A 111956-nucleotide genomic window follows, 5' to 3' on the forward strand; every position below is an offset into this window, starting at 1 on the left:
CGTCGGGTGCGTGCTGGTACAGCGGGTTGTTGCGCTGGCTGGCCAGCTCGCGCCGCGCGTCGTCGAGGTCGCGCTGCAGCAGCGCGAACTTGCTGATGAGCGGCTGCAGCGTGGTCTCGGGCTGGTCGAACAGCACGATGCCGATGGCACCGATGACCTTGCCCAGGCCCTCCCCGTCTGCGCGCTCCTCGCGCAGCGGGATGCGGCTCACGACGAAGGTGCCGGCCTTGTTGGTCAGCAGGTCAATGAGGATCGGCTCGCCGGTGTCGAGCACGCGGCGCATCATGGTGTTGGGAATCACGTCCTCGACCATGTGGCCCATGAATTCGTCGATGGACGAAAAACCCAGCGCCGGCAGGAAACGTCGGTAGCCCTCGTTCACCCAGACGATGCGCCCGCTGCGGTCGACCAGGAACATGCCCTGGCTGATGCTTGAAAACAGATGAAACATCGAGCGCGCGGCGAGCGCGAGGATGCCTTCTGCGTCCAGGGGCAAGGCGGGTGGCGGTGCGGCGGCGGAGGGAGCAACGGGCATGCGCGGATCGTACTGTGTGCGACGCCCTGTCCTGCAGCGCCGGCCCCTCCCGAGCCCTCGACATGCAACCAAAAACAAAAGCCTTCAGCAAGCCTTAAGTAAATCAATCGTTTGATTTCAATCATGCTTTAATCGCGCCGATGAACGCCCGGGACCCCCTCACGCCAGCCCCCACGCCGCCGCCGCGCCGCGCCCCCCGCAGCGACGGCGCCGAGGCGCGCCACCGCCTGCTGCACACCGCGCTGCGGCTGTTCGCCCAGAACGGCTTCGCCAAGACCTCGATCCGCGAGATCGCGCGCGAGGCCGGGGTGAACGTGTCGGCCATCAGCTACTACTTCGGCGACAAGGAGGGGCTGTACTCCGCCACCTTCAACGAGCCGATGGGCAGCGATTCGAACGACCTCGTGGTCGCCTGCAGCATGCCCGGCCAATCGCTCGAGGACACGCTGCGCATCTGCATGGCGACCATGATCGATCCGCTCAAGCAGGGCGAGATCGTGCGCCAGTGCATCCAGCTGCACATGCGCGAGATGCTGGAGCCCACCAGCCAGTGGGCCAAGGAACTGGAACGCGACATCAAGGGCCCGCACCGCGCCATCGTCGAGCTGCTGTGCCGCCACCTGCAGGTGGCGCGCGCCGACGACGACATCCACCGCCTGACCTTCGCGATCACGGGGCTGCCCATGCAGTTGTACGTGAGCCAGGATTTCATCGAGGCCCTGCGCCCGTCGCTGCTGCGCACGCCGCGCGCCATCGACACCTGGGCCGATCGGCTCACGGGCTACGCGATGGCGCTGGTCCAGGCCGAAACCGCACGCCGCCGCCAGGTGGCCGCCGAGCAAAGAAAGAAGCCATGAGACGACTCCGACGAATTGCCCTTGTTCTGAGCCTGCCGGTGAGCCTTGGCCTGGCAGGCTGCGGCCTCACGCGTCCGCCCGCCACGGTGCAGGCGCCCTTCCCCGCGCAGTGGCATGCGCCCCTGCCCCACGGCGGCTCACTCACAGCGCTGGCCGACTGGTGGCGCCAGCTCGACGACCCGCTGCTGGTCGAGCTGATCGCCGCCGCCGAGACCGCCAGCCCCAACCTCGCGAGCGCCGCCGCGCGCGTGGCCGAGGCGCGTTCCACGCGCGTGCAGGCCGGCGCAGCGCTGCTGCCCAGCCTGGACGGCACGGTGTCGGCCAGCCGCGGCGTCTCGGGCTCGTCGTTCGGATCGGGCGGCGCGCCGTCGTCCGGCAGCAGCACCAGCGCGGGCACCGCCATCGCGCCGGTCACCACGCTGCAGGCCGGCCTGCAGTCCCGGTGGGAGATCGACCTGTTCGGCCGCCTGCGCGCCGACCGCGACGCGGCCCAGCAACGGCTGGACAGCGCCACCGCCAAGTGGCACGACGCCCGTGTCGCCGTGGCGGCCGAAACGGCCAATGCCTACTTCGCCGAGCGCGCCTGCCAGCTGCAGTTGAACGTGTCCGAATCGGATGCGAAATCGCGCGGCGAAACGGCGCGGCTCAACGACCTGTCGGCGCGCGCCGGCTTCACGGCGCCGGCCGATGCGGCCCTCGCGCGTGCCAGCGCCTCCGATGCCTCCGGCCGCCTCACGCAACAGCGCGCCCTGTGCGCGGTGCAGCGCAAGGCGCTGGTCGCGCTCAGCGGGCTCGACGAGCCCACGCTGGCGCAGAAGCTTGCGGCCTCGCCCACGCAGCGTGCGCTGCCCGTGGTCGGCGCCATCGCCAGCGTGCCGGCGCAGGCGCTCTCGCAGCGGCCCGACGTGTACGCCGCCGAACTCGGCGTGGCCTCGGCGAGCGCCGAGGTGGGCTCGGCCGAGGCCGAGCGCTACCCAAAGCTCACGCTGTCGGGCTCGATCGGCCGCATGCAGATCCGCACCAGCGGCTTTCGCGAATCGCTCGACACCTGGACGGTCGGCCCGCTGTCGCTCACCGTGCCGCTGCTCGACGGCGGCGCGCGCGCGGCCAACGCCGAAGCCGCCAAGGCGCGCTACACCGAGGCCGTGTCGCTCTACCGCGCGAACGTGCGCCAGGCGGTGCGCGAGGTCGAGGAAGCGCTGGTGAACCTCGACGCCACCACCGCGCGCAGCACCGACGCGGACACCGCCGTGAAGAACTACCAGGCCTCGTTCGACGCCACCCAGGCCCGCTACAGCAGCGGCCTGGCCAGCCTGTTCGAGCTTGAGGATTCGCGGCGCACGCTGTTCGCCGCGCAGACCGCGCGCGTCTCGCTGCAGCGCGAGAGCACCGAAGCCTGGGTTTCGCTGTACCGCTCGATGGGCGGCGGCTGGAGCCGCCCCGCAGAAGCATCGTCCCCAATGACCACCACCCCGGCCGCCAAGGTCGCGACGTCGCCATGAAAACAATGAAGCGTTCCACCCTTGTCATCGCGCTGCTGGCGCTGATCGTCGTCGTTGCCGCAGGCCTGTGGCTCACGCGCAAGCCGGCCGACGACAAGGCCGCATCGGCCGCCAAGACCCCGGCCCAGCGCCCCGCGCTGACCGTCTCGGTCGCCAGGCCCGAGGCCACCGAACTGACCGTCACGCTGGCGGCCAATGGCAACGTCGCGGCCTGGCAAGAGGCGGTGATCGGCTCCGAATCGAACGGCCTGAAGCTGGCCGAGGTGCGCGTCAACGTGGGCGACACCGTGAAGAAGGGCCAGGTGCTCGCGGTGTTCTCGCCCGAGACGGTGCAGGCCGACATCGCGCAGGCACGTGCCTCGCTCGCCGAGGCCCGCGCCTCGGCCGCCGACGCCGCCGGCAACGCCGCGCGCGCCCGCACGCTGCAGGCCACGGGCGCACTGAGCCAGCAGCAGATCAACCAGTACCAGACCACCGAGCAGACCGCCAAGGCGCGCGCCGAGGCGGCCGAGGCCGTGCTGGCCGCGCAGCAGGTGCGCGGTCGCAACACGCAGGTGCTGGCACCGGACGACGGCGTGATCTCCGCGCGCACCGCCACCGTGGGCAGCGTGGTCGGCGCCGGCACCGAGCTGTTCCGGCTGATCCGCCAGGGCCGGCTCGAATGGCGCGCCGAAGTCACCTCGGCCGAGCTGGGCCGTATCGCCGTGGGCACGCCGGCCTTCGTGGTCAGCGCCAGCGGTGCGCAGGTGAAGGGCAAGGTGCGCAGCATCGCGCCCACGGTCGATCCGCAGACGCGCGCGGCGCTGGTCTACGTCGACCTGCCCAACGTGCAGCAAAACACCGGCGTGAAGGCTGGCATGTTCGCGCGCGGCGACTTCGAGCTGGGCCGCAGTTCCGCACCGACCGTGCCGCAAAGCGCGATCGTGCCGCGCGACGGCTTCAACAACGTCTTCACGCTGCTGCCCGATGGCCGCGTGGCGCAGCTCAAGGTACAGACCGGCCGCCGCCTGAAGGACCGCGTGGAAATCACCAGCGCACTGCCCGAGGGCGTGCAGATCGTGGTGCAGGGTGCGGGCTTCCTCAACGACGGGGACCTGGTGCGCGTGGTGGATGCCATGCCCACCACGGCGGCGCCGGCAGCGGCCACACCGGCGAAGGCGGCGGCATCCGCGCCTTCTCCTAAATAAGCAAGAACAAGGGACACGCCATGAACGTTTCCGCCTGGTCCATACGCAACCCCATTCCGGCGGTGATGCTGTTCGTGCTGCTCACCTTCGGGGGGCTGCTGTCGTTCAACGCCATGAAGGTGCAGAACTTCCCGGACATCGACCTGCCGACCGTCACCGTCTCGGCCTCGCTGCCCGGCGCCGCGCCGTCGCAGCTCGAAACCGACGTCGCGCGCAAGCTCGAGAACTCCATCGCCACCATCCAGGGCCTGAAGCACATCACGACCAAGGTGCAGGACGGCGCCGCCACGCTGATCGTCGAGTTCCGCCTCGAAAAGCCCGTGCAGGAAGCCGTCGACGACGTGCGCTCGGCCGTGCAGAAGGTGCGCGCCGACCTGCCCGCCGACGTGCGCGACCCGGTCGTCACCAAGCTCGACTTCGCGGCCCAGCCGGTGCTGGCCTTCACCATCGCGTCCTCGCGCATGGACAACGAGGCGCTGAGCTGGTTCGTCGACAACGACATCACCAAGAAGCTGCTCGCGCTGCCCGGCGTGGGCGCGGTGAACCGCGTGGGCGGCGTCACGCGCCAGGTGCACATCGACCTCGACCCGGCCAAGCTGCAGGCACTGGGCGCGTCGGCAGCCGACATCTCGCGCCAGCTGCGCCAGGTGCAGACCGAAAGCGCGGGCGGACGCATCGACCTGGGCGGCAGCGAACAGCCGGTGCGCACCATGGCCACCGTGCAGTCGGCCGACCAGCTCGCCGACATGCAGATCGCACTGAGCGACGGCCGCCGCATCCGCCTGGACCAAGTGGCGCGCATCAGCGACACCATCGCCGAGCCGCGCGCCGCCGCGCTGCTCAACGGCAAGCCGGTGGTGGGCTTCGAGGTGGCCCGCAGCCGCGGCGCCAGCGAGGTGGAAGTGGGCCGCGCCATCCAGAAGGCGCTGGCCGATCTGCGCGTGCAGCGCCCCGACATCGAGCTGACCGAGGCCTTCAACTTCGTCGACCCGGTGGAAGAGGAGTACGACGGCTCGCTGCACCTGCTGTACGAGGGCGCCATCCTCGCGGTGATCGTGGTGTGGCTCTTCCTGCGCGACTGGCGCGCCACCTTCGTCTCGGCGGTGGCGCTGCCGATGTCGGTGATTCCGGCCTTCGTCGGCATGCACCTGCTGGGCTTCTCGGTCAACGTGATCTCGCTGCTCGCGCTCTCGCTGGTGGTCGGCATATTGGTCGACGATGCCATCGTGGAGGTCGAGAACATCGTGCGCCACCTGCGCATGGGCAAGTCGCCCTACCAGGCGGCCATGGAGGCGGCCGACGAGATCGGTCTGGCAGTGATTGCCACCACCTTCACGCTGATCGCGGTGTTCCTGCCCACCGCCTTCATGAGCGGCGTGGCCGGCAAGTTCTTCAAGCAGTTCGGCTGGACCGCCTCGCTCGCGGTGTTCGCCTCGCTGGTGGTGGCGCGCGTGCTCACGCCGATGATGGCGGCCTACATCCTCAAGCCCATCGTCGGCGCCGAGAAGGAGCCGGGCTGGCTGCGCTGGTACATGCGTGCCGTGACATGGAGCACGCATCACCGCTTCAAGACGATGGTGCTGGCCACCCTCTTCTTCTTCGGCTCGCTGGCGATGATCCCGCTGCTCAAGACTGGCTTCATCCCGGCCGACGACAACTCGCAGACGCAGGTCTACCTGTCGCTGCCGCCGGGCTCCACACTGGCGCAGACCACGGCCGCGGCCGAGGAAACGCGCCGCCGCGTGATGCAGATCAACCATGTGAAGAGCGTCTACACCACGGTGGCGGGCGGCAGCGCCGGCGGCGACCCGTTCGCGAACTTCGGCACGCCCGAGACGCGCAAGGCCACGCTGACGATCCAGCTCGACCCGCGCGGCGACCGGCCGCGCAAGCAGGTGATCGAGAAAGATATCCGCACCGCGCTCGAAACCCTGCCCGGCGTACGCAGCACCGTGGGCCTGGGCGGCTCGGGCGAGAAGTACATCCTGGTGCTCACGGGCGAAGACCCGGTCGCGCTGTCGGCCGCCGCGGGCGCGGTCGAGAAAGACCTGCGCACCATCCCCGGCCTGGGCAACATCACCTCGACCGCAAGCCTGATCCGCCCCGAGATCGCCGTGCGCCCCGACTTCGCACGCGCCGCCGACCTGGGCGTGACCAGCTCGGCCATCGCCGAGACGCTGCGCGTGGCCACGCTGGGCGACTACGACCAGGCGCTGGCCAAGCTCAACCTCGCGCAGCGGCAGGTGCCGATCGTGGTGAAGCTCGAAGACTCGGCGCGGCAAGACCTCGACCTGATCGGGCGCCTGTCGGTGCCGGGCGCGCGCGGCCCCGTCATGCTGAGCCAGGTGGCCTCGCTCACGATGGAAGGCGGCCCGGCCGTCATCGACCGCTACGACCGCTCGCGCAACGTCAACTTCGAGATCGAGCTGTCGGGCGTGGGCCTGGGCGACGCCAAGACGGCCGTCGAAGGCCTGCCTTCGATCCAGAAGCTGCCGCCCGGCGTGCGCATCGCCGAGGTGGGCGACGCCGAAGTGATGACCGAGCTGTTCGCCAGCTTCGGCCTGGCGATGCTCACGGGCGTGCTGTGCATCTACATCGTCTTGGTGCTGCTGTTCAAGGACTTCCTGCACCCCGTGACCATTCTGTGCGCGCTGCCGCTGGCATTGGGTGGCGCGTTCGTGGGCTTGCTGATCGGGCAGAAGGCACTGTCGATGCCTTCGCTGATCGGCCTGATCATGCTGATGGGCATTGCAACGAAGAACTCCATTCTTCTGGTGGAGTACGCCATCGTGGCGCGCCGCGACCACGGCATGAGCCGCTGGGACGCGCTGCGCGATGCGTGCCACAAGCGGGCGCGGCCCATCATCATGACCACCCTCGCCATGGGCGCAGGCATGCTGCCGATCGCCGTCGGCTTCGGCGCCGCCGACTCGAGCTTCCGCTCGCCGATGGCGATGGCGGTGATCGGCGGGTTGATCACCTCGACCGTGCTGAGCCTGCTGGTAGTGCCGGCGGTGTTCACCTACGTGGACGACATCGAACACTGGATTCGTCGCACCGTGCGCAAGCTGCGCGGTCAGCCGGCCGATCCGCACATCGACGACGACCTGGTGGAGGCGCCGCAGCGCTGAGGTTGCAAGGGCCCCGAAAGCCCCGACCCATGAAAAATGCCGCAGGCACCTGGTGCCTGCGGCATTTTTTTCGGGAAGCTATCGCGCTCAGGCGTCCAGCTGCGCCAACCGTTTCAGCTTGCGTTCGCTCATGCGCTTGGCCAGGCGCGGCAGCACCAGAACGGCGACGATGGCGATGATCACGACGATCGATTCGGGGCGCTGAAAGAACACCACCGGGCTGCCCTGCCCCATCGCGATGGCGTTGCGCAGGTTGGCTTCGGCGAGCGGGCCGAGGATCATGCCGACCACCACGGGGGCGGTCGGGAAGTCGAAGCGGCGCATCACCACGCCCAGCAGGCCGATGCCGAACAGCAGGAACAGGTCGAAGGTGTTCTGGCGCATGCCGTAGGCACCGACGGTCGCGAAGATCAGGATGCCGGCGTACAGCTGCGGCTTCGGGATCTTCAGCAGCTTGACCCACAGGCCCACCATGGGCAGGTTGAGCACCAGCAGCATCAGGTTGCCGATGTACAGCGAGGCGATCAGCGCCCAGACCAGCGCGGCCGAGGTCGTGAACAGCTGCGGGCCCGGCTGGATGCCGTAGTTCTGGAACGCGCCCAGCATGATGGCCGTGGTGTTCGACGTCGGAATGCCCAGCGTGAGCAGCGGGATCAGCGCGGCCGTCACCGTGGCGTTGTTGGCGGCCTCGGGGCCGGCCACGCCTTCGATGGCGCCGGTGGTGCCGAACTCGGCCTTGGCATCGGCGTCCTTGGCGAGCTTCTTCTCGGTCGCGTAGCTCAGGAAGGTCGGAATCTCGGTGCCGCCGGCCGGAATGCAGCCGAAGGGCGTGCCGATGGCCGCGCCGCGCAGCCAGGCGGGAATCGAGCGCTTCCAGTCACGCCCGGTCATGTGCACGCGGGTCAGCTTGTTCTGGGCGTCGACCACGCGGCCTTCGTACAGGACGGCGTACAGGACCTCGGCCACGGCGAACAGGCCCACCGCCACCAGCACGATCTCGATGCCGTCGAGCAGCTCGGGCATGTTGCCGGTGTAGCGGCCCTGGCCGGTGATCTGGTCCAGGCCCACGCAGCCGATGGCCAAGCCGACGAACAGCGCCGTCATGCCGCGCAGCGTGCTCTTGCCAAGCACCGCGCTCACCGTGGTGAAAGCCAGCAGCATCAGCAGGAAGTATTCGGGTGCCGCGAGCCGCACCGCGTAGTCGGCCACGAAGGGTGCGAACAGCGTGACGACCACGGTGGCGATGGTGCCGGCCACGAAGGAACCGATGGCGGCAGTGGCGAGGGCTGCGCCCGCGCGACCGCTCTTGGCCATCTTGTTGCCCTCCATCGCCGTGACCATGCTGGCGGTTTCGCCGGGGGTGTTCAGCAGGATCGAGGTGGTCGAGCCGCCATACATGGCGCCGTAGTAGATGCCCGAGAAAAAGATCATCGAGGCCGTGATGTCGACCTTGCCGGTGATCGGCAGCAGCATCGCCACCGCCACCGCGGGGCCGATGCCGGGCAGCACGCCCACAGCCGTGCCCAGGGCACAGCCGATGAGGCACCACAGCAGGTTGATGGGGGTGATCGCGGCCGCGAAGCCGGCCATCAGTGCATTGAAGATATCCATGTCGGGGCTCCGCTCAGATCCAGCCGGTGCTGGTGAGACCCGGCAGGCTGATGGCCAGGAACTTGGTGAACAGCCAGAAGACCGGCGCCGAAATCGCCACGCCGGTCACGAAGTCGGTGACCCAGGTGCCCGGCGCATTGACCTTGGCCTGACCCGCGGCGCGGCGCAGGCCCTGCACGGCGAGCAGATAGCACAGTGCGCAGCTCAGGATGAAGCCGATGGTGGTGATGAGCGCCGCGTTGAGCAGCAGGCCCGCCGCCACCCAGATGAAGCCGGGCCAATAGGCCTTGTCGGCGCCCGACGGTGTGTCGAGCTCGCGAAAGCCGCCGCTGTGCGCCTCCCAGGTGATCCACGCGCCGCAGACCATCAGGACGATCGAGACCATCCACGGCAGGAAGTTGGGGCCGACGCCGCCGTAGCCGGCTTCGGAAGAAATGTCGATGGCGCCATAGGCCAGCGCCACGCCGGTCACCAGCACGCCCAGGCCGACAAGGTATTGCGGCCAGCGGGTCGCGCCGGACGTGGCCTCAGCGGAATGCGAGACCGAGGATTCTGGAGTTGTCATTTTTTGCTCCCGCAGTCAGGGGAAAGAGAACTGCCCCCTTCGAGGAACACCGAGGAACCGGCTTTGCCGGGCCTCAGATGTTGCCCCCGGCAGGGGGTTGGCGAAGCGACACGAAGTGCGCGCAGCCTGGGGGCGAGCCAATATCAGATCATTCCCGACTTGGCCATGATGGCGCGCAGGCTGGCGAAGTCGTCGTCGACGAACTTGGCGAACGCGTCGCCCGACAGCACGGCCGGCGTCCAGTCGTTCTTCTTGAGCGACTCGGCCCACGAGGTGCTCTTGAGCGCCGCCAGCACCATGTCGGTCAGCGCCTTGCGCTGCTCGGCCGAGATGCCGGGCGCACCGTACACGCCGCGCCAGTTGCCGATCTCGACGTCGATGCCCTGCTCTTTCAGCGTGGGCACGTTGATGCCCGGCAGGCGCTGGGCGGACGTGACGGCAATGGGCTTCATCTTGCCGGCGGCGATGTACTCGGCGAACTCGCTGTAGCCGCTGCCGCCGATGGTGACGTTGCCGCCCAGGATGGCGGCGGTGGCTTCACCGCCTCCGCGGAACGCCACGTAGTTGATCTTCGACGGGTCGGCGCCGACCTTCTGCGCGATCATGGCCGCGGCGATGTGCTCGGTGGAGCCGCGCGAACCGCCGCCCCACTTCACGCTGCCAGGGTCCTTCTTGAGCTGCTCGACCACGTCCTTCATGGTCTTGAACGGCGAGTTCGACGGCAGCACGAACACGTTGTATTCGGTGGTCAGGCGTGCAATGGGCGTGGCCTGCGACAGGTTGACCGGTGGCTTGCCGGTGATGATGCCGCCCAGCATGACCGAGCCCATGACCATCAGCGCGTTCGGGTCGGCCTTGGAGCCGTTGACGAACTGGGCCAGGCCCAGCGCACCGGCGGCGCCGCCCTTGTTGTCGTAGGCGACGGTGTCGGCCACCTTGGCGTCGGTCAGGGCCTTGCCCAGCGCGCGGCCCGTGGTGTCCCAGCCGCCGCCCGGGTTGGCGGGGATCATCATCTTGACGTTGCCGGCAGCGCGGGCCGACAGCGGCAAGGCACCTGCAGCGGCCAGTGCGGCCAAGGACTTCAAAAAGGTATCGCGACGCATTGTGGATGTCTCCTGAGAACGAGGGAACGGGTAGAACCTGACTTGGACCTGAGCCGCTATCATGCGCCGCCGCGCTGTCAGTTGGCTGTCCACCAGACTGGGGAAAACACCGAAGCAGCACCGACCCACCGATCACGCGCCCTATGAAGCTGCTGCTCGTCGAAGACGACCCCTCGATGCAACTCACCCTCCAGCGCACGCTCGGGCGCCGGCACATCGACGTGCGCATCTGCGGCGACGGCGCGCAGGCCCTCACGCAATGGCGCGCCATCGAGCCCGACGTGGTCGCGCTCGACCTGAGCCTGCCGAACGTCGACGGCCTGCAGGTGCTGGCGCAGGCGCGCGCCGAGGGCCTGCGCACGCCGGTGCTGCTGCTGACCGCGCGCGGCACCGTGGGCGACCGCATCATGGGCCTGAACGCCGGCGCGGACGACTACCTGCCCAAGCCCTTCGACCTGGACGAACTCGAGGCCCGCATCCGCGCGCTGCGTCGGCGCAGCCAGAGCGCCGGACCCGAGGCGGCAATCAATCCGATGGAGGTCGGCGGCCTGCGCTTCGAGCCCGACAACGGTGCCATCTACCACCGCGCCGAACTGCTCGAGGTCACGCCGCGCGAACTCGCGCTGCTCAAGGCACTGATGATGAAGCCCGGCCACGCCGTCACCAAGGAGCGCCTGTTCGAGCTGGTGTTCCCGGGCGAATCCGAGGTGCAGTACGAGGCCATCGAAGTGGTCGTGTACCGCCTGCGCAAGAAGCTGGTGGGCACCGGCACGGTGCTGATGACGATGCGCGGCCTGGGCTATCTCTTGCGGGCCGAGACTTGAGGGCGGCCCTGCGACGCATGATGTCGTCCCTGCGCGCGCGGCTCCTGCTCGGCATCCTGGTGCCGGTGGCGGTGTTCGTCGTGATCAACAGCGTGAGCCTGTACCGCCAGAGCCTGGCGGCCGCCACCACCGCCTACGACCGCACGCTGCTGGCCTCGGCCAAGACCATCGGCGAGCAGCTCGACGTGGAAGGCTACGACGACATGGCGCGGCTGCGCGCGATCGTGCCCTACTCGGCACTCGAAGCCTTCGAGGCCGACAACCGCAGCCGCCTCTTTTATCGCGTGTCGGCGCTCGATGGCGAGATGGTCTCGGGCTTTGCCGAACTGCCGTTCTGGCGCGGCCGCATCCCCGACCGCGGCGCGTATGCGGCACTGGTCGACTTCTACGACGCGGAATTTCGCGATCAGCCGGTGCGCGTGGCCGTGCTGCTGCAGCCCGTCGCCAGCGCGCGCGGGCGCGGCATGGCCGTGGTGCAGGTCGCCGAAACGCTGGAGCTGCGCGAGACGCTCGTGCGCAAGCTGCTGCTCGACATGCTCTGGCGCCAGCTGCTGCTGATGGGCGTGATCGCACTCGTCACCGTGGTCGTGGTGCAGCGCGCCACACGGCCCGTGCGCGAACTCGGCGAGGCCATCGAGCGGCGCCCGGAAGACGACCTCTCGCCCATCGATGCACCCGGTGCGCCCGCCGAGCTGCGCCCGCTGATCGACGCCACCACCGAGGTCATGGGCCGGCTGCAGCGCCTGCTCGACCACCAGAAGCGCTTCGTGCGCGACAGCGCCCATCAGCTGCGCACGCCGCTGGCGGTGCTGAAGGCGCAGGTGCAGTCGGCGCGCCGCGGTGACGTCGCGCCCGAGCAGGCGCTCGGCGAGATCAGCCAGACCGTCGAACGCGCCACCGCGCTGGCCAACCAGATGCTGTCGCTGGCGAAGGTGGAGCAGCTGCGCCAGCAGCCCGAATCGGCAGTGCTCGACCTGGGCGACGCAGTGCGCCACATCGCGCTCGACCTGTCGCCGCTCGTGGCCGACAAGGCGCTCGACTTCGAGCTGGCCACCGACGACGCCGTGACCGTGCGCGCCCACCAGTGGATGCTGCAGGAGCTCACGCGCAACCTGCTGCACAACGCGATCAAGCACAGCCCCGTGGGTGCGCCGCTCGCGGTGAGCGTGCGCGCCGAGGGCGACGAAGCCGTGCTCACCGTGCGCGACGACGGCCCGGGCATTTCGAGCGAGCTGCGCCAGCGCCTGTTCGCGCCGTTCGCGGCGGGCGACACCTCGAGCGGCTCCGGCCTGGGCCTGGCAATCTGCCGCGAAATCGTGCTCGCGCTGGGCGGGCGCATCAGCCTGGACAACCGCGCCGCGCCCGCCGCCGGGGGCACCGTGGCCGGGCTCGACGCCGTGGTGCGGCTGCCGCGGTCGCGCCACAATGGCTGACCTTTCTTTTCCGATCTTCATGGACCGTCTGCGCATCGACAAGTGGCTCTGGGCCGCCCGCTTCTTCAAGACCCGTTCGCTGGCCGCGGACGAGATCGGAAAGAACCGCATCCAGGTGAACGGCGACGTCGCCAAGGCCTCGCGCGAGGTCAAGGCCGGCGACACCGTCGCGATGCGCATGGGCCCGCTCACGCGGACCGTGACCGTGCGCGGCCTCAGCGGCCAGCGCGGTCCCGCGCCCATGGCCCAGCAGCTGTACGAGGAAACGCCCGAGAGCCTGGCCGCACAGGCCGCCTTCCGCGAACAGCGCCGCATGGGCAGCGAGCCGGCACTGGCCATCGAGCAAGGCCGCCCGACCAAGCGCGACCGGCGCGAGATCGACGGCGTGCGCCACCAGGCCGAGTGGGACAACCGCTGGAGCGCGTCGATCGACGACAGCAGCGACGGCCATGACGATCACCCGCCTTCACGCGGCCGCCCGCAGCGCTGATTCGCGTACCCTGCGGGCTTCGTTTCTTTTTCAACGGAGCGCCTGCAGATGTCCAAGTTCAAGAAGTACCGCGTCGGCGGCAAGTTCAAGCTCTCGCGCATCGACCCCGACGACACGTCCTTTCTCACGGGCGACGAGGCGGCCGAGCGCGACGCGCTCGATGCGATGTCGCTCGAACTCGACGAGCTGCAGGACCTGCTGCACGCCGAAGGCCGGCGCAAGCTGCTGCTGGTGCTGCAGGGCATGGACACCAGTGGCAAGGACGGCACGGTGCGTTGGGTGTTCTCGCGCACCTCGCCACTGGGCGTGCGGGTGTCGGCCTTCAAGGCGCCGAGCGAAGACGAACGCGCGCGCGACTACCTCTGGCGCTGCCACGCGGTCGTGCCGCGCACCGGCGAGATCATGGTGTGGAACCGCAGCCACTACGAAGACGTGCTGGTGCCCGTGGTCGAGGGCTGGATCGACGAAGCCGAGACGCGCCGCCGCTACGCGCAGATCAACGACTTCGAGCGGCTGCTCACGGAGACCGGCACGGTCGTCGTCAAGTGCATGCTCCACATCGACAAGGACGAGCAGCGCGAACGCCTGCAGGCCCGCATCGACACGCCCGGCAAGCAGTGGAAATTCAGCATGGGCGACCTCGAAGTGCGCACCAAGTGGGCCGCCTACCAGAAGGCCTATCAGTACGCGCTCGACGCCACCTCGACCGAGCATGCGCCGTGGCACGTGATCCCGGCCAACAGCAAGCGGCACCGCAACATGGTGATCGCGCAGCTGCTCGTGAAAACACTGCGCGACATGAAGCTGAAGGCCCCGCCGCCCAGCCCCGCCCTCAAGGGCATGGTCGTGAAGTGAGCCGGCAGCCGGGCGTGCAGACTCAGGAGCGTCGCACAGGCCCTGCCGGGCGCATCGGTGTCTGCGCCAGCACGCGGCAGTTGCCGAACTCGCAGCGCACGGCCCAGGCCACGCCATTTGCGCACGGCACGCTGTAGTTCTCGTAGCCCGGCCCCTTGGCCGTCATCTCGGCGCGCGGCTGCAGGTTGCAGCGGCCAGCCCTGGCCAGTCGCTCGACGTTGTAGGTGTCGACACCGGTGCGCCGCGGCTTGAGCGCGAGCACGGGGTTGAAGGTGTTGCCGTAGAACGTGTCCTGCACGTTCGGGTCGAGGTTGCGGTAGCCGCGCTTGGCCATGCAATGGACGATGGCAATCTGCTGGTGCTCGGCAATCAGTGCACCGCTCGGGCGGCTGTTCCAGTCGATGACGGCGGCGGTGATGCCGGTGTACGAAGCGGCGGCAACGATCCCCTGGCCGTGCACGGTGATCAGGCCCAGGCCCAGCGCGGCCCACATGGCATCGCCCGATTCGCTGCGTGCGGTGATGCGGGTCGCCGCGGTGCGGCAGTCGGCCACGTCGCTGTCGTAGCGCGCCTTGTCCACGCCTTCCATGGCGACCATCGGCACGTACGACAGGCCGGTGCCGTTCCCCGATCCGGTCGGCGGTGCGCTGGCGCATCCGGCCAGGATCACGGCGGCCAACGCCATGCTGAGCAGCAACTTCATGGGATTCCCTCGTCCTCTTCGCGATAGTTGCGAGGGATTTAACCATACATATAGTTACTACTGAATCGACTTGTCGCGAATGAGAGACGGCTTCCGGGTGGGGCTTCGGGCGAGGCGAAAGGGTCGGCCACGGGGCACGGTACAGTTTTCGTCCCACTCCGGTTTCCCTTTCCATGCCCCGCACCTCCCGGCTTCCCGCTCCCCACTTTCTCGCGCTCGCCAGCCTGCTGGCCGTCGCATCCTTCGGCGCCGCGGCCCAGCAGCCAGCGCAACCCACCGCCGTCGACCTGGCACGCAAGAACGCCTGCATGGCCTGCCACGGCCTCGTGCACAAGCAAGTCGGCCCGGGCTTTGCGCAGATTGCCGAGCGCTACCGCAACGACGCGTCCGCGCCCGCGCGCCTGGCCGACAAGATTCGCAACGGCAGCGTCGGCGCCTGGGGCCGCGTCATCATGCCGCGCCAGTCGCTGGTTTCGGAAGCCGACGCGCAGGTCCTCGCGCGCTGGGTGCTGGCGCAGCCGACGCCGCCGGCGCGCTGAACCGCTGCGGCATCCGTCGCGCGCGACTACTGCCGCGGCTGCCCCGCCGATGCCACGCGGAAATCCGTCGGGAAGGCCCAGGTGGCGGGCGCATCGCGCGTGCCCAGCAGGCTGAGCTGGTAGCCCACGCCCCAGACCGCGTGCAGCGAGAGGCCGTGTGGCTGGTCGACATACAAGCCGAGCTTGCGGCGCAGCTTCGACACGTTGGCGTCGAGCGTGCGCGAACCGGCGGCCACGCCGCCTTGCCACCCGATCATTTCCAGATACTCGCGGCCCAATGGCCGGTTCATGTGGCGGAAGAATTCGGCCGCCAGATCGAATTCGATGGGCGTCAGGCGAATTTCAGTGCCCGCGACATCCACCATGTCGAACGGCGACAACAGGCTGAATTCCCTCCATTCCAGGCTGCGCGGCACGCGCGGGCGATTGCGGCATCGCAGGAAGAATTCGAGCATGAAATACATCTCTTCGAAGGTGGATGGCTCCGGCAATACGGCGTCGTCGGGGCCCGCGTGCAGCAGCGACAGCCCACGAATCTGCCGCTTGCGCGCGCTCATGATCAATGGCGTGCTGTAGCGCAGCGTCTCGCGCACCTGGCCGATGAGTTTTTGCACGTCGTCGGCCGTTGAGGGAATGGAAACCAGCAGTGCTTCGAAATGCCCCCCGGACGGCACCTTGTCGATCAGTTCGTCGATGCGGGCAAATGCAAAGGGTGCATAACCCAGCATTTTGACGGCGCGGCTGGCATGCCATCGCATGCGGGGAGAAGCACCCAACACTGCAATGGGCGGGGGATTTTGTTCAAGCATGGAAAATTACCCTGCGCACCGCGGCGTTATAAATCTCTATTTTTTTGGGCTGGCCATCCAATTAATTTTCAGCGCTCAACCTTTCACCAATAAATCTCGTCGAATTTCCAACGACAGATGAATTCTTATGATCAACTTTCCGAGTCAATGAAATCTCCGAAGAAGATAATTTAATGCGTCATAAAATTTACAGATATCAATAAAAAGAACAGAAATATGAAAATCGGGCACGGCCGCAAGGCGGTGCCCGAAAACAGGTGGCTGGAGGGAAGCCGGCAGCCAGTCGGATCAGCGAAGGAACTGCGCGCGGCCTTCCGCGACCTGCCCTTGCTGCAGGGCAAAGGTCCGCGGCGTGCACCCGTACTTCTTGCGGAAGACGAGGCCAAAGTAGGCGGGGTCGGCAAAGCCGCAGTCGTACGCAACCTGTGCGACGTACTTGTGCGCGCCTTCAGGGCTGCGCAGCATCCGGACTGCCGCGTCCAGGCGGTCGCCCTGCAGCGTTTCGAGGAAGGTCATGCCCCGCCCGGACTTGGCGAACACCTTGTGCACGTAGCGCACCGACACGTTGAAGCGGGCGGCCAGCTTCTGTGCGTCGACCTCGGTGTCGGCGTGGTGGTCGCGAATCCAGCGCCGCATGCGCGCGTGCAGTTCGCCATCGCGCGGCGACACGCGCTCGCCCAGCGCGCCCGGCTGCGCGGCCCGCCTGCTCTGCTCGAGCGCAAACGACAGCATCGACATCAGGTGGTCTCCCAGCAACTGGCGTTCGGCAAGGCTCTGGATGCTGCACAGGTGTTCGACGTCGAGCGCGCGCAGACAGCCCGACAGCATTCCGGCCCACCCCTTGCCGGCGGCCAGCCGCAGGTCGGTCGACTGGTCCGCGTGCGGCAGCCAGCGACTCACCATCGCTTGCGACAGGCCCAGCGTCCATGAGTTGGTGGCCTCGGTCGAACGCAGGCGCAGCGGCTGCCATGAATCGATCAGCACCATGTCGCCGGCGCCAAGTTCGACACGCCCGCGCTGTTCGCTGATGGCAAGGCCGCCATCGAGCTTGATCAGAAGGTGATAGGGAAAGACCTCTGCCCCCATCAACTGGCTGGGGCCCTTGCGCTCGATGGTCGCGCCACTGCCGTGCACGCGCATGAACGCCAGCCCGGCCGTGTCGACGATGGTGAGTTCCTGCTGGAAGTCGGTGCGCTGAGGGCTGTCCAGCCGCCCCACGTGCGGACCGATCTCATCGGCCCAGAAGGCGAACCGATCCTTGCGCGCCACCATGCCGGTGTGGAAGCGCTGAACGCGACTGTCGGTCTCGGCCATGCGGCACGTCCTTCCTCCATGCAGCTGGCGCTACGCCGAAAACCGCGGGTCACAGACGGAAATTCCCCGATTTGTCCTGACAGATCCGTGCGGACCTCGGATAATTTTTACAAACGATAACAGAGATAACACTTCGGGCCTTGGAGGGATGGGGCGGCGCATCGCGCCGGCACAGCTTGCACCGCACGACCCCGCCTTCGCACTCGCCGCTGGCGAGCCGCGACGCCTGACCGGCAATTGCACCTGAATGTGAGTCGCGACACATCCGCGCCCCGAAAGCGAATGCCGAGAAGGGGCGCGATTCGTAGCATCCCTTCGGATCGAACGTCAACCGGAACTCTCTCTACTGGGGATGAAATGACCGCCTTGTTTTTCACGGAATTCGAACCTTTCGGCGCACGATGGCACGCGGCGCTCGCATCCTGCCTGCCGGCATGGCGTCGTCCTGCCGAAGCGGTGCGGCCTTCTTCTCCCGCCGCGCCAATGGGCCGGGCGTGTGCGCTGGTGTTCATTGCCAACCTTTCGCAGCTTGCCGAAACCGACGGCCCGGAGGTCGCGGCGGGCGTGAGCCGCGAGATCCGGCGCCGGCTCTTCGCGGCGTTTCCGCCCTCGCCGGTGGTCGACACCGACCTCACCTGCCTGCGCGACGACTGCTTCTTGCTGCGAACCCGCCACGCGCAGCTCGACGACCTGCTCGCGGCGCTCGGGCGCGAGCAGGTCGTCGTGAAAGGCGTCGCGGCGCTGCCGCAGCTGCACGCCGACTGGATCGCGCTGCGCAACAGCGGACCGATGAGCCCCGCCGAGATCGAACTGGCGCTGTGGGCGGCACAACCGCATCGCCATCCCGCCACGCGATGCTCGCCCGACATCGTGGTCGACGACATCGACCATGTGTACGACCTGCGCATCGCGCGCCAGGGAGACGCTCTGTGGCTGCGCGAGCGCTGTCTGCAAGGCACCGAGGAACGGGCCCGGATCGACACGCTCTTCACGCAACTCCAGCCTGGCTGACGTGGCGCCGTTGCCTGCAGCCCGTCGCCACCCGGTCCGGCGAAGAGACGCTCGACAGCAAGCCGCCTCGGGGGCGCCGCGTCGTCCAGCGCCTTGACCGCCGCCCTTGGATTTGTGCATGCGCATGAGCTGCTTTTGGTCTCGCAACGCCCCTGGCCATGTATCTCCATCCTTTGATCGCCAGCGTGCCGCCCGACGAGCGCGCCGCCCTGATTCGCAGCAGCGCGCTGCATTCGTACCGGCGCAACGAGATCGTGCTGCAGGCGGACACGCACACCGACCACATCTACTGCGTCGCCACCGGCCTGCTGCGCGCGGTCGACCGCGACGTGACAACCGACTTCATCCGCCGTGGCGATTTCTTCCTCGGCCCTTCGCTGGGCGAGAACAGCTACCAGGCCACCTCGACACTGGTGGCCGCCCTGCCCTCGTCGGTCTACCACCTGCCGATTGCCGCGGTGCGCCGGCTCTGTGCGCTCTACCCCGAGGTGACCATGGGCCTGCTGGAGATCGCGATGAAGCGCGTCGCCATGGTGCGCGGGCAGTTGCGCCGCATCTCGTCGCTGTCGTCCGAAAACCTCGTGAGCCGCGTGCTGCACGAGTTGACGCAACTCGCGCCCGCGGCCACCGGCGGCTACGACAAGCGCATCACACAGGCGGTGATCGCGTCGTACTCGGGGCTCTCGCGCGAGGTCGTCAACAAGACGATGCGCGACATGGAAAGCCGCGGGCTGGTGCGCCGCGACGACCAGGGCGTGCACGTGCCGCCGACCTTCGCCTCGACCGATTTCGGCAGCCTGCCGCCCGAGGCGCGCGCGCTGTCCGACGAGCTTTTCGCCTGGGACGGCGACAGCCCCCCAGTGCCATGACACCCCACGCTCACTGCGCCCGTGGGAAGCGCCGGCTTCCTTCAAACTCGCCGTCAAGAAGAAGTACCAAGCCACGATGCCCAAAGGAATTCCGAACCCCGCCGACATGTACGGCATCTCTGCGCGCCCCTGGGGCTTCGAGGTATCGCTCGTGCGAAACGGCGTGCGCTACACGCGCCTCTTCGGCCACGCCAGCTACGGCGGCCCCCAGCAGGCGCTGCGGCGCGCGCAGGCCTGGCGCGACACCATCGTGAAGGAGCATCCGCCCATCGCGCGCAGGGAACGCGCGCAGACCCTGCGCAGCAACAACAAGACCGGCGCGCCCGGCGTCTCTCCCCGGCTCTCCGCGCAAGGCAAGCCCGTGGCCTGGCTGGCCAAGACCTACCTCGGCCACGAAGAGGTCCTGCGCACCGAATTCGAACTCACCGACTGGGGCCACGCGGCGCGCGCGCAAGCCATCGGCGAGCGGCAGCGCCAGCTCGCTCGCATGGTCGGCCTCGCGCGGCTGCACCCCGCCGAGGAAGCCATTCGCAAGCGCGCACCCGTCGACGAAGCAGCGCTGCCGCGCAAGCGCTCGAAGTCGGAGATCGTGCGGCGCAACAACACGAGCGGCGTCAGCGGCGTGCAGTTCAAGACACCGCGCGCGGGCCATCCGGGGTACTGGGTGGCGATCACCTACACGGCGGGCAAAGGCAGCGTGAGCAAGTCGTTCTCGGTGCGCACGCTGGGTTACGACACGGCGCGCGACATGGCGATCGCCGAGCGCGAAAAGCAATTGCGCGCCAAGAGCGCCTGAGTTGCCGCGGATCTCAGCGCCCGGACTGCGAACTCCTGCGCGCAATGACCGCGCCGCGCACTGCGCGCTTGGACGCCAGCTGCCGCTTGCCGCAACGGCTGCAGCGATAGAAGCGCAGGCTCGGCAGGAACTTCATCCACGGTCGCCGATGGATGCGCTCCAGGCAGGCCAGGCCGCACCGGCAGCGCACGAAGGGATTGCCGAAAGACGGGGACAACGCGGGTGCGCGGCTGTGGTGTGTCGTTGCGTACCCGGGAGCGTCGGTGTGCATGAGGCTCATCGTGCCGAGCCGATGGCACACCGCGCGCCCGACTGTGATCCCGCTCACTTGCCGCCGCAACAAATCTGCGCGCGGTCGTCCGAGGCCAGCTGGCAGCGGGTTCCTGCGGTTCGCCCAGCGACAGCATCAACCGGTTGGACCATTTGAAGAAGGCCCACCGTGCACGACATCGGCAATCGCGAGACCGTTCAATCCCTGCACGCGCATCGTCGAGCAGACGGCGGAAAAAGCCGAGCCGCTTGCGCGGGGAAGTGAAGATGCCTGGCACCCGAAGGCCTGCGTGATCGAGAGCCTTCGGGTGCTGCGCCGCAAGCCGGTCGATCAAAATCCGATCTTCGCGCTTGCTCATGCGCGTTCAATGCGGCACCGCGGGTGATCGCCGTGTGAAGCGCCGCAACCGGTCGATGCCCGCACTGGCACCGACCGCCATCAGCCCGGTGGTGGCGAGCATCGCCGCCGTGTGGACCGCGACGGCTGCGGCGGCCAGCATCAGCGAGCCACTCATCTCAACATTCGACGCATCGCCCATGCACAGCGGGATCAGCGCCGGCACCAGCATCAGGCCGGCGCCGTGTGCGGTGGACATCATGAAAGACCACAGCGCCAGCCCCGCATGCCCCGCCGGCACACGCGCCATGACAGGCCATCGACCCGACAGGTGAACGAGCGCGGCCACCCCGAACAACCCACCAGCCAGCCACTGCAACAGGCTCCGGTCCATGGACACGCCGAAGGCCACCGCGGCGACCACGAGCGCGATCGAAGCGACATGCCCGACCGCGATCGGCCACAAGGCCCGCAGTGCCTGCGCCTTGTCGTGCGCGCGCAGGCCCCATGCGGCGGCGAACATCCAGCCGGTGGTGGGATTCAGGCCGTGCAGGACGCCCATTCCCGCCACCGCCAGCCAGGGCCAGAGGCTTGCCATGATGCGGACCGTTCAACGACACGCCAGATCGCGCGCTTCTTCACGACGGCGCATGGCAGCAGCCACCGGCGGCCGCAACGGGCGCGGGTTCATAGCGGTCGTGGTGACGGAGCCAGTCCATCGTGTAGGACGGGTTGTGCTCGTCGCGGCCCTGGGGCACGAGGTCGAGCATGTGGTAGGTGCCCATCATCACTTCCACGCCGCGGCCGTAGGTCGAGTAGGTGTGGAACACGTCGCCCGCATCGTCCTTGAAGAACACGCTGACGCCGGGCGCTTCTTCGCTCGGGAACGGCTGCTTGACGTAGTTGTAGGCGACCGCGCCGCTGGCCATTTCTTCGGGCGTGAAGCTCACGCCGAAGTCGTGGTTGAAGTCATTGTCGTGCGAGGAGACCCAGGTGAACTGCCAGCCCATGCGCCGACGGAAAGCCTCGATGCGGGCCAGCGGCGCGCGCGAGACGGCCAGCAGCGTGACGTCGCGGTGTTCGAGGTGCACGCGCATGCCATCGGAATGGTCGGCCATAAAAGAGCAACTCTTGCAGCCCTGCTCCCAGTCGGGGCCGAACATGAAGTGCTGCACCAGCAACTGGCGGCGGTCTTCGAACAGGTCGGCCAGCGAACGACGGCCTTGAGGGGTGTCGAAGACGTAGGCCTTCTCGACGCGCGTCCACGGCAGCGAGCGGCGCTCCTCGGCGATGCGGTCGCGCAGCTGGGTCAGTTCCTTCTCGCGCGCCAGCAACGACTTGCGCGCGTCCATCCAGCGGTCGGGGGTCACGACGGGGTGATTCACGGTGGTGTTCATGGTGTGTGCTCCTTGGCTTGTGTGTCGTTCAGGCCGTGGCGACCTTCGGGCGGCGCACCGCACGGACCTTGCTGGCCCGGCCGTCGCCGGCGTAGAAGAGCCCCGCGCCGTCGGACTCGAGGCCGCTCACGCCGACGCCGCTGGGCATTTCGAGCCGCGAAATCACGTCGCCGCTCGCGGGGTCGATGCGGCGGATGTCGCTCTGGTCGCCTTCCCAGGTGCCGTGCCAGAGTTCGCCATCGACCCAGGTCACGCCGGTGACGAAGCGGTTCGATTCGATGGTGCGGCGGATCGCGCCTGTCGCCGGGTCGATCTGGTGGATCTTGCGGTCGCGGTACTCGCCCACCCAGAGGCTTCCTTCGGCCCAGGTGAGGCCGGAATCGGAGCCGTTGCCGGGAGCGGGAATCGACGCCAGCACCTTGCCGGTGGCGGCATCGATCTTGTCGATGCGCGCCTCGACGATCTGATAGAAGCAGGTGCCATCGAAGGCGGTGCCGGCGTCGCACGCCACGTCGATGCGGCGGGTGGCTTCGCCGCTCGCTGGATCGAACGCGACCAGTTGTCCGCCGGTTGCGGCCCACACCTGGTGGCCGTCGTGCGTCACGCCGTGGATGCGCTCCACGCCGTCGAACGGACCGTATTCGCGCACGATCTGCGCGGCCTGCGCCGCGCCTTCGAACCGGTCCTTGCCTGCCTTCTTGCTCTGACTGTTGCTGCTGCTCATGGGGGCTCCTGTAGGTGCGCCACGGGGTAGCGCATGAGCCCGACTCTATTCAATCGGCAGTGCAGCGGGGAGTAACAAGATCGTCGTGAATCCCGCCAGCGGCGGGGCCAGCCAGCGGCGCGCCCTGGCCTGTCCGATGGCACGCACGCGCCGCTCGGCCTCGAGTTCGGCCAGCGCGCGCTGCACGGTGCGCTGGCTCGCGCCCAGGGCCAGCGCGAGGGCCGAAGTCGACCAGCCCGCGCCGTCCGACAGCAGCGCCACCAGCGAGGCCTGGTCGCCGTCGATGGGCGGCGCCAGCACCACGACCGGCCGCGCATCGTGCGGCGTGAGGCGGAAGCCCTGCGGCGTGGCCTCGATGCGCGCCATCGGCTTGACGAGCGCGCGCAAGCGGCCGATCTCGACGCGCAGGCGTGCGCGGTGCGTTTCGTCGGGGTCACGCGTGCGGAACGCGTCGGCGATCAGCGCGTCGCGGTCGACATCGCCGGGCCAGGCCGCGGCGAGTGCGCGCGCCAGCGAGAACAGCACGGGCCTGCGTGCAAGCGAGCGCCAGGTGTCGCCGCCCCCAACACCGCGGCGGCAGGCATCGACGACGAGCGCATCGGACGCGAGCAGTGCCTCGACTTCATCCAGACGCAAGGGCTGTTCGCTGTCTGCTGCAATGCGCCTTGCGGCGGGTCGTTCGAGCGAGGTCCGTGCCTCCGTCACTTCGGCCAGCAAGGCAGGCACGCGTGCGCGCAAAGCTGCGTCGTGCGCGCGAGTGAGCGCCGCCCGTGCAGCGCCGGTACGCAGCGAACGCAAGGCGAGTTCCGCCAATGCCAGCTCGGCCACCGCCGCGAGCGAGGGCGGCAGGCTGTGACCGTCAAGCCGTGACAGTGCGGCAGCGGCCTCATCGAGCCGGCCGAGCAGCAGCAGCCGGCGCGCCGCGATGAGCCGCGCCTGCAGCGCGTTGGCCAGGTCGTCGCGCGCCTCGAGCGTGGCAGCCGCTGCTGTCAGCGCGCGCAGCGAGCCGCCCAGGTCGCGCATGGCAAGCGCCACCTCGGCCTCGGCGACGACGCAGCGCGCACGCGCCAGTTCTTCGTGCGTTCCGAAGCCGCTTGCAGCCCGTCGCAGCAGTGCGCGCGCACGCGGATGCTCGCCGAGTTGGGCCATCGCAATGCCGCGCAGCGCAAGCGCCGGCGGGTCGTCGCGCAGGGCCACGCGCTTGAGGGCACCCAGCGCGTCGCCGGCAGCGAGCGCACGCGCGGAGGCAGCGATGAGGGAATCCATGGGGCGACAGGCTACAACACCGCCGACGCAGGCCGGCATCCTTCGGCCTTCGCCTACAGACAGGCGCACCCGGTGCGGACATCGTGAGGCCATGACACATCCGATCGAACTCATCATCGACGAGCCGGCTCCCGGATCCTTTGTCTGGCGGCTGCTCGAAACCGACACCGACGGTGCACACGCCACTGTCCTTCGCTGCGCCTTCGACCCGGTCGAGAGCTACGAGCTCGCGCTGGCGTCGGGGCAACGCGCCCTGCGCAGCGAGATGCGCACGCACGCTGCAACGCAAAGCCACTGAGCGTCAGCATGCGCTGACGGCGGCTTCGCGAGGCGTCCTACCGCCCGGGCGCCGCCGCTTCCTAGGATGGTTTTCGGGCGCCGGCTCTCTTGCGCTTGTTGCAATGAGGCAACCGCCGGTGTCTTCAAGGAGATAACCATGCAAAGAAAGCTCATGTGGATGTGTGCCGCCGCCGTGTCCTGTCTGACGGCCGTGTCGGCGCAAGCGCAAGTAACCTCACCGCCCCCCGCCCCCGTCGATCCGGCCGTGGCCGAATTCAAGGCGGCGCGCGACAAGATCTCGGCCGACTACAAGACCGACCGCGCCGCCTGCGATGCCATGAAGGACAACGCCAAGGACGTCTGCGTCGAGGAAGCCAAGGGCAAGGAAAAGATTGCCAAGGCCGAACTCGACCAGAAGATGAAGCCCAGCGACGGCCACGCCCGCAAGGTGGCCGAAGCGAAGGTCGAGGTCGCCTACAGCATCGCCAAGGAAAAGTGCGACGACCAGAAGGGCGAAGCCAAGTCGGCGTGCGTGAAGCAGGCCAAGGCCGACGAAAGCAAGGGCATGGCCGAAGTCAAGGCGATGAAGAAGTAACCGACCCGTCCGCAGCCCTTCCCGTTGGCGCTGGCCGGGGGCGGTCGCATACTCGACAGATGCCCTCCTCTTCCACGCGTCCGCGGGTCTATCTCGCCGGCCCCGACGTGTTCCGGCCCGACGCCGCGCAGTACTTTGCCGCGCTGGCCCTGGCGTGCGACGCGCTCGGCATGACGGCGGTGCCGCCGTTTGACGGCAAGGACACCGGCTCCGATCCCGCGCGCCGGATCTACGAGGAAAACATGAAGCTGCTGCGGTCGGCGGACGGCGTCATTGCGAACCTCGCACCGTTTCGCGGACTGGAGCCGGATTCGGGCACGGTGTTCGAGGTCGGCGTGGCTGTCGCCCTCGGTCTTCCAGTGGCCGCCTACGGCGTTCCATCAGGGAGCTACGCGCAGCGCGCCGGGACGGCAGGCTTGGTCGGCCGCACCCCGGACGGCGCCCTGCGCGACCCCGAAGGCACACTGATCGAAGACTTCGGACTGCCGCTGAACCTCATGCTCGCCTGCTCCGTGCGTGTTTCGGACCTTGCAACGGACGCCTTGCGCGTGCTGGCCGATTTGCTGGGGTCAGCCCCTGCTCGCAACCAGTGAATCAATTTTCGTGAAATAAGTCACATCCTAGACCTGTAACCTCCCTCATTTTGGGTAGGGAGTCGCTCAAAGTAATCTTTTAGGCCTCTTTTACCGTTGGGTCTCCAACGCCCCAAAAAGGAGGCCAGAATGCCCCTCACAGACCAACAAGCAGTTTTCGAAGCGGCGGGCCGCCTGGGTTCGATGGAGGTCCTGGCCACACAGACCAGCGCCGTTGTCTCCATGCTGCGCGCCCTGTATGCCGCGCACCCCGAGCCAGCAAAGGTCCGGTTCCACTTCGACCGACTGGTCGGCCAGTTGCTGGCCAGCCCCTACCTCAGCCACGACCCGGATCACGCGCTGATCCTCCAGGACACGGCCGCGACCCTGGTGCGGCCGCCGCTCGAATCCGACACGGCGCGCTGAGCACCGGGTGCGCACCAAGGAGTCATTGAAATGAGCTTCGAACAAATCAGGCTTCGGTTCGGCCGGTCGTTCCACCGCGGCGATCGCGTCGTGTGCGAAGGCCGCCTCGGCACGATCACTGGAACGACCTATCCGCATGTGCGCGTGAGGTTCGACGGGCGGCAGATTTCGGTGCCTTGCGATCCTTGCGAGGTGCATGTGGGTGCGGCACCGAAGATCGCGCCATCCGCGCCCGAACCGCAGAACTCCTGAAGCCATCGGCTCGTCTTTTCGGCGGGATGTCGCACGTTGTGCCCAGACGCAAAAAAGCCCCGACGGGCGGGGCTTTTAAGGGCTGTTTGATCACCGTGAAGTGATCAGGAAGCCAATCCTGGCGGAACCGGAGGGATTCGAACCCTCGATGAGGCTCTACACCCCATACTCCCTTAGCAGGGGAGCACCTTCGGCCACTCGGTCACAGTTCCTGAAAGCAGCTGCAATTATGCCATTACTTAAGCGCTCGGTTGGTCGAGATCGAACGCTTTATGCAGCGCGCGCACGGCCAATTCCATGTATTTTTCGTCGATCACGACCGAGGTCTTGATTTCGCTGGTCGAGATCATCTGGATGTTGATGCCCTCTTCGCTCAACACGCGGAACATCTTGCTCGCCACACCCACGTGGCTGCGCATGCCGATGCCCACGATGCTGACCTTGCAGATCTTGGTGTCGCCCACGATTTCCGTGGCACCCAGCGAAGGCATCACCTTCGACTCGAGCAACTCGACCGTGCGCGCGAACTCGTTGCGATGCACCGTGAAGCTGAAGTCGGTCTTGCCGTCCTTGCTGAGGTTCTGGATGATCACATCGACCTCGATGTTGGCGTCCGCCACGGCACCGAGGATGTGATACGCGATGCCCGGCTTGTCGGGCACGCCGAGCACCGAGATCTTGGCTTCGTCGCGATTGAATGCGATGCCGGATACGACGGCTTGTTCCATGTTTTCGTCTTCCTCGAAAGTGATCAGCGTGCCGGACTTGGCCTCTTCATTGATGTCGATGTCCCATGGCGTGAAGCTCGAAAGCACACGCAGCGGCACCTTGTACTTGCCGGCGAATTCCACCGAGCGGATTTGCAGCACCTTGGAGCCCAGGCTTGCCATCTCGAGCATCTCTTCGAAGCTCACGGTGGTCAGGCGGCGCGCATCAGGCTCGACGCGCGGGTCGGTGGTGTAGACGCCGTCGACGTCGGTGTAGATCAGGCACTCGCTGGCCTTCATGGCCGCCGCGATGGCCACGGCCGAGGTGTCGCTGCCGCCACGGCCCAGCGTGGTGATGTTGCCCTCGTCGTCCACGCCCTGGAAGCCAGTGATGACCACGACGCGGCCGGCACCGAGGTCGGCGCGCACCTTGGCGTCGTCGATGCTTTCGATGCGGGCCTTGGTGTACGAGTTGTCGGTATGCACCGACACCTGCCAGCCCGCGTAGCTCACGGACTCCATGCCCTCGGCCTGCAACGCCATCGCCAGAAGCGCCGACGAGGCCTGCTCGCCCGTGGCGGCGAGCATGTCGAGTTCGCGCTGATAGGCCACGCCAGGCTTGCCCGGCGCGAGTTCCTTGGCAAGACCGAGCAGGCGGTTGGTTTCGCCGCTCATGGCGCTGGGCACCACGATCATCTGGTGGCCCGCACGCGCCCATTTGGCGACGCGCTTGGCGACATTGCGGATGCGCTCGGTCGAGCCCATCGACGTGCCGCCATATTTGTGAACGATCAATGCCATGGATGAAATCAGAGAAAGATAAAGGGCCGCTGGGACAGCGGCGCCCTGCAAGCCGTCAGAGCGAAGTCTTCGGCGAGGGCGGGGCATTGTACCAATGCAGCCGCTCGTCCCTGCGCTCGGCGAAGCCCGCGCCCACCTTGAGATGGATGCGATGGCCGCGCGTGGTGCAGGCGCGCACCTGGTCCAGCAGCTGGTCGAGCTGCGCCGCGCTCGGCGCGCAGCCGTGCGACTGCATCAGCCAGTGACGCAGCACATTGGCCTGCCGCGCACGGGAGAGCACCTGCAGCAGCCGGAGCTGAGGCGGATCGCCGACGACGACGAGATCTTGTGCAGCCAGTTCACCCAGCAGTTGCTGGGCCTGCGCTGCATGGCCAATGCTGCGGGCGAAGGTGGCTCGGAACTGCGGAAAGGTGTCTGCCAACGCAGGCATCAGCACGGCGCGGATGCGGTTGCGGGTGTAGCGCGCGTCGGCGTTGCTCGGGTCTTCGATCCACGGCAACTGCTGCTGCGCCAACCAGTTGCGGATGTCGGCCGTCGGCACTGCGAGCAGCGGTCGGTGGATGTTCAATCCGCTGCGCACGGCATGCGTCGGCATGGCGGCCAGGCCCGGCAAGCCGGCACCGCGCGACAACGCCAGCAGCAGCGTCTCGACCTGGTCATCGGCGTGATGCCCCAGTGCGATGGACGACACCACAGGCCGCGCCTCGTCGGCTTGGGCCATCGCCGCATACGCCTGGTAGCGGGCGCGGCGCGCCGCATCCTCGGGGCTGTCGCCTGAGGCATGCCGCGCATCGACGCGGTGCGTTACCAGCGGCACGCCGAGCCGCTCACAGACCTGCGCGCAATGCCGCTCGAAATCGTCCGCTGCCGCCTGCAGGCCGTGATGCACGTGAAAGGCAATCACCCGTCCTGGCCATTGCGCCGCGCTGGCCGCGAGCAAGGCGGTCGAGTCTGCACCACCGCTGAAGCCGACGGCCAGCGGCAGGCTCGCCGGTTCGAACGCGGCCATGGCGCGTTCGAAGGCTTCGCTCATGATCGAAAAAGAAAAAGCCGCTCAGCGGCTGTTGTCGGCCTTGGTGTCGTTGAACCGGCCGTAGCTCTGCAGGCGCTCGTAGCGGCGGTCCAGCAGTTCCTTCGTCTTCAGGTCGCTGACTTGGCGGAAGGCGTCGTTGAGCGCACGCTTGAGAAACGCGGCCATCTGGCGATGGTCGCGGTGCGCGCCGCCGACGGGTTCGTTGACGATCTTGTCGACCAGGCCCAGCGCCTTCAGGCGGTGCGCCGTGATGCCCAGTGCATCTGCGGCTTCCTGCGCCTTGTCGCTGGTCTTCCACAGAATGGACGCGCAGCCTTCGGGGCTGATGACCGAATAGATCGAGTACTGCAGCATCACGAGCTGGTCGCCGACCGAAATGGCCAGTGCGCCGCCCGAGCCGCCTTCACCGATGATGGTGACGATGATCGGCACCTCGAGCTGCGCCATCTCGAAGATGTTGCGGCCGATGGCTTCCGACTGGCCGCGCTCTTCGGCGTCGATGCCGGGGTAGGCACCCGGCGTGTCCACGAACGTGAACACCGGCAGCTTGAACTTCTCGGCCGTCTTCATGAGACGCAGCGCCTTGCGGTAGCCCTCGGGCTTGCTCATGCCGAAGTTGCGCGCGGTGCGCTCCTTCGTGTCGCGGCCCTTCTGGTGACCGAGCACCATGCAGGGCACGCCGTTGAAGCGTGCCAGGCCACCGACGATCGACAGGTCGTCGGAGAAATGACGGTCGCCATGCAGCTCGACGAAGTCGGTGAAGATTTCGTTGACGTAGTCGAGCGTGTAGGGGCGCTCCGGATGCCGTGCGATCTTGGTGATCTGCCAGGGCGTCAGGTCGCTGTAGATGTCTTTGGTGAGCTGCTGGCTCTTCTTGCCGAGCTGATCGATTTCTTCAGAGATGTCGACCGCGGATTCGGTCTGCACATAGCGCAGTTCTTCGATTTTTGTTTCGAGTTCAGCAATGGGCTGCTCGAAGTCGAGGAAGGTTCGTTTCGCCAACGTCTTCTCCTGTTATTCAATACGCGACTGGAACCGGGTCCAGCGATCGCCAAATATACCAAGTCGCCACGCTGCAATACGGCGCCCAGGCCACGGCCACGTCGCGGGCATCGCTGCGGCTGACCGGGTCGCCCGAAAAATAGTTGACGCTGATGCCGTTGAGCAGGCCCTGGTCGTCGACCGGTAGCACGTTCGGACGCATCAGGTGGAAGATGAGGAACATCTCGGCGGTCCAGCGGCTGATGCCGCGGATGGCCACGAGCTCTTCGATGATGAGCTCGTCGGACATGTCTTTCCAGCGGTCGACGTGCACGGTGCCCGAATCGAAATTCAGGGCCAGGTCGACCAGGTATTCGATCTTGCGCGCCGACAGCCCGGCGCCGCGCATGTCGTCGACCTTGAGCTTGAGCACGTTGGCCGGCGTGAGCTTGCGCGGCAGCGCCGCGAACTTGTCCCAGGTCGACTGCGCGGCCTTCACCGAGATCTGCTGGCCCACGATGCTGCGTGCCAGCGTGGTGAAGGCGTCGCCGCGCGATTCGAGGCAGGCTTCGCCGAACTTCGGAATGAGCCGCTTCATCACGCGGTCTTTCTTGGCCAGGTGCTTGCAGGCTTCCTCCCAGTAGTCCGGCGTGTAGATGCGCACGCTGGTCTGCTGGGTCGCGGGTACGGGGTTCGTCGTTCCGTTCACTGTGCGGCCGCCCAGGTGGTTCCCGTGGGCGAATCCTTGAGCACGATGCCCTGCTCGAGGAGTTCCTGGCGAATGCGATCGGCTTCGGCGAAATTCTTCGCCGCCTTGGCCGCCGCGCGGGCGTCGATCTTCGACTGGATGGTGGCCTCGTCCAGCGTGGTCCCGGCTTGCAGGAATGCCTTCGGATCGCCTTGCAGCAACCCGAGCGTGCCGGCCAGCGCCTTGAGCAAGCCCGCGGTATCAGCAGACTTCGTGCGATTGACCTCGCCGGCCAGCTCGAACAGCACGGCGATGGCTTCGGGCGTGCCGAAGTCTTCGTCCATCGCTGCCTTGAAGCGTGCGGCGTGGGGCTGTGTCCAATCGATGGCCACGTTCGCGGGCGCCACCAGGTCGAGGGCGGTGTACAGGCGCTTGAGCGAGTTGCGCGCGTCGTCGAGGTGCGCGTCGCTGTAGTTCAGCGCGCTGCGGTAGTGCGTGCGCACGAGGAAGAAGCGCAGGCTCTCGGCGTCGTACTTCTGCAGCACTTCGCGGATCGTGAAGAAGTTGCCCAGGCTCTTGGACATCTTCTCGTTGTCCACGCGCACGAAGCCGTTGTGCACCCAGAAGCGCGACAGCGGCTTGCCGTTGGCGCCTTCGCTCTGCGCAATTTCGTTCTCGTGGTGCGGGAACTGCAGGTCGGCACCGCCGCCGTGGATGTCGAAGGTCTCGCCGAGCGTGGCGCAGCTCATGGCCGAGCACTCGATGTGCCAGCCCGGACGACCGGCGCCGAAGGGGCTGTCCCACTTGGCGTCGTCGGGCTCGGTCGGCTTGGCGGATTTCCAGAGCACGAAGTCGAGCGGGTCCTGCTTGCCGTCGAGCACAGCGACGCGTTCGCCAGCGTGCAGTTCGTCGAGCGACTTGCCCGAGAGCTTGCCGTAGCCCGGAAACTTGCGCACCGCGTAGTTCACGTCGCCGTTGTCCGAGCGGTAAGCCAGGCCCTTGCGTTCCAGCGTCTCGATGATGCCGAGCATTTGCGGCACGTATTCGGTGGCGCGCGGCTCGATGGTCGGCGGTTCGATGCGCAATGCACCGATGTCTTCGTGCATGGCCGCGATCACTTCGTCGGTCAGTGCGCGGATCGTGATGCCGCGCTGGACCGCGCGGGCGATGATCTTGTCGTCGATGTCGGTGATGTTGCGCACGTAGGTCACGGCATAGCCGCTGGCGCGCAGCCAGCGCTGCACCACGTCGAACGCCATCATCATGCGGGCGTGGCCGATGTGGCACAGGTCATAGACGGTCATGCCGCACACGTACATGCGAACCTGTCCAGGTTGCAGGGGGGAGAAATCCTCCAATTCACGCGACAGCGTGTTGTAGATGCGCAGACTCATGGAACTCGGAAAGCGTTGATTCGCGCACGTGCGGTACGGGCGAGCAACGGTGTATTTCAGGGGTGACGGGGGGTGTGGCTACGAGGGGTTCGACGTGGCCCCTCGGCTACAATGCGACGCAGTATAAACGGCTGCCGCCGCGCAGCATCCGGGTGTTCTCCAGGCCCGCTCTCCCCCAATCCTGCCGAGGCTTCATGAAGCACGCCGCGTTCTCCAGACTCCCCATCGCCTTTGCACTGCTGTTCGGTCTGTGGGGCTTCGCCGCGCACGCCAACGACTACGACGACGTCAACCTCCTGCTGCGCCAGGGAAAGGCCGCCGAGGCGCTGGCCAAGGCCGACACCTACATCGCCGGCAAGCCGCGCGACCCGCAGATGCGCTTCCTGCGCGGCGTGATCCTCACCGAGCAGAACAAGACCACCGAGGCGATCACCGCGTTCACCCAGCTCACGCAGGACTTCCCGGAACTGCCCGAGCCCTACAACAACCTCGCGGCGCTGTACGCATCGCAGAGCAAGTTCGACCAGGCCCGTGCCGCGCTCGAGAACGCGCTCAAGCTCAGTCCCAACTACGCCACCGCGCACGAAAACCTCGGCGACGTGTACGCACGCCTGGCGGCCCAGGAATACATGCGCGCCCAACAGTTCGCCACCACCAATGCAAGCGTGGCGCCCAAGCTCGCGCTGATCCGCCAGATCTTCACGCCCAAGGCTGCGGCCGAGGCGGCGGTGCTGCCGGCGGCGCCGCCTGAAGTGCGCAAGCCCGTGGGCCGTTCGACCAAGTAACAGCCCGCAGCCAGCCTCTTGCAATCCGGCGGTGCGCACACAGTTGCCTCCCACCCTGCGTCACCGCAGGCTCATCGCCCTCCCCTCCACCCGCACTCGGAGCCTCATTTGACGACCTCTGCACTTTCCCGCTTCAGCCGCCGCGGCGCTCTTGCCCTGGCTGCTGCCCTGGCCTTCGGCGCTGCCACCGGCGCGCACGCCCAGCAGGCTGCACCACGCGTCAAGCTCGCCACTTCGGCGGGCGACATCGTGGTCGAGCTCGATGCGGCCAAGGCCCCCAAGACGGTCGAAAACTTTTTGCAGTACGTCAAGGACAAGCACTATGACGGCACGGTGTTCCACCGCGTCATCGACGGCTTCATGATCCAGGGTGGCGGCTTCACCGCCGACCTGCAGCAAAAGCCCACGCGCCCGCCGATCCCGCTCGAGGCCAACAACGGCCTGAAGAACGACAAGTACACCATCGCGATGGCCCGCACCGGCAACCCGAACTCGGCCACCTCGCAGTTCTTCATCAACGTGAAGAACAACGACTCGCTCAACGCACCCAACCCCGACGGCTACGGCTACACCGTGTTCGGCAAGGTCGTCGCCGGCACCGATGTGGTCGACAAGATCCGCGCCGTACAGACCGGCAACAAGGGCGGCATGCAGAACGTGCCGCTCGAAACCCTCACCATCAAGTCCGCCACGCTGGCGAAGTAAATTTCCGAAGAAGGAGCTATCTCATGAGCAATCCCCAAGTCGAACTGCACATCAAGAACTACGGCGTCATCACGCTCGAACTCGACGCCGAGAAGGCACCGAAGTCGGCCGCCAACTTCATCGAGTACGTGAAGAAGGGCCACTACGACAACACGGTGTTCCACCGCGTGATCCCCGGCTTCATGGTGCAAGGCGGCGGTTTCGAGCCCGGCATGAAGCAAAAGCCCACTGGTGCCGAAATCGAGAACGAAGCCAACAACGGCCTCAAGAACGCCAACTACACCGTGGCGATGGCCCGCACCAGCGCACCGCACTCGGCCACCGCCCAGTTCTTCATCAACGTGGCCGACAACGGCTTCCTGAACCACACGGCACCTTCGGCCCAGGGCTGGGGCTACGCAGTGTTCGGCAAGGTCACGGGCGGCACCGATGTCGTCGACAAGATCAAGGCCGTGAAGACGGGCCGCAAGGGCTTCCATGACGACGTGCCGCTCGAAGACGTCGTGATCGAAAAGGCAGTCGTCACGGCCGAGTAAATGAGCCCCCCGGCTTGCCACTTCGTGTGCTTCGCCACCCCCCAGGGGGGAGGCGCGGCTCGCCTTGGGGCGGCCCGGCGGCAGCCGCCGCATTTCAGGCACGGCGCAGCGGCATGACCCCGGTGGCGAACCCGGCTTTCTCCGAGCTGGTGGCGCCGCCCCCGTGGCGCACCGTCGACCTGATCTCCGACCTGCACCTGCAGGCCAGCGAACTGGCCACCTTCGAGGCCTGGCAGGGCTACCTGCAGACCACACCGGCCGATGCACTGGTGATCCTCGGCGACCTGTTCGAGGTGTGGGTGGGCGACGATGCGGCCGACCAGCCCGGCTTCGAGGCGCAATGCGTCGAGTTGCTGCAGCGCACGGCGCAGCGCCTGCCGGTGTTCTTCATGCACGGCAACCGCGACTTCCTCGTCGGCAAGGCCTTTGCCGCGCAATGCGGCCTGACGCTGCTCGACGACCCCACGGTGCTGGTGCTGCACGGCGAACGCTGGCTGCTGAGCCATGGCGACGCGCTCTGCCTCGAAGACACCGAGTACCTCCAGTTCCGCGCGCAGGTACGCACGCCTGAATGGCAGGCCGCGTTCCTCGCGCGCCCGCTCGAAGAACGACGCGCGCTCGCCCGCGCCATTCGCACGCAAAGCGAAGACCGCAAGCGCGATCCGTCGACCCTCTGGGCCGACGTCGACGCCGATGCCGCCCGCGCATGGCTCCAACACGCGGGCGCCAGCGCGCTGATCCACGGCCACACCCACCGCCCCGCCGTGCACGACCTGGGCCACGGCCTGCGTCGCATCGTGCTGAGCGACTGGGATGTCGCGGCCCACCCGCCGCGTGCGCAACTGCTGTGCCTGTCGGCCGCCGGCGCGCAGCGCGTCGACTTGCGCTAGTTGCACCGACCGCCGATGTTCAAGTGGCTGCGCCGGCTGCGCGCCCTGCCCCCCATTCCCGATGCCGCCTGGCGCGCCACGCTCACGCGCTACGCCTTCCTGGGCGAGTTGCCGCCTGCGGAACAACAACGGCTGCGCACGCTCGCGGCCGAGTTCCTGCGTGACAAGGAATTCCACGGCACGCAGGGCTTCGTCATCACCGACGAGGTGGCGCTGGCCATCGCGGCCCAGGCCGTGCTGCCGGTGCTGCATCTGAAAAACGGGCTCGACTGGTACGACGATTTCGTCGGCATCGTGGTGCATCCGTCCGAAGTGGTGGCGCCGCGCAAGGTCGTCGATGACGCGCTGGTCGTGCACGAGTACGAAGAGGTCGTCGCCGGCGAGGCGATGGACCAGGGCCCTGTCATGCTGAGTTGGCAGGACGTGCTCGCGAGCAGCGTCACCAGCGAGGGCGGCTACAACGTCGTGATCCACGAATTCGCCCACAAGATCGACATGCGCAGCGGCATCGCCGACGGCTGTCCGCCGCTGCCGGCCGGCTTCATGGGTCGGCGCAGCGCGCGCGAGGCGCGTGCGGCCTGGATGGCCGTGCTGCAGCCGGCCTACGACGACTTTCGCGAGAAGACCATCCTCGCCGAGCGCTTCGGCGCCGAGCCGCCCTGGCTCGACGACTACGGCGCGACCTCGATCAGCGAGTTCTTCGCGGTGGCCTGCGAGGCCTACTTCGTGAACCGGCCGAACTTCACGCGCGATTTTCCGCAGGTCGTGGCGCTGTTCGACGCCTTCTTTCTTCCGTCGAAGTCTTGAACCGACGCGATTCAGGCAAAGAAAAGGCGCCTCGGTGAGGCGCCTTTTTTCATGCATGCGACGGTACCGCCGCGATGCCCCGTCTTACTTGCGCAGCAGCGCCTTCAGCGCGTTCTGCAGGCGGCGCGCGGTGGCGGCGTCGTGCGCAGCAGCCAGCACCTTGCCGGCGTCCTGGCCCCAGGTCTGGGCCGGCGTCGGGTCGCCGCGCTTCGTCAGCAGCTTGAGCTGCAGCGCGCGGCGTGCGTCGAGCTGCTCGGCGGGCGTCGGCACTTCGGCGGCCATCTCCAGGCGCAGCAGCGCTTCGGCGGCATCGCTGGCGGCGGCCGTCGGTGCGGCGCCCACGGCTTGCGACCACTGGGTGCGCACGGCCGGCGTCACGGCACGACCCAGTTCCTGCACGCTCGGCAGACGGGTGGCGTCGCGTTGCTCCCAGGCGCCGAGCACCTGCGTGAGCGCTTCGCCGTGGGCCTGCGCGGCCAGCTTGCGCAGTGCAAAGTCGGCGCGCTCGAGCGCTTCGCGCTGGGCGCGGAAGGCGGCATCGCCCAGACGCGGACCGCGGTCTTCGCGCGGCGGACGGTCGCCGAAACGGCCACCACCGCCGGGCGCACCGCGATCGCCACCGCGGGCATCGGGGCGCGGGCCGCCACGGTCGTTCGGACGACCCGGGGCGCCAGCACCGGGACGGCCGCCGTCGCGGCGGTCACCGAAACGGCCCGTGCCGCGCGCGGCGGGTGCGGCTTCGGCCTTCTTGCTGCTGGGCCGATCGTCGCCACGCATGGCCACCACAGGCTTGGGTGCAGGCTTCGGCGGCGCGGCCGGTGCGGGCGCCGGGCTGTCGACGTTGGCGGCTTCACCGGCTTCGTGCGCGGCGCTGTCGCTGCGGGCCGAAGCATCGGCGCCGTCTGCGGGCGCTACCAGATCGGGCGCGTCGGCAGTTGCCGCCGCGGGTGCGGACGGCGTGGCTTCGGCATCGCTGGAACCCGGCGTCTGCTCGGCGCTTTCGCCGAACTCGGCAGCGGCCTGGCCCGGGGCCTCGACGCCGGTCGCGCCGACCGAGGGACCGTCGCTCGTGGCGACCGGAGCCGGTGCGGGCGCAGGTGCCCGCGCGGGCGCTTCACCGCGCAATGCGGCCTCGAGGCCGGCGATGGCGGCGCGGATTTTCTGCGCGTCGCCGCTGGCATTGGCCGCGTCGAGCGCCTTGGATGCGTCGAGCACGTAGCGGTCGTGCTCGCTCATGGCGGCCGATGCCTTTTCGCGCTCGACCGTCTTGCGGTTGAAGGCTTCGTCGATGGGCGCGCGGAACGCGTCCCACAGCTTCTGTTCGTGGCGGCGATCGAGCGGCACGCTCTGCGCCTCGGCCTGCCAGCGCTGCTGCAGCGCCTTGACGGCGTCGATGCGCAGCATCGGTTGGGCGCCGAGCTCGGTGGCCTCGGCGATCATGGCCTGGCGGCGCTCGACACTGGCTTTCTGCGCGGCCTCGAACGGCGCACGCGCGGCACCGAACGCTTCATTCCACAGCGGCTGCAACTCGGCGAAGACCTTTTCGCCCACGTGGCCGGCATCGCGCCAGCGGTCGGCGAACTGGTGCAGCGCGCGGTTGTGCGCCTTCAGGTCGGTGGCATCCGCATGGGCGGCGGCCCAGGCCTTGACCTCTTCGATCAGTGCAACGCGCAGGCCGCGGTGCTCGGCGGCATCGGCGCGCACCTTCTCGAGCCACGCCTCGACGACCTTGTGGGCTTCGTTGCAGGCTTCGTCGAAACGCTTCCAGAGCGCGTGGTTCGGTAGGCCGCCCTGGTCGGCCTGCTTCCACTGGTCGCGCAGGGTGCGCAGGGTTTCCTGCATCTTGCGGCCGCCGAGGGCCTGGCCTTCGGGGCGCTTGAGCAGGCCTTCGGCCTTGGCGACGAGGTCTTCGCGGACCTTGTCGGCGCTCCAGCGCTGCCAGCCTTCGAGTTCGCCGGCGGCGACCAAGGCGGCATGCACGCGGGCTTCGAGCGGTGCGTCGACCAGCTTGCCATGCTCCTTGAGCACGGCGCGCAGCGCAGCGGCGGCGCCGGCGCTGGCCTTGCCGTGGCCTTCGGCGGTTTCCTGTTCAAGCTTGGCAAGGGCTGCCTGCACGGCGTCTTGCGCCGCAGCGCGCACGGCCGGGTCGACCTTGGGTGCGGCGGGACGTGCAGGTGCAGCAGCCTTGGGGGCCACCACTTCGCCGCGTGCGGCGCGCAGTTCGTCCGCCCAGACGGGCACGGGCGGCAACGGTGCAGCGGCATCGGCCGCGGCGGCAACGGCCTGCGCCAGCGCGCCGTGGAACGAGTCGGACACCACGAGCAGCTGCGACTTGGACGCGTCGAGCTGAGGGGCGAACTTGGCGTCGAGGCTGCTCCAGTTGGCGTCGGCCACGATGTCGGCAGCCTGCTGCTGCCAGTGGGTCACGTCGGCGCGCAGCGACTCCTCCGCGGCCTGGGCGTCTTTCCAGCCCTTGGTGGACAGCACTTCAAAGCGCTGTGCCAGCAAGACGGCGGCTTCGCGGTGGACCTGCGCGCGGTGCTGCAGGTCTTCGATGCCCTTGACGCGCTCGGCCAACTGGGCCTTGAGGCCAGCCAGCGGTTCGCGCGACAGCGGCGCGCCGGCCTTGGCGGCATCACGCTGCCAGGCCAGCGCGTCGGCGATGTTGAGCTTGGACTGGGCCAGCAGCGTCTGGGCCTTCTGCGCCCATTCGGCAGCGATGGCCTCCTGGCCCTTGGCGCGTTTGATTTCGTCGAGCTTTTCGCGCAGCAGGCGCGCCGCGCCCTTGTCGCGACCGCTCAACTCCTTGAAGACCTCTTGCATCTGCTCGGGCGTGGGGTGGCCTGCGAGCCAGTCGCGGATGCGCGCGGAACGCTCGCCCGAGGTTGGCGCGGTGAAAGCGCCACCGGTGAGCGTATCGAGGGCCTGGAGGTCGTGTGGCTTGGAAGAAGTAGAGGTCACTGCGCGAAATCGTTGTCTTGGTAGAGAAAGCGAAGGCGCCGGCAAAGGCCGGCGCACATCGACATTTTCACCCAGTTGGCGAACGGCCCGCCGAATTCCGTGTCGGAACTGCGGCGGGCAGCGTTCGGCGAGCTGGAAAGCGCCCGCTGGATGTATGGCAAGGCGAGGCGAAAAGCGCCAAGCCCCGCCGGCTATTTCATGGTCAGGCTCAGTTCGGCGCCGGGCTTCCAGTCGGCACCGCTGGCCGTGGTGCGCACGGCCCCCAGGAACAGGCGCTCGCTCGGCAGCTTCTGCGCCAGGAGGTAGTCGCGCACCACGGCGCCGCGCTCGACCGCGAGCTGGCGCATCGATTCCTCGTCGACCGGCACGCTGGCCAGCAGCAGGTTTTCCATTTCCTTCACCGGCAGGTCCTTGGCCAGGCCAACCATGTTGCGCGGCTTGGTGATGTCGGAGCGCTTGTACACAGCCGTGAGCAGCGCCGGGTATTCGGCATCGGTCACCGGCGCCACCTCGGTGCCGGTCTGTCCGCCGCGCACGGCGACGCGGCGCTTCTCGGCCTGGGTCAGCTGGCGCAGGCGCTGGCGCTGGTAGGCGTCGCGCTCCTTCTCGAGGCTGGAGGTGCCCACCACGGTCATCTGCAGTGTCGGCCGTTCGGTCAAGGCCTTCACGACCTTGTCCAGGCTTTCCTTGGCGCCGCTGCTGAGCGTGGAGCTGCCGGGCTCGAAGGTGATGGCGCTCGAGTCGCCGCTGCCGCCACCGCCCAGGCCGCCGGTCAGCAGGCTGAATGGCGCGGTCACGGCCTTGACGATCAGGTTGACCACGGCCTTCCAGACCAGCGGGCCGATGCTGAACTGCGGGTCGTTGAGCGAGCCGCTCAGCGGCAGGTCGACATCGATCACGCCGTTGCGGTCCGCCAGCAGGGTCACGGCCAGGCGCACGGGCAGGCTGTTGGGCGCGCCGGCCACCTCGTCGCCGAACTGAAGCTGGTTGAGCACCAGCTTGTTGGTGGCGGTGAGCTGGCCGTCGGGCGCGATCTTGTAGTTGACGTCCATGCTCATCTTGCCGCGCTCGATGCCATGGCCCGCGTAGCGCACCGAATACGGCGACAGCGGCGCCAGGTCGAGGTCGCGCATCTTGGCTGTGATGTCGAGTTCGAGCGGCTTGGCCAGCGGGTTGAGCTTGCCGGTGATTTCCAGCGCCGCGGTCTGCTGCGCCTTGCCGCGCAGCTCGAGGTCGGCCAGCGCCGGGCGGCCGCCCTGCCCGTTCGGCGGGTTCGACGAGAAAGAACTGAGCTTGCCGGTCAGCTCGCTCAGGTCGGCCGAGTAGTTGGGCTTGACGAACAGGTCGGTGAAATCGATCTTGCCGTTGACCAGGCTCATCGGCCCGAAGTTGATGACCGGCGCCGGGCCGCTGTCGGCCGCGGGCGCGGCAGCCACCACGGGGGCGGATGCGGCCGGTGCGGCTTCAGGCGCGCCGCCGACCATGGCTTCGGCCGACACCGGCGCCCCGCCCGAAGCCCGCTGCGGCGCCGAGGCGACCGGCGCGCGGGTCGTGGTGGTCGTGCCACCCGGGCCCTTTTTGGTGCTGGCTTCGGCGGCGGTGGCGGCGGCGGCCTTCGAGGCTTCCTCGCCCTTCTTGGTCAGGCTCAGCAGGTTCAGGCGGCCGGTGGGGTCGACGATCACGCGGGCGAAGAAATCGGTCAGCGTGGTCTCGCGCACATCGACGGTCGGGGCGGCGTTGGGCGCCAGGCTGACCTGCAGGCCGCGCAGGCTCAGCGTCTTCCAGCTCAGCAGCTGGCTGTTGCCACGGTCGAAGCCCGGCGACTGGGTCAGCGAGACGCTGTTGGCGCGGAAGTCGTCCAGCGCAGTGTCGCCGGCCAGCTTCAGGCTCATGCCGGCCGGCGCGCTCGCGTAGCGCACCGTGCCGCGGTAGTTCGCGAAGGCGCGGCGGATGTCCACATTGAGCGCGTCGGCGTAATAGGCCTTGAAGGCATGCGCCGGGAACGACGCCACCTCGAGCCGCCCCTCCGCCGCCAGCGGCTTGAGCACGATGTTGCCCTTGTAGTCGAAGCGCCCCGGGTCCGCGCGGCGGCCCGCGCCAATGCGGCCCGACACCTGCAGCGGCGAGACGGTGTTGGTGTCGGGCGCGATCTTCTGGGCCAGCAGCTTGAAGGCCGTGACCTCGATGGCCACCGGCGCCGAGCCGGCCTTGTCCGCATACGACAGGCTGCCGTTGTCCACCGCCAGCGTGCCCAGGGTCAGGGCCCAGGGCTTGGTGTTGGCATTGGCGCGCGCCGCGCCGGCGTCGGCCGGCTTGGGCGCCGCCGCCTTGGCGTTGCCGGCAGGGGTCTTGAGCCAGCGCTCGAACATCCAGCGCTTCTCGTTGTCGCGCTCGACGCTCACCTTCGGATTGGTCGCGGTAAACGACGCGATGTTCAAGGTGTGCCTGGTCATGTCGACCTCGGCGTCGACCAACTCGAAGCGGCCGACGCTGGCCAGCGCGGTCTTGGCCTGGGTGAGCGCCAGGCCGTCGGCGGCCAGGCGGCGCGCCTTGAATTTCAGATCGGGCTGCGCCCACGACACGTCGATCTGGCCGCTGAGCTTGCCGTCGAGCGTGGGCTCCAGGCTCTGCGCCAGGTACGGCGCGGCCAGCGACAGTGGCAGCGCCTCGACCTCGGTCTGCACGTCGGCGACCTTGTCGGTGGCGTTGCCCTTGAACTTCAGCGTGGCGCCTGCGACGGCGGTGCTGCCGTCGAACTGCGCGGGCTTTTCCATGGGCCAGGTGACGGCCGTGAGATTGATGCCGAGGTCGGTGAGGTCGATGGCCGCGGCGGGCTTGACGGTCTCGTCGCGCCAGCCGATGCGTCCGCCGTCGAGCGCGATCTTGTCGACCTGCACCTTGAGCTTGGGCTTCTCGGCGGCCGGCTTGCCGGCCGGGGCACTGGCTGCCGGTGTGGGCAGCGGCGCCGCCTTTTCGGCCGCGCCGGTCGCGGGGTTCGTGGCCATCAGGTTGAGCTGTCCGGCCGCATCGCGCGCCACCACCAGCTGCGGCTTGGCCAGCGCGACCTCGCTCAAATGGAACACCGACTCCAGCGGCCGCACGTCGGCCAGCGCCAGCTTGAGCGAGTCGAAGGCCAGCAGGTCGCGTCCGCGGGCGTCGCCCAGCTTGGCGCCATGGGCCTCGACCGTTCCGGTGATCTTCAGGCCGATGGTGCCGGCCTGCTGGAAATCGATCTTCAGGTCGGCGTCGAGGCTGCCGGCCTGCAGCTTCACCGGCAGGCCGCCGGGGATGTAGCCCAGGTACGGCACGAGGTCGAGCCCCTTGAACTGCACGTGGGCGTCGGTCTTGCGGCTTTGGGCGAACGGGGTCGTGAAGGCGGCCGAGTCGAACTGGCTGCCGTTGAGCGCGAAGGCCAGCTTGGGCTCGGTCTTGATCTCGCGCTGGGAGGCGAGATTGCTCAGGAACGGCACATTCAGCATGAAACCGCGCAGTTCGTGCCGGCGCTTGACGGTCTGGTCGTCGAAGTCGACCGCGCCGTCCCTGATCGAGATGTTGTAGATCGCGAAGCGCGCGGGCTCGGCCTTCGGGTCCGGCGGCGGGCCCGAGGCCAGCTTGGCCAGGATGTCGTCGATGTCGTACTTGCCGTCGGCCTGGTGCGTGAGCAACACGGCGGGCGCCTCGACCGTCACCGCATCGATCACCGGCGCCAGGCGGAACAGCGATTGCAATTCGGCGTCGGCATAGATGCGCTTGATGGCCACCTGCGGCTGCTTGCCGTCGGCCGTGGCGATGCGCAGGTCATTCAGCGCGAGCTCGAGCGTCCAGGGCTTGAAGTCGATCTTGCCGACCGTGACCTGCCGGCCCAGCTTTTCGCTTGCGATCTTCTGGAGCTGGCTCTTGGCGATGGGCGGGACCGCCAGCCAGGCGATGACCCACAAGGCCAACAACACCAGCAACGCGACAACCCCACGCCGCACCCATTTGTTCTGTTTGATCGAAGCAGCATCCATCTGCAGAAGTGTGCCGCAAACAGATGCGAACAAAGTCTGATGAAACGTGAATGCGTCCCCTTTTGCCGAGGCATTGCGATGCGCAAGCGGCGCTCGACAGGATTGGTAGGCCGAAAGTGTGAACGCCACAAACAAGAAAGCCCGGTGAGTCGACGAGGAGTCTTGTCACCGGGCTTGATGGCGGGCTCAAAGCCCATGCCATCGATTCGCACGACCGGAAGTAATGGTTCCCACCGTGCTGGCAGCAAGAGATTGCCGCCGTGGAGTCCTCCATCGTTCGAGTCCTTGACTTGCACCTCGGACTGCCTGACTTCGGAAAAACGCCTGAAACCTCAGGCCCGTCCAGATTAGGCGTCTCACCCTTCCTTTGCAAATCCCTTTTTCCAAGGGATTTCCCGTAGGCCCGCTCCCCTTGGCAGCCCCTCGGACGCGGGGATTCCTCAAGCGCTTATTAACATATGAAATCAAATCCTTATACTTGACCGTGTATTTAGCCACGCTAGAATCCGCCTGCCCTCGCTGCCGGACGCAGCAGGGCCTCCCTGAATCCGCTGCCGAATTCCACCGGCGTGATCAGGCCGCCGCGCTCCCTACCCCACCCCTCCATGCGCGGAGCCTGATTCGTACATACCAATCCAAGCGCCGCTGCCTTCATCCACCGCCCTTTCCGGCGCTGCATGTCAGGTGCCGCACAGAAAGGAAAAAAAGCGATGAGCAAGGCGTTTGATGCCACAGCCCGCGGGCTACGGACTTTCGTGTCCGATGTGGCAGACGGCTTTTTTGAAATGACCCACAACGGGTTTGCACTGGTCGGCCTGGCCATCGTGTTCGCGGCCCTCGCCCTCGTGGCGCGCCCCGACCTGCGCAAAACCGGCGAGGAACAACTGATGGGCTGGCTGGAGTCGCGCAAGCCCGCGCCCGAAGCCACCGACCTGGAGCCAACCGCCATCGAGCGGACCACGGCCGCGAGCCCCAACGAACTGCCCAAGCAGCAGGCGGCGGTGGCCTACTGGCTCAGCAAGAAGTACCGCGTCGCGGCCGAGCCGCTGAGCGTGCTGGTCTCGGAGGCCTACCAGATCGGCAAGCGCACCAAGCTCGACCCGACGCTGATCCTGGCCATCATGGCCATCGAGTCCAGCTTCAACCCGTTCGCGCAGAGCCACGTCGGCGCGCAGGGCCTGATGCAGGTCATGACCCGCGTGCACGGCGACAAGTACGAGAGCGCGGGCGGCACGCTCACCGCCTTCGACCCCGTGACCAACATGCGCGTCGGCGTGAAGGTGCTGCAGGAATGCATCGCCCGCGCCGGCTCGCTCGAAGGCGGCCTGCGCTACTACGTGGGCGCCGCCAACCTCGACGACGACGGCGGCTATGCCGCCAAGGTGCTGGCCGAGCACGAGCGCCTGCGCCAGGTCGCCGCCGGCCGTGCGCCGTCGACGATGGTCGTACCGCCGCCGACCACGGCGCGCGCACAGCCGATTCCGGTCGTGGCACCAGCCAAGCCTGCAGGCGAAGAGCCCGCCACCGGCAGCGAGCCGGCCAAGGTCGCGCTGCTCTCCGCGGTTTCCTGAGGCCTTGCCGGGTATACAGGCCCGGATGCGTCCGGGCCTGCGCTACACTCGGCCTGTACGCGACTGGCGATAGGCGCAGCACCCTGAAAAAGGTGCCACGCGCTGACGTGGAATACCACTGGGAAGCGTGCCGCCTGGCCACAACAGGCGTTCAGCCGTTCGCCTGGGCAGCCCTTGTTTGGTTGAACAAGGACCTCGTCTTCAAAGGACTGCCATGTACCAACGCAACATCCTGGTCGAACAGACCGATCCCGAAATCTGGGCCGCCATTCAAGCCGAAAACGCGCGCCAGGAACACCACATCGAACTGATCGCCAGCGAGAACTACGCCTCGCCGGCCGTCATGCAGGCCCAAGGCTCGCAGCTCACCAATAAATACGCCGAAGGCTATCCGGGCAAGCGCTACTACGGCGGTTGCGAGCACGTCGACGTGGCAGAGCAACTGGCCATCGACCGCGTCAAGCAGATCTTCGGCGCCGACGCCGCCAACGTGCAGCCGCATTGCGGCGCCTCGGCCAACGAAGCCGTGATGCTCGCTTTCCTGAAGCCCGGCGACACCATCATGGGCATGAGCCTGGCCGAAGGCGGCCACCTGACCCACGGCATGCCGCTCAACATGAGCGGCAAGTGGTTCAACGTGGTGAGCTACGGCCTGGACGCCAACGAAGCCATCGACTACGACGCGATGGAACGCAAGGCGCATGAGCACATGCCCAAGCTGATCATCGCGGGCGCCTCGGCCTACTCGCTGCACATCGACTTCGAGCGCTTCGCCAAGGTCGCCAAGGACGTCGGCGCGATCTTCATGGTCGACATCGCCCACTACGCCGGCCTCGTGGCCGCGGGCGTGTACCCCAACCCGGTGCCGCACGCCGACATCGTGACCTCGACCACGCACAAGAGCCTGCGCGGCCCGCGCGGCGGCATCATCCTGATGAAGTCGCAGCACGAGAAGGCGATCAACAGCGCCATCTTCCCCGGCCTGCAAGGCGGCCCGCTGATGCACGTGATCGCCGCCAAGGCCGTCGCGTTCAAGGAAGCCCTGACGCCCGAGTTCAAGGCCTACCAGCAACAGGTGGTCAAGAACGCCCAGATCGTGGCCGACACCCTCACCTCGCGCGGCCTGCGCATCGTGAGCGGACGCACCGAAAGCCACGTCATGCTGGTCGACCTGCGTTCCAAGGGCATCACCGGCAAGGAAGCCGAAGCCGTGCTGGGCGCCGCCCACATGACGATCAACAAGAACGCGATCCCCAACGACCCGGAAAAGCCGATGGTCACCAGCGGCGTGCGCATCGGCACCCCCGCCATGACCACGCGCGGCTTCAAGGACGAAGAGGCCCGCATCACGGCGAACCTGGTGGCCGACGTGCTCGAGAACCCGCGCGACGCGGCGAACATCGACGCGGTGCGCGCCAAGGTCCACGCCTTGACGAGCCGCTTCCCTGTCTACCGTTGAATTCGTAAATAGAAGAAGAGAAGCACTGGCCGCATGAAATGCCCTTTTTGCGGTCATCTCGAAACGCAGGTCGTCGAGACCCGCGTTTCGGAAGACGCCGACTTCGTTCGCAGGCGCCGCCAGTGCAGCGCCTGCGACAAGCGCTTCACCACGTATGAGCGCCCGGACGTCAATTTTCCCGTCGTGGTCAAGAAGGATGGCAGCCGCGCCGACTTCGACTCGACCAAGGTGCGCGCCTCGATGATGCTGGCGCTGCGCAAGCGCCCCGTGAGCATCGAGCAGATCGACAACGCCCTGCTGCGCATCGAACAGAAGCTCTTGGCCAGCGGCCTGCGCGAAATCGATTCGACGAAGGTCGGCGAACTCGTGATGCGCGAACTCAAGAAACTCGACAAGGTCGCCTACGTGCGCTTTGCCTCGGTGTACCGCAGCTTCGAGGACGTGGACGAGTTCCGGCAGCTGCTGCGCGACATCTGATGCCTTCTCCCGAACACGACGCGCCGCACATCGCGACCGCCTTGCGCCTGGCCGCATCGGCGATCCGCCTGACCGACCCGAATCCGCGCGTCGGCTGCGTGCTGTGCGACGCCGACGGCCGCGTGATCGGCCAGGGCCACACGCAACAAGCCGGCGGCCCACATGCCGAAGTGATGGCGCTGCGCGACGCGCAGGCCCAGGGCCATTCGACCGCGGGCGCCACCGCCTACGTCACGCTCGAACCCTGCTCGCACCACGGCCGCACCGGCCCCTGCTGCGACGCGCTCATCGCCGCCGGCGTGCGCCGGGTGGTGGCCTCGCTCGCCGACCCGAACCCGCTCGTGGCGGGACAAGGCTTCGAGCGCCTGCGCGCGGCGGGCGCCGAGGTCGAGGTCGGACCGGGCGCCGACGAATCCCGCGAGCTCAACATCGGCTTCTTCAGCCGCATGGTCCGCCAGCAGCCCTGGGTTCGGATGAAGATTGCCGCCTCGCTCGACGGCCGCACCGGCCTGCACAACGGCGTGAGCCAGTGGATCACCGGCGAGGTCGCGCGCACCGACGGCCATGCCTGGCGGGCCCGCACCGGCGCGGTGCTGACCGGGGTCGGCACGCTGCTCGAAGACAACCCGCGCCTGGACGTGCGGCTGGTCGACACGCCGCGCCAGCCCCACCTCGTGGTGGTCGACAGTCACCTCCAGACCTCGCCCGACGCTCACATTTTCATAGCTGGCCGCGCCGTCTGGATCTACGCAGCCAGCCGGCACAACGAAGAAAAGGCGGCCGCGCTCGAAGCCCGCGGCGCCACCATCACCTGCCTGCCCAACCTGCACGGCAAGGTCGACCTGCCCGCGATGCTCAAAGACCTCGCGGCACGCGGCGTCAACGAGCTGCACGTCGAATCGGGCCACAAGCTCAACGGCTCGCTGCTGCGCGAAGGCTGCGTGGACGAGCTGCTGGTGTACCTGGCGCCCAAGCTGATCGGCAGCGGGCTCGACATTGCCAGCCACCTGCATGCCGACGGCCCGCTCACGTCGCTGACGGGTGCGTTGCCGCTCGAATTCAAGTCGGTGGACATGCTCGGGCCCGACCTGCGCATCGTCGCGCGCGTCGCCGGCCGCGACCGCTTCTGAGCCGCAGCCACCGCGGCGCGGCACATTCGCAGTCGCAAACCGGCCCTTCGGGCAAAAGCCCCCTCGATGTCTGCGAAAATGTGCGAATGTTCACCGGAATCATCACCGGCGTGGGGCGCATCGCCGCCATCCACGACCTCGGCACCTCCTCCTCCTTCGGCAAGCGACTCAGCATCGAGGTGCCCGACGGCTACCTCGACGACGTCGGGCTCGGCGACAGCATCGCGCTCAACGGCGCCTGCATGACGGTCACCACGCTCGCTCCCGAGCGCCGGCAATTCACCATCGACATTTCCGCGGAGTCCCTCGACAAGACGGCGGGCCTGACCGACGAAGGCAGCCGCATCAACCTCGAAAAGGCCCTGCGCGCGAGCGATCGCCTCGGCGGGCACATCGTCTCGGGCCACGTGGACGGCATCGGCACCATCAGCTTCTTCGCGCCGGTCGGCGAAAGCTGGGAGCTGCGCGTGGTCGCACCGCCCGCGCTGGCGCGCTTCCTCGCCTACAAGGGCTCGATCACCATCAACGGCGTGAGCCTCACGGTCAACAGCGTGAGCGACATCGCCGAGGGCGCCGAGGTCAGCATCAACCTGATCCCGCACACCGTGGACAACACCTCCCTCGGCGGCCTGAAAGCCGGCTCGAAGGTCAACCTCGAAATCGACACCGTGGCGCGGTACGTGGAGCGCATGCTCCAGGCCGGCGTCCTGGTTCCCCAGACTTCCACGTATTCCAAGGACACCGCCGAATGAACGCCTCCGTCACGCCGATCGGCGCCTCCCGCGCCGACCGTGCGCCCGCCCCGATCTCCCCGGTCGAGGACATCGTGGCCGAGCTGGCCGCCGGCCGCATGGTCATCCTCGTGGACGAGGAAGACCGCGAGAACGAAGGCGACATCGTCATCGCCGCCGACCACATCACCGCCGAATCCATCAACTTCATGGCCCGCCACGCGCGCGGCCTGATCTGCCTGACGCTCTCGCGCGAGATGTGCGAGCGGCTGCAACTGCCCCCGATGGTCCAGCGCAACGGCGCCAAGCATTCGACCGCCTTCACCGTCTCCATCGAGGCCGCCGAAGGCGTGACCACCGGCATCTCGGCCGCCGACCGCGCGCGCACGGTGCAGGCCGCCGTGGCGCGCAACGCCGTGGCCGCCGACCTGGTGCAGCCCGGCCACATCTTCCCGCTGCAGGCGGTGGACGGCGGCGTGCTCATGCGCGCCGGCCACACCGAAGCCGGCTGCGACCTGGCCGCCATGGCCGGCTGCTCGCCCGCCTCGGTGATCTGCGAAGTGATGAACGAAGACGGCACGATGGCGCGCCTGCCCGACCTGCAGATCTTCGCGGCCGAACACGGCATCAAGATCGGCACCATCGCCGCGCTCATCGAGCACCGCAGCCGCGTCGAATCGCTGGTTGAAAAAGTCGGCTGCCGCGAGATCCAGACCAACTGGGGCACATTCACGGCCCACGCCTTCGTCGACAAGCCCAGCCGCGGCGTGCACCTGGCGCTGGTGCGCGGCCAGTGGGCGCCTGAAGACACCGTCTCGGTGCGCGTGCACGAGCCGCTGTCGGTGCTCGACGCGCTCGAAGTCAACCGCCCGATGCACTCCTGGAGCCTGGACGCCAGCCTCTCGCACATCGCGAACGAAGGCAAGGGCGTGGCCGTGCTGCTGAACTGCGGCGAAACCGCGGGCGAGCTGCTCGCGCAGTTCGACGGTACCGCGCGCCCCGCGCAAGCGCCCGAGCGCGGCCGCATGGACCTGCGCAACTACGGCATCGGCGCGCAGATCCTGCGCGAATGCGGTGTGCACAAGATGAACCTGCTCGGCGCGCCGCGTCGCATGCCGAGCATGGCCGCCGGCTTCAGCCTCGAAATCGCCGGTTACCTCACGAAAGACTGAACGACCATGCAAGGTTCCAACAAGGGCGAGATCACGCTCAACGGCAAAGGCCTGCGCATCGGCATCGTGCAGGCACGCTTCAACGCCGACATCACCGACGCACTGGCCGCCGCCTGCCTGTCGGAGCTGGAAGCGCTCGGCGTGGCCGCTTCCGACATCCATCATGTGCAGGTGCCCGGCGCGCTCGAAGTGCCCGTGGCGCTGCAGGCGCTCGCCGAGCGCGGCGGCTACCACGCGCTCGTGGCGCTGGGCTGCATCATCCGCGGCGAGACCTACCACTTCGAACTGGTGGCCAACGAATCGGGCGCGAGCGTGAGCCGTGTCGCGCTCGACTACCGCCTGCCCATCGCCAACGCGATCCTCACGACCGAAAACCTCGAACAGGCCGTCGCCCGCCAGACTGACAAGGGCCGCGACGCAGCCCAGGTGGCGGTCGAGATGGCACAACTGCTGGCCACCCTTTCATGACCGAAGACACCTCCAAGTCCGCCAAGCCCCGCCAGTCGCGCACCGGCCTCACCAGCACGGGCGCACGCAAGGCCGCGGCCAAGTCGAACCGCAGCCGCGCACGCGAGTTCGCGCTGCAGGCGCTCTACCAGCACCTGGTGGGCCGTAACGACCCGACCGACATCGACCACTTCACGCGCGACCTCGCGGGCTTCCACAAGGCCGACGCGGCGCACTACGACGCGCTGCTGCACGGCTCGATCAACGGCGCCGAACAGCTCGACGCGCTGATCCTGCCGCTGCTGGACCGCAAGTTCGCGGAGATCTCGCCGATCGAGCACGCCGTGATGTGGATCGGCGTGTACGAGTTCCAGAACTGCCCCGACGTGCCCTGGCGCGTGGTGCTCAACGAGTGCATCGAACTCGCCAAGGAATTCGGCGGCACCGACGGCCACAAGTACGTGAACGCCGTGCTCAACGGCCTGGCGCCGCAGCTGCGTCCGCTCGAAGTGGAAGCCGACCGGGCCAGCGGCAAGGCGCGCCCATGAGGGGCGCCGCCCGGCCGCCCGAAGGCGCCCGCCCCCTCGCTTGCGAGGGGGTTGGCGAAGGCGCGCAGCGCCGGAGCCTGGGGGAGTCATGAGAATTTCCACGCGCGCGCAGCGCATCGAACCGTTTTACGTGATGGAGGTCGCCAAGGCGGCTGGTGTGCTCGCCCGCGAAGTGGCCCACACCGACCGTCCGATGATCTTCCTGAACATCGGCGAGCCCGACTTCACCGCCCCGCCCCTGGTGCAGGAAGCGGCCGCCCGCGCCGTGCGCGCCGGCGCCACGCAGTACACGCAGGCCACCGGCCTCGATCACCTGCGCGAGCGCATCAGCGGCTGGTACAAGCAGCGCTTCAACGTCGACGTGCCGGCGCGCCGCATCGTCGTCACGGCCGGTGCCTCGGCCGCGCTGCAGCTGGCCTGCCTCGCGCTCATCGAATCGGGCGACGAGATCCTGATGCCCGACCCGAGCTACCCCTGCAACCGCCACTTCGTGAGCGCAGCAGACGGCAAGGCCGTGCTGGTGCCGACCACGGCCGAGGAGCGCTTCCAGCTCACCGCCGCCAAGGTCGAGGCCGCCTGGACCGACAAGACGCGCGGCGTGCTGCTGGCCTCGCCCTCGAACCCGACCGGCACCTCGATCGCGCCCGACGAGCTGCGCCGCATCCACGAGGTGGTGTCGCAGCGCGGTGGCATCACGCTGATCGACGAGATCTACCTCGGTCTGTCTTACGACGACGCCTTCGGGCAGACGGCACTGGCCATCGATGACAACGTCATCAGCATCAACAGCTTCAGCAAGTACTTCAACATGACCGGCTGGCGTCTGGGCTGGCTGGTGGTGCCCGAAGTGCTGGTGCCGGTGGTCGAGCGCCTGGCGCAGAACCTCTTCATCTGCGCGAGCACGGTGTCGCAGTACGCCGCGTTGGCCTGCTTCGAGGCCGAGAGCATCGCCGAGTACGAACGCCGCCGCGCCGAGTTCAAGGCGCGCCGCGACTGGTTCATTCCGCAGCTCAATGCGCTCGGACTGAACGTGCCCGTGGTGCCCGACGGCGCGTTCTACGCCTGGGCCGACTGCACCAGCGTGGCCGACAAGCTCGGCATCTCGGGCAGCTGGGACTTCGCCTTCGAAACCATGAAGCGCGCCCACCTCGCCGTGACGCCGGGCCGCGATTTCGGCACCGCCGAGACCGCGAAGTTCGTGCGTTTTTCCACCGCCAGCTCGATGGCGCGCCTGCAGGAAGCGGTCGAGCGTCTGCGGGTCATGATCGCGCAATGAGCGTAGCGCCGGGCCGCCCCAAGCAAGCTCGCGCCGCAGTGCGAAGCACGGAGGCATGCAAGTGACTTTCGAGTTTCCCATTCGCGTCTACTGGGAAGACACCGATGCGGGCGGCATCGTGTTCTACGCCAACTACCTGAAGTTCATGGAGCGCGGTCGCACCGAGTGGCTGCGCTCCCTGGGCGTCGAGCAGCGCAAGCTCAAGGAAGCCACCGGCGGCCAGTTCGTGGTGAGCGAAACGCAGCTCAAATACCATCGGCCCTCGCGGCTGGACGACGAACTGCTGGTTACAGCCGAGCTGCGGCAACTGGGCACGGCGTCGTTGATAATCGGTCAGCGCGTGCTATCAAAAACAGAGCAAGAACGCACCGGGGCCGCGGCACCGGTCTTGCTGTGCGAAGGCACGATCCGCATCGGCTGGGTGGACGCCGCCACCTTGCGCCCTGCGCGCATTCCGGCCCAAGTTTCGGGAACCCTCGAGCACTCCAGCGGCTCCATGATTCAACCTTTCAAGCCATGAACCAAGATCTCTCCATCATCAATCTCCTGCTCCACGCCAGCTTCGTGGTGCAACTGGTCGTGCTGCTGCTGGTGATCGTGTCGGTCGCCAGCTGGGCCGCCATCATCCGCAAGTACTTTGCCCTCAAGCGCATCCGTGCGCTCAACGACGACTTCGAGCGCGAGTTCTGGTCGGGCACCAGCCTGAACGAGCTGTTCGCCTCGGCCGCGCAGAATGCCAAGTTCGCCGGCCCCATGGAACGCATCTTTGCTTCCGGCATGCGCGAGTACCAGAAGCTGCGCGAGCGCCACGTGACCGACGCGGCCACGTTGCTCGACGGTGCCCGCCGCGCGATGCGCGCGAGCTTCCAGCGCGAACTGGATGCCGCCGAGCAGAACCTGTCGTTCCTGGCCACCGTCGGCTCGGTGTCGCCGTACGTGGGCCTGTTCGGCACGGTCTGGGGGATCATGCATGCCTTCACCGGCCTGGCCGCCCTCACGCAGGTGACGCTGGCCACCGTGGCGCCCGGCATTGCCGAAGCACTCGTGGCCACGGCCATCGGCCTGTTCGCCGCCATTCCCGCCGTGGTCGGCTACAACCGCTTCGCGCGCGAGATCGACAAGATCGCCATCGCCCTGGAGACCTACATCGAAGAGTTCTCCAACATCCTGCAGCGCAACCTCTCGGCCAACCCCGGCGCCGTGACGCCTGCCGCCTCGGTCACCGCCGCGAACCGCTGAAGAGCGGCGCGCACAAGACAAAGGACGCGACGACATGCCCGCCGTTTCATCCCGGGGCCGCGGCCGCCGCACGATCAACGAGATCAACATGGTCCCGTTCATCGACGTGATGCTGGTGCTGCTGATCATCTTCATGGTCACGGCACCGCTCATCACGCCGAGCGTGATCAACCTGCCGACGGTAGCTCGCGCCAACAAGCAGCCCGACAAGCCCATCGAGATCGTCATCAAGAGCGACGACGAAGTGCAGATCAAGAAAGACCCGTCCACCGGCACCGGCGGCGCGTCGATTCCCATGACGCAGATCGGCTCGGCGGCCAAGGCCGCGCAAGGTGGCGACGCTCAGCGACCAGTTGTTATCAGCGCCGACGAATCGGTGAAGTACAAGACTGTTGTCAAAGCGATGGAGCAACTGAAAAGCAGCGGCATCGAACGTGTAGGCCTGTCTGTGAAGACCACGGGCGGCAAATAAGGCATGTCGCTCGCCCTGGATCGCCCCGAGTTCGCGCCGCCACCGCAACGCGGCACGCCCCGCGCGGTTGCGCTCGCGCTCATTGCACACGCGCTGCTGATCGCCGCCCTCACCTGGGGCGTGCGCTGGCGCAGCGAAGCCGACGACGGCGCGGTCGATGCCGAGCTGTGGTCCACCACGGTGATGCAGGCCGCCCCGCGCCTGTCGGTGCCGGAGCCGCCGGCACCCGTGCCCGCACCGCCGCCGCCTGCACCCGCGCCGCCTCCGCCGCCTCCCCCGGCCGTCAAGCCGCCCGAACCGGCGCCAGCCCCTGCGCCCGACATCGCGCTGGAGCGCGAGAAGAAGCTCAAGGAACAGAAGGCGCAGAAGGAGCGCGAGCTCGAGCAGCAGCGCGTGCAGCAGCAAAAGAAGAAGGAGCTCGAGGCCAAGGAGCGCGCCGAGGAAGAAGCCGAGCGCAAGAAGGAGCAGCAGAAGAAACTGGCCGAGCAGAAGAAGCAGCAGGAAGCCGAGGCCAAGCAGGCCGAAGCGAAGAAGGCTGAAGCTGCCGCCAAGCAGGCTGCCGCCGACCGCGCCGCGACGCTCAAGCGCATGCAGGGCCTGGCCGGCGCCAGCGGCAGCGACGATGCGAAGGGCAACGCCCAACGCTCGTCCGGACCGTCGAGCGGCTATGCCGGCCGCATTGCCGCCGCCGTGCGCCCGAACATCACCTTCCCCGATGCCGACAACGTGAACGGCAACCCAGAGGCCGAGTTCGAAGTGCGGCTGGCACCCGACGGCACCATCGTCGGCGTCAAACTCGCCAAGTCCAGCGGCCTGCCGGCCTGGGACGAAGCGGCCGAGCGCGGCCTGCGCAAGACCGACAAGCTGCCACGCGACACGGACGGGCGCATCTTCCCGTCGCTCATCGTCACGCTCAAGCCCAAGCGTTGACACGGCAATCACCCGATCGTGGGTGATTGCAAGCGACACCACCCGCTCGTTTAGGATCGTCGGCAACTCATTGTTGCTGGCGCTCCTGACATGGTCGACTCTTTCCCTGCCGTTCGCCTCCAAGACCTGACGCCGCTGCCCTACCAGCAGGCACTGGCCGCCCACCTCCAGGCGAACGAACCCGAGGCCTGGCGCTGGGCTGCTTCGGCCGAAGCGCGCGAAGAACACACGGCCGCCATGCGCGCCGAATTGCTGCGCAGCGCCTACCGGCTCGACGCCGACGCGCATCCTGACCTGCATGCCGACGCCACCCTGGCGGCGCAACGCCTGGGCGTCACCGCGCGCATCACGCTCTACCAGGCGCCGTCCGGCGACGGCGCGGCCATGAACGCCGCGATCTACGTCGTGCCGGGCGAGGCCCACATCGTGCTCTCGGGCCCGCTGCTCGAACGGCTGCAGGGCCCCGAGCGGCAGGCCGTGCTCGGCCACGAGCTGGCGCACTACCTGCTGTGGGAACGCGATGGCGGCAAGCATCACGTGGTCGACCGGCTGCTGCACGCCACCTCGTCCGACCCGCGCGCCGACGCGAGCCACCTGCAGGCCGCACGGCGCCATGCGCTGTACACCGAAGCCTTCGCCGACCGCGGCGGCTGCGTGGCCTGCGGCGCGCTCGAACCCGCCGTGAGCGCGCTCATCAAGATCGAGACGGGCCTCAAGCAGGTCAACGTGGCGAGCTACCTGGCGCAGGCCGAAGAAATCTGCGCCGACCCCCACAACGAGGCGCTGCAGACACGCGGCGTGAGTCACCCCGAAGTGTTCGTGCGCGCCCGCGCGCTGCGCCTGTGGACCGGCCGCGAGCACGACGCCGACGAATGGCTGGCCGCCGCGCTCGAAGGCCCGCTCGACCTGGCCACGCTCGACATGCTCGGCCAGCAGCGCGTGAGCGCGCTCACGCGCGGCACCATCGCGCAGCTGCTGCAGCGGCCCGTGCTTCAGTCGGAATCCCTCCTCGGGCATGCGCGCCGCTTCTTCCCCGACTTCGTGCCGCCCGCCGCGTCGATGCCGCCGCCCGAGCCCGCGCCCGCCGGCTTGCACGACTATCTGGCCAGCGTGCTGGTCGACTTCGTCGCCGCCGACCCCGAGATGGACGACGTCACCCTCGCCGCCGCGCTGGGGCTGGCCGACGCGCTCGACTGCGCCGCGCCGTTCGAACAGCGCGTGCTGAAGGACCTGGGCCTGTCCAAGCGCAACTTCACCCGCGTCAAGCGCGACGCCGCGGCCTTGCTCGACAAAGCCGCAGCCACTTCTTCTTCGCAGGCCGCCGCCGCATGACCCTCGCTCCCGCCCCGCTCCTGCAACTGCTGGCCACCGCCGACGCCCACGGCGGCCTGCAGACCGACGACGTGCTCAAGCTCGTGTTGCCGCTGCTGCGCGAGGTCTCGGCCTTGCACGAACTCGGCAAGGTCGCCGCGCTCGGCAGTGCCTTCGCCTATTGCGTGACCGACGCGCCGGCCGAGCCCGCGCTGGCGTTGGTCCAGCCCGAAGGCACCGAGCCGCGTCGCTTCCCCGAAGCCATCGCACCGCTCGAACAGCCTGCCGCCTCGGTGCTGCGCGTGGTCGGCGAAACGCGCCTGACCGTCGATGCCGATGCCGGTATCGACCTCGAAAACCTCGCGGTCATGCCCGATGCCGGCCCCGACACGGTGCCGACGCGCCCGGCCTACCTGCCCGGCTACACCGCCTGGGAGCTGCGCGTGGGCCACCACGACGCCCTCGGCGACATCCTGTGCCTGGGCCAGGTGCTGGCCAGCCTGTCGTGCGGGCTCGACCTCACCGACGGCGACGACCTGACCCGCTTTGCCACGCACCGCAGCAACCTCTTCGAGTTGAACCGCCGCCTGCACCCGGTGGTGGCCGCCGTGATCTTCGAGATGACCGCGCTCGACCGCCACGAACGTGCGCGCGACCTGCCCTCGGTCATCCGCCGCCTCGAAACCTACCGCGACCAGCCCGTCGACCTCGGCCTGGACCGCATCGCACCGGCAAGGGACGGCGCGGGCCAGCGTCGCCAGGCGATCCAGCTGCACCTGCGCGACCGGCTGTTCGACCTGTCGCGACGCAACCGCCTGCTGTACTTCAAGCCGACGCAGGCGCATGTGAACCTCACCATCGCCAGCGTGCCGCTGGTGGTCGACCTGAACAGCATCCGCACCGACCAGCTGTGCGTGTGGGACGGCCGCTTTGCCACCGACATCGCCAGCTGCGACCCCGTGCCGCTGGCGCGCTGGCTGCGCTTCGAAGACCAGCCCTACCTGCCCGGCGCGCTCGACCGCATCCTGCAGGAAGCGCGGCGCGACCGGGCCGAGTACGGCTTCTCGCAGCTGTCGCTGGTGGTCGCCTTCCTGCGCTGGCACAACCTGAAAGAAGGCGAGGCCGAACGCGCCGAGCGCATCGCCTCGCCGCTCTTGATGCTGCCGGTGGAGCTGTTGCGCAAGAAAGGCGTGCGCGACCAGTACCTGCTCGAAGCCTCGGCCAGCGAGGCGCAGGTGAACCCCACGCTGCGCCATCACCTGCGCCAGCTCTACGGCATCGCATTGCCCGAGACGGTGGACCTGCGCGAGACCTCGCTTGAGCAGTTCCACGCCCAGCTGTCGGCGCAAATCGCGCAGAGCGAACCCGGCGTGCAGCTGCGGCTCGTGAAGCAGCCCGAGATCGCCGTGATGCACCAGCGCGCGCGCCAGCGGCTCGAACAGTTCAAGCGCCGCACCCGCGTGCGCTCGCCCTCCGCGGTGCCCGTGGCTTCGCAGGACTTCAGCTACGCGCAGGACGACTTCCGCCCGCGCGGGCTGCAGCTATTCCATGCGCGCGTGCGCCCCGTGCCGCTGCCGCTGTGCGAGGCCGTCGGCGCCGCGCCGCAGCCACGCGCCCCGCAGATGACGGCCACCGCCGCCGCCAGCGACGCCGAGCGCAAGACCTTCGCGCTGCGCGACAGCAGCGGCAACCCCTACCAGTGGGACATCGACCTCACGGCCGTGACGCTGGGCAACTTCAACCACCGCAAGATGTCGCTGGTGCGCGACTACTCGGGGCTGGCCGAATCCGACCTGGCCAGCGAGGCCTTCGACCGCGTGTTCTCGCTGCAGCCGCGCCGCGTCGACGCCGAGACGCCGCCCGCCCTGCCGCTGGCCGACCAGTGGCCCGTGGTGCAGGCCGACGCCACGCAGACCGCCGCGGTGGCGCTGGCGCGCACCGGCACCAGCTACATCATCCAGGGCCCGCCGGGCACGGGAAAGTCGCAGACCATCACCAACCTCATCGCCGACTACGTGGGCCGCGGCCAGCGCGTGCTGTTCGTCTGCGAAAAACGTGCCGCCATCGACGTGGTGTTCCACCGCCTGCGCCAGCAGGGGCTCGACGAGCTGTGCTGCATGATCCACGACTCGCAGGGCGACAAGAAGGCCTTCGTGCAGAACCTGCGCAAGACCTACGAACTGTGGCTCGAAGCGCCCGGCACGCTGGCGCAGGAAAGCGCGGAGCGCACGCAGGTGCTCGACGCGATGGACCTCGACCTGCGCGCGCTCGAACGCTTCGACGCCGCCATGCACGACGTGCCCGAGCACATCGCGGTGACGCTGCGCGAACTGCTGTCACGCCTCGTGGCGCTCAAGGCCAGCGACCCGTCGCTCACGCCGCTGCAGGCCGAGGCGCTGCCGGCCTTCGCGGCCTGGCGCAAGCATGTGGAGCTGGTGTCGCGCCTGCACCTGGCTGTGACCAAAAGCCTGGGCGCACCCAGCTTCGCGCAGCATCTGTTCGCGCAGCTCGCGCCCTCGCTGCTGGTGCAGGACAAGCCCCTGGCGCGGCTGGTCGAGTGCAGCGAACGCGCCATGGACCTCAGTGCGCCCTGCCGCGATGCGCTGGTCGAGGCCTGGCCCCCGCTGGCCGCAGCCGACGTGCTGTGGCGCGACGCGCTGGCTGTGGTGGCCGATGCGCGCGCCGTGGCGTCGCTGGCCGCGCGCGGTCAGTTGGCGCTGCTCGACGCCGCGCACCCGAGCAGCCTCGCGCTCGGCACCGCCCTCAATGAAAGACGCACGCTGCAGCAGGCGCTCGACGCGCAGCTGCAGCGCACCGCCCACTGGCGCGACAAGCTCTCGCCCGGCGACACGGAAGCTGCCCTGACACAAGCCCGCGCGCAACAAGGTTCATTGCTGCGCTGGCTGCAGCCGTCCTGGTGGCGTCTGTCGGGCGAACTCAAGCGCCGCTACGACTTCGCCGCCCATGCCGTGCGCCCGCAAGCCAGCCAGATCCTCGAAGACCTGCGCGCCGAACAGGCCGCGCATGCTGCACTGAAACAGCAATCGGCACGCCTCGAAGCCGACTACGGTTGCACCGATGCCGATGCCTTCGCGCAGCAATTGCAGTTCCTGCGCGGCATCGACGCCGGTGCCGGCCTGCGTGCGGCGTTCCAGGCCCACCTGCGCACCGACGCGGGCCGCCGCAGCGTCGAGCAGCTCGTCGCCGCCGCGCCACGCGTCGACACGCTCGATGCCCTCTGGCGCGACCTGCTGCACGACACCGGCGCGCAACCGCTGGCCGCGCTCGACGCGCTGGCCCGCACGCTGCGCGACCAGGCCGATGCGTTGCCGTCCGTGCTCCAGCCGCTGCAGGAGCTGACCGACGCCGACCCGGCCGTGGCCGCCGCGCTGCGCACCCTGCCGCTGCCGCCCGAGGCCATCGAGTACGCCGTCGCGCGCGAAGGGCTGGAGCGCGTGTACCGCACCGAACGCTGGCTGCCGCGCTTCGACGGCGCCACGCTCGCGCGCCATGCGCAGCGCCTGGGCGAAGGCGAACGCAAGCTGCTCGACCGCAACGCACGCACGCTCGCCACCGCCGTGCGCCAGCGCTTTCGCGACCATGTGCAAAAGAGCGCCCTGCCCGCCAGCCAGCTCGACGCCGACGGCAAGGTCTTCAAGAAGAGCTACAACGCCGGCCGCCGCGAACTCGAGCACGAGTTCGGCAAGACCATGCGCTACAAGGCGATCCGCGAACTCGCCAGCGGCGACACCGGCCGTGTCGTGCGCGACATGAAGCCGATCTGGCTCATGAGCCCACTGTCGGTGTCCGACACGCTGCCGCTCGCGGCCGACCTGTTCGACGTGGTGATCTTCGACGAGGCCAGCCAGATTCCGGTCGAGGAAGCCGTGCCCGCGCTGTACCGCGCGCCGCAGATCATCGTGGTGGGCGACGAGATGCAGCTGCCGCCGACCAGCTTCTTCTCGTCGGGCCGCGACGCCGAGGAAGACACCGTCACCGTCGAAGGCGACGATGCGGAAAGCGGCGAGGAAGGCGAACGCATCGCCGTGGTGCTCGACGCCGACAGCCTCTTGAACCAGGGCGCGCGCAACCTGCCGGCCACGCTGCTGGCCTGGCACTACCGCAGCCGCTACGAATCGCTCATCGGCTTTTCGAACGCGGCCTTCTACGCGGGCAACCTGTACACCATTCCGGACCGCAGCCTGCCCGCGCCCGAGCGCGGCGAGATCGTGGTGCAGTCGCGCAGCCCGACCGACGAGTCCGTGAAGGCGCAGGTCGACGCCCTGCTCTCGCGCGCCATCAGCTTCCACCGCGTGGCCGATGCGGTGTACGAGAACCGCATCAACGACGGCGAGGCGCGCCACATCGCGCAGCTGGTGCGCGAACTGCTCCAGCGCGAGACCGGGCGCAGCCTGGGCATCGTGGCGTTCTCCGAAGCGCAACAGGGCGAGATCGAGGAGGAGCTGAACGCGCTGGGCGCGGTCGATGCCGACTTCGCGGCGCGGCTCGAAGCAGAGTACGTGCGCGAGGAAGACGACCAGTTCTGCGGCCTCTTCATCAAGAACCTGGAGAACGTGCAGGGCGACGAGCGCGACATCATCATCCTGAGCATCTGCTACGGCCCCAACCCCGAGGGCCGCATGCTGATGAACTTCGGCCCCATCAACCAGCGCGGCGGCGAGAAGCGCCTGAACGTGATCTTCAGCCGCGCCAAGCACCACATGGCGGTGGTCTCGACCATCCGCCACGAGGCGATCACCAATGACCACAACGAAGGCGCGGCGGCGCTGAAGAACTTCCTGCGTTATGCCGAGTGCCTGTCACGCGGCGACGAGGACACGGCGCGGCGCGTGCTTGAGGGCATGAATCCGCTCGCGCGCGGCCACGTGGCGCGGCAGGCGCGCATGGACGATGTCACGGCGCAGATCGCGCAGGCGCTGCGCGCACGCGGCCATGCGGTGGACGAACAGGTGGGTCAGTCGCGTTTTCGCTGCGACCTCGCGGTGCGGGCCTCGGGCCAGGGGCACTACGCACTGGGCATCCTGGTGGACGGCGCGGCGCAGGACGGCCACCGCCACAACGTGCTGGAGCGCTATGTGTCGCGCCCGCGCATCCTCGATGCTTTCGGCTGGCAGGTGATGCAGGTGCTGGCCAAGGACTGGCTGCACGCCCCCGAGGCCGTGCTCGACCAGGTCGAGCAGGCGCTCGGGAAAAAGACGGAGGTCAGCGCAGGACGGTGATGACGCGCTTGACGTCGAGTTCGGTCTTGCCGGTGAGCCGGTCCTTGTCGAACTCGCCGCTGAGCTCGACGCGCACCTTGTCGTCGATCTTCACGCCCGGCGGGAAGTACTTGGCGTCGATCTCGACCTTGATGCGGCCCGTGTCGTCGGCAAAGGTGTAGTGCTCGCCACCATCGTGCGAGACGATGAAGCCGCGCACCGTGGCGTGCTGGTCGTCCTGGCCGGTGTCGAGCAACTGCTTGACGGTCAGGTTCGGCACCGAGCTCGGGCCGGCGTACTGCGCCCAGGCCGCGGCGATGGGCAGCGCCACGCCGAACGTCAACGCGGTGGTCTTGAGGATCTTCTTGAAATGCATGCGGTCGTTTCTCCTGTGATTGGCGCCAGGCCAGGCTGCAACAGACAGATGGACCGCGCGCAGGCGCCGGGGTTCCCCAGGCTCGCGCGGTCGATCAATCGTAGATGACCTGTGCCTTGCCGGCATCGGCCTGCGCGGTCCAGCTTGCGAGCGCCGCATCGGTCGGGAAGAACTTGGCGCGCTCGCCCAGTTGCAGCTCGACCTGCGCCCCGCCCCGCGCCATCGACAGGCGCACGGGCAGGCCATGCACCAGGTCGCCGACTTCGGTCTGCTCGGTGCGCGCCGGAAAGTCTTTCAGGAGGCGCGCGATCTCGGGCACCTTGCCGTTGACCGCCACACGCAGGAACTTGCCGAAGCGGCAACGCGCCGAGGCCAGGTCCCAGACCTGCTGCACCTGGAAGCGCGCCTCGAAGCCGCCGCGCGCGGGCTGCAGCTTGCCGCTCACGATGACGAGCTCGTCGTCCTTCAGCGTGTTGCGGTTGGCGTTGATGAGCGCCTCGTCGGCCGTGGCGTCGATCGACTCCGATTTGTCGTCCAGCTTGAAGATCGCCAGCCGGCCGCGCTGGCCGTTGATGACGCGGAAGTCGCTCACGATGCCGGCGATGACCTGCGGGTCGCGGCTGTCGAGCAGGTCGCCGATCTCGCGCTTGCAGAAGCGCCGCACCTCGTGCGAGACCTCGTCGAACAGGTGGCCCGACAGGTAGAAGCCGACCGCCGTCTTCTCGAAGGTCAGGCGCTCCTTCACGCCCCACGGGGTGGCGTCGACGAGGTCGGGCTCCTGCGTGGCCGAGCCGTGTTCGCAGTCGCCGAAGATGTCGACCTGCGCCGCATTGGCCGCCGTGGCATTGGCGAACTCGAAGGCGCGGTCGACCGAGGCGATGAGCGACGCGCGGTTCTGCTGGATGGCGTCGAACGCGCCGGCCTTGATGAGCGCTTCGACCGTGCGCTTGTTGATGCGCTGGCGGTCGATGCGCACGCAGAAGTCGTACAGGCTCTTGAACGGCCCGCCTTCTTCGCGCGCACGCACCACGGCCTCGACCGCGAGCTGGCCCGTGCCCTTCACGGCGCCCAGGCCGTAGCGGATGATCTTGTTGGTGACCGGCTCGAAGCGGTAGTTGCCGCGATTCACGTCCGGCGGCTCGAAGGTGATGCCGAAGTTCTTCTGGGCGTCTTCGAACAAGAGCTTGAGCTTGTCCGTGTCGTCCATTTCCACGGTCATGTTGGCGCAGAAGAATTCGGCCGTGTAATGGACCTTGAGCCAGCCCGTGTGGTACGCCAGCAGCGAGTAGGCGGCGGCGTGCGACTTGTTGAAGCCGTAGCCCGCGAACTTCTCCATCAGGTCGAAGATCTCGTCGGCCTTGTCCTGCACGATGCCGTGCGTGGCCAATGCGCCCGCGCGGAACTTCTCGCGATGCTCGGCCATCTCCTCGAGCTTCTTCTTGCCCATCGCGCGGCGCAGCAAGTCGGCGCCGCCGAGCGAGTAACCGCCCAGGATCTGCGCGGTCTGCATCACCTGCTCCTGGTAGACCATGATCCCGTAGGTCTCGGAGAGCATCTCGGCGACGGCCGGGTGCGGGTACTCCACGTCTTCGCGGCCGTGCTTGCGCGCCACGAAGCTGGGAATCAGGTCCATCGGGCCCGGGCGGTACAGCGCGTTCAGCGCGATCAGGTCTTCCAGGCGCGTGGGCCGCGCATCTTTCAGCATGCCCTGCATGCCGCGGGATTCGAACTGGAACACGGCCTCGGTCTTGCCGTCGGAGAACAGGCGGTAGGTTGCCGCGTCGTTCAGCGGGATGTTCTCGAACGCGAAGTTCTCCTGGCCCTTGTGGCGCTTCATGATGAACTCGCGCGCGATCTCCAGGATCGTGAGCGTGGCCAGGCCCAAGAAGTCGAACTTCACGAGGCCGATGGCTTCGACGTCGTCCTTGTCGTACTGGCTCACAGCCGATTCGCTGCCGGGCTGCTGGTACAGCGGGCAGAAGTCGGTGAGCTTGCCCGGCGCGATGAGCACGCCGCCGGCGTGCATGCCGATGTTGCGGGTCATGCCTTCGAGCTTCTGCGCGAGCTCGACCAGCATGCGGACCTCTTCTTCCTTCTCGATGCGCTCCGCCAGTTGCGGTTCCATCTCGATGGCGTAGTTGTTCTTGTCGCCTTCGATCTTGGTCGCGGGCGGGTACTGCAGCGTGACCGACATGCCCGGCTTGTTCGGAATCAGCTTGCTGATGCCGTCGCAGAACATGTAGCTCATGTCCAGCACGCGGCCCACGTCGCGGATGGCCGCGCGCGCGGCCATGGTGCCGAAGGTGGCGATCTGGCTCACGGCGTTGCGGCCGTACTTGTCCTTCACGTAGTCGATCACGCGGTCCCGGTTGCCCTGGCAGAAGTCGATGTCGAAGTCGGGCATCGAGACGCGTTCGGGATTCAGGAAACGTTCGAACAGCAGCTTGTATTCGAGCGGGTCGAGGTCGGTGATCTTCAGCGCGTACGCCACGAGCGAGCCCGCGCCCGAGCCCCGGCCCGGGCCCACGGGGCAGCCGTTGTTCTTCGCCCACTGGATGAAGTCGCCCACGATCAGGAAGTAGCCGGGGAAGCCCATGTTCAGGATCGTGTTGATCTCGAACTCCAGGCGCTCCACGTAACGCGGCCGCTCGGCGTCGCGCCTGGCCTCGTCGGGGTACAGGTGCTTCAGCCGCGCCTCGAGGCCCTCGAACGATTCCTGGCGGAAGAACTCGTCGATCGGCATGCGCACGCCTTCGGCGATGAAGGGCGTCGGAAAGTCGGGCAACTGCGGCTTGCCGAGCACCAGCGTGAGGTTGCAGCGCTTGGCGATCTCGACCGTGTTGGCCAGCGCGCTGGGCACGTCGGCGAACAGCGCCTGCATTTCGGCGCTCGACTTGAAGTACTGCTCCTCGGTGAACTTGCGCACGCGGCGCGGGTTGCCCAGGATTTCGCCTTCGGAAATGCACACGCGCGCTTCGTGCGCCTCGTAGTCCTGGCGTTCGGCGAACTGCACCGGGTGCGTGGCCACCACCGGCAGCTTCAGGCGGGCGGCGAGCTTCACGGCGGCGATCACGTGCGGCTCGTCTTCGGGGCGGCCGGCGCGTTGCAGCTCGATGTAGAAGCGGTGCGGGAACATGCCCGCGAGTTGCAGCGCCAGTTCGGCGGCGCGTTCTTCCTGGCCCTGCAGCAGCGGCTGGCCCAGCGGCCCGGCCTGTGCGCCCGACAGCGCGATCAACCCGCCCTGCAGTTCCTGCAGCCATTCGAGCTTGCAGGCTGCCTGCGACTGGCCGCGGCTCACGTTCTGTGTCCAGGCGCGGGCCAGCAGCTCCGACAGGTTGAGGTAGCCCTCCATGTTCTGCACCAGCAGAACGAGGCGGGTCAGCGCGCCGGGCTCCTTGCCCAGCCCGTCGATGAAGATTTCAGCGCCGATGACGGGCTTGACGCCCTTGCCCCGGCCCTGCTTGTAGAACTTGACCGCCCCGAACAGGTTGTTCAGGTCGGTGATGGCCAGTGCGGGCTGCTTGTCGGCAGCGGCCGCCTTGATGACTTCATCGATTCGATTCGTGCCATCGACGACGGAAAACTCGGTGTGCAGACGCAGGTGAACAAACATCCGTCGATTGTAGGAAGCCGCCCCCCACGATGTGGTGTGCCAATCCCTACAATCCCGCCCCGTGCAAGAGATTTTGAATATCGCCGCCTACAAGTTCGTGGGCATCAACGACAGCCCCGTGCTGCGCGAGACCCTGCGCGAGCGCGCGCAGGCCCTGGGCCTGATGGGCACGATCCTGCTGGCGCCCGAAGGTATCAACCTGTTTCTGGCCGGGACGGCGCAGGCCATCCACGCCTTCCTGGCCGACCTGCGCGCCGACGCGCGCTTTGCCGACCTCGAAACCAAGGAAAGCTGGTCGGCCACGCAGCCCTTCCGGCGCATGCTGGTGAAGCTCAAGCGCGAGATCATCCGCATGGACCACCCGGCGATCCAGCCCGCCGCCGGCCGCGCGCCCGGTGTGGACGCGCCCACGCTCAAGCGCTGGCTCGACCAGGGCCACGACGACGAGGGCCGCGAGGTCGTGATGCTCGACACGCGCAACGACTTCGAGGTCGACGAAGGCACCTTCGACGGCGCGATCGACTGGCGCATCACCAAGTTCACCGAGTTTCCGCCCGCATTGAAGGCGCACCGCGCCGACTTCGAGGGCAAGACGGTGGTGAGCTTCTGTACCGGCGGCATCCGCTGCGAGAAGGCCGCCATCCTCATGCGCGAGGAAGGCGTGGAACACGTGCTGCAGCTCGAAGGCGGCATCCTCAAGTACTTCGAGGACGTCGGCGGCGCGCACTATCACGGCGACTGTTTCGTGTTCGACGGTCGCAGGGCCCTGGCCCCCGACCTCAGCGCGCGCGCATCGGACGCCAGCGCCCGGGCCTCGGAAGACCCGGACATCGGCATCAAGCAATAAGCAATAAGCAATAAGCAAGGCGTTTGGGTTCAGACCGGCGTCGTGCCCGTATCGGGCTCGCGCACACCGAAGGGCTTGCCCGGCAGCGGAATGAATTCGGTCTCGCCGGGCACGTGGCCCATGCGCTGCGCGGCCCAGTCGGCGCCGGCTTCGAGGATGCGCTCGCGCCGGCTCGAGACGAAATTCCAGGTGATGTAGCGCGGGCCGTCCAGCGGCTCGCCGCCGATCACCATCAGGCGCACCGCCGTGTCGGCCGTGAACACCGCGCCCTGCCCGTCGGGCAGCACCGCCATCGTGTGGGCGGGCGCGGGCTCGCCGTTCACGCGCGCATCGGCGTCCACCATGTAGACCGCCAGTTCAGGAGCCAGCGCGGGCAGCTCGAAGCGGCCGCCGGCCGGCAGCGCGATGTCCAGGTAGACCGTCTGCGCCAGCGTCTTCACCGGCGAACGCACGCCGAAGGCTTCGCCCACCAGCACGCGCACCAGCACACCCTGCACCGTCAGTTCGGGAATGGCGTCGGCCGGCGTGTGCTCGAAGCTGGGTTCGACCTCTTCGTGCGCCTGCGGCAGCGCGGCCCACAGCTGCAGGCCGTGGTTCACGAAAGTGTCGACCAGCAGGCGCTCGGGCTTGCGCTCGGAGTGCACGATGCCGCGCCCCGCCGTCATCCAGTTGATGGCGCCGGGCAGGATTTCCTGCACGCTGCCGAGGCTGTCGCGGTGCATCATCGCGCCCTCGAACAGGTAGGTGACCGTCGACAGGCCGATGTGCGGATGCGGCCGCACGTCGTGCGCGTTGCCGGGCTGCTCGGTGGCCGGGCCGAAGTGGTCGAAGAACACGAAGGGGCCAACCGAGCGGCGCTGCGCCGCCGGCAGCACGCGCCGCACATTGAAGCCCCCGCCCAGGTCCTTGTCGTGGGGTCGCAGCAATTGGATTTCGGGGATGGTGTCGGTCATCGTGTTCTCCTGAGGGCGAGGTTCGGTGGGGACGTTATGCGCGCGATCTTGCCACTGCCCCCACGCGTTCGCCGAAGGCACGTGCCGTCTCCAGATCGCCCTTGGGCATCTCGGCCGGGCTGGCGTCCGAAGGCGATTGCGTGAGCAGGCCGCCGTAGCCGCCGACGTAGTTCATGGCATCGCGCGTGGCCGCCTTGTTGTTGGTGGGCAGGATGCCCATGCTGACCCAGAGGCCGCTGTGCTGCATCGCCAGCGTCCACAGGTAGGTCATGGTCGTGACCTTGTCGCCGTTCATCGTGGCGCTGTTGGTGAAGCCGGCGAAGAGCTTGTCTTTCCAGCCTTGCGTGTACCAGACCTTGGACGACGCGTCGGCGAATTTCTTGAACTGCCAGCTCACGCCGCCCATGTAGGTCGGCGAACCGAAGATGATCGCGTCGGCCGCGGCCAGCGTCTCCCAGCCACCGGCCGGCAGGTTGCCGTCGGCGTCGATGGCGAGCAGCTGTGCGCCCGCCCCGTCGGCCACGGCCTGGGCCACGCGCTGGGTGTGGCCGTAGCCGGAATGGAAGACAACGACGATGTTTGCCATGAAACGGATTTCCTCAAAGAAGCGATGAAGTCAGAAGGCCGCGCCCACGAGGTGTGCGCGGCCTGAGGGGAAGCAAGCTTACTTTTTATCGATGCTGAAACGGCCGGCGCCGAAGGCGGCGAAGGCGAGCAGACCACCGGCGATGGCGATGTTCTTGAAGAACATCAGCTGGTTCACGAAGGCCTTGTCGGCGGGCATGCCCCAGTAGTTGTGGAACATCACGGCCGCGGCCACGGTGAAGATCGCCAGCACGATGGCCGACAGGCGCGTCTTGAAGCCGACCAGCAGCAGCAGGCCGAGCCCCAATTCCACAACGATCGCGATCACCGCCGCGACCTGCGGCAGCGGTGCGCCCACCGAGGAGATGTACCCCACGGTGCCGGCAAAGCCGGTGAACTTGCCGAAGCCGGCCGGCACGAACAGCAGCGCGATCAGCACGCGTCCGATGAGTGCCAGCGTGTCCTGGGCGGCGTTGTGGGCGGTGGTTGTGGTGGTAATGGCCATGGTGAAACTCCTCGTTGGTTGTTGAAGCGAAAGGAACAAAGAAAAAGGCGCCGTCTCAGGCGGCCAGGTCGAACACCAGCACTTCGGCATCGGTGCCGGCGCCGAGCGTGAGTTGCGATTCGCCTTCGAGCATCGCGGCGTCGCCGCCCGACAGCTTCTGGCCGTTGACGTCGAGCTCGCCGCGCACCAGGTGCACGTAGCTCTTGCGGCTCGGATCGAGCGCCAGGCTCGCGGTTTCCTCACCGTCGAACAGGCCGGCGAACAGGCTCGCATCGGCATTCACCGTGACCGAGCCGTCGCGGCCGTCGGGCGAGGCCACGAGGCGCAGGGTGCCGCGCTTGTCGGCGTCGCTGAACTGCTTCTGCTCGTAGCCGGGGGCGATGCCGCGCTCCTTGGGCTCGATCCAGATCTGCAGGAAGTGCGTGGTCTGGTCGGCCTTGTGGTTGAACTCGCTGTGCATCACGCCACGGCCGGCGCTCATGCGTTGCACGTCGCCCGGCGGAATGGATTCGATGTTGCCCATGCTGTCCTTGTGCGCGAGTTCGCCCGAGAGCACGTAGCTGATGATCTCCATGTCCCGGTGGCCGTGGGTGCCGAAGCCGGCGCCCGCCGCCACGCGGTCTTCGTTGATCACCCGCAGGTTGCCGAAGCCCATGTAGGCCGGATCGTAGTACCCCGCGAAGGAAAAGCTGTGGAACGAGCGCAGCCAGCCATGGTCGGCATAACCACGTTCCTGTGATTTGCGTACTTTCAACATATCGAACTCCTTGCTGCCCCACCCGGTTCGGGCGCCGGGGCTTTCGTCATGGGCCGCGCCGGATGCGCAGCGGATGAGAAGAATTCTGGACCTCCATCCCCCTCTGAAAGACGCCCGGTTTTGATGGCATCATTCAAATTATTTGAATGATGGAGCCCACCCCGTGACGAGCGCCCGAGACGTCCTCACCCCCGACGCGCTGGCCATGCTGCAGACGGTGGCCACCACCGGCAGCTTCGCCGCCGCCGCGCGCACACTGGGCCTCGTGCCCAGCGCACTGAGCTACCGCGTGCGGCAGATCGAAGACGCGCTCGACGTGCTGCTGTTCGACCGCAGCGCGCGCCAGGCCCGCCTCACCGAGGCCGGCGCCGAACTGCTGCGCGAGGCCGCGCGCCTGCTCGGCGAGATCGACGCCGTGGCCAACCGCGTGAAGCGCGTGGCCACCGGCTGGGAGCCGATGCTGACGATTGCGGTCGACAGCGTGATCGCGCGCGATCCGCTGCTCGACCTGTGCACCGCCTTCTTCGCGCTCGACCCGCCCACGCGCCTGAAGCTGCGCGACGAAACGCTGCTCGGCACCATCGAGGCGTTGACCAGCGGCGAGGCCGACCTGGCCATCGGCGCGGTGCTCGATGCCGCGAGCCTGGCCTTCACCGCCACCGGCATCCGCAGCCGCCTGATCGGCGAACTGCGCTTCGTGTTCGCCGTGGCGCCGCACCACCCGCTCGCGCGGCTGCCGCAGCCGATCAGCGACGCGGTGCTGCGCCAGCACCGCGCGGTGGCCGCGGCCGACTCGGTGCGCAGCGGGCCGAGCATGACCGTGAACCTCGTCGGCGGGCAGGACGTGCTCACCGTGCCCAGCATGCAGGCCAAGATCGCCGCGCAGCTGCACGGCCTGGGCGGCGGTTTTTTGCCCGAGCCGATGGCGCGGCCCTACATCGAAGCCGGCCACCTCGTCGAGTTGCAGACCGAACGCCAGCCGCCACTGGGCACCATGCACTGCGCGTGGCGCGTGCGCAGCGCGGGCAAGCCGGGGCGCGCGCTCGAATGGTGGCTCGCGCAGTTCGAGCACGAGGGCACGCGCAAGGCGCTGCTCGAACGGCATCGGGGCCGTTGAACGCCAGGCGAAACGTCGGGCCTCCTAAGGGTCGCCCCCAGCCCGGCGGCGTGCGCAGACCGGGTTAGAGTCTGTACGGCCTCCTCAGTCATCACCCTGTCAAAAGAAAAGAGTCCGCCATGCCCAAAGCCAAAGCCCGCGCCACCGCCGACCGCCACCGAACTCCCGCCGCCGCCCGCCACTTCGCCGTGATCGGCGCCGGCGTTGCCGGCGTGGCCTGTGCCCGCACGCTGATGCAGGCCGGGCACCGTGTCACGGTGTTCGAACGCGAGGCCACGCCGGGCGGGCGGATGGCGAGCATCGACACCGCCTTCGGCCGCTTCGACAGCGGCGCGCAGTACTTCACCGTGCGCGACCCGCGCTTTGCCCAGGTGCTGGCCACCACGCCCGCGCTGTGCCGTCCCTGGAGTGCCAACCTCGTGCGCGTGCTCGACGCCCACGGCCGCGTGGCCGAAGCGGCGCTGCCCTCGCTGGAGCCACACTGGGTCGCCCAGCCCGGCATGGACGCCCTCGTGACCCATTGGGCCGCGCCGCTCGGCGAGCACCTCGTCACCGGCACGCAAGTCACCCGCATCGAGCCCGACGCGCTCGACGCCACCCGCTGGCAATTGCGCACCGCGGGTGCCGACGACTCGCAGCATGTGTACTCCGGCTTCGACGCCGTGCTGCTGGCCGTTCCGCCCGCGCGCACCCGCGAGCTGCTGGGCGAAGGCGAACGCTCGGCCACGCTCAGCCGCAAGATCGATCGCGTGCGCATCGCGCCCTGCTGGGCGCTGATGATTGCCTTCCCACAGGCCAACCAGGCCAACATGTCGCACCTCGGTCCGCAATGGAACGTGGCGCGCAGCACCCATCACCGCGTGGCCTGGCTGGCGCGCGAATCGTCCAAGCCCGGCCGCGAACGCGTCGAACGCTGGACCCTGCAGGCCAGCGCCACGTGGTCGGAAGAACACCTGCGCGACACGCCCGCGCGCATCGAGGCCAAGCTGCTGCGCGCCTTCTCGGAAATCACCGGCATCCACGCCACGCCCAGCCATGCGCAGGCGCGCTGCTGGCCCGAGGCGCAGACCCAGGTGCCCGTTGGCCAGACCCACCTGTGGGACGCCAAGGCCCGCATCGGCATCGCCGGTGACTGGTGCATCGGGCATCGCGTCGAAGACGGTTTCGTTTCGGGCCTCTCGCTGGCCCTCGCAGTCCTCTAAGAAAGGATGCGGGCCACCGGCCGATTCGCGCCCTCGCCCACCGGCCCGCTGCACGCCGGCTCGCTGGTGGCTGCGCTCGCGAGCTGGCTCGATGTGCGGGCACGCGGCGACCGGGCGCGCTGGCTGGTCCGCATCGAGGACGCCGACACCGAGCGCTGCCTGCCCGGCATGGGCGAGCACATCCTGCGGCAGCTCGCCGACTGCGCGCTGCTCCCCGATGAACCGCCCGAGTGGCAGACAAAGCGCACCGCCCACTACGAGGCGGCGCTGGCCGCGCTGCAGACGCGCGGCCTGGCCTACCCTTGCGGCTGCTCGCGCAAGGACATCGACCTGGCCCTGGCCCGGCTCGGCCATGCGCACCAACGCCATGGCGAGCGCGTGTACCCCGGCACCTGCCGGGACGGCCTGCACGGCAAGCCCGCGCGCGCCTGGCGTTTTGCTGCGCACCGCATGCCGGCCGGCGACCTGCACTGGCGCGACCGCCGCCTCGGCCCGCAGCAGCAGGACGTGCAGCGCGAGGTCGGCGACTTCGTGCTGCGCCGCGCCGACGGTCCCTGGGCGTACCAGCTCACCGTGGTGGTCGACGACGCCGAACAGGACGTGACCGACGTGGTGCGCGGCGAAGACCTGGCCGACAACACCGCGCGCCAGATCCTGCTGCAGCAGGCGCTCGGCCTGCCCACGCCCAGCTACCTGCACACGCCGCTGGTACGCGGCGCCGACGGCGACAAACTCTCCAAGCAGAACGGCGCCACGGCCATCGACACCACGACACCACAAGCCGCATTGGCCGCGCTCGACACCGCCGCGCGCGCCCTCGGCCTGCGCCCCGCGACCGCTGGCGACTGCGCCGCTTCATTGGCCGGCTGGGTGCCCGAATGGCGCGATCTCTACAATTCGCGGCCCTCATGAACATTCCCGACACCGTGTCCAACGACCTCCCGCCCGGCGACGACGCGCCCGCATCCCCCGAAGACGACGCGAACGGCGCCACCGACGGCAAGCCGCATCCGCTGCACCGCCGTCTCAAGAGCTTCGTGAAGCGCGCCGGCCGCACCACCGACGGCCAGGCCCGCGCCTTCGCCGAGCTGGGCCCGCTGTTCCTCATTCCCTACACGCCCGAGCCGCTCGACCTGACGGCGGCCTTCGGCGGCCGCGCCGGCCCGACGGTGCTGGAGATCGGCTTCGGCATGGGCGAGGCTACGGCGCACATCGCCACCGTGCTGCCCGACACCAACTTCCTGTGCTGCGAGGTGCACGAGCCCGGCGTGGGCGCACTGCTCAAGCGCATCGGCGAGCAATCGATCCCGAACATCCGCATCTGCGCGCACGACGCGGTCGACGTGCTCGACCACATGCTGGAGCCCGGCACGCTGGCCGGCGTGCATGTGTTCTTTCCCGACCCCTGGCACAAGAAGCGCCACAACAAGCGCCGGCTGATCCAGCCCGAGTTCGTGACCAAGCTGGCGCAGCACCTGCGTCCCGGTGGCTACATCCACTGCGCCACCGACTGGCAGCCGTATGCCGAGCAGATGCTCGAAGTGCTGGGCGCCGAGCCGCTGCTGCGCAACACCGCGCCGGACACGGGCTACGCGGACAAGCCAGCCTACCGCCCGCTCACGAAGTTCGAGAACCGCGGCCTCAAGCTGGGCCACGGCGTGTGGGACCTGGTGTTCGAAAAACGCGCCTGAGCGCGCACCCCGCCGCTCAACTCAATCGAGCCGGAAGCGAAACGGCAGCCGCATCGCGCCACGCACCGCACGCCCGTCCGCCGTGCGCGCCGGGTCGAAGCGCCACTCCTTGATCGCATCGGTCGCCGCCCGCGAGAGCAGCGGGTGCGGCGAGCGTTCGACGCGGATGTCTTCGGGCTTGCCGTCCACGCTGACGAAGAAGGTGGTGACCACCAGGCCCTCGATGCCCTCTTCCGCCAGTGCGGACGGGTACTTGGGGTAGCGGCGCTGGCGGATCACCGGATCCTTCACGACCGCGTCCGCCGTGGCCCGCGGATCGGCGCGCGGCGCCGCCATGAGGGTCGGCCCCGACGGCAATGCCATCGGCGGCCCCGCCAGTGGCAGCGGTGGCGGCTCGATCGTCGATGGCGGCGGCAGGGGTGGCGGGTCGATCATCGGTTGCGGCGGCTGCGGTGCCGCCACGGGCACGAAGACCTCCGGCGCGGGCAGCGCCTTTTCCACCACCTTCGATGGGGGCGGCACCACGCAACCGGTGAGCGCCGCGCACATCCCTCCCAGAACCCAGGACACAGTTGTTTTCATCAGGGCAATTCTGGAGCACCCGCGCCTTCCGCCTTGGCCTCGAAATTGCTACACTTTTTTACTATTGTTAGCAAAAGGTAGCCAATGAACGCGTCTCGCAGGACATGGCTGGGAAGAGCCTCCGCAATGCTGCTTCTGGGAAGCGGCCTCGGCATCACCCGTCCCTTGCTGGCACAGACGCCACGCCCGGCCGCCGCCGGGCCCCGCGTCGTCCTGCTTGGCCAGTCGGTGCCGCTCACCGGCGGCGCCAACGAGATCGGCAACGCCTTCGCCGCTGGCAGCCGGCTCGCCGTGAGCGACTTCAACACGCGCAACGCCACCACCGGCCTGCAGCTGAAACTGCTGCAGCTCGACGACGGCTACGACGCCGCACGTGCCGCCACGAACGCACGCACGCTGCTCGGCGCGAACAAGGCCGACATGCTGTTCGGCTTTGTCGGCACCGCCAGCAGCGAGGCTGGCGCCAAGGTCGCGACGCAGCAGGGCAGCCTGCTCTTTGCGCCCTTCGCGGCGTCCGACGCGCTGCGCGGCCCCGAGCACCCGCACGTGTTCCATGTGCGCCCCGGCATGATCGACGAGGCCCTCAAGATCGTGCGCCAGTGCGCCACGGTGGGGCAAAAGCGCATCGCACTGGTGGGCGACGACGACGCCATGGGCCGCGCCGGCCTGGCCGCCGTGGAGCAGGCCATTGCCGAACTCAAGCTGCCGCCGCTGGTCGCGAGCGCGCTGGTCCCCGCTGGCGCCGACAAGCTCGACGCCGCGCTGAAGACCGTGCAGCAGCAGACGCCCCAGGCCATCGTGCTCGTGTCGCTCTCGGGCACCACGGCCAGCGCCATCCGAAAGCTGCGCAAGAGCGGCTACACCGGCAACTTCATGGCCTTTTCGATCGTCGGCATCGACCCGCTCTACGCCGAGCTGGGCAAGGACATCGGCGGCATCGTGATCTCGCAGGTCGTGCCCTCGCCGCGCCCGTCGGCCATTCCGATCGTCAAGGAGTACCTCGCGGCCGTCGACAACTCCGACCAGACCGCATCGTACGAAGGCCTGGAGGGCTTCATCGCCGCCAAGGCCGCGGGCGAGGCGGTGCGCCGCGCGGGCCGTGGCTTCAACACCGCGACCCTGCAGCGCGCGATGACGGCGATGACCGACTACGACGTGGGCGGCTTCCGCATCAACCTGCGACCCGGCCTGCGCGACAACGTGCGCAGCATCGACCTCATCAGCATCTCGGCCGATGGCCGCGTGCTGCGCTGAAGCCCTTCAACCCGTGCGCACCAGCCCCTGCAGCGCATCGAGCGACAGCAGCGCGATGCGCCCATAGCCCAGCGACACCACGCCTTCGGTCGCCAGCGCGTTGAGTTCCTTCGACAGCGTCTGGCGCGTCACGCCGAGCATCATGGCCAGCGCCTCCTGCGACAGCATGAGTTCGTGCCGCAGGTGCACCGACTGCGTGGCGTCACCGCGTGCCAGCACCAGCAGCCGGTGCGCCACGCGCGCGCGCAGGCTGCGCAAGGTGGCGTCTTCCGCCAGGCCGTAGAGCATGCGCACGCGTGCGGCCAGCATGGCCGCGATGGCGTTGGAAAACACCACGTCGCGCATCTGCCGCACGAAGGCGTCGGGCGGCACCACCAGCAGGTCGAGTGCTTCGAGCGCGGTGGCGTCATGCGTGCGCGGCGAGCCGTCGATGAGCGTGATCTCGCCGAACCAGTTGCCCGGCTCCAGCACCGCCAGGATGGCCTCGCGCCCGTCCTGGCGCAGCGACGAGATCTTGATCGTGCCCGCCACCAGCCCGTAGAAGCCGCCGCCCGCCGCATGGATCGGGTCGCCCTGGCGGAACACCATGGTGCCGCGCCGCACATGCAGCAGTTCGGCCGCGCCCACCAGCGCGTCGCGCTGCGCGCGCGGCATGCTGGTGAACCACGGGTTGCTGTCGAGCGCGCCGCGGTGGGCGGCCGAAAGGCGCGGTTTGGTCGAAGTGGCCATGGGAGAAAGGGGGAAAGGCGGGCGCCCGGAGGCGGGTTTACCAGAACCCTGCATTGTCAAATTCTTGACAGTTGAAGGTCAAGCGCAGGTCTACAGTGACCGCCACCCCCAAAGAACGGAGACCCCACACGATGAACGCACGGGCAAGTTTCAAGAGCATGCAGGAGAGCACGCGCGAAGACTGGCAACTGATCGGCGGTGAGTTCATGCAGTTCACGGGCGGCCTGCCCGCGCGCGTGATCAAGCACCTGCAGATCCTCGAAGGCGACTACGGCGGCTTTCCGGTCGACCGCTACACGCACTCGCTGCAGACCGCCACGCGCGCGCTGCGCGACGGCCGCGACGAGGAGTACGTGGTGTGCGCGCTGCTGCACGACATCGGCGACACGCTGGGCAGCTTCAACCACCCCGACATCGCCGCCGCGATCCTCAAGCCCTTCGTGAGCGAGGCCAACCACTGGATGGTGCAGAACCACGGCATCTTCCAGGGCCACTACTTCTTCCACCACATCGGGCTGGACCGCGACATGCGCGACACCTTCAAGGACCACCCGCACTACGAGCGCACGGCCGAGTTCTGCGCGCTCTACGACAACCCGGCCTTCGACCCCAAGGCCGAGACCCTGCCCATCAGCGAATTCGAACCCATGTTGCGCCGCCTGATGTCGCAGCCCAAGCAGAGCATCTACAAGACCGTGCTCACAGAGCAGGCCACCGCCTGAGCCCCGACCAAGGACACACCCCCATGAACGCAACCTCCGCCTCCGAAATCCAGAAGCTCGTCTCCGCCGAAGAATGGCAGCTGCGCGTCGACCTCGCCGCCTGCTACCGCCTGGTGGCGCTGTACGGCTGGAGCGACCTCGTCTTCACGCACATCAGCGCGCGCGTGCCCGGTCCCGAGCACCACTTCCTGATCAACCCCTACGGCCTGATGTTCGACGAGATCACGGCGTCGAGCCTGGTCAAGGTCGACCAGCAGTGCAACAAGATCATCGACTCGCCCTATCCCGTGAACCCGGCGGGCTTCGTGATCCACAGCGCGGTGCATGCCGCGCGCGAGGACATCCAGTGCGTGCTGCACACCCACACGCGGGCCGGCATTGCCGTGAGTGCGCAGAAGAACGGCGTGCTGCCCATCAGCCAGCAGTCGACCTTCGTGCTGGCCTCGCTGGCGTATCACGACTACGAAGGCGTGGCCTTTCGCGACGACGAGAAGCCGCGCCTGCAGGCCGACATGGGCAACGCCAACTTCCTCATGCTGCGCAACCACGGCCTGCTGACCTGCGGCAAGACCATTGCCGACGCCTTCCTTTCGATGTACACCTTCGAGAACACCTGCCAGATCCAGATCGCGGCGCAGGCCGGCGGCGGCGAACTCACGCACGTGGACCCGCGGATCATCGACGGCGTGGGCCAGGCGATGAAGGTGCAAAGCGGCGGCCTCGGCGGCATGTTCGTGTGGCCTTCGCTGATCCGCAAGCTCGACCGCATCGACGACAGCTACAAACAATAAGTCCCCGCGCCGACCCGGTTTGCCCGGCTGCCAGCGCCCTCGCGACGGGTGCCGGCAGCCATTTTTTTAAGTTCGTTCACGAAGAACGACAGAGGAGACAACACCCCATGGACACCACGCTCATCGTGACCCGGTTCCTGTTCGGCGCGCTCGCGCTCGTGATGTTCGGGCTGGGGCTGTCGCTCTCGCTCGACGATTTCCGGCGCCTCTTCAAGCACCCGAAGGCCGTGAGCATCGCGCTCGTGCTGCAGGTCATCGGCCTGCCGATGGCCTGCTACGCGATCATCGTGGGCTTCGGACTCTCGCCTGTGTTCGCCATCGGCCTCATGCTGCTGGCGGCCTCGCCGGGCGGCATCTCTGCCAACCTGTTCTCGCACCTGTTCGGCGGCAACGTGGCGATGAACATCTCGCTCACCGCGGTGAACACGCTGCTGTCGATCGTCACGCTGCCGCTCATTGCCAACTGGGCCATCAATCATTTCGCGCAGAGCGGCCAGGTGGTGCCGCTGCAGACGCGCAAGCTGGTGGAGGTGATCGCCATCGTGCTGGTGCCCGTGGCCATCGGCATGGTCGTCGCGTCGCGCAAGCCCGGCTTCGCGGCGCGCATGGAAAAGCCCACCAAGATCTTCAGCGCCGTGGTGCTCGCGGTGGTCACGGTGCTGGCCATTGCCAACGAGTGGAAGACCATCACCTCCACCTTCGCCGAAATCGGCATTCCGGTGCTGCTGTTCAACCTCGTGAGTCTGCTGGCCGGTTACTACCTGAGCCGCGCCGCGGGCCTGGACAAACCGCTGGCCACCGCCATCAGCTACGAGATCGGCATTCACAACTCCACGCTCGCCATCTTCATCGCGGTGAGCGTGCTGGGCAGCTTTCCGCTGGCACTGCCGGCCGCCATCTACTCGGTGGTGATGTACGTCACCGCCCCACTGTTCGGATGGCTGTTGCTGCGGCGCGGTCAGCCTGCGGTCGTGCCTGCGCCATGATGCACGGATGGAACTGAGACAACTGCGCTACTTCGTCAAGGTCTGCGAGCTGCGCAGCATGGGCCGCGCGGCCGTGGAGCTGGGGGTGGTCACCTCGGCACTGAGCCAGCAGATCAGCCGGCTCGAAAGCGAACTCTCGACACGCTTGCTGCGCCGCCATTCGACCGGCGTCATGCCCACCGACGCGGGCCTGGCCTTCCTGCACCAGGCACAGCTCACGCTGCGCCATGCCGACGACGCCGTGCGCGCGGCGCAGCAGGCGCGCCTGTCGGGCCATGTGAGCGTGGGCCTGGCGCCCACCACCGCCACCGTGCTCGGCGTGCCGCTGATGCAGGCCATGCAGGCGCGCTACCCCGAGGTGCGGCTGCACATGGTCGAGGCGCTGTCGGGCCACCTCACGACGATGCTGCACGCGCGCCAGCTCGACCTGGCCGTGCTGTTCCAGACCGACACGCCGCGGCGCTGGAGCGTGGCGCCGCTGCTGGCCGAAAAGCTCTTCGTGATCGCTTCGCCCATGCTGTCGCCGCGCCCCACGGGCGCGAAGGTGCGGCTGTCGCAGCTGGCCGAGGTGCCGCTGATCCTGCCCAGCGGCAGCCACGGCCTGCGCGCCACGCTGATGGCCGCCTTTGCGCGGGCGCGCGTGGCGCCGCGCATCGTGGCCGAGGTCGACGGCCTGGCGTTGCTGATGGACGCGGTGCGCGCCGGCCACGGCGCCACCATCCAGCCCGGTGCCGCCACCGCGCGGCACGACCGCGACGACCTCGAGCTCACGCAGATTGCCGACGCCCACGTCGGCCGCCGCAACCTGCTCGTGAGCCTGTCGGACGACGAGCTCTCGCCCGCCGCGCTGGCCGCGCGCGTGGTGGTGGCCGAAACGGCGCGCACGCTGGTGAGCGAAGGCCGCTGGGCCGGCGCAAGTCTTCTCGACAACTGAACACCTGTTGCCTGAATCGGCCTTTCGCGTGAAGGCCGCGCTGTCTAAAGTCTCCTTCATTCCAAGGAGACCCACGAGTGATAGACGTACTGGTTGTCGGTGGCGGCAATGCCGCGCTGTGCGCCGCGCTGATGGCGCGCGAGGCCGGCGCCTCGGTGCTGCTGCTGGAGGCCTCGCCCCAAGAGTGGCGCGGCGGCAATTCGCAGCACACCCGCAACCTGCGCTGCATGCACGACGCACCGCAGGATGTGCTGGTCGATGCCTACCCTGAAGAGGAGTACTGGCAAGACCTGCTGAAGGTGACCGGCGGCCTCACCGACGAGCACCTCGCGCGCCTCGTGATCCGCGCCTCGTCGAACTGCCGCGACTGGATGCGCCGCCACGGCGTGCACTTCCAGCCGCCGCTGTCGGGCGCGCTGCATGTGGCGCGCACCAACGCCTTCTTCATGGGCGGCGGCAAGGCACTCGTCAACGCCTACTACCGCAGCGCCGAAAAGCTCGGCGTGCAGATCCGCTACGACACGCCCGTGGCCTCGGTCGAGCTCGATGGCGACCGCTTCGTGGCCGTGCACACCGAGGCCGGCGAGCGCATCGAGGCGAAGAGCTGCGTGCTCGCCTCGGGCGGTTTCGAATCGAACCGCGAGTGGCTGCGCGAGGCCTGGGGCCAGAACGAGCGCGGCGAATGGCCGGCCGACAACTTCCTCATCCGCGGCACGCGCTTCAACCAGGGCGTGCTGCTCAAGCACATGATCGAAGCCGGCGCCGACAGCATCGGCGATCCGTCGCAGGGCCACATGGTGGCCATCGACGCGCGCGCACCGCTGTACGACGGCGGCATCTGCACGCGCATCGACTGCGTGTCGCTGGGCGTGGTGGTCAACCGCGACGCACAGCGCTTCTACGACGAGGGCGAAGACTTCTGGCCCAAGCGCTACGCGATCTGGGGCCGGCTCGTGGCGCAGCAGCCGGGGCAGATCGCCTGGTCGATCATCGACCAGCAGGCGGTCGGCCGCTTCATGCCGCCGGTATTCAGCGGCACCCAGGCCGACACGCTCGGCGAACTGGCACAGAAGCTCGGCCTGGACGAAGCCACCTTCGTGCGCACCGTGCAGGACTACAACGCCGCCTGCCGCGTCGGCCGCTTCGACCACACCGCGCTGGACGACTGCCACACCGAAGGCCTCGCGCCCGCCAAGACGCACTGGGCACGCCCGATCGACACCGCGCCGTTCTACGCCTACCCGCTGCGCCCTGGCATCACCTTCACCTACCTCGGCCTGAAGGTGGACGAAACCGCCGCCGTGCGCTTCGACGACCGGCCGAGCCCCAACCTGTTCGTGGCCGGAGAAATGATGGCCGGCAACGTGCTGGGCAAGGGCTACACGGCCGGCGTGGGCATGAGCATCGGCACGGCCTTCGGGCGCATCGCCGGCACGCAGGCTGCGAACGCGGCAAGGAACATTTCAAAGCAATCCCCGGAGGCCGCCCTTGCAGCAGCTCACTGACCTTGTTGCACGCGCCCGCGCCGATGCCGACGGCATCGGAACCTCGCGTGTCATCCCGATCCAGCCTGCCCTGCCGCTGACCGCGCCCGAAGGCGAGGTCGCGCGCATCCTGCAGATCTGCAACGCCTGCCGCTACTGCGAAGGCTTCTGCGCCGTGTTTCCCGCGATGACGCGCCGGCTCGAATTCGGCAAAGCCGACACGCACTACCTCGCGAACCTTTGCCACAACTGCGGTGCGTGCCTGCATGCCTGCCAGTACGCGCCGCCGCACGCGTTCGCGGTGAACGTGCCGCAGGCGATGGCGCAGGTGCGCCTGCAGACCTACCACGACTACGCCTGGCCGCCCGTGATGGGCGCGCTCTACAAGAAGGCGGGGCTCACCGTCGCGCTCGCACTCGCGGGTGGGCTCGCGCTGTTCCTCGTGCTGGCCGTGGCGATGTCGGGCACGCTCTTGCACGAACCACTCGCGGGCAACTTCTACGCGATCTTTCCGCACAACTTCCTGGCCCTGGTGTTCGGCGCGGTGTTCCTGTTCGTGATGTTCGCGCTGGCGATGGGCACGCGCCGCTTCTGGCGCGAGGTGTCGCCCGCGAACGACCCGGGCAACGCGCCCGACCTGCCGGGCGTGCGCCGCGCGGCCAGTGCGGAGGCCGCGCACGACGCGCTGCGCCTGAAGTACCTCGATGGCGGCCACGGCGAGGGCTGCAACAACGACGACGACCGCTTCACGCTGTGGCGCCGGCGCTTCCATCACTTCACCTTCTACGGCTTCATGCTGTGCTTCGCCTCGACCTGCGTGGCGACGCTCTACCACTACCTGTTCGACCTGCACGCGCCCTATGCGCTCAAGAGCCTGCCGGTGCTGCTGGGCACCACGGGCGGCATCGGCCTCGTGATCGGCCCCGTCGGCCTGCTGTGGCTGAACCTGCGGCGCCACGCTGCGCACGGCGATGCGGCGCAACGGCCGATGGACCGCGGCTTCATCGCGCTGCTGCTGCTCATCAGCCTCACCGGCCTGGCGCTGCTGGCATGGCGCGACACCCGCTTCATGGCGCTGCTGCTGACGGTGCACCTGGGCGTGGTCATGGCGCTCTTCCTCACCCTGCCCTACGGCAAGTTCGCGCACGGCATCTTTCGCAGCGCGGCGCTCTTGAAGTTCGCCATTGAAAAGCGCCTGCCGAGCCGGCTGCGGCTGGGCGCGGACTGACCAGCAGGGCTTGAAGGGACCCGGGTCGGACAAGGCCCTACGCCCAGGGCGGAAACCCGCTGGCCGGGGCGGGCGGGGGTTGTCTGCAGAATAGGCGGCCATGCATGTTCGAAAAGCCGCCGTTCTCGCCCTCGTCCTGTCCGCCCTCTCCCTCCCCGCCATCGCGGCGTCCGTTCCGAAAAGCCTCCAGCCCTCCGACGCCGCCGAAGCCCGCATCGAATCGCTGATCGCGCGCATGACGCTGCAGGAAAAGGCCGGCCAGCTCAGCCTCTACGGCCCGGCCGACATCAACACGCCGAACAACCCGCAGGCCGGCTGGCGCAACGGGCTGCAGGAAACGGAGGACGTGCGCACTGGGCGGCTCACGGGCCTGTTCAACAACGCCGGCCTCGAGGGCAAGCGGCGGCTGCAGCAGGTGGCGGTGCGCGAGTCGCGGCTGGGCATTCCGCTGATCTTCGGCGCCGATGTGATCCACGGCTTTCGCACCATCTTCCCCATGCCGCTGGCCGAGGCCTCGAGCTGGGAGCCTGCGCTGGCCGAGCGCACCGCGCGCGCGGCGGCGGTCGAGGCCACGGCCGACGGCTTTCGCTGGACCTTCGCGCCGATGGTCGACATCGCGCGCGATGCGCGCTGGGGCCGCGGCCTCGAAGGCGTGGGCGAAGACCCGTACCTCGCGCGCCAGTTCGCAACGGCGCGCGTGCGCGGCTTCCAGGGCAGCAACTTGGCGAACGCCGATTCGATGCTGGCCACGCCCAAGCACTTCGCGGCCTACGGCGCAGCCGAGGGCGGGCTCGACTACAACACGAGCGAGCTTTCCGAACGCACGCTGCGCGAGGTCTACCTGCCGCCGTTTCGCGCGGCGCTCGATGCGGGCGCGCTGTCGGTCATGAGCGCCTTCAACGAGATCGGCGGCGTGCCTTCGACCGCCAACCCCGCCCTGCTCACCGGCGTGCTGCGCGACGAGTGGAAATTCAAGGGCTTCGTGGTGTCCGACTACACGGCCGACGAGGAGCTCATCGAGCACGGCCACGCTGCCAACGCCCGCGAGGCCGCCAAGCTGGCCTTCATGGCCGGCACCGACATGAGCATGCAAAGCGGCCTGTACATCCGCCACCTGCCCGACCTCGTGGCGTCGGGCGAGGTGCCGATGGCGCGGCTCGACGAGGCCGTGCGGCGCGTGCTGCGCGTCAAGCTCAAGCTCGGCCTCTTCGACGACCCGATGCGCGGCCTCGATGGCCCGCCGGCCGACCAGCGCGTGGAAAACCCCGAGTTCATCGCGCTGGCCCGCGAGAGCGCACGCCGCTCCATCGTGATGCTGAAGAACGAAGGCCAGCTGCTGCCACTCGCGAAAACAGGCCCACAGAAGATCGCGCTGATCGGCCCCTTCGCCGAAGGCACGAAGGACCTGATGGGCTCCTGGAGCCTGTTCCCGGGCCAGTCTGCGCCCGTGGGCATCGACGAAGGCCTGCATGCCGCGCTGGGCACCGAGGCCTCGCGCCTGACCGTCACGCGCGGTGCAAACGTCGAATCACCGCTGCCCGGCGGCATCGAGACCGCCGTGGCCGCCGCACGCGATGCCGACGTGGTCGTGCTGGCCATCGGCGAGAGCCAGAAGATGTCGGGCGAGTCGCGCTCGCGCAGCGACATCGGCCTGCCGCAGGCGCAGCAGGACCTGGCCGAAGCCGTGGCCGCCACCGGCAAGCCGGTGGTCGTGCTGCTGAGCAACGGCCGCGCGATGGCGCTCAAGGGGGCCGTGCGCGATGCGCGCACGATCCTCGTGACGTGGTTCCTCGGCGTGCAGACCGGCCACGCGATCGCCGACGTGGTGTTCGGCGACTTCAACCCGTCGGGCCGCCTGCCCGTGAGCTTTCCGCAGACCGCCGGCCAGGTGCCCTACTACTACGCCCACAAACGCACGGGCCGCCCTTCGCCCGAAAGCGCGCCGGGCACGGCCTTCAAGACCCGCTACCTGGACGCGACGAACGAGGCGCTGTACCCCTTCGGTTTCGGCATCGGCTATGCGTCGGTGCGCTACGACCAGGTCGAGCTGAGCACGGACCGCCTCGCCATCGGCAACACCCTGCGCGTGCGCGCCACCGTCACGAACACGGGGACGCGCGAGGCGGAGGAAGTGGTGCAGCTGTACCTGGCCCAACGCGCGGCGAGCGTGACGCGGCCGGTGCGCGAGCTGAAGAATTTCCGCAAGGTTCGCATTGCGCCGGGGGCTTCGGAGGTGATCGAATTCACCGTCGGCAATGACGACCTGCAGTTTCTGGGGCGGGACATGAAGCCTGTGGTCGAACCTGGCGAGGTCGATCTGTGGATCGCGCCTTCCGCGGCTGACGGGATTCGCAAGCGCTTCGTTCTCACGCGGGAGTGAGTTTCTTCAGGGCGCGTGCACAGGCCGCCGGGTGCTGGCCGATCAACGACTGCACCGAGGACGATCACGTCGATGGGGTGCCTTGCGCAGCGAAACCAAGGGGGAGGGGCGCAAGCCCGAAGGCCGGGGGACATTCGCGGAGCAAGGTACCCCGTCGGCGGGATCGTCGCCCTGAACATTCACAAGCTCAGTCGAACACCCCCGTGAACGCCACCCGGCTCACCACCCCCGAGCTGCTCGCACCGACACCCAGCGTCACGCTGTAGCGCCCATCCTGCGAGGTGCGACGGATCGATCCCCCCATCGCGCTTTCACTGCGGAAGTTGCCCAACCCCACGGCATAGCTGATCTTGCCGGGCACGACAGGCGCAGCCTCCATGGCGGCAACGCCCGCAATGCCGGCATAGGCACGCCGCGCGTTCTCGTCCATCTGGCCCTGCAGGCGCGCGGCCGTGAAGTCGGTGTAGGCCTTGCCCAGCGGCAGGCCCTGCGCGGCGACGCTGTCGGTATAGGCGTTGGCAGTGCTCACGCCCTGCTGCACCATGCCTTGTACCTGGCCCACATTGGTCGCGTCGTCGGGCGCGCTGCCGGGCGCCACGCCGGTGAGCTGGCGGTTGCCGAGCGCCACTTCGCCGATCGACGACTGCAGCCCGTTCATGCCGACGGCCACGTAGTTCGACTGCGCGCCGCGCGTGGTCGTGCTGCCCGCACCGAGCGCCACACTATTGGCGTGCGAGGCCGATGCGTTGCTGCCGAGGGCAATGGCGTTGTCCGCGCTTGCGCGCGCGGCGCTGCCCAGCGAGATCGCCTGGTTCGCGTTCACGTACACGCCGGCGTCGGCACCGATCGCGATGTTGCCGGTGCCCATGACGTTCTGGCCCGCGCCGCTGCCCTGCGCGATGTTGTGGCTGCCGACCACGCCCTGGCCGGCCGCCGTGCCCAGCGCCAGGTTCTGGCTGCCCTGCACGCCGCCGCCCGCAGCCTGGCCCATGGCCACGTTGTTGCTGCCCGCCACCTGCGCGCCCGCCATCTGGCCCGAGGCCTGGTTGCCCGAGCCGGTGACGCCGCTGCCCGCGCCCTGCCCCGTGGCCAGGTTGTTGCTGCCGGTCACGTTGCGGCCTGCGTCGCCGCCATAGGCCTGGTTGGCGTTGCCGGCTACGTTGCGCCCGGCGTTGCTGCCGTAGGCCTCGTTGCCGTTGCCCTTCACGTCGGTGCCGGCCCAGAAGCCGACGGCGTTGTTGTAGTCGCCGGTCACGTTCTGGCCCGCGCTGCGGCCCATCGACTGGTTCCAGCCGCCGACCACGTTGGTGCCCGCGTAGTAGCCGATGGCCTGGTTGGCGTTCTTGCCCGACACGCCGGTGCCGGCGCCCTCGCCGATGGCCAGGTTCCAGTTGGTGCTGACGTTGTTGCCCGCGCCCTTGCCGAAGGCCAGGTCGTTGCTGCCCGTGACGCCGGTCGTGCCAGCCTTGTCGCCGATGCCCAGGTTGCCCTTGGCCGGGTCCCAGGTGATCGGCTGGGCCGAGGCGATGCCCATGCCGGCGACCGAGCCGAGGGCCACGGCCAGCCCGAGCAGGGTCTTGCTGCGCGTTCTGTTCTTGAACTTCATGACGATCAGGCCTTCAGGTGCAGGGCCATGGCCGGATCGCTCACGCCGGGCTTGCCGGTCTCGACGCGGCCCGCGAAACGGCGCTCGAAGTGCTCTGCCGTGACGGTGAAGTCGTACCAGTAGCCGCTCTTGTCCAGGCTCCAGTGCAGCATGCCGGTGGCGCCCGGCGCGACCTCGAGCGTCCAGGGTCCGTCGTTGCGATACGCGTTGGCCGTCACCGTGACCTTGCCGGCCGCCTTGCCCGTGTTGTGCACCTTCAGGTAGACCTGCCCGTCGACCGGCTCGTAGCAGACCTGCACCTCGGGCTTGAAGCTGGCGGTGTCGAAGGCCAGTGCGTCGCCCTGGAAGCTGCGCACGTAGCCGTTGGTGCTGTAGACCCACAGGTCGTACTTGCCGCTGTCGCTGGCGCCGGTGTTCCAGTAGTCGGCCAACTGCTTGCCGGCCTCGACCGTGTAGCGGCGCGGGATGCGGTCCAGGTGCAGCTTGTCGTACACATGGAACACGGCGCCCTGCGTGCCGGAGTTCGCGAACACCAGCTGCACGAGGCCGCGCGGCTCGACGCGTGCGCTGGTGTGCAGTTCGTAAGGCAGCGCGCGCGAGAAGCGCGTGCCGGTCTCCTGGTACAGCGGCTGCGGCGTGGCGGGGGCGTTCCTCACGGGGGCCGTGGGCAGCAGCCGCTGCGCCGCATTGATCGCGGGGAAGTTGCTCGTGTCGGGCAGCTTGGGAACGACCGGATCGTTCGGGCTCACGAAGTCGAAGCAGGTCGTGAGGTCGCCGCAGACGGCGCGGTGCCACGGGCTGATCGCATCGACCGTGATGCCAAAGCGCTGTTCGAGAAAACGGCCGACCGAGGTGTGGTCGAACACCTGCGAGTTGACCCAGCCGCCCTTGCTCCAGGGCGATACCACGTACATCGGCACGCGCGAGCTCAGGCCCCAGGGGCGAATCTTGCCGGTGGTGGTGTTGTCGGCGGCGGCCAGGTAGCTGCCCACCGAGGCGTCGAAGTACTCGCCCTCCAGCGGCACGGTCGACTTGCCCATGAGCGTGCCGTTGGCGTCGTACGAAGGCACGGCCGGCATGGCCAGGTGATCGAAGAAACCGTCGTTCTCGTCGAAGGTCACGAACAGCGCGGTCTTGCTCCACACCGCCGGGTTGGACGTGAGCGCGTCCAGCACGTCGGCGATGAAGTCGGCGGCGCCGGCCGTGCCTTCGCTGCTGCCGGGGTGTTCGGCCAGCGCCTGCGTGGGCAGCACCCACGAGACCTGCGGCAGGGTGCCGTTCATCACGTCCTGCTTGAGCTGGGCGAGGAAGTTGGTGGCGCCGTCGGCCGTGTCGGGCCCGCCCGTGAGGCCATGCTCATAGATCGGCGAGCCCGGCTGCGCGGTGCGAAAGCTCTCGAAGGCCAGGCCTCCGTGCATGGCGCCCGTCCAGTTGTTGTTCATGTTCTGGTAGATGTGCCAGCTGACGCCCTTCTTCTGCAGCAGGTCCGGCAGCGTGTCCCACTTGAAGGCGTTGTTGACGTACTTGTAGTTGTAGGTGCCCGTGGCGGGGTCCTTCTGCCCGGTGCCGTCGGCTTCCTGTGCTCGGCCTGCCACCCATTTCGACGGGCTGGGCCAGCAGCGCGAGTTCACCGGTTCGGAGTCGGTGTCGGTGCTGTTGATGCCCTTCTTGCGCAACTCCGGGTTGAAGTTGGAACCCGAGAAGAACACGATCCGATTCGGATCGGTGCCGGTGAGGATGGAGCAGTGGTAGCTGTCGCACACCGTGAACGCATCGGCCAGCGCGAACTGGAACGGGATGTCCTCGCGCAGGTAGTAGCCCATCGTGGCCTGGTTCTTGAACTGGATCCAGCGGTCCATCTTTCCCTGGTTCCATGCCGCCTGCTGATCGGGAAAGTTGTGCGGCGTGCCCGAGCCGATCAGCGCATTGGCGATCGTCGAGTCGCGGCGGAACGGCGGAATCTCCGCGCCGCCCGCGGGGTTCGACTGGAAGTACACCGACTTGCCGTTGGCCAGTGGAATCGGAAAGCGGTCGCCGAAGCCGCGCACGCCGCGCAGCGTGCCGAAGTAATGGTCGAAGCTGCGGTTCTCCTGCATCAGGATCACGACGTGCTTGATGTCCTTGATGGTGCCGGTGTCGACCGCGGCCTCGACGGCGAGCGCCTTGCGGATCGTGGGCGGAAGCATCGTGAGGGCCGAGGCCGCGCCGACGGCGCCGGCCGACTTGCGGAAGAAATCGCGACGGTTGGAGGGGTTCATGGGGAGTCTTTCAACGCGAGGACAAAACAGAAGAAATGGGAAGCGGGTGGATGAACAGGAGGCGGCTCAGGGCGCGCACTTCAGCGCCGGCGTCGGGCCGGGCTGCTCCGGCGTGGTGGTCGGGGGCGTGGGGCCGGTGGGCGGCAGCACCGGCAGGCCGCCGCCACCGCCCCCTCCGCCGCCGCATGCGGCAAGGCTCAGGCACAGGAGAAAGCCCGCCGCAGCAAGGCCATACCGGGAAGAACGTGAGGTCATGAAGGTGTCCTTTTCTGGATCGAAGGGGCGTGGGAAGAAAAGCAGGGCGAAGCCGGGCCGTGCAGGCCTCGAAGGGCTTGCACCGGAACGGGAAGAAACGCAATGAAGTCGGGTGCCCGAAGCGGGCGGATGAGTGGGTGTCAGCGCTCAGGCATAGCGGCTGCGCAGGCGGGCTGCGACCCTGTCGAGCACGAGCACCGTGAGGAAGATCGCGATCAGGATCGTTCCGACGTGCGCGTAGTTGTACATGTCGTAGCGGCCCTTGAGTTCCTGGCCGATGCCGCCCGCGCCCACCAGTCCCACCACGGTGGCCATGCGCACGTTGCGGTCGAGGATGTACAGCGTGTAGGCGATGAACTGCGGCATCACCTGCGGCAGCACCGCGAAGCGCATCACCTTCAGCTTGCTCGCGCCGATGGCACGCAGCGCCTCCTGCGGCTTGTCGTCGGCGGTCTCGATGTCTTCGGCGTAGAACTTGCCGAGGAAGCCCGCCGAATGCAGTGCGAGCGCGAGCACGCCGGCAATGGGACCGAAGCCGTAGGCCAGCACCAGGAACAGCGCGCTCACCAGCTCGGGCACCGCGCGGAACATGCCGACGATGCCGCGCGCCAGCGCATAGACGGCGCGGTTCGGCGTGTAGTTCTTCGCGCTGCACCAGGCCAGCGGCGCACTCAGCACGATGGCCAGCAGCGTCGCCCAGATGGCGATCTCGAAGGTCTCCAGCATCTTCACCGCCACATGCCAGAGGTAGCCGAAGGGCTCGACCAGCACCTCGCGGCGGTCGACCACCTCTTCCATCTGCAGCGTCTGCGGGTTGAGCCTGGGCTGGCGCGACTCCTCCATCTCGACATGCGAGAACCACGGCAGCTGCTCGCGGTCGAAGCCCTCGATGCGCGACACCTCGGTGCGCTGCGACACCTGCGGCGGAAAGAGCGACCTGGCGATGATGCCCAGGCCCGACAGCACCTGCGACTGGTCGCGCAGGCCGACGGCCGCGAGCACGCCCTCGCCCGTGAGCGACAGCATGCGGCCCATTTCGACGCGCTGGCCGGCGAAGAAGCCGACCACCACCACGAGAAGCAGCACGGCGAGGCTGCGGGCGCCGAAGGGGCGCGGCAGGTCCCAGGCGGATGCGGAGCGGCTCATGGCACCAGCTCCAGCGTGCCGGCATGCAGCGGCAACGGCGCTTCGGGCGCGGGCCGCGCGGGCGCCGGCGTGCGGCCGTAGACCGCGTCGAACACCTTCGGGTCGAAGGCCGCGGGCGCGCCGTCGAACACCACCGCGCCGTGGCGCAACGCGACGATGCGGTCGGCGAACTCGCAGGCCAGCTCGATCTGGTGCAGGCTGCACAGCACCGTGGTGCCGCGCTCGCGCGCCTGCGTGCGCAGCAGCGACAGCACATCGTGGCTGGTCTGCGGGTCGAGGCTGGCCACGGGCTCGTCGGCCAGCACCAGCGGCGGCTCGAGCATGAAGGCGCGCGCGATGCCCACGCGCTGCTGCTGTCCGCCCGACAGCTCGCTCACGCGGCGCAGCAGGTGCTGCTCCTGCAGGCCGACCGATTCGATCAGCGCGCAGGCCTTGGCACGCTGCGCATCGGTGAACAGGCCGAGCAGCGCGCGCCACGTCGGCACCGCGGGCAGCGCGCCAGCCAGCACGTTGTCGGCCACCGTGGAACGCAGCACCAGGTTGAACTGCTGGTGGATCATGCCGATGCGCGGGCGGATGCGGGCCAGCGAATGGGCGGCGATCTGCACGCCCTCGACCTGCACCGCGCCCTGCGTGGGCTTGACCAGCCCGTTCGCCATGCGCAGCAGCGTCGACTTGCCCGCGCCCGAGGCGCCCAGCACGACGCAGAACTGCCCCGCCGGCACCTGCAGCGACACGCCGTCGAGCGCGCGCGTGCCGTCGGCGTAGTGCATGGCGACCGATTCGAAATTCAGCATGGCGACGCTCAACGCTCGGCGGACTTGGCGAGGATGCGGCCCTTGAGCTCGTCGGTCAGCAGGCCGAGCTTCTCGGCGGCGACGTTGAACTCGGCTTCGGAGAACCTGGTGTCGTAGCCGTCGATCTTGCCGCCGCCGTAGCCGCGGATCATGTCGGGCGTGACGCCGGGGGCCTTGTTCACGGTCTGGAAGGCGTCTTTCAGCTTCGCCTTCAGCGGCTCGGGCAGTTTCGAGTTGAGCGCCAGCGGCGGGTACGGAATGGCCATGCTGCGCGCGACCACCTTCACCGTCTTCGGATCGACCACGCCCTGCTTCACGGCCTTCTCGTAGGAGTCGAACGAGAGCGAGGCCACGTCGACCTGGTCCTGCACCAGCGCGGCCAGGCTGCTGGCGTGGCTGCCGGTCATGCGGATGGCGCCGAGGTCTTTCGCCGGGTCCATGCCGGCATCGAGCAGCATCGCGACCTGGAACGTGAAGCTCGAGGCCGAGTTGACGTCGCCGAAGGCCACGCGCTTGCCCTTGAGGTCCTTGACCGACGCGATGGGCGCGTTGGCCTTGGCGAACATGCCCGCGTAGTAGACCGAGGCGCCCTTCTCCACGCCCACGGCCAGGAGCTGCGCGCAGCCGCGCTTGTTCGCCTGCACGTACGACACGGGGCCGAAGAAGGCGATGTCGGCGAGCTGGTTGCACATGCCCTCGACCACCGCGCCGTACGACTGGCCGACCTTGAGGTCGAAGTTCAGGCCGGTGCTGCGCGTGATGGCGTTGAACACCGGCGCGTAGTCCGCCTTGGTGCCCGACTCGGTGCCGCCGTCGGCCGGGATCAGCAGCACGCGCAGCGGCCGCTCGCGCGAGCCGTCGGCCACCGATTGGGCTTGTGCGGCCAGCGGCAGCGCGGCAGCCAGCGAGAGGGCGGCGGCCGCAAGGGCCAGGAGCTTTTTCATGGTCGGTTCCTTCGTTTGGAAAGCGGTGGGCGTGCGGTTGCAACGCCCCGATGAAGAGAACTTTAGGAGCCGCAGATGACAGGAAAATGAAATAAGCTCATTTCAAAATTCAAATATCACTGAGCAATATTCAATAGAATCCGCCGCCACGGCCGAGCCCCCACGACGGCCCCACTCCCGGAGATCCATGAGCACGCATCACACGACAACAGGGACCACGAACGGCAGCGGCATCCAGGCGCTGGCGCAGGCCCGCCACCTGCTGGTCGACCTCGACGGCACGCTGGTGCGCCAGCAGGAAGCCATCGACGGCGCGGCCCGCCTGCTGGCGCATTTCCACGACCGCTACGCCATCGTGTCCAACAACTCCACGCACACGGCGCAGGGCCTGTCGGTGCGGCTGCGCAAGCTGGGCCTGCGCGTGCCGCCCGCGCGCATCGTGCTGGCCGGCGAACTCGCAGTGCGCCAGCTGGCGCAGCAGCATCCGCAGGCGCGCGTGCTGCTGGCCGCCAGCCCTGCCCTGCAGCGCTATGCGCGCGCGCAGGGCTGCAGGCTGGTGTCCGCGGAGGCCGAGGCCGACGTCGTGCTGCTGGCGCTCGACATGCACTTCAGCCACGCGCGCCTCTCGGTCATCGCGAACGCACTGCGCCACGGCGCCAGGCTGATGGTGACCAATGCAGACGCCACGCACCCGGGTCCGCAGGGCCGCGTGGTGCCCGAGACCGGCGCGCTGCTTGCGGCCGTGGTCGCCGCCAGCGGCGTGCAGCCGTGGCGCGTGATCGGCAAGCCGGCGCCGCTGCTGTTCGAGGAAGGCCTGCGCTGCCTGGGCGCAACTGCCGAGGGCACGGTGGTGGTCGGCGACAACCCGCTGACCGATGGCGAAGGCGCCGCGCGACTCGGCCTGGCCTGTGTGCTGGTGGGCGAATCGCCGGGTGCGGTGGCACCCACCGTCGCCGGGCTGCTGGCGCCTGCGGTCCTGGAAGCCGTGGAACCCGCGCCTCAGTACCGCTTGAGCGAGAGCACGTCGAAGGTCTGGCGCAGCGTGCGCACCGAGGTGTCGTAGTCCGACAGCGCCAGGCAGGCGATCAGCACGTCGATGATCGCCAGCTGCGCGAGCCGACTCGTCATCGCCTCGGTGCGGAAGTTGGTTTCGCGCGCCATGGTGAACAGCAGCACGTCGGCGAAGGCCTGGATCGGCGACTTGCCGAAGTTGGTGATGCACACCGTGGCCGCGCCGGCTTCCTTCGCGAGGCGCGTGGCCGTCACTGTCTCGTGCGTGCTGCCCGAATGCGAAATGGTCAGCACCGCCGTCTTCGCATTGGTGAGCGAGGCGCTGATGGCCTGCACGTGCGAATCGACCACCACCTTGGCATTGAGGCCAATGCGCAGCATGCGGTAGTGCGCGTCCTCGGCGATGGTGGCCGAGCTGCCGATGCCGTAGATCTCGATGCGCTCGGCCTTGCGAAACAGCCGCACCGCACGCTCCATCGCCTTCGCGTCGAGCATCGACTGCGTGTCGTGCAGCGTCTGCACATTGCTCTGGAAGATCTTGCGGATGACCGCGTCGGCCTTGTCCTGCGGATCGAGGTCTTCGTGGATGAACTGCACCGGCCGAACGATCTCCTGCGCCAGCGCGATCTTGATCTGCTGGAAGCCCGTGGCGCCGAGGTTCTTGCACAGGCCGACGATGCTGCCTTCGCTCGACCCGGTGCGCTCCGCCACCTCGCTCACCGACATGTGGACCACCTCGCGCGGGTTCTTCACGATGAAGTCGGCGATGCGCTGGCCCACCGGGCCCAGCGACGACCAGAGGGTTTCGATGCGCGCCAGCACGGCCGAGACCTGACCGTCGGGCACCTCGGGCGGCGGTGCGCCGTTGGCCTTGGTGCTGGCGGGTCGGGAGGTGCTGTTGCGCTTCATGACCACAAGCTTACCCGCGCCCGATGGCGCTTTTGTGCGGCACGGCCGCAGCCGCCTGGCCTGACAGCGCCGACGAAAAAAGCTGCGCGCCCTCACTGCGCAGCAAGGTCACAAGGCGCCGCGCCGCCGGCGACAGGTAGCCCTCCTTGCGGTACGTGACGCCCAGGTGGCGGCGCAGCGTGGTCTCCTTCAGCGGCACCTCGCGCAGCGTGCCCTCGCGCCCCGGTGCACCGAGCGTGTGGCGCGACAGGAAGCTCAGCAGGTCGGAGCGCGAGATGAGGCGCGGCAGCAGCGGGATCGAGTTCGCGTTGACCTGCACCGCCGGCAGCGGCAACCCGCGCGATTGAAACGCCGCGTCGAGCCACTGGCGGCTGGGAATGGGATCGGCGGGCAGCACCCAGCGCCATTGCAGCAGCGACTTCATCGTGACCTTTGGCAGGTCGAACACCGGGTGCTGCGGGCTGGCAGCGACCACCACCACGTCCTCGACGATCGAATGCGTGACGAAGGCCGGGTCGTGCTCGGGCATGAGGCCGATCAGGAGGTCGATGGCGCCTTCGCGCAGCCGCTCGCGCAGCGCCATGCTGGGCGCGACCGTGATGTCGATGCGCGTGTCGCCCGCCTCGGCCAGCAGCAGGTTGCACACCTCGGGCAGCACGTGGTCGGCCGCAATGGGCCCGCTGCCGATGCGCACATGGCCCGCGTTGCCCTTGGCGAAATCGCTCACCTCGCGCAGTGCCTCTTCGGTGGCGCCGCGCAGCAGCCGGGCGCGTGCGAGCAGCACCTCGCCCACCGCCGTGAGCTGGATGCCGCGGCCCCTGCGTTCGAACAGCGCGCTGCCGAAGGCTTCCTCGAGCCGTTGCACCGCCTTGGTCAGCGCGGGCTGGGTGCGCCCGAGCTTGTCGGCGGCCTGGCTCAAATGGCCGGTGTCGGCGACCACCTCGAAATATTTCAGGTCGCGCAGCTGGATGTCCATTCATAGCTCCGAGGAATCGATGAATGAACATTATCGATTGGACGGAATGAATGGCGATTTCCACAATCCAGCCCATACCGCCCCTCCAACGATCGATTCCTCCATGAACCCCACCGTCCTGGTCACCGCGCCACGGCTTGCCCAGGCCGGCGTCGACCTTCTTGCCGAAGCCGGCGCCCGCGTCATCTACCTTGCGAACGCAGACAGCGCAGACAGCGCAGAAGAAGTCGAGCGTGTGATGGCCAGCGAGCCCATCGATGCCGTCATCTCGCGCACCGTGCAACTGTCGGCCCGCGCCATCGCTTCGTGCCCTGCGCTGAAAGTGATCTCGAAGCACGGCGTGGGCGTGAGCAACATCGACGTCGAAGCGGCCAGCGCGCGCGGCATTCCGGTGTACGTCACGCCCGGCGCCAATGCGCAGTCGGTCGCCGAGATGACGCTCGGCCTGATGCTCGCCGCCGCCCGCCGCATCGGCTGGATGGACCGCGAGTTGCACGGCGGCCGCTGGTCGCGCGCGCAGGACGGCGTGCAGCTGCACGGCCAGACGCTGGGCCTGGTCGGCTTCGGCCAGATCGGCCAGCGCGTGGCGCGCGTGGGTCTCGCGCTCGGCATGCAGGTGACTGCGTTCGACCCGGCCCTGGGCAACGGACCGAGCCCGGTGGCCGGCGTGCGCCTGCTGCCTTCGTTCGATGCGCTGCTGCCGCTGAGCGATGTGCTCAGCCTGCACGTGCCACTCAACCGCCACACGCGCCAGATGCTCGGCGCCGCGCAGCTTGCGGCGCTGCCGCGTGGCGCGATCGTCGTCAACACGGCGCGCGGCGAGGTGATCGACGAGCCCGCGCTCATCGCCGCGCTGCAAAGCGGCCAGTTGCACGCGGCCGGCCTCGACACCATGGCCGACGAACCCCTGCCCGCCGGCAGCCCGCTGGCCGCCCTGCCCAACGTGGTGCTCACGCCGCATGTCGGCGGCTCCACGCCCGCGGCGCTCGCGGGCATGGCCAGCGGCGCCGCACGCAACGTGCTGGGCTGGCTGCAAGGCCGCCCGGTCGATCCTTCGGCTTGCGTGAACCCGCAGGTCCTGTCTTCCCTCCTCCTGCACGGAACCACCGCATGACCGCCCCGCTCTCCTGGCCGCCCGGCTACCGCATCAACCCGCGCGCGCCCGGCCCCGACGCCGCCCTCGTCGACGCATTCCACACGCTGCCCGTGGCCGCCATCGGCGATGCGATGAGCCGCAATGTCGGCACCGTCGGGCTGCGCCAGTACCACACGCGGCTCGACACCGTGCTGTGCGGCCCCGCCGTCACCGTGCGCGTGCGGCCCGGCGACAACCTCATGATCCACAAGGCGCTGATGATGGTCGCGCCGGGCGACGTGCTCGTGATCGACGGCGGCGGCGACCTCACGCAGGCGCTGGTCGGCGGCCTCATGCGCACCACCTGCATCGCGCGCCAGCTGGCCGGCCTCGTCATCGACGGCGCGGTGCGCGACCTCTGCGAATGGGCCGAAGACGGCATGCCGATCTTCGCGCGCGGCCACACGCACCGCGGACCCAGCAAGGACGGCCCCGGCGAAGTGAACGTGCCGGTTTCGTGCGCGGGCCTGGTCGTGATGCCGGGCGACCTCGTGGTGGGCGATGCCGACGGCGTCATCGCCGTGCCGGCCGCCGAAGCGGCCGACGTGCTCGTCAAGACGCGGGCCCACCTGGCGCGCGAAGCCAAGATCCGCGAGACCAACCGCACCGGCACCGCCGACCCCGAGCGTTTCGACGCCGTGCTGCGCGCCAAGGGCCTGCCGGTCTGAGCGGCAGCCGCGAAATCACAAGAACCTCCAGGAGACAAGACATGAACCGTAGAGACTTTCTGCAAACCACCGCCCTCGCATCCCTCGCGCAGGCCGCCGGGATGGCCTACGCCCAAGGCGACTGGCCGCAGCGCCCCGTGAAGCTGGTGGTGCCCTTCACGCCCGGCGGCGGCACCGACGCGACCTCGCGCCTGATTGCGGAGCGCCTCACTTCGCTCGAGCGATGGACCGTCGTCGTCGACAACAAGCCCGGCGCGGCCGGCAACATCGGCCTCGATGCCGTGGCCAAGGCCGCGCCCGACGGCTACACGATCGGCATGGGGCAAACGTCGAACCTCACGATCAACCCCTGGCTCTATTCGAAGATGCCCTTCGAGGCGCTGGAAGATTTTTCGCCCATCGCCGAAGTGGCCTCGCAGCCCGTCGTGCTCGCCGTGCGGGCCGACTCGCCGCTGCGCACGCTGGCCGACTTCATCAAGGCCGCGAAGACGAAGCCCGGCGAGTTCAGCATCGCGCAGGCCGGCAACGGCACCGTGGGGCACCTGGCCGGCGAAATGCTCGCGCGCCGCGCGGGCATCAAGGTCATGCAGGTGCCCTACAAGGGCGCAGGCCCGGCCATGAACGACCTGATCAGCGGGCAGATCGCGCTGTACTTCGGCAGCAGCGTGTCGGTGATGTCGCAGTTGTCGAACGGCCGTGCCCGCGCGCTGGCCGTCACCTCGGCCAAGCGCCTGCCCGCGCTGCCGAACGTGCCCACCGTGGCCGAACAGGGTTTCGCCGGCTTCGAGGCCACGACCTGGGTCGGCCTCGTCGGCCCGGCAGGCTTGCCCGCCGACGTGGTCAACCGCATCAACGCCGCCGTCGTGAAGACGGTGGCTCGCAAGGACGTGCAGGACAAGCTCGCGCAGGAAGGCAGCGTGCCCGCCAGCGGCACGCCGCAGCAGTTCGACGCCTACATCCGCGCCGAGCACGCCAAGTGGGGCGCGCTGATCCGCGAATCCGGCATCAAGCTGGACTGAACCACATGGACCGGATCGACTGCGTCGTGATCGGCGCCGGCGTGGTGGGCCTGGCCATCGCGCGATCGCTCGCCCTGGCGGGACGCGAGGTGGTGATCCTCGAGGCCGAGCACGCCATCGGCACGCACACGAGCGCGCGCAATTCGGAGGTGATCCACGCGGGCATCTCGTATGCGCCCGGTTCGCTCAAGGGCCGGCTGTGCGTGGCGGGCAAGGCCACGCTGTACGCCTACTGCGCCGAACGCGGCATCGGCCACCAGCGCATCGGCAAGCTGATCGTGGCGGTGCAGGACGTGGAGCTGCCCGAGCTCGACAAGTACATCGCACTCGGCGCGGCCCACGGCGTGACCGACCTGCGCATCCTCGGCGCCGCCGAAGCGCGCGACCTGGAGCCCGAGGTGGCCTGTGTCGGCGCGCTGCACTCGCCCTCGACGGGCATTGTCGACAGCCACGCGCTGATGCTGTCGTACCTGGGCGACGCGGAACGTGCGGGTGCCTCGCTTGCGCTGCACAGTCGCGTGCGGGCCGTGCGGCCCACTGCGGACGGCCTTGTGGTCGAGGTGGACGGCGCGCAAGCAACGAGCGTGCTGTGCAGCACGGTGGTGAACGCGGCTGGCTTGGGTGCACAGCAGGTGGCCTCGCGGATCAACGGCATGCCGGCGGGGCTGGTGCCGCCGCTGTACTGCGCGATCGGCCACTACTTCTCGCTGGCGCGCAAATCGCCCTTCCGCCATCTCGTGTACCCGACCGGGCGTGAAGGCGCCTTGCGCGCCCACGTGACGCTCGACCTCGGTGGGCAATGCAAGTTCGGGCCGGACCTGAGCTGGCGCGACGGCGTCGACTACAGCTTCGACGCCTCGCGCGAGGCCGCCTTCTACCAATCGGTTCGACGCTATTACCCCGCTTTGCAGGACGGTGAGTTGCAGCCGGGCTACACCGGCATCCGCCCACGGCTCGCGGGCCCGGGTTCGTCGATGCACAACACGGCGACGGATTTCGTGATCCAGACGCCGGAGGACCACGGCATTGCGGGACTGGTGAATCTGTTCGGCATCGAATCGCCGGGTCTGACCGCGTCGCTCGCGTTGGGCGAGCATGTTGCGGGCCTCGTGGCGAAGATGCAGGCATGAAAAAACGGGCCCGAGGGCCCGTTCGTTCTGTCAGCGCCCGAGGGAGCTGGAGCTGCCGTCGACCAATTACAGGCCAGCCTGGCGCGTGAACGACACGCTGGGCTTCTTGTACGCGGCCGGCACTTCGTCGCGGTAGAACGCGCGGCGGTCGAGGCTGGCGAGCGGGTCGTGGGCCTTGGCGACGGCTTCAGCGCGGATCGTGGAGCGATCGGCGGTCGAGGTGAAGGTCTGTGCGCCGGCGGTGGCGCCATCGCTGTACTCGTTGCCGGCACGGGCGGCAGCCACGGCTTGCGACGCGACTTCCGAACGCGAGAGCGTCGAGTTCACGGTGTGCACGCCGTCATAGGTTTCAGCGTGGGCACCGGCAACAGCCAGGAGCGAGAGGGCAACGGCGGCGAGGGTCTTCGAGGCATTCATTTCAATCTCCTTCAGGTGGTGTGTTGATGGGATGAAGTTTGAACCTGAAGCGCCCAAAAAAACGGCAGCAAAAGGAATCGCGGCGTTCACGGGATTGAAACAATCGCGCGTCGCCCGCGCATGCGATGCGGTGTCCGCAGCTATTCCCTCCAGAGGGAACGCACGAGAAAGTTCTCGTCAACGGCATTCTTTGCATGCGCCACACGCATGCAAAGAACGCACGCCGAAGGCTCAGTGCGAGATCATCCAGGGCCGCCGCGACGGGGCCGATTTCGCACCGTTCGGCGCGATCTGCGTGGCACCGCGCCGCGAGGCTCCGGAGCAACAACCGCAGCCCGAGGGATGCCGCAGCCGCGCATAGTCGCGCGAGTTCGACGGCTCGTGCCGCGCGCGTTCGTTGGTGGCCATCGCATGGCGCGTGTCGGCGGCCATCAGCGCCAGGCGCGGCGCGGCCGTGAACACGCGCAGCGAAGCCGTGCCGCAATCGGGGCAGGCGGCGGGCTCGTCGCGCTGGCCCGAAGGCCGCAGCGATTCGAAGCCGCCGCACTGCCTGCAGGCGTAGTCGTAGGTCGGCATGGCGTCAACGCAGGTCGTGCGACAGCGGCATGTCCACGCTGCCGTCGATGAACTTCACAGGCCCCGAGGCGTTCGGGTTGATGTCGAAGTCGAAGATGCCCGTGGGCAGCCACAGCGTGGCGCACGAATTGGGCACGTCGACCACGCCGCTGATGTGGCCCTGCACGGGCGCGGTGCCCAAAATCGAATAAGCCTGCGCGCCCGAGTAGCCGAACTTCTTCAAGTACTCGATGGCGTTGAGGCAGGCCTGGCGGTAGGCCACGTTCACGTCGAGGTAGTGCTGCTTGCCGCTCTCGTCGACCGAGATGCCTTCGAAGATCAGGTAGTCGTTGTACTGCGGCGTGATCGGGCTGGGCTTGAAGATCGGGTTCTTGATGCCGTACTTGGCCATGCCGCCCTTGATGAGCGTGACCTTCATGTGCACCCAGCCGGCCATCTCGATGGCGCCGCAGAAGGTGATCTCGCCGTCGCCCTGGCTGAAGTGCAGGTCGCCCACGCTCAAGCCCGCGCCGTCGACGTACACGGGGAAGAACACCTTCGAGCCGCGCGACAGGTCCTTGATGTCGCAGTTGCCGCCGTGTTCGCGCGGCGGCACGGTGCGCGCGCCTTCGGCCGCGGCCTTCGCCCTCGCCTCGCCGGTCATCTTGCCCATGTGGGCGGTGCCGGGGAACGGCGGATTCGCGAGCCCGGGCACGCGGTCCGGGTCGGTGGCGATGAGCTTGCCTTCGCGCTCGTTCCACATGTCGAGCATGGGCTTGTCGGGCAGGCAGCCGATGAGGCCAGGGTGGATCAGGCCTGCGAAGTTCACACCCGGAATATGGCGCGAACTCGTGAACATGCCCTTGAAGTCCCAGATCGATTTCTGCGCTTCGGGAAAGTGATCGGTCAGAAAGCCGCCGCCATTCTTCTTCGAGAAGAAGCCGTTGAAGCCCCACAGGCTGTCTTGTTTCGCGCCGATGTCGAGCAGGTCGACCACCAGCAGGTCGCCGGGTTCCGCACCCTTCACGCCGACCGGGCCCGAGAGGTAGTGCACCGTGCTCAAGTCGATGTCGCGCACGTCGTCGGCGCTGTCGTTGTTCTTGATGAAACCGCCGGTCCAGTCGAAGGTCTCGAGGATGAAGTCATCGCCCGGGTTGACCCAGCAGGCCATCGGAATGTCCGGATGCCAGCGGTTGTGGATGTTCTCGTTCTCGGTGGGCGATTGGGTCAGGTCGACCTTGATCAGCGTGTCCGTCATGTGCAGTGGCTCCTGGGGTTGTGGTTAGACAGAGAGATAGGCTTTGATGTGCTCGACATCGGTCTTGTCGCGCGCGGTCTCGTGCACGAGCCGGCCGCCTTCGATGACGAACAGCCGGTCGGCCACGTCCATCGCGAAGCTCAGCACCTGTTCGGACACGACGATGGTGATGCCGCGCAGCTTGCGGATCTCGTTGAGCGCCTTGGCGATGTCCTTGATGATCGAAGGCTGAATGCCCTCGGTGGGCTCGTCGAGCAGCAGCACCTTGGGGTCGGTGACGAGCGCGCGTGCAATGGCGAGCTGCTGTTGCTGGCCGCCGGAGAGGTTGCCGCCCTTGCGGCTTTTCATGTCCCACAGCACGGGGAACAGCGCGTAGATTTCTTCGGGGATGCGCCGGGTCTTCGAGTTCTCCAGACCGGTCTGGATGTTCTCCTCCACGGTCAGTGTCGGAAAGATCATCCGGCCCTGCGGCACGTAGGCGATGCCCTTGGCCACGCGCCGAAAGCTCTCGTCGCGCGACACGTCCTGCCCCGCTACCTCGATGCGCCCGCTCTTCAGCGGCAGCACGCCCATGAGGCTCTTGAACAGCGTGGTCTTGCCCATGCCGTTGCGACCCATGATGGCGATGGTTTCGTTCGCATGGCCTTCGAACGAAAGGCCGTGCAGCGCCTCGCTCTGCCCGTAGGCGACGTGCAGGTCTTCGACCTTCAGCATGATGGTGCTCATGGTTCAGTGCCCCAGGTAGACGTCGATGACTTTCGGGTCGGCCTGCACCTTCTCCATCGGCCCTTCGGCCAGGATCTTTCCCTGGTGCATCACGGTGACCTTGTGCGCGATCTGCTTCACGAAGGCCATGTCATGCTCGATGACGATCACGGCGCGGTTGCGGCAGATGCGCTTGAGCAGGTCGGCCGTGAGCTCGCGTTCGCGCGCGCTCATGCCAGCGATGGGCTCGTCGAGCATCAGCAACTCGGGCTCCTGCATCAGCAGCATGCCGATCTCCAGCCACTGCTTCTGTCCGTGGCTCAAGAGGCCCGCTTCGGTGCGAAGCTTGTCCGCGAGGCCGATGTCTTCGGCCACCGCCTGCACCTTCGACTTCACCTCGTCGTCGCACTGGAACGCCAGTGCGCCGAACACCGAACGCCCCTTCGGAAAGGAAACCTCCAGGTTCTGGAACACGCTGAGGTTCTCGTAGATCGACGGCGTCTGGAACTTGCGGCCGATGCCCAGCCGCACGCGCTTGTGCTCGGCCATCTTCGTGAGTTCGGTGTTCTTGAACTTGATGCTGCCGGCGCTGGCGCGCGTCTTGCCGCAGATCAGGTCGAGCAGCGTGGTCTTGCCGGCGCCGTTGGGGCCGATGATCACGCGCAGCTCGTTCTTGTCGATGTACAGCGTCAGGTCGTCGATGGCCTTGAAGCCGTCGAAGGAGACGGTGAGGTCTTCCACGGCGAGCGCGAAGTCAGTGTTGCTCATGGGGTGGGGGCTCCGGGTTCGATCAGGCGCGCTGGCGGCCGATGCCTTCGGGCAGCACGGGCTCGGCCTGCGGCGCGGCGACGGGGGAAGGGGCCGACACGGCGGCGGGCGGCGGCTTCACCGCGGCGTCGCGCAGGGCCTGGCGGCGTGAGGCCCACCACGGCTTGATCGTGTCTTCCCACAGGCCGGCCAGGCCCATCGGGAAAGCCATGGTCACGCCGATGAAGAGTGCGGCCATCAGGAACAGCCACAGGTCGGGAAAGCTCTCGGAGAACAGCGTCTTGCCCGCGTTCACCAGCAGCGCGCCGTACACCGCGCCCACCAGGCTCATGCGCCCGCCGACGGCGCAGAAGATCACCATCTCGATCGAGGGCACGATGCCCACGAAGCTCGGCGACATGAAGCCCACCTGCAACGCGAACATCGCACCGCCGATGCCCGAGAGCCCGGCCGCCAGGCAGAAGGTGAAGACCTTGAAGTTCGACACGTCGTAGCCCGAGAAGCGCACGCGGTCTTCCTTGTCGCGCATGGCCAGCAGCAGCGTGCCCAGCTTGCTGGTCTGCACCCAGCGGCACAGCAGGATGCTCAGCACCAGCAGGCCCACGCAGACGTAGTAAAGGATGTACTTTGCGCTGTCGGTGCGCGTGTCCCAGCCGAGCATCGTCTTCAGGTCGGTCATGCCGTTCACGCCGCCCGTGTAGCCCTGCTGTCCGATGATGAGCACGGTGCAGATGAGCGCCACCGCCTGCGTGATGATCGCGAAGTACACGCCGCCCACGCGGCGCTTGAACATCGCGAAGCTCACGAGCCAGGCCAGGGCCATTGGCGCCAGCACCACCAGCGCGAGGCTCAGCGGCAGGCTCTTGAACGGCAACCAGAGCGCGGGCAGCTCGGTGATCTGGTTCCAGTCCATGAAGTCCGGGATGCCGGGCGTCGACTGGATCTTGGTCGTGATGGGGTCGGAGGCTTCGAGTTTGAGGAACATCGCCATCGCATAGCCGCCGATGCCGAAGAACACGCCCTGCCCCAGGCTCAGCACGCCGCCGTAGCCCCACACCATGACGAGGCCCACGGCCACGAAGGCATAGGTGAGGTATTTGCCCACAAGGTTGAGGCGGAAGATGTCGAGCGACAGCGGCAGCACCACCGCGAGCAGCAGCACCAGCAGCAGGAGGCTGCCGAGCTGGTAGCGCTGGATCGAGGCCTTGAGGAAATTCATCGAGAGGTTCTCCGGGAAGGAATCGGGTTCAGCGACGCACCTTGACGGCAAAGAGGCCTTGGGGGCGCATCATCAGAATCAAGACGATCAGCGACAGCGTCAGCACCTTGGCCATCGAGCCGGTCATGAAGAACTCCGAGATGGATTGCGTCTGCGCAATGCCGAAGGCCGAGACCACGGTGCCCAGCAGGCTGGCCGCGCCGCCGAAGGTGACGACCAGGAAGGCGTCGACGATGTACAGCGAGCCCGAGGTCGGCCCGGTCGAGCCGATGGTGGTGAAGGCCGCGCCCGCCACGCCGGCAATGCCGCAGCCGATGGCGAAGGTGAGGCGGTCGGTCTTCTGGGTGTCGATGCCGGTGGCGTTGGCCATCGTGCGGTTGGCCACGGTGGCGCGCACCCGCAGGCCCCAGCGGCTCTTGTGCAAGGCGATGAGCACGCCGCCCGTGGCCAGCGCGGTGAGCGCCAGCACGAACAGGCCGTTGATCGGGATGTCGAGGCCTTCATGCGGCGTCCACGAACCCATGAGCCACTCGGGCAGCGTGGGGCTCACTTCCTTCGGGCCGATGAAGGTGCGGAAGATCTGCTGCAGGCCCAGGCTCACGCCCCAGGTGGCCAGCAGCGTGTCGAGCGGCCGCTTGTACAGGTGGCGGATCAGCGCCCACTCCACGAGCCAGCCGGCGATGAAGGCGAACACGAAGGCCAGCCCGATCGCGATCGGAAAGTAGTACGGCATGAGCGAGGGCGCCATGCGCTCGGTCACCTGCGCGGCCAGGAAGATCGAATAGGCGCCGATGGTCATGAACTCGCCATGCGCCATGTTGATCACGCCCATCTGCCCGAAGATGATCGCGAGCCCGAGGCCCATGAGCAGCAGCACCGCGAAGAGGCTCAGCCCCGCGAAGCCCTGCATCAGGCCGATGTTCATCATGTCCGACAGCGTCATGGCGGAAGTTCCGGAGTGTTGGAGGTTGTGCCCTCTCCCACACGCGGGAGAGGTTTGGAATGAGGGCCTGCGGCCGGTTTACTGATAGCCCTTCGGGAACGGATCGGGCTTGATCAGTTCAGCCGATTCCGCCACCACCTTGAAGCTGCCATCCAGCTGCCCTTGTCCGATGCGCGCCTTGCTCCACAGGTGATGGTTCGCATCCAGCTTCACGTAGCCTTCGGGCGCCGTCTTCAGCTCGATGCCCGGCGAACCGGCCACGACCTTGTCGATGTCGAAGCTGCCCGCCTTCTCCACCGCGGCCTTCCACAGCCACGGGCCGAGGTAGCCGGCCTGGGTCACGTCGCCGATCACCGCGTCCTTGCCGTACTTGGCCTTGAAGGCGGCCACGAACTTCTTGTTGTTCTCGTTGTCCAGCGACTGGAAATACTTCATCGACGAGTAGAAGCCCGCGAAGTTCTCGCCGCCCACACCGGTCATCTCGTCTTCGGTCACGGCCAGCGTCAAGAGGAACTGCTTGTCGCCGGTGATGCCCGCGGCCTTGAGCTGCTTGTAGAACGCCACGTTCGAACCGCCCACCACGGCCGCGAAGATGCAGTCGGGCTTGGCGACCTTGATCTTGTTGATCAGCGAGTTGAAGTTGGTGTGGCCCAGCGGGTAGTACTCCTCGCCCTTGACCGAACCCTTCTGGAAGTTCTCGATGTGCTTGCGCGCGATCTTCATCGAGGTGCGCGGCCAGATGTAGTCGGAGCCGACGAGGAAGAAGGTCTTGGCCTTCTTCTCCTTCGCGCCCCAATCCAGGCCCCAGATGATCTGCTGCGTGGCCTCCTGCCCCGTGTAGATCACGTTCTTGCTCTGCTCCAGGCCTTCGTAGAAGGTCGGGTAGTACAGCAGGCCGTTCTCTTTCTCGAACACCGGCAGCACGGCCTTGCGCGAGGCGCTGGTCCAGCAGCCGAACACGGCCGCGACCTTGTCGTTGACCAGCAGCTTCTTCGACTTCTCGGCGAAGGTGGGCCAGTCGGAGGCGCCGTCTTCCTTGATGACCTTGATCTTGCGGCCCAGGATGCCGCCCATGGCGTTGATCTGGTCGATGGCCAGTTGCTCGGCCTGGATGGAGCCGGTCTCCGAGATGGCCATGGTGCCGGTGGACGAATGCAGCTGGCCCACCGTGACTTCGGTGTCGGTCACCGCGAGCTTGGTGGTGTTGACCTTGGCCGTGGGGAACTGCCCTTGGCCGAAGCTCAGGCCGCTCAGGCCCATCACGGGCAGCGCGGCGGCGCCCTGCAGCAGGCGGCGGCGGCGCAGTGCCATGGCATCGAGGGAAGAAGGATCGGAATCACGCGACATCAGGAACTCCAGGCAGGTTGAAAGAAGAGTGAGCCGCGCACCATCGCAGTGCATCGGACGGTGCCGTGAGCACCATGGCTGGTACTTTAGAAATCACTTGCCTCTGCGCGAATACGTCATTCAACGTAGCGGTGCACCCCCGCCCCACCCGCAGACTCCCGAGCCAGACAACGCAGGAGACAGCAGGGAGCGCTTCTTGCTGTACCTGTCGCATGCCACAGCCGCCGCCGCGAGAACCCGCCATGACATCCGTCTCCGGACAGAAGATCTTTCGCATCCGCCGCGACTACAACGCCTGGGTCGCGAACGAAACGCTGGAGGACTACGCGCTGCGCTACACGCCGCGCAGCTTTCGCAAGTGGTCGGAGTTCCGCGTGGCCAACGCGGCTTTCGGCGCCACCTCGTTCCTGGCGCTGGAGGCCATTGGAGGCGCCATCGCGTTGAGCTACGGCTTCTCGAACGCGCTGTGGGCGATCCTCGTGGTCGGGCTCATCACCTTCCTCACGGGCCTGCCCATCTCGTACTACGCCGCGCGACACGGCGTCGACATGGACCTGCTCACGCGCGGCGCGGGCTTCGGCTACCTGGGCTCCACGCTCACCTCGCTGATCTACGCGAGCTTCACCTTCATCTTCTTCGCGCTGGAGGCGGCCATCCTCTCGCTCGCGCTGCAGATGTACCTGGACTGGCCGCTGTGGCTTCTGTATCTGGTGTCGTCGATCGTGATCATTCCGCTGGTGGCGCGCGGCATCACGCTCATCTCGGGGCTGCAGCTGTGGACGCAGCCGATCTGGATCGTGCTGTTCGTCTGCCCCTTCATCGCGGTGATGGTGAAGAAGCCCGAGCTGTATGCCGACTTCACCGGCCTGGTGGGCCGCACCTCGGACAGCAGCGGCTTCGATCCGCTGATGTTCGGCGCGGCGGCCACGGTGGCCTTCTCGCTCGTGGTGCAGATCGGCGAGCAGGTCGACTACCTGCGCTTTCTGCCCGAGAAGACTGCCGCCAACCGCGGGCGCTGGTGGACGGCCGTGCTGGTCGCCGGGCCGGGCTGGATCGTGCCGGGCATGCTGAAGATGATGGGCGGCGCATTCCTGGCCTTCCTGGCGCTGCAGCACGAGATACCGGCCAACCACGCGATCGAGCCGACGCAGATGTACCTCACGGGCTTTTCGTACGTGCTGCGCGACCCGGCCTGGGTGCTGGGCATCACGGTGCTGTTCGTCGTCGTGTCGCAGATGAAGATCAACCTGACCAACGCCTATGCGGGTTCGCTGGCGTGGTCGAACTTCTTTGCGCGGCTCACGCACAGCCACCCGGGACGCGTGGTGTGGCTGGTGTTCAACGTGGCCATCGCCATCTTGCTGATGGCGCTGGGCGTGTTCGCCGCGCTGGAGCACGTGCTGGGTTTCTACAGCAACATCGCCATCGCCTGGGTCGGCGCGCTGGTGGCCGACCTGGTCATCAACAAGCCGCTGGGCTGGAGCCCGAAGGCCATCGAGTTCAAGCGCGCACACCTGTACGACATCAACCCGGTCGGCCTGGTCGCGATGCTGGTGGCGGCGGCGCTGGCGATGCTGGCCTACTCGGGCGCGCTCGGCCAGTGGGCGCGGGCCTTCTCGCCCTTCATTGCGCTGGCGACGGCCATGGCCGTGTCGCCGCTGCTGGCCTGGAAGACACGCGGGCGCTACTACCTGGCGCGCACCGACATCGACCGCTGGGCACCAGGCCAGAGCGTGAAATGCTCGGTGTGCGACAACCACTTCGAATCGGAAGACATGGCCCACTGCCCGGCCTACAGCGCACCGATCTGCTCCCTGTGCTGCACGCTCGAATCGCGCTGCCACGATCGCTGCAAGACCGACTCGCGCGCCGCCGAGCAGATGAGCGGCTGGCTGCAGGCGCTGCTGCCGCCCGCGCTGTCGGCGCGGCTGAACTTCCGCGTCGCGCACTACCTGCTGGTCGCCACTTCGCTGATCGCGCTGCTCGCCACGGTGGTGGGCGTGGTCTACGCACAGGAGGCCATCGCCGGCACCATCGATTCGGCGATGGCGACGGCCTTCCTGAAAGTGTTCGCACTGCTCTCGGTGGTGGCCGCCGTGGCGGCATGGTGGGTGGTTCTGGGCAGCGAGAGCCGGCAGATGGCGCAGGAGGAATCGAACCGCCACAACAACCTGCTGGCCCTGGAGATCGAGGCGCACCGCCGCACCGACGCGGCACTGCAGACCGCCAAGGAAGCGGCCGAAGCCGCCAACCAGGCCAAGACGCGCTACGTGGCCGGCATGACGCACGAGCTGCGCACGCCGCTCAACAGCATCCTGGGCTACTCGCAGATCCTGCTCAAGGGCGGCGATGCGGCCTTGCCGCCGCGCGAGGCGGTGCAGACCATCCACCGCAGCGGCGAGCACATGCTCGGCCTCATCGACGGCCTGCTCGACCTCGCGCGCATCGAGGCCGGGCGGCTGCAGCTGGAGCCCTCGCCGCTGGCGCTGCCGGCCTTTCTCGACCAGGTGGTGCAGATGGTGCGGCCCCAGGCCGAGGCCAAGGGCCTGGCGTTCGTCTACACGCATGCGGGCCGGCTGCCGCCGTGGGTGCATGCCGACGTGAAGTGGCTGCGCCAGATCCTCATCAACCTGCTGACCAACGCCGTGCGCTTCACCGACAGCGGCACCGTTACGCTGCATGTGGACGCGCGGCGCGAGGTGCTGCGCTTCGACGTGGTCGACACCGGCATCGGCGTGGCACCGCAAGACCGCCAGCGCATCTTCCTGCCCTTCGAGCGCGGCGCCGCGGGCCGCCGGCGGGGCGAGCCGGGCACGGGGCTGGGCCTGACCATCACCGGGCTGCTCACCTCGCTCATGGGCGGCGAGCTCAAGCTGGCCTCCACCTCGTCGGCGGGCAGCACCTTCGGCGTGCGCGTGTACCTGCGCGAGGTCGCTGACCCCGGCCCGCAGGCGGGCTCGCGCGAGCCGGTGTCGGGCTACCTGGGCGAGCGCCGCACGTTGCTGGTGGTGGNNCAGCCGGTGCAGCGCCAGATGCTGGCCGGCATGCTCGCGCCGCTGGGCTTCACGGTGCGCGAGGCGGCCAGCGGCACCGAGTGCCTGGACAGCCTGCGCGAAGAGCTGCCCTCGGCCATCCTGCTGGACCTGACGATGGACGACATGGACGGCTGGCAGACCGCGCGCTCGGTGCGGGCCTCGGGCTTCGCCGAGCTGCCGATCATCATTGTCTCGGCCAACATGTTCGAGAACCAGGCCGACCGGCTGCGCGCCGCGGGCTGCCAGGCCTTCGTGGGCAAGCCGGTGATCGAGTCGGAGCTCATCGCCACGCTGGAGCGGCACCTGGGCCTCGAATGGCTGGCGACCGGCGATGCGCTGCCGCCGCCCGCCGACCCCGACCTGACGCCGCCGCGCCCGCCCCTGCTCGCACTCAACGAAGACGACCGCGCCGACCTCATGCGCCTGGTGCAGATGGGCCACGTGCGCGGCCTGCACACCGCACTCGACCGGCTGGCGGCGGCCTCGCCCGCTGCGGCCGCCACCTGCACCTGGCTGCGCGGCATGGTCACGCGCTTCGAACTCGACACGCTCCGCAACGCACTGGCCGAAGATGCAGACACCACCCTCGTCTCCCCCTGAATCGATGTCCGAACGCCCCGTCGTGCTGGTGGTCGACGACGCCCCCAGCAGCCTGGGCATGCTGTGCGACACGCTCGAGGCCAGCGGCTACACCGTGCTGGTCGCGGCCGATGGCGAGTCCGCGCTGCAGCGGCTCGAATTCGTGGTGCCCGACGCGATCCTGCTCGACGGCCTGATGCCGGGCCTCTCGGGTTTCGAGACCTGCCGGCGGATCAAGGCCAACGCGGCGCTCGCACACATTCCGGTGCTGTTCATGACCGGCCTGTCGGAAACCGCGCATGTGGTCGAGGGCTTCGAGTGCGGCGGCGTCGACTACGTGGTGAAGCCGATCCGCGCGCAGGAGGTGCTGGCGCGCCTGCACACCCACACGCGCAACGCCCGCATCACGCGCATGGCGCGCGACGCGGTCGACGTGGCGGGCATGGGCGTGGTGTTCGTCGACACGCGCGGGCGCATCGCCTGGCGCTCGCCGCAAGCCGCGCTGTGGCTGCACGCGCTCGAAGACCCGGTGGCGCCGGGGCGCCTGCCCGCGTCGGTCGAGCCCGCGCTGGCGGCGGGTGCATCGATTGCCATCGGCACCGCCACGGCCCTGCGGCTGTCGGTGCGCAACCTGGGCGCGGCAGCGCTCGGCGAGACGATGCTGCTGTTCGCCATCCAGCGCGAGGGTCCAGCCACGCGCCTGGCCGACGCAGCCCTCACGCCGCGCGAGACCGAGGTGCTGTCGTGGCTCGCCAAGGGCAAGACCAACCGAGACATCGGCGAGATCCTGGGCACCAGCCCGCGCACGGTGAACAAGCACCTGGAGCACATTTTCGAAAAGCTGGGGGTGGAGACGCGGGCTGCAGCGGCGGCGTTGGCGAGCGGGCAACTGGACTGAAAAATCGGGTGCGGTCAGACCGCGAACAACGAATCCAGATTCGCAAAAGACTTCAGCATGGTCGAAAGATTCCTCCAGCGCGAAGGCCTCGTGGTCAGCGACGCCATCGAGGTCGACGAAATCTCCGGGCTCATCCATCTCGCCTCCAAGGGCCTGGGCGTTGCGCTCGTGCCATGGGTCGAGGCCCACCTTCCACTGCCGCCGGGCGTGCGCATGCTGTCGCTCGGCGAGGCCACGTTCCACCGCGAGGTCGGGCTGCAGCGCAAGGCGCGGGCCAGCCCACCCCTCGTCGCGCAGTTTGCGCAGTGCCTGCGCGAAGCGACCGAGCCGGCGAAGGCAGGCCGAAAGAAAGTCTTGACGGTCTCCGAAAAGATATTAAAGTGATATCACTTTCAACAGGAGGCCTCCATGCATGAGCAGACCCCGTCCATTCCTCGCCCGGTCCGCAGGGAGCGGCCGTATCGGTCCGTCAACGGATACGGCATCGTCGCCGTGGCGCTGCTGATTCTTGCGCTCGGCGCCTGGGTTCTCGTGCGGCGGATGGTGCCGCTGCCCCTGAGCATCTTGCTGATCGTCGCGGGCGTCGCGCTGCTGCCGGGGCTGTACATGCTCAAGCCCAACGAGGGCATCATCCTCACGCTGTTCGGCAAGTACCAGGGCACGGACCGCGCCGAGGGCTTGCGCTGGACCAACCCGTTCCAGTCGGGCCAGAAGATCTCGCTGCGTGCGCGCAACCTGAACACGCCGCCGCTGAAGGTGAACGACAAGCGCGGCAACCCGGTGGAGATCGGCGCGGCCGTGGTCTGGCGCGTGCACGACACGGCCCAGGCGGTTTTCGAAATCGACGACTACAACAAGTTCGTCGCCATCCAGTCCGAAGCCGCCATCCGCCACCTGGCCACGCTCTACGCGTACGACAGCGGCGACGACCTGCAAAGCGACGAGGTCACGCTGCGCGCCGGCCTCGACGTGGTGGCCGACGCGCTCAAGGCCGAGCTGAACCAGCGCTTTGCCAGCGCCGGCGTCGAGGTGCTCGACGCCAAGCTCACGCACCTGGCCTACGCACCGGAGATCGCCCAGGTCATGCTGCGGCGCCAGCAGGCGGTGGCCATCGTGAGTGCGCGGCACCAGATCGTGGCGGGCGCGGTCGGCATGGTCGAGGCCGCCCTCAAGGGACTGTCGGAGCGCAACCTCGTCGTGCTCGACGACGAGCGCAAGGCCTCGATGGTGTCGAACCTGCTGGTGGTACTGTGCTCGGACCGCGAAACCCAGCCCGTGGTCAACACGGGCACGCTCTACACCTGATGCATCCACGGCCCCCGCTCACCGCCGCCACCTCGTTGTTCCCTGATGGCCAGTCCCGGTAAGAAGTCCTACCCGCTGCGCATCGATCCGGCCCTGTGGGCCGAGATCGAGCGGCTGGCGGCGCAGGAGCTGCGCAGCGCGAACGCGCAGGTCGAGTTCCTGCTGCGCGAAGGGCTCGCGAAGCGGGGGCGCCTGCCGGCGGCAAGTGCGCCTGACAAGGGCCCTGCTGCGCCCAAGCCGTCACGCTAGTAGTAACCCCGTATTTTCTGAGGGCCGATTGACAGCCTCGGCCCCTACGATGACACGGCACGATCTTCAGGAGACCTACGCCGTGAAAGCTTTCCTTCCCCGTTCCGCCCTGACCCGCCGCGCTGCCCTGGCGGTGGCCGCCTCCTTCATCCTCGCCGGTTGCGCCGGCACCCCGCCCACAACAACAGCCACCGGCGACATCCACGTCATGACCTCCGGCGGCTTCACCGCCGCCTACAACGAGCTGCGCCCCGGCTTCGAGCGCAGCACGGGCCGCAGCGTGAAGACGGCCTACGGTGCGTCGATGGGCAATGCCACCGACTCGATTCCCAGCCGCCTCGGGCGCAACGAGCCGGCCGACGTCGTGATCCTGGCCCGCCCCGCGCTCGATGCGCTGGTCGCGCAGGGCAAGGTGGTGGCGGGCAGCCAGGTCGACCTGGTGCGTTCGTCGATCGGCTTCGCGGTGCGCAAGGGGGCGCCCAAGCCCGACATCGGCACGGTCGATGCGCTCAAGCGCACGCTGCTCGCGGCGCCGTCGATCGCCTACTCGGCCAGCGCGAGCGGCACCTACTACGAGACCGAGCTGCTCAAGAAGCTGGGCATCGAAGACCAGGTGAAGCCTAAGAGCAAGCGCATCCTGAGCGAGCGCGTGGGCGCGGTGGTGGCGCGCGGCGACGCGGCGCTCGGGCTGCAGCAGGTGAGCGAGCTGCTGCCCATCGAGGGCATCGACTACATCGGCCCGCTGCCCGCCGAAGTGCAGCGCGTGACGGTGTTCTCGGCCGGCGTGGCCACGGCCTCGAAGCAGCCCGACGCGGCGCGCCAGCTGATCCGCTACCTCAACGCGCCGGCCGCGGCGCCGACGATCGCGAAGACGGGGCTGGAGCCGCTCTCCGCGCGCTGAAGCAGCGGCCTCACGGCCCGTAAACTGGCGGCCTTCATCCCCTCCTTCCGACTTCCCGACGAACGGACGCCATGACCACTTCGCCTTCTTCCGCCCTCGTGACCGCCTTCGCACCCAGCGGCACGCTGCGCGCCTCGATCAACCTCGGCAACCCGATCCTCGCCAACAAGGACGCCACCACGGGCGAACCGGTCGGCGTGTCGATCGACCTGGCCCGCGAGTTCGCGCGGCGCCTTGGCGTAGGCATCGAGCTGGTGGTGTTCGAGAAGGCCGCGGCCTCGGTGGACGCGGTAAAGAACGAGAAGGCCGACATCGGCTTCTTCGCGGTCGATCCGGCGCGCAGCGAAGGGCTGCGCTTCACGGCGCCCTATGTGCTGATCGAGGGCAGCTACCTCGTTCCCGAATCCTCTGCGCTGACCGACAACGCGCAGGTCGATGCTGAAGGCCACCGCATCTCGGTCGGCTCTGGGAGCGCCTACGACCTGTTCCTCACGCGCGAGATCAAGGCGGCCGAGATCGTGCGCCTTCAGGGCGCGGGACCTGCGCTCGCGGCATTGCGCGCAGGCGAGGTCGAGGTGGCGGCGGGCATTCGCCAGCTGCTCGAAGGCGAGGCGGCCCGTGCACCGGGGGTGCGCGTGCTGCCGGGGCGTTTCAT

General features: G+C 68.1%; 107 protein-coding genes, 1 tRNA gene, 1 pseudogene and 1 riboswitch (2 of these 110 cut by a window edge). Of the genes and pseudogenes, 64 read left to right on the plus strand and 45 right to left on the minus strand.

Annotated features, from left to right (window positions below; all coding sequences use genetic code 11):
- Positions 1-535: the 5' end (the start) of a sigma-54 interaction domain-containing protein gene (locus tag ASD34_RS21755; RefSeq protein WP_056581981.1), read on the minus strand. The gene continues 1007 nt to the left of window position 1, outside the view; the window shows 535 of its 1542 coding nt (coding positions 1-535); its start codon is at positions 533-535; its stop codon lies beyond the left edge, outside the window.
- 140 nt (positions 536-675) lie between these two features.
- Here ASD34_RS21755 and ASD34_RS21760 point away from each other — a divergent pair, with 140 nt between their 5' ends.
- From ASD34_RS21760 to ASD34_RS21775, 4 genes are read left to right on the plus strand one after another with little or no spacing between them, the layout of a single operon-like run.
- A complete protein-coding gene (locus ASD34_RS21760; RefSeq protein ID WP_056581984.1) occupies positions 676-1392 on the plus strand; it encodes a TetR/AcrR family transcriptional regulator in 717 nt (238 codons plus the stop codon).
- Complete coding sequence (locus ASD34_RS21765; protein ID WP_056581986.1) at positions 1389-2894, plus strand: efflux transporter outer membrane subunit; 1506 nt, start codon at positions 1389-1391, stop codon at positions 2892-2894. Before ASD34_RS21760 ends, ASD34_RS21765 begins: the two co-directional genes overlap by 4 nt.
- On the plus strand, positions 2891-4081 hold the full coding sequence (locus ASD34_RS21770) for an efflux RND transporter periplasmic adaptor subunit (RefSeq protein ID WP_056581988.1): 1191 nt from the start codon (positions 2891-2893) through the stop codon (positions 4079-4081). The genes ASD34_RS21765 and ASD34_RS21770 overlap by 4 nt, the downstream gene beginning before the upstream one ends.
- Before the next feature lie 20 nt (positions 4082-4101).
- Positions 4102-7212, plus strand: a complete 3111-nt coding sequence (locus tag ASD34_RS21775) for an efflux RND transporter permease subunit (RefSeq protein WP_056581990.1) — start codon at positions 4102-4104, stop codon at positions 7210-7212.
- Between the two features lie 87 nt (positions 7213-7299).
- Here ASD34_RS21775 and ASD34_RS21780 read toward each other — a convergent pair whose 3' ends face one another.
- The 3 genes from ASD34_RS21780 to ASD34_RS21790 all read right to left on the minus strand — a co-directional run bounded on the left by ASD34_RS21780 (position 7300) and on the right by ASD34_RS21790 (position 10491).
- The gene (locus ASD34_RS21780) at positions 7300-8823 is read right to left on the minus strand and encodes a tripartite tricarboxylate transporter permease (protein ID WP_056581992.1); all 1524 of its coding nucleotides are present in this window, start codon (positions 8821-8823) and stop codon (positions 7300-7302) included.
- A 13-nt stretch (positions 8824-8836) separates the two neighbouring features.
- Entirely contained in the window at positions 8837-9388 is a 552-nt protein-coding gene (locus ASD34_RS21785) for a tripartite tricarboxylate transporter TctB family protein (protein WP_056581995.1), read from the minus strand.
- A gap of 143 nt (positions 9389-9531) precedes the next feature.
- On the minus strand, positions 9532-10491 hold the full coding sequence (locus tag ASD34_RS21790; RefSeq protein WP_056581997.1) for a Bug family tripartite tricarboxylate transporter substrate binding protein: 960 nt from the start codon (positions 10489-10491) through the stop codon (positions 9532-9534).
- 143 nt (positions 10492-10634) lie between these two features.
- Between ASD34_RS21790 and ASD34_RS21795 the strand changes: the two genes are divergently transcribed.
- The 4 genes from ASD34_RS21795 to ASD34_RS21810 are packed head-to-tail and all read left to right on the plus strand — an operon-like array spanning position 10635 to position 14093.
- Positions 10635-11315 carry a response regulator transcription factor gene (locus ASD34_RS21795; protein WP_056581998.1) on the plus strand — a complete coding sequence of 227 codons (681 nt, stop codon included), beginning with the start codon at positions 10635-10637 and terminating at the stop codon, positions 11313-11315.
- Between the two features lie 17 nt (positions 11316-11332).
- Positions 11333-12748: a sensor histidine kinase gene (locus ASD34_RS21800; protein ID WP_200937607.1), complete on the plus strand. Its 1416-nt coding sequence runs from the start codon at positions 11333-11335 to the stop codon at positions 12746-12748.
- A gap of 19 nt (positions 12749-12767) precedes the next feature.
- Positions 12768-13238 (plus strand): RNA-binding S4 domain-containing protein, encoded by a 471-nt coding sequence (locus ASD34_RS21805; RefSeq protein WP_082548990.1) that lies wholly within the window; start codon positions 12768-12770, stop codon positions 13236-13238.
- 48 nt (positions 13239-13286) lie between these two features.
- Entirely contained in the window at positions 13287-14093 is an 807-nt protein-coding gene (locus ASD34_RS21810; protein WP_056582002.1) for a PPK2 family polyphosphate kinase, read from the plus strand.
- Between the two features lie 22 nt (positions 14094-14115).
- On the opposite strand, the gene ASD34_RS21815 is transcribed toward ASD34_RS21810, so the two are convergent.
- Positions 14116-14796: a hypothetical protein gene (locus tag ASD34_RS21815; protein WP_056582003.1), complete on the minus strand. Its 681-nt coding sequence runs from the start codon at positions 14794-14796 to the stop codon at positions 14116-14118.
- A gap of 173 nt (positions 14797-14969) precedes the next feature.
- On the opposite strand from ASD34_RS21815, the gene ASD34_RS21820 reads away from it, so the two are divergent.
- Positions 14970-15335 (plus strand): c-type cytochrome, encoded by a 366-nt coding sequence (locus tag ASD34_RS21820; RefSeq protein ID WP_056582005.1) that lies wholly within the window; start codon positions 14970-14972, stop codon positions 15333-15335.
- A 26-nt stretch (positions 15336-15361) separates the two neighbouring features.
- On the opposite strand, the gene ASD34_RS21825 is transcribed toward ASD34_RS21820, so the two are convergent.
- Both ASD34_RS21825 and ASD34_RS21830 read right to left on the minus strand, forming a co-directional pair.
- A complete protein-coding gene (locus ASD34_RS21825) occupies positions 15362-16093 on the minus strand; it encodes a winged helix-turn-helix domain-containing protein (RefSeq protein ID WP_056582007.1) in 732 nt (243 codons plus the stop codon).
- Between the two features lie 339 nt (positions 16094-16432).
- Complete coding sequence (locus ASD34_RS21830; protein WP_056582008.1) at positions 16433-17458, minus strand: AraC family transcriptional regulator; 1026 nt, start codon at positions 17456-17458, stop codon at positions 16433-16435.
- Positions 17459-17941: 483 nt separating this feature from the next.
- Here ASD34_RS21830 and ASD34_RS21835 point away from each other — a divergent pair, with 483 nt between their 5' ends.
- The 3 genes from ASD34_RS21835 to ASD34_RS21845 all read left to right on the plus strand — a co-directional run bounded on the left by ASD34_RS21835 (position 17942) and on the right by ASD34_RS21845 (position 20134).
- The gene (locus tag ASD34_RS21835) at positions 17942-18469 is read left to right on the plus strand and encodes a hypothetical protein (protein WP_056582010.1); all 528 of its coding nucleotides are present in this window, start codon (positions 17942-17944) and stop codon (positions 18467-18469) included.
- Between the two features lie 158 nt (positions 18470-18627).
- Entirely contained in the window at positions 18628-19338 is a 711-nt protein-coding gene (locus ASD34_RS21840; RefSeq protein ID WP_056582012.1) for a Crp/Fnr family transcriptional regulator, read from the plus strand.
- A gap of 76 nt (positions 19339-19414) precedes the next feature.
- Positions 19415-20134, plus strand: a complete 720-nt coding sequence (locus tag ASD34_RS21845; RefSeq protein ID WP_235510152.1) for an AP2 domain-containing protein — start codon at positions 19415-19417, stop codon at positions 20132-20134.
- Positions 20135-20147: 13 nt separating this feature from the next.
- On the opposite strand, the gene ASD34_RS27660 is transcribed toward ASD34_RS21845, so the two are convergent.
- The gene (locus ASD34_RS27660; RefSeq protein ID WP_157609728.1) at positions 20148-20351 is read right to left on the minus strand and encodes a hypothetical protein; all 204 of its coding nucleotides are present in this window, start codon (positions 20349-20351) and stop codon (positions 20148-20150) included.
- A gap of 52 nt (positions 20352-20403) precedes the next feature.
- Between ASD34_RS27660 and ASD34_RS27665 the strand changes: the two genes are divergently transcribed.
- On the plus strand, positions 20404-20790 hold the full coding sequence (locus ASD34_RS27665) for a hypothetical protein (protein ID WP_157609729.1): 387 nt from the start codon (positions 20404-20406) through the stop codon (positions 20788-20790).
- Here ASD34_RS27665 and ASD34_RS21850 read toward each other — a convergent pair.
- The 4 genes from ASD34_RS21850 to ASD34_RS21865 are packed head-to-tail and all read right to left on the minus strand — an operon-like array spanning position 20770 to position 24128.
- On the minus strand, positions 20770-21339 hold the full coding sequence (locus ASD34_RS21850; RefSeq protein WP_056582016.1) for a hypothetical protein: 570 nt from the start codon (positions 21337-21339) through the stop codon (positions 20770-20772). The two genes, ASD34_RS27665 and ASD34_RS21850, sit on opposite strands and share 21 nt — an antisense overlap.
- 40 nt (positions 21340-21379) lie before the next feature.
- Entirely contained in the window at positions 21380-22138 is a 759-nt protein-coding gene (locus ASD34_RS21855) for a DUF899 domain-containing protein (RefSeq protein ID WP_056582018.1), read from the minus strand.
- Between the two features lie 28 nt (positions 22139-22166).
- Positions 22167-22862, minus strand: a complete 696-nt coding sequence (locus tag ASD34_RS21860; protein WP_082548902.1) for a hypothetical protein — start codon at positions 22860-22862, stop codon at positions 22167-22169.
- Between the two features lie 45 nt (positions 22863-22907).
- Positions 22908-24128 (minus strand): hypothetical protein, encoded by a 1221-nt coding sequence (locus ASD34_RS21865; RefSeq protein WP_056582020.1) that lies wholly within the window; start codon positions 24126-24128, stop codon positions 22908-22910.
- A 91-nt stretch (positions 24129-24219) separates the two neighbouring features.
- Between ASD34_RS21865 and ASD34_RS21870 the strand changes: the two genes are divergently transcribed.
- From ASD34_RS21870 to ASD34_RS21890, 5 genes are all read left to right on the plus strand, one after another.
- A complete protein-coding gene (locus ASD34_RS21870) occupies positions 24220-24426 on the plus strand; it encodes a hypothetical protein (RefSeq protein WP_056582022.1) in 207 nt (68 codons plus the stop codon).
- A 138-nt stretch (positions 24427-24564) separates the two neighbouring features.
- The gene (locus tag ASD34_RS21875) at positions 24565-25002 is read left to right on the plus strand and encodes a hypothetical protein (protein WP_056582024.1); all 438 of its coding nucleotides are present in this window, start codon (positions 24565-24567) and stop codon (positions 25000-25002) included.
- A 59-nt stretch (positions 25003-25061) separates the two neighbouring features.
- On the plus strand, positions 25062-25595 hold the full coding sequence (locus tag ASD34_RS21880) for a nucleoside 2-deoxyribosyltransferase (RefSeq protein ID WP_056582026.1): 534 nt from the start codon (positions 25062-25064) through the stop codon (positions 25593-25595).
- 129 nt (positions 25596-25724) lie between these two features.
- A complete protein-coding gene (locus tag ASD34_RS21885) occupies positions 25725-26000 on the plus strand; it encodes a hypothetical protein (protein ID WP_056582028.1) in 276 nt (91 codons plus the stop codon).
- Between the two features lie 30 nt (positions 26001-26030).
- Positions 26031-26252 carry a hypothetical protein gene (locus ASD34_RS21890; protein ID WP_056582029.1) on the plus strand — a complete coding sequence of 74 codons (222 nt, stop codon included), beginning with the start codon at positions 26031-26033 and terminating at the stop codon, positions 26250-26252.
- Positions 26253-26371: 119 nt separating this feature from the next.
- On the opposite strand, the gene ASD34_RS21895 is transcribed toward ASD34_RS21890, so the two are convergent.
- From ASD34_RS21895 to cysS, 6 genes are all read right to left on the minus strand, one after another.
- Positions 26372-26464 (minus strand) — tRNA-Ser (locus ASD34_RS21895).
- Positions 26465-26491: 27 nt separating this feature from the next.
- The gene (locus ASD34_RS21900; RefSeq protein ID WP_056582032.1) at positions 26492-27760 is read right to left on the minus strand and encodes an aspartate kinase; all 1269 of its coding nucleotides are present in this window, start codon (positions 27758-27760) and stop codon (positions 26492-26494) included.
- A gap of 55 nt (positions 27761-27815) precedes the next feature.
- Positions 27816-28793, minus strand: coding sequence for a tRNA lysidine(34) synthetase TilS (gene tilS, locus ASD34_RS21905; protein WP_056582034.1), 978 nt, complete (start codon positions 28791-28793; stop codon positions 27816-27818).
- Between the two features lie 21 nt (positions 28794-28814).
- Positions 28815-29795 carry an acetyl-CoA carboxylase carboxyltransferase subunit alpha gene (locus tag ASD34_RS21910; RefSeq protein WP_056582036.1) on the minus strand — a complete coding sequence of 327 codons (981 nt, stop codon included), beginning with the start codon at positions 29793-29795 and terminating at the stop codon, positions 28815-28817.
- Positions 29796-29811: 16 nt separating this feature from the next.
- Complete coding sequence (locus ASD34_RS21915) at positions 29812-30483, minus strand: DNA-3-methyladenine glycosylase family protein (RefSeq protein WP_056582038.1); 672 nt, start codon at positions 30481-30483, stop codon at positions 29812-29814.
- Positions 30480-31856: a cysteine--tRNA ligase gene (gene cysS, locus ASD34_RS21920; protein ID WP_056582040.1), complete on the minus strand. Its 1377-nt coding sequence runs from the start codon at positions 31854-31856 to the stop codon at positions 30480-30482. Before cysS ends, ASD34_RS21915 begins: the two co-directional genes overlap by 4 nt.
- A gap of 194 nt (positions 31857-32050) precedes the next feature.
- Here cysS and ASD34_RS21925 point away from each other — a divergent pair, with 194 nt between their 5' ends.
- The 5 genes from ASD34_RS21925 (at position 32051) to ASD34_RS21945 (ending at position 35579) form a co-directional block, all read left to right on the plus strand.
- On the plus strand, positions 32051-32641 hold the full coding sequence (locus ASD34_RS21925) for a tetratricopeptide repeat protein (protein WP_056582042.1): 591 nt from the start codon (positions 32051-32053) through the stop codon (positions 32639-32641).
- Positions 32642-32749: 108 nt separating this feature from the next.
- The gene (locus tag ASD34_RS21930; protein WP_082548905.1) at positions 32750-33346 is read left to right on the plus strand and encodes a peptidylprolyl isomerase; all 597 of its coding nucleotides are present in this window, start codon (positions 32750-32752) and stop codon (positions 33344-33346) included.
- A 23-nt stretch (positions 33347-33369) separates the two neighbouring features.
- Entirely contained in the window at positions 33370-33882 is a 513-nt protein-coding gene (locus ASD34_RS21935; protein WP_056582045.1) for a peptidylprolyl isomerase, read from the plus strand.
- Positions 33883-33995: 113 nt separating this feature from the next.
- Positions 33996-34772, plus strand: coding sequence for a UDP-2,3-diacylglucosamine diphosphatase (locus ASD34_RS21940; RefSeq protein WP_056582047.1), 777 nt, complete (start codon positions 33996-33998; stop codon positions 34770-34772).
- A gap of 15 nt (positions 34773-34787) precedes the next feature.
- Positions 34788-35579, plus strand: a complete 792-nt coding sequence (locus tag ASD34_RS21945; protein WP_056582049.1) for a zinc-dependent peptidase — start codon at positions 34788-34790, stop codon at positions 35577-35579.
- A gap of 84 nt (positions 35580-35663) precedes the next feature.
- Here ASD34_RS21945 and ASD34_RS21950 read toward each other — a convergent pair whose 3' ends face one another.
- The 3 genes from ASD34_RS21950 to ASD34_RS21955 are packed head-to-tail and all read right to left on the minus strand — an operon-like array spanning position 35664 to position 42550.
- Complete coding sequence (locus ASD34_RS21950; RefSeq protein WP_056582051.1) at positions 35664-38540, minus strand: DUF349 domain-containing protein; 2877 nt, start codon at positions 38538-38540, stop codon at positions 35664-35666.
- On the minus strand, positions 38537-38701 hold the full coding sequence (locus tag ASD34_RS27670) for a hypothetical protein (RefSeq protein ID WP_157609730.1): 165 nt from the start codon (positions 38699-38701) through the stop codon (positions 38537-38539). Before ASD34_RS27670 ends, ASD34_RS21950 begins: the two co-directional genes overlap by 4 nt.
- A 30-nt stretch (positions 38702-38731) precedes the next feature.
- Positions 38732-42550: a DUF748 domain-containing protein gene (locus ASD34_RS21955; protein ID WP_056582053.1), complete on the minus strand. Its 3819-nt coding sequence runs from the start codon at positions 42548-42550 to the stop codon at positions 38732-38734.
- Positions 42551-43260: 710 nt separating this feature from the next.
- Here ASD34_RS21955 and ASD34_RS21960 point away from each other — a divergent pair.
- The 15 genes from ASD34_RS21960 to ASD34_RS22030 all read left to right on the plus strand — a co-directional run bounded on the left by ASD34_RS21960 (position 43261) and on the right by ASD34_RS22030 (position 60553).
- A complete protein-coding gene (locus ASD34_RS21960) occupies positions 43261-44121 on the plus strand; it encodes a lytic transglycosylase domain-containing protein (protein ID WP_056582055.1) in 861 nt (286 codons plus the stop codon).
- 49 nt (positions 44122-44170) lie between these two features.
- A riboswitch (ZMP/ZTP riboswitch) is annotated at positions 44171-44297 on the plus strand.
- Between the two features lie 38 nt (positions 44298-44335).
- Complete coding sequence (glyA, locus tag ASD34_RS21965) at positions 44336-45580, plus strand: serine hydroxymethyltransferase (RefSeq protein ID WP_056582058.1); 1245 nt, start codon at positions 44336-44338, stop codon at positions 45578-45580.
- 33 nt (positions 45581-45613) lie between these two features.
- Entirely contained in the window at positions 45614-46057 is a 444-nt protein-coding gene (gene nrdR, locus ASD34_RS21970) for a transcriptional regulator NrdR (RefSeq protein ID WP_007836918.1), read from the plus strand.
- A complete protein-coding gene (gene ribD, locus ASD34_RS21975) occupies positions 46057-47187 on the plus strand; it encodes a bifunctional diaminohydroxyphosphoribosylaminopyrimidine deaminase/5-amino-6-(5-phosphoribosylamino)uracil reductase RibD (RefSeq protein ID WP_056582060.1) in 1131 nt (376 codons plus the stop codon). Before nrdR ends, ribD begins: the two co-directional genes overlap by 1 nt.
- An 86-nt stretch (positions 47188-47273) precedes the next feature.
- Positions 47274-47939 (plus strand): riboflavin synthase, encoded by a 666-nt coding sequence (locus ASD34_RS21980; RefSeq protein ID WP_056582063.1) that lies wholly within the window; start codon positions 47274-47276, stop codon positions 47937-47939.
- Positions 47936-49090 (plus strand): bifunctional 3,4-dihydroxy-2-butanone-4-phosphate synthase/GTP cyclohydrolase II, encoded by a 1155-nt coding sequence (ribBA, locus tag ASD34_RS21985; RefSeq protein ID WP_056582065.1) that lies wholly within the window; start codon positions 47936-47938, stop codon positions 49088-49090. The genes ASD34_RS21980 and ribBA overlap by 4 nt, the downstream gene beginning before the upstream one ends.
- A 6-nt stretch (positions 49091-49096) precedes the next feature.
- Positions 49097-49558, plus strand: coding sequence for a 6,7-dimethyl-8-ribityllumazine synthase (gene ribH / locus ASD34_RS21990; RefSeq protein ID WP_056582067.1), 462 nt, complete (start codon positions 49097-49099; stop codon positions 49556-49558).
- Positions 49555-50085 (plus strand): transcription antitermination factor NusB, encoded by a 531-nt coding sequence (gene nusB, locus ASD34_RS21995; protein WP_056582069.1) that lies wholly within the window; start codon positions 49555-49557, stop codon positions 50083-50085. The genes ribH and nusB overlap by 4 nt, the downstream gene beginning before the upstream one ends.
- An 88-nt stretch (positions 50086-50173) precedes the next feature.
- The gene (locus ASD34_RS22000; RefSeq protein WP_056582071.1) at positions 50174-51361 is read left to right on the plus strand and encodes a pyridoxal phosphate-dependent aminotransferase; all 1188 of its coding nucleotides are present in this window, start codon (positions 50174-50176) and stop codon (positions 51359-51361) included.
- Positions 51362-51422: 61 nt separating this feature from the next.
- Positions 51423-51881: a tol-pal system-associated acyl-CoA thioesterase gene (gene ybgC, locus ASD34_RS22005; RefSeq protein ID WP_056582625.1), complete on the plus strand. Its 459-nt coding sequence runs from the start codon at positions 51423-51425 to the stop codon at positions 51879-51881.
- Positions 51878-52600 (plus strand): protein TolQ, encoded by a 723-nt coding sequence (tolQ, locus tag ASD34_RS22010; protein WP_056582073.1) that lies wholly within the window; start codon positions 51878-51880, stop codon positions 52598-52600. The genes ybgC and tolQ overlap by 4 nt, the downstream gene beginning before the upstream one ends.
- A gap of 34 nt (positions 52601-52634) precedes the next feature.
- A complete protein-coding gene (locus ASD34_RS22015; protein WP_056582075.1) occupies positions 52635-53072 on the plus strand; it encodes an ExbD/TolR family protein in 438 nt (145 codons plus the stop codon).
- A gap of 3 nt (positions 53073-53075) precedes the next feature.
- On the plus strand, positions 53076-54002 hold the full coding sequence (gene tolA, locus ASD34_RS22020; RefSeq protein ID WP_056582077.1) for a cell envelope integrity protein TolA: 927 nt from the start codon (positions 53076-53078) through the stop codon (positions 54000-54002).
- A gap of 90 nt (positions 54003-54092) precedes the next feature.
- A complete protein-coding gene (locus ASD34_RS22025) occupies positions 54093-55334 on the plus strand; it encodes a M48 family metalloprotease (RefSeq protein WP_056582079.1) in 1242 nt (413 codons plus the stop codon).
- Entirely contained in the window at positions 55331-60553 is a 5223-nt protein-coding gene (locus ASD34_RS22030) for an AAA domain-containing protein (protein WP_056582081.1), read from the plus strand. Before ASD34_RS22025 ends, ASD34_RS22030 begins: the two co-directional genes overlap by 4 nt.
- Here the strand turns inward: ASD34_RS22030 and ASD34_RS22035 are convergent.
- Positions 60537-60908 (minus strand): YgiW/YdeI family stress tolerance OB fold protein, encoded by a 372-nt coding sequence (locus ASD34_RS22035; RefSeq protein WP_082548908.1) that lies wholly within the window; start codon positions 60906-60908, stop codon positions 60537-60539. The genes ASD34_RS22030 and ASD34_RS22035 overlap by 17 nt on opposite strands.
- A gap of 94 nt (positions 60909-61002) precedes the next feature.
- A complete protein-coding gene (gene dnaE, locus ASD34_RS22040; RefSeq protein WP_056582083.1) occupies positions 61003-64521 on the minus strand; it encodes a DNA polymerase III subunit alpha in 3519 nt (1172 codons plus the stop codon).
- A 61-nt stretch (positions 64522-64582) separates the two neighbouring features.
- Here dnaE and ASD34_RS22045 point away from each other — a divergent pair, with 61 nt between their 5' ends.
- Positions 64583-65368, plus strand: coding sequence for a sulfurtransferase (locus ASD34_RS22045; protein WP_056582084.1), 786 nt, complete (start codon positions 64583-64585; stop codon positions 65366-65368).
- Positions 65369-65397: 29 nt separating this feature from the next.
- Here the strand turns inward: ASD34_RS22045 and ASD34_RS22050 are convergent, their stop codons facing one another.
- The 4 genes from ASD34_RS22050 to ASD34_RS22065 form a co-directional block, all read right to left on the minus strand.
- On the minus strand, positions 65398-66321 hold the full coding sequence (locus tag ASD34_RS22050; RefSeq protein ID WP_056582086.1) for a pirin family protein: 924 nt from the start codon (positions 66319-66321) through the stop codon (positions 65398-65400).
- A gap of 34 nt (positions 66322-66355) precedes the next feature.
- Positions 66356-66907 carry a flavodoxin family protein gene (locus tag ASD34_RS22055; protein ID WP_056582089.1) on the minus strand — a complete coding sequence of 184 codons (552 nt, stop codon included), beginning with the start codon at positions 66905-66907 and terminating at the stop codon, positions 66356-66358.
- Between the two features lie 78 nt (positions 66908-66985).
- Positions 66986-67411, minus strand: a complete 426-nt coding sequence (locus tag ASD34_RS22060; RefSeq protein WP_200937608.1) for a DoxX family protein — start codon at positions 67409-67411, stop codon at positions 66986-66988.
- 55 nt (positions 67412-67466) lie between these two features.
- Positions 67467-68168, minus strand: coding sequence for a pirin family protein (locus tag ASD34_RS22065; protein ID WP_056582091.1), 702 nt, complete (start codon positions 68166-68168; stop codon positions 67467-67469).
- 163 nt (positions 68169-68331) lie between these two features.
- Between ASD34_RS22065 and ASD34_RS22070 the strand changes: the two genes are divergently transcribed.
- From ASD34_RS22070 to trmB, 4 genes are all read left to right on the plus strand, one after another.
- Positions 68332-69285: a LysR family transcriptional regulator gene (locus ASD34_RS22070; RefSeq protein ID WP_056582093.1), complete on the plus strand. Its 954-nt coding sequence runs from the start codon at positions 68332-68334 to the stop codon at positions 69283-69285.
- A 119-nt stretch (positions 69286-69404) separates the two neighbouring features.
- Entirely contained in the window at positions 69405-70487 is a 1083-nt protein-coding gene (locus tag ASD34_RS22075; protein ID WP_056582095.1) for an NAD(P)/FAD-dependent oxidoreductase, read from the plus strand.
- 6 nt (positions 70488-70493) lie between these two features.
- Positions 70494-71399: a tRNA glutamyl-Q(34) synthetase GluQRS gene (gluQRS, locus tag ASD34_RS22080; RefSeq protein WP_056582097.1), complete on the plus strand. Its 906-nt coding sequence runs from the start codon at positions 70494-70496 to the stop codon at positions 71397-71399.
- Positions 71396-72178: a tRNA (guanosine(46)-N7)-methyltransferase TrmB gene (gene trmB / locus ASD34_RS22085; RefSeq protein ID WP_056582100.1), complete on the plus strand. Its 783-nt coding sequence runs from the start codon at positions 71396-71398 to the stop codon at positions 72176-72178. Before gluQRS ends, trmB begins: the two co-directional genes overlap by 4 nt.
- Before the next feature lie 21 nt (positions 72179-72199).
- On the opposite strand, the gene ASD34_RS28505 is transcribed toward trmB, so the two are convergent.
- Entirely contained in the window at positions 72200-72760 is a 561-nt protein-coding gene (locus tag ASD34_RS28505; protein ID WP_082548911.1) for an energy transducer TonB, read from the minus strand.
- Between the two features lie 84 nt (positions 72761-72844).
- On the opposite strand from ASD34_RS28505, the gene ASD34_RS22095 reads away from it, so the two are divergent.
- Positions 72845-74014: an ABC transporter substrate-binding protein gene (locus ASD34_RS22095; RefSeq protein ID WP_056582105.1), complete on the plus strand. Its 1170-nt coding sequence runs from the start codon at positions 72845-72847 to the stop codon at positions 74012-74014.
- Between the two features lie 6 nt (positions 74015-74020).
- Here ASD34_RS22095 and ASD34_RS22100 read toward each other — a convergent pair whose 3' ends face one another.
- Positions 74021-74743 (minus strand): Crp/Fnr family transcriptional regulator, encoded by a 723-nt coding sequence (locus ASD34_RS22100; RefSeq protein ID WP_056582107.1) that lies wholly within the window; start codon positions 74741-74743, stop codon positions 74021-74023.
- Between the two features lie 131 nt (positions 74744-74874).
- Between ASD34_RS22100 and ASD34_RS22105 the strand changes: the two genes are divergently transcribed.
- The 7 genes from ASD34_RS22105 to ASD34_RS22135 all read left to right on the plus strand — a co-directional run bounded on the left by ASD34_RS22105 (position 74875) and on the right by ASD34_RS22135 (position 83268).
- The gene (locus tag ASD34_RS22105) at positions 74875-75465 is read left to right on the plus strand and encodes an HD domain-containing protein (RefSeq protein WP_056582110.1); all 591 of its coding nucleotides are present in this window, start codon (positions 74875-74877) and stop codon (positions 75463-75465) included.
- Positions 75466-75488: 23 nt separating this feature from the next.
- Positions 75489-76256: a class II aldolase/adducin family protein gene (locus tag ASD34_RS22110; RefSeq protein WP_056582112.1), complete on the plus strand. Its 768-nt coding sequence runs from the start codon at positions 75489-75491 to the stop codon at positions 76254-76256.
- Between the two features lie 107 nt (positions 76257-76363).
- Complete coding sequence (locus tag ASD34_RS22115) at positions 76364-77242, plus strand: bile acid:sodium symporter family protein (RefSeq protein ID WP_056582114.1); 879 nt, start codon at positions 76364-76366, stop codon at positions 77240-77242.
- 7 nt (positions 77243-77249) lie between these two features.
- Positions 77250-78176, plus strand: a complete 927-nt coding sequence (locus ASD34_RS22120; RefSeq protein WP_056582116.1) for a LysR family transcriptional regulator — start codon at positions 77250-77252, stop codon at positions 78174-78176.
- A gap of 77 nt (positions 78177-78253) precedes the next feature.
- Positions 78254-79681, plus strand: a complete 1428-nt coding sequence (gene tcuA / locus ASD34_RS22125; protein WP_056582118.1) for an FAD-dependent tricarballylate dehydrogenase TcuA — start codon at positions 78254-78256, stop codon at positions 79679-79681.
- On the plus strand, positions 79665-80888 hold the full coding sequence (tcuB, locus tag ASD34_RS22130) for a tricarballylate utilization 4Fe-4S protein TcuB (protein ID WP_082548913.1): 1224 nt from the start codon (positions 79665-79667) through the stop codon (positions 80886-80888). The genes tcuA and tcuB overlap by 17 nt, the downstream gene beginning before the upstream one ends.
- A 100-nt stretch (positions 80889-80988) precedes the next feature.
- On the plus strand, positions 80989-83268 hold the full coding sequence (locus ASD34_RS22135; protein WP_056582120.1) for a glycoside hydrolase family 3 N-terminal domain-containing protein: 2280 nt from the start codon (positions 80989-80991) through the stop codon (positions 83266-83268).
- A gap of 187 nt (positions 83269-83455) precedes the next feature.
- On the opposite strand, the gene ASD34_RS22140 is transcribed toward ASD34_RS22135, so the two are convergent.
- From ASD34_RS22140 to ASD34_RS22160, 6 genes are all read right to left on the minus strand, one after another.
- Positions 83456-84874 carry a YadA family autotransporter adhesin gene (locus ASD34_RS22140; RefSeq protein WP_056582122.1) on the minus strand — a complete coding sequence of 473 codons (1419 nt, stop codon included), beginning with the start codon at positions 84872-84874 and terminating at the stop codon, positions 83456-83458.
- A 5-nt stretch (positions 84875-84879) separates the two neighbouring features.
- A complete protein-coding gene (locus ASD34_RS22145) occupies positions 84880-87132 on the minus strand; it encodes a phosphocholine-specific phospholipase C (RefSeq protein ID WP_056582124.1) in 2253 nt (750 codons plus the stop codon).
- Between the two features lie 66 nt (positions 87133-87198).
- Positions 87199-87387: a hypothetical protein gene (locus tag ASD34_RS27265; RefSeq protein WP_082548916.1), complete on the minus strand. Its 189-nt coding sequence runs from the start codon at positions 87385-87387 to the stop codon at positions 87199-87201.
- Between the two features lie 147 nt (positions 87388-87534).
- Positions 87535-88533, minus strand: coding sequence for a phosphonate ABC transporter, permease protein PhnE (gene phnE / locus ASD34_RS22150; RefSeq protein ID WP_056582126.1), 999 nt, complete (start codon positions 88531-88533; stop codon positions 87535-87537).
- Positions 88530-89330, minus strand: coding sequence for a phosphonate ABC transporter ATP-binding protein (gene phnC, locus ASD34_RS22155; RefSeq protein WP_082548918.1), 801 nt, complete (start codon positions 89328-89330; stop codon positions 88530-88532). Before phnC ends, phnE begins: the two co-directional genes overlap by 4 nt.
- Positions 89331-89338: 8 nt before the next feature.
- Positions 89339-90274, minus strand: a complete 936-nt coding sequence (locus tag ASD34_RS22160; protein WP_056582128.1) for a phosphate/phosphite/phosphonate ABC transporter substrate-binding protein — start codon at positions 90272-90274, stop codon at positions 89339-89341.
- 187 nt (positions 90275-90461) lie between these two features.
- Here ASD34_RS22160 and ASD34_RS22165 point away from each other — a divergent pair, with 187 nt between their 5' ends.
- Entirely contained in the window at positions 90462-91337 is an 876-nt protein-coding gene (locus ASD34_RS22165; protein ID WP_056582130.1) for an HAD-IIA family hydrolase, read from the plus strand.
- On the opposite strand, the gene ASD34_RS22170 is transcribed toward ASD34_RS22165, so the two are convergent.
- Together ASD34_RS22170 and ASD34_RS22175 are read right to left on the minus strand one after the other, a co-directional pair.
- A complete protein-coding gene (locus ASD34_RS22170; RefSeq protein WP_235510157.1) occupies positions 91274-92194 on the minus strand; it encodes a MurR/RpiR family transcriptional regulator in 921 nt (306 codons plus the stop codon). The two genes, ASD34_RS22165 and ASD34_RS22170, sit on opposite strands and share 64 nt — an antisense overlap.
- Before the next feature lie 10 nt (positions 92195-92204).
- Positions 92205-93170 (minus strand): LysR family transcriptional regulator, encoded by a 966-nt coding sequence (locus ASD34_RS22175; protein ID WP_056582132.1) that lies wholly within the window; start codon positions 93168-93170, stop codon positions 92205-92207.
- Between the two features lie 103 nt (positions 93171-93273).
- On the opposite strand from ASD34_RS22175, the gene ASD34_RS22180 reads away from it, so the two are divergent.
- From ASD34_RS22180 to ASD34_RS22195, 4 genes are read left to right on the plus strand one after another with little or no spacing between them, the layout of a single operon-like run.
- Entirely contained in the window at positions 93274-94284 is a 1011-nt protein-coding gene (locus ASD34_RS22180; RefSeq protein WP_056582135.1) for a hydroxyacid dehydrogenase, read from the plus strand.
- A complete protein-coding gene (locus tag ASD34_RS22185; protein WP_056582137.1) occupies positions 94281-94973 on the plus strand; it encodes an RraA family protein in 693 nt (230 codons plus the stop codon). The genes ASD34_RS22180 and ASD34_RS22185 overlap by 4 nt, the downstream gene beginning before the upstream one ends.
- Positions 94974-95014: 41 nt before the next feature.
- Positions 95015-95992 carry a Bug family tripartite tricarboxylate transporter substrate binding protein gene (locus ASD34_RS22190; RefSeq protein ID WP_056582139.1) on the plus strand — a complete coding sequence of 326 codons (978 nt, stop codon included), beginning with the start codon at positions 95015-95017 and terminating at the stop codon, positions 95990-95992.
- Positions 95993-95997: 5 nt separating this feature from the next.
- Complete coding sequence (locus ASD34_RS22195) at positions 95998-97122, plus strand: NAD(P)/FAD-dependent oxidoreductase (RefSeq protein WP_056582141.1); 1125 nt, start codon at positions 95998-96000, stop codon at positions 97120-97122.
- Between the two features lie 66 nt (positions 97123-97188).
- Here ASD34_RS22195 and ASD34_RS22200 read toward each other — a convergent pair whose 3' ends face one another.
- The 8 genes from ASD34_RS22200 to urtA all read right to left on the minus strand — a co-directional run bounded on the left by ASD34_RS22200 (position 97189) and on the right by urtA (position 104334).
- Complete coding sequence (locus tag ASD34_RS22200; protein ID WP_056582144.1) at positions 97189-97539, minus strand: hypothetical protein; 351 nt, start codon at positions 97537-97539, stop codon at positions 97189-97191.
- 231 nt (positions 97540-97770) lie between these two features.
- Complete coding sequence (locus ASD34_RS22205) at positions 97771-98115, minus strand: FmdB family zinc ribbon protein (protein ID WP_056582146.1); 345 nt, start codon at positions 98113-98115, stop codon at positions 97771-97773.
- Positions 98116-98119: 4 nt separating this feature from the next.
- On the minus strand, positions 98120-99352 hold the full coding sequence (gene fmdA, locus ASD34_RS22210; RefSeq protein WP_056582148.1) for a formamidase: 1233 nt from the start codon (positions 99350-99352) through the stop codon (positions 98120-98122).
- 24 nt (positions 99353-99376) lie between these two features.
- On the minus strand, positions 99377-100066 hold the full coding sequence (gene urtE, locus ASD34_RS22215) for an urea ABC transporter ATP-binding subunit UrtE (RefSeq protein WP_056582637.1): 690 nt from the start codon (positions 100064-100066) through the stop codon (positions 99377-99379).
- 15 nt (positions 100067-100081) lie between these two features.
- Entirely contained in the window at positions 100082-100825 is a 744-nt protein-coding gene (urtD, locus tag ASD34_RS22220) for an urea ABC transporter ATP-binding protein UrtD (RefSeq protein ID WP_056582150.1), read from the minus strand.
- Positions 100826-100847: 22 nt separating this feature from the next.
- The gene (gene urtC / locus ASD34_RS22225; RefSeq protein WP_056582152.1) at positions 100848-102044 is read right to left on the minus strand and encodes an urea ABC transporter permease subunit UrtC; all 1197 of its coding nucleotides are present in this window, start codon (positions 102042-102044) and stop codon (positions 100848-100850) included.
- 28 nt (positions 102045-102072) lie between these two features.
- Entirely contained in the window at positions 102073-102987 is a 915-nt protein-coding gene (urtB, locus tag ASD34_RS22230) for an urea ABC transporter permease subunit UrtB (protein WP_056582154.1), read from the minus strand.
- 78 nt (positions 102988-103065) lie between these two features.
- Positions 103066-104334 (minus strand): urea ABC transporter substrate-binding protein, encoded by a 1269-nt coding sequence (urtA, locus tag ASD34_RS22235; protein WP_056582156.1) that lies wholly within the window; start codon positions 104332-104334, stop codon positions 103066-103068.
- A gap of 242 nt (positions 104335-104576) precedes the next feature.
- Between urtA and ASD34_RS22240 the strand changes: the two genes are divergently transcribed.
- The 8 genes and pseudogenes from ASD34_RS22240 to ASD34_RS22270 form a co-directional block, all read left to right on the plus strand.
- Positions 104577-107346 (plus strand): ATP-binding protein (locus ASD34_RS22240; RefSeq protein WP_235510158.1); only part of this gene is annotated, 2770 nt, incomplete at its 3' end.
- Between the two features lie 2 nt (positions 107347-107348).
- Positions 107349-107969 (plus strand): annotated as a pseudogene (locus ASD34_RS28385) (response regulator); the annotation flags it as partial.
- Positions 107941-108846: a response regulator transcription factor gene (locus ASD34_RS22245; protein ID WP_056582161.1), complete on the plus strand. Its 906-nt coding sequence runs from the start codon at positions 107941-107943 to the stop codon at positions 108844-108846. The pseudogene ASD34_RS28385 and the gene ASD34_RS22245, both read left to right, overlap by 29 nt.
- A 57-nt stretch (positions 108847-108903) precedes the next feature.
- Positions 108904-109230 carry a LysR substrate-binding domain-containing protein gene (locus ASD34_RS22250; protein WP_056582163.1) on the plus strand — a complete coding sequence of 109 codons (327 nt, stop codon included), beginning with the start codon at positions 108904-108906 and terminating at the stop codon, positions 109228-109230.
- A gap of 24 nt (positions 109231-109254) precedes the next feature.
- Positions 109255-110151 carry an SPFH domain-containing protein gene (locus tag ASD34_RS22255; RefSeq protein ID WP_056582165.1) on the plus strand — a complete coding sequence of 299 codons (897 nt, stop codon included), beginning with the start codon at positions 109255-109257 and terminating at the stop codon, positions 110149-110151.
- Positions 110152-110196: 45 nt separating this feature from the next.
- Positions 110197-110400: a hypothetical protein gene (locus ASD34_RS22260; RefSeq protein WP_056582167.1), complete on the plus strand. Its 204-nt coding sequence runs from the start codon at positions 110197-110199 to the stop codon at positions 110398-110400.
- Positions 110401-110482: 82 nt separating this feature from the next.
- Entirely contained in the window at positions 110483-111301 is an 819-nt protein-coding gene (locus tag ASD34_RS22265) for a substrate-binding domain-containing protein (protein ID WP_414929884.1), read from the plus strand.
- Positions 111302-111372: 71 nt separating this feature from the next.
- Positions 111373-111956, plus strand: the 5' portion of a protein-coding gene (locus ASD34_RS22270) for a transporter substrate-binding domain-containing protein (protein WP_056582171.1). The gene runs 151 nt beyond the window's last position; 584 of the gene's 735 nt are visible here — the first part of the coding sequence; the start codon lies at positions 111373-111375; its stop codon lies off the right edge, out of view.

This window comes from Variovorax sp. Root473, assembly GCF_001426505.1.
Classification (GTDB): domain Bacteria; phylum Pseudomonadota; class Gammaproteobacteria; order Burkholderiales; family Burkholderiaceae_C; genus Variovorax.

Coding starts and splice junctions, on each gene's coding strand:
- ASD34_RS21760 (WP_056581984.1), top strand. CDS start 676: ATGAACGCCCGGGACCCCCTCACGCCAGCCCCCACGCCGCCGCCGCGC.
- ASD34_RS21765 (WP_056581986.1), top strand. CDS start 1,389: ATGAGACGACTCCGACGAATTGCCCTTGTTCTGAGCCTGCCGGTGAGC.
- ASD34_RS21770 (WP_056581988.1), top strand. CDS start 2,891: ATGAAAACAATGAAGCGTTCCACCCTTGTCATCGCGCTGCTGGCGCTG.
- ASD34_RS21775 (WP_056581990.1), top strand. CDS start 4,102: ATGAACGTTTCCGCCTGGTCCATACGCAACCCCATTCCGGCGGTGATG.
- ASD34_RS21780 (WP_056581992.1), bottom strand. CDS start 8,823: ATGGATATCTTCAATGCACTGATGGCCGGCTTCGCGGCCGCGATCACC.
- ASD34_RS21785 (WP_056581995.1), bottom strand. CDS start 9,388: ATGACAACTCCAGAATCCTCGGTCTCGCATTCCGCTGAGGCCACGTCC.
- ASD34_RS21790 (WP_056581997.1), bottom strand. CDS start 10,491: ATGCGTCGCGATACCTTTTTGAAGTCCTTGGCCGCACTGGCCGCTGCA.
- ASD34_RS21795 (WP_056581998.1), top strand. CDS start 10,635: ATGAAGCTGCTGCTCGTCGAAGACGACCCCTCGATGCAACTCACCCTC.
- ASD34_RS21800 (WP_200937607.1), top strand. CDS start 11,333: ATGATGTCGTCCCTGCGCGCGCGGCTCCTGCTCGGCATCCTGGTGCCG.
- ASD34_RS21805 (WP_082548990.1), top strand. CDS start 12,768: ATGGACCGTCTGCGCATCGACAAGTGGCTCTGGGCCGCCCGCTTCTTC.
- ASD34_RS21810 (WP_056582002.1), top strand. CDS start 13,287: ATGTCCAAGTTCAAGAAGTACCGCGTCGGCGGCAAGTTCAAGCTCTCG.
- ASD34_RS21815 (WP_056582003.1), bottom strand. CDS start 14,796: ATGAAGTTGCTGCTCAGCATGGCGTTGGCCGCCGTGATCCTGGCCGGA.
- ASD34_RS21820 (WP_056582005.1), top strand. CDS start 14,970: ATGCCCCGCACCTCCCGGCTTCCCGCTCCCCACTTTCTCGCGCTCGCC.
- ASD34_RS21825 (WP_056582007.1), bottom strand. CDS start 16,093: ATGCGATGGCATGCCAGCCGCGCCGTCAAAATGCTGGGTTATGCACCC.
- ASD34_RS21830 (WP_056582008.1), bottom strand. CDS start 17,458: ATGGCCGAGACCGACAGTCGCGTTCAGCGCTTCCACACCGGCATGGTG.
- ASD34_RS21835 (WP_056582010.1), top strand. CDS start 17,942: ATGGGCCGGGCGTGTGCGCTGGTGTTCATTGCCAACCTTTCGCAGCTT.
- ASD34_RS21840 (WP_056582012.1), top strand. CDS start 18,628: ATGTATCTCCATCCTTTGATCGCCAGCGTGCCGCCCGACGAGCGCGCC.
- ASD34_RS21845 (WP_235510152.1), top strand. CDS start 19,415: ATGCCCAAAGGAATTCCGAACCCCGCCGACATGTACGGCATCTCTGCG.
- ASD34_RS27665 (WP_157609729.1), top strand. CDS start 20,404: ATGAGGCTCATCGTGCCGAGCCGATGGCACACCGCGCGCCCGACTGTG.
- ASD34_RS21850 (WP_056582016.1), bottom strand. CDS start 21,339: ATGGCAAGCCTCTGGCCCTGGCTGGCGGTGGCGGGAATGGGCGTCCTG.
- ASD34_RS21855 (WP_056582018.1), bottom strand. CDS start 22,138: ATGAACACCACCGTGAATCACCCCGTCGTGACCCCCGACCGCTGGATG.
- ASD34_RS21860 (WP_082548902.1), bottom strand. CDS start 22,862: ATGAGCAGCAGCAACAGTCAGAGCAAGAAGGCAGGCAAGGACCGGTTC.
- ASD34_RS21865 (WP_056582020.1), bottom strand. CDS start 24,128: ATGGATTCCCTCATCGCTGCCTCCGCGCGTGCGCTCGCTGCCGGCGAC.
- ASD34_RS21870 (WP_056582022.1), top strand. CDS start 24,220: ATGACACATCCGATCGAACTCATCATCGACGAGCCGGCTCCCGGATCC.
- ASD34_RS21875 (WP_056582024.1), top strand. CDS start 24,565: ATGCAAAGAAAGCTCATGTGGATGTGTGCCGCCGCCGTGTCCTGTCTG.
- ASD34_RS21880 (WP_056582026.1), top strand. CDS start 25,062: ATGCCCTCCTCTTCCACGCGTCCGCGGGTCTATCTCGCCGGCCCCGAC.
- ASD34_RS21885 (WP_056582028.1), top strand. CDS start 25,725: ATGCCCCTCACAGACCAACAAGCAGTTTTCGAAGCGGCGGGCCGCCTG.
- ASD34_RS21890 (WP_056582029.1), top strand. CDS start 26,031: ATGAGCTTCGAACAAATCAGGCTTCGGTTCGGCCGGTCGTTCCACCGC.
- ASD34_RS21900 (WP_056582032.1), bottom strand. CDS start 27,760: ATGGCATTGATCGTTCACAAATATGGCGGCACGTCGATGGGCTCGACC.
- tilS (WP_056582034.1), bottom strand. CDS start 28,793: ATGAGCGAAGCCTTCGAACGCGCCATGGCCGCGTTCGAACCGGCGAGC.
- cysS (WP_056582040.1), bottom strand. CDS start 31,856: ATGAGTCTGCGCATCTACAACACGCTGTCGCGTGAATTGGAGGATTTC.
- ASD34_RS21925 (WP_056582042.1), top strand. CDS start 32,051: ATGAAGCACGCCGCGTTCTCCAGACTCCCCATCGCCTTTGCACTGCTG.
- ASD34_RS21935 (WP_056582045.1), top strand. CDS start 33,370: ATGAGCAATCCCCAAGTCGAACTGCACATCAAGAACTACGGCGTCATC.
- ASD34_RS21940 (WP_056582047.1), top strand. CDS start 33,996: ATGACCCCGGTGGCGAACCCGGCTTTCTCCGAGCTGGTGGCGCCGCCC.
- ASD34_RS21945 (WP_056582049.1), top strand. CDS start 34,788: ATGTTCAAGTGGCTGCGCCGGCTGCGCGCCCTGCCCCCCATTCCCGAT.
- ASD34_RS21955 (WP_056582053.1), bottom strand. CDS start 42,550: ATGGATGCTGCTTCGATCAAACAGAACAAATGGGTGCGGCGTGGGGTT.
- ASD34_RS21960 (WP_056582055.1), top strand. CDS start 43,261: ATGAGCAAGGCGTTTGATGCCACAGCCCGCGGGCTACGGACTTTCGTG.
- glyA (WP_056582058.1), top strand. CDS start 44,336: ATGTACCAACGCAACATCCTGGTCGAACAGACCGATCCCGAAATCTGG.
- nrdR (WP_007836918.1), top strand. CDS start 45,614: ATGAAATGCCCTTTTTGCGGTCATCTCGAAACGCAGGTCGTCGAGACC.
- ribD (WP_056582060.1), top strand. CDS start 46,057: ATGCCTTCTCCCGAACACGACGCGCCGCACATCGCGACCGCCTTGCGC.
- ASD34_RS21980 (WP_056582063.1), top strand. CDS start 47,274: ATGTTCACCGGAATCATCACCGGCGTGGGGCGCATCGCCGCCATCCAC.
- ribBA (WP_056582065.1), top strand. CDS start 47,936: ATGAACGCCTCCGTCACGCCGATCGGCGCCTCCCGCGCCGACCGTGCG.
- ribH (WP_056582067.1), top strand. CDS start 49,097: ATGCAAGGTTCCAACAAGGGCGAGATCACGCTCAACGGCAAAGGCCTG.
- nusB (WP_056582069.1), top strand. CDS start 49,555: ATGACCGAAGACACCTCCAAGTCCGCCAAGCCCCGCCAGTCGCGCACC.
- ASD34_RS22000 (WP_056582071.1), top strand. CDS start 50,174: ATGAGAATTTCCACGCGCGCGCAGCGCATCGAACCGTTTTACGTGATG.
- tolQ (WP_056582073.1), top strand. CDS start 51,878: ATGAACCAAGATCTCTCCATCATCAATCTCCTGCTCCACGCCAGCTTC.
- ASD34_RS22015 (WP_056582075.1), top strand. CDS start 52,635: ATGCCCGCCGTTTCATCCCGGGGCCGCGGCCGCCGCACGATCAACGAG.
- tolA (WP_056582077.1), top strand. CDS start 53,076: ATGTCGCTCGCCCTGGATCGCCCCGAGTTCGCGCCGCCACCGCAACGC.
- ASD34_RS22025 (WP_056582079.1), top strand. CDS start 54,093: ATGGTCGACTCTTTCCCTGCCGTTCGCCTCCAAGACCTGACGCCGCTG.
- ASD34_RS22030 (WP_056582081.1), top strand. CDS start 55,331: ATGACCCTCGCTCCCGCCCCGCTCCTGCAACTGCTGGCCACCGCCGAC.
- ASD34_RS22035 (WP_082548908.1), bottom strand. CDS start 60,908: ATGCATTTCAAGAAGATCCTCAAGACCACCGCGTTGACGTTCGGCGTG.
- dnaE (WP_056582083.1), bottom strand. CDS start 64,521: ATGTTTGTTCACCTGCGTCTGCACACCGAGTTTTCCGTCGTCGATGGC.
- ASD34_RS22050 (WP_056582086.1), bottom strand. CDS start 66,321: ATGACCGACACCATCCCCGAAATCCAATTGCTGCGACCCCACGACAAG.
- ASD34_RS22055 (WP_056582089.1), bottom strand. CDS start 66,907: ATGGCAAACATCGTCGTTGTCTTCCATTCCGGCTACGGCCACACCCAG.
- ASD34_RS22060 (WP_200937608.1), bottom strand. CDS start 67,411: ATGGCCATTACCACCACAACCACCGCCCACAACGCCGCCCAGGACACG.
- ASD34_RS22065 (WP_056582091.1), bottom strand. CDS start 68,168: ATGTTGAAAGTACGCAAATCACAGGAACGTGGTTATGCCGACCATGGC.
- ASD34_RS22075 (WP_056582095.1), top strand. CDS start 69,405: ATGCCCAAAGCCAAAGCCCGCGCCACCGCCGACCGCCACCGAACTCCC.
- gluQRS (WP_056582097.1), top strand. CDS start 70,494: ATGCGGGCCACCGGCCGATTCGCGCCCTCGCCCACCGGCCCGCTGCAC.
- trmB (WP_056582100.1), top strand. CDS start 71,396: ATGAACATTCCCGACACCGTGTCCAACGACCTCCCGCCCGGCGACGAC.
- ASD34_RS28505 (WP_082548911.1), bottom strand. CDS start 72,760: ATGAAAACAACTGTGTCCTGGGTTCTGGGAGGGATGTGCGCGGCGCTC.
- ASD34_RS22095 (WP_056582105.1), top strand. CDS start 72,845: ATGAACGCGTCTCGCAGGACATGGCTGGGAAGAGCCTCCGCAATGCTG.
- ASD34_RS22100 (WP_056582107.1), bottom strand. CDS start 74,743: ATGGCCACTTCGACCAAACCGCGCCTTTCGGCCGCCCACCGCGGCGCG.
- ASD34_RS22105 (WP_056582110.1), top strand. CDS start 74,875: ATGAACGCACGGGCAAGTTTCAAGAGCATGCAGGAGAGCACGCGCGAA.
- ASD34_RS22110 (WP_056582112.1), top strand. CDS start 75,489: ATGAACGCAACCTCCGCCTCCGAAATCCAGAAGCTCGTCTCCGCCGAA.
- ASD34_RS22115 (WP_056582114.1), top strand. CDS start 76,364: ATGGACACCACGCTCATCGTGACCCGGTTCCTGTTCGGCGCGCTCGCG.
- ASD34_RS22120 (WP_056582116.1), top strand. CDS start 77,250: ATGGAACTGAGACAACTGCGCTACTTCGTCAAGGTCTGCGAGCTGCGC.
- ASD34_RS22135 (WP_056582120.1), top strand. CDS start 80,989: ATGCATGTTCGAAAAGCCGCCGTTCTCGCCCTCGTCCTGTCCGCCCTC.
- ASD34_RS22140 (WP_056582122.1), bottom strand. CDS start 84,874: ATGAAGTTCAAGAACAGAACGCGCAGCAAGACCCTGCTCGGGCTGGCC.
- ASD34_RS22145 (WP_056582124.1), bottom strand. CDS start 87,132: ATGAACCCCTCCAACCGTCGCGATTTCTTCCGCAAGTCGGCCGGCGCC.
- ASD34_RS27265 (WP_082548916.1), bottom strand. CDS start 87,387: ATGACCTCACGTTCTTCCCGGTATGGCCTTGCTGCGGCGGGCTTTCTC.
- phnE (WP_056582126.1), bottom strand. CDS start 88,533: ATGAGCCGCTCCGCATCCGCCTGGGACCTGCCGCGCCCCTTCGGCGCC.
- phnC (WP_082548918.1), bottom strand. CDS start 89,330: ATGCTGAATTTCGAATCGGTCGCCATGCACTACGCCGACGGCACGCGC.
- ASD34_RS22160 (WP_056582128.1), bottom strand. CDS start 90,274: ATGAAAAAGCTCCTGGCCCTTGCGGCCGCCGCCCTCTCGCTGGCTGCC.
- ASD34_RS22165 (WP_056582130.1), top strand. CDS start 90,462: ATGAGCACGCATCACACGACAACAGGGACCACGAACGGCAGCGGCATC.
- ASD34_RS22170 (WP_235510157.1), bottom strand. CDS start 92,194: ATGAAGCGCAACAGCACCTCCCGACCCGCCAGCACCAAGGCCAACGGC.
- ASD34_RS22175 (WP_056582132.1), bottom strand. CDS start 93,170: ATGGACATCCAGCTGCGCGACCTGAAATATTTCGAGGTGGTCGCCGAC.
- ASD34_RS22180 (WP_056582135.1), top strand. CDS start 93,274: ATGAACCCCACCGTCCTGGTCACCGCGCCACGGCTTGCCCAGGCCGGC.
- ASD34_RS22185 (WP_056582137.1), top strand. CDS start 94,281: ATGACCGCCCCGCTCTCCTGGCCGCCCGGCTACCGCATCAACCCGCGC.
- ASD34_RS22190 (WP_056582139.1), top strand. CDS start 95,015: ATGAACCGTAGAGACTTTCTGCAAACCACCGCCCTCGCATCCCTCGCG.
- ASD34_RS22195 (WP_056582141.1), top strand. CDS start 95,998: ATGGACCGGATCGACTGCGTCGTGATCGGCGCCGGCGTGGTGGGCCTG.
- ASD34_RS22200 (WP_056582144.1), bottom strand. CDS start 97,539: ATGAATGCCTCGAAGACCCTCGCCGCCGTTGCCCTCTCGCTCCTGGCT.
- ASD34_RS22205 (WP_056582146.1), bottom strand. CDS start 98,115: ATGCCGACCTACGACTACGCCTGCAGGCAGTGCGGCGGCTTCGAATCG.
- fmdA (WP_056582148.1), bottom strand. CDS start 99,352: ATGACGGACACGCTGATCAAGGTCGACCTGACCCAATCGCCCACCGAG.
- urtE (WP_056582637.1), bottom strand. CDS start 100,066: ATGCTGAAGGTCGAAGACCTGCACGTCGCCTACGGGCAGAGCGAGGCG.
- urtD (WP_056582150.1), bottom strand. CDS start 100,825: ATGAGCAACACTGACTTCGCGCTCGCCGTGGAAGACCTCACCGTCTCC.
- urtC (WP_056582152.1), bottom strand. CDS start 102,044: ATGAATTTCCTCAAGGCCTCGATCCAGCGCTACCAGCTCGGCAGCCTC.
- urtB (WP_056582154.1), bottom strand. CDS start 102,987: ATGACGCTGTCGGACATGATGAACATCGGCCTGATGCAGGGCTTCGCG.
- urtA (WP_056582156.1), bottom strand. CDS start 104,334: ATGTCGCGTGATTCCGATCCTTCTTCCCTCGATGCCATGGCACTGCGC.
- ASD34_RS22245 (WP_056582161.1), top strand. CDS start 107,941: ATGCAGACACCACCCTCGTCTCCCCCTGAATCGATGTCCGAACGCCCC.
- ASD34_RS22250 (WP_056582163.1), top strand. CDS start 108,904: ATGGTCGAAAGATTCCTCCAGCGCGAAGGCCTCGTGGTCAGCGACGCC.
- ASD34_RS22255 (WP_056582165.1), top strand. CDS start 109,255: ATGCATGAGCAGACCCCGTCCATTCCTCGCCCGGTCCGCAGGGAGCGG.
- ASD34_RS22260 (WP_056582167.1), top strand. CDS start 110,197: ATGGCCAGTCCCGGTAAGAAGTCCTACCCGCTGCGCATCGATCCGGCC.